At 71.4% G+C, this 95,796-nt stretch carries 79 protein-coding genes, 2 tRNA genes and 4 pseudogenes; 11 read left to right on the forward strand and 74 right to left on the reverse strand.

Annotation, left to right across the window (positions count from 1 at the left end; translation table 11 throughout):
- Positions 1 to 238: 238 nt before the first annotated feature.
- The 6 genes from IEY20_RS05915 to IEY20_RS05940 all read right to left on the reverse strand — a co-directional run bounded on the left by IEY20_RS05915 (position 239) and on the right by IEY20_RS05940 (position 5,325).
- Positions 239 to 718, reverse strand: a complete 480-nt coding sequence (locus IEY20_RS05915; protein WP_083882066.1) for a DUF3145 domain-containing protein — start codon at positions 716 to 718, stop codon at positions 239 to 241.
- A 167-nt stretch (positions 719 to 885) separates the two neighbouring features.
- On the reverse strand, positions 886 to 1,692 hold the full coding sequence (locus tag IEY20_RS05920; protein WP_175328611.1) for a DUF1684 domain-containing protein: 807 nt from the start codon (positions 1,690 to 1,692) through the stop codon (positions 886 to 888).
- Complete coding sequence (locus IEY20_RS05925) at positions 1,689 to 2,819, reverse strand: AI-2E family transporter (RefSeq protein WP_022903954.1); 1,131 nt, start codon at positions 2,817 to 2,819, stop codon at positions 1,689 to 1,691. The genes IEY20_RS05920 and IEY20_RS05925 overlap by 4 nt, the downstream gene beginning before the upstream one ends.
- A gap of 192 nt (positions 2,820 to 3,011) precedes the next feature.
- Positions 3,012 to 3,086, reverse strand: a tRNA-Ile gene (locus IEY20_RS05930).
- A 12-nt stretch (positions 3,087 to 3,098) separates the two neighbouring features.
- Entirely contained in the window at positions 3,099 to 4,310 is a 1,212-nt protein-coding gene (locus tag IEY20_RS05935; protein ID WP_175328612.1) for a glycosyltransferase, read from the reverse strand.
- A 100-nt stretch (positions 4,311 to 4,410) separates the two neighbouring features.
- The gene (locus IEY20_RS05940) at positions 4,411 to 5,325 is read right to left on the reverse strand and encodes a DMT family transporter (RefSeq protein WP_175328613.1); all 915 of its coding nucleotides are present in this window, start codon (positions 5,323 to 5,325) and stop codon (positions 4,411 to 4,413) included.
- 39 nt (positions 5,326 to 5,364) lie between these two features.
- On the opposite strand from IEY20_RS05940, the gene def reads away from it, so the two are divergent.
- Positions 5,365 to 5,940 carry a peptide deformylase gene (def, locus tag IEY20_RS05945; protein ID WP_175328614.1) on the forward strand — a complete coding sequence of 192 codons (576 nt, stop codon included), beginning with the start codon at positions 5,365 to 5,367 and terminating at the stop codon, positions 5,938 to 5,940.
- A 141-nt stretch (positions 5,941 to 6,081) separates the two neighbouring features.
- Entirely contained in the window at positions 6,082 to 7,542 is a 1,461-nt protein-coding gene (locus tag IEY20_RS05950; protein ID WP_175328615.1) for an ArnT family glycosyltransferase, read from the forward strand.
- 56 nt (positions 7,543 to 7,598) lie between these two features.
- On the opposite strand, the gene IEY20_RS05955 is transcribed toward IEY20_RS05950, so the two are convergent.
- The 11 genes and pseudogenes from IEY20_RS05955 to dusB all read right to left on the reverse strand — a co-directional run bounded on the left by IEY20_RS05955 (position 7,599) and on the right by dusB (position 21,752).
- The gene (locus IEY20_RS05955) at positions 7,599 to 8,081 is read right to left on the reverse strand and encodes a hypothetical protein (protein ID WP_175328616.1); all 483 of its coding nucleotides are present in this window, start codon (positions 8,079 to 8,081) and stop codon (positions 7,599 to 7,601) included.
- Positions 8,082 to 8,248: 167 nt separating this feature from the next.
- Positions 8,249 to 8,321: transfer RNA gene (locus tag IEY20_RS05960), tRNA-Asn, on the reverse strand.
- Between the two features lie 87 nt (positions 8,322 to 8,408).
- Positions 8,409 to 9,434, reverse strand: coding sequence for a D-isomer specific 2-hydroxyacid dehydrogenase family protein (locus IEY20_RS05965; protein ID WP_175328617.1), 1,026 nt, complete (start codon positions 9,432 to 9,434; stop codon positions 8,409 to 8,411).
- Positions 9,431 to 10,387 (reverse strand): ATP-binding cassette domain-containing protein, encoded by a 957-nt coding sequence (locus tag IEY20_RS05970; protein ID WP_022903547.1) that lies wholly within the window; start codon positions 10,385 to 10,387, stop codon positions 9,431 to 9,433. Before IEY20_RS05970 ends, IEY20_RS05965 begins: the two co-directional genes overlap by 4 nt.
- A 142-nt stretch (positions 10,388 to 10,529) precedes the next feature.
- Positions 10,530 to 12,302 carry an ABC transporter ATP-binding protein gene (locus tag IEY20_RS05975; RefSeq protein ID WP_229727903.1) on the reverse strand — a complete coding sequence of 591 codons (1,773 nt, stop codon included), beginning with the start codon at positions 12,300 to 12,302 and terminating at the stop codon, positions 10,530 to 10,532.
- Positions 12,299 to 13,294, reverse strand: a complete 996-nt coding sequence (locus IEY20_RS05980) for an ABC transporter permease (RefSeq protein ID WP_022903549.1) — start codon at positions 13,292 to 13,294, stop codon at positions 12,299 to 12,301. The genes IEY20_RS05975 and IEY20_RS05980 overlap by 4 nt, the downstream gene beginning before the upstream one ends.
- A gap of 2 nt (positions 13,295 to 13,296) precedes the next feature.
- Positions 13,297 to 14,395, reverse strand: a pseudogene (locus tag IEY20_RS05985) (ABC transporter permease).
- 92 nt (positions 14,396 to 14,487) lie between these two features.
- Complete coding sequence (locus IEY20_RS05990) at positions 14,488 to 16,104, reverse strand: ABC transporter substrate-binding protein (protein ID WP_175328618.1); 1,617 nt, start codon at positions 16,102 to 16,104, stop codon at positions 14,488 to 14,490.
- Between the two features lie 964 nt (positions 16,105 to 17,068).
- Positions 17,069 to 19,006 (reverse strand): DNA primase, encoded by a 1,938-nt coding sequence (gene dnaG, locus IEY20_RS05995; RefSeq protein ID WP_175328619.1) that lies wholly within the window; start codon positions 19,004 to 19,006, stop codon positions 17,069 to 17,071.
- Between the two features lie 305 nt (positions 19,007 to 19,311).
- On the reverse strand, positions 19,312 to 20,601 hold the full coding sequence (locus IEY20_RS06000) for a deoxyguanosinetriphosphate triphosphohydrolase (protein WP_175328620.1): 1,290 nt from the start codon (positions 20,599 to 20,601) through the stop codon (positions 19,312 to 19,314).
- Positions 20,598 to 21,752 (reverse strand): tRNA dihydrouridine synthase DusB, encoded by a 1,155-nt coding sequence (gene dusB / locus IEY20_RS06005; RefSeq protein ID WP_175328621.1) that lies wholly within the window; start codon positions 21,750 to 21,752, stop codon positions 20,598 to 20,600. The genes IEY20_RS06000 and dusB overlap by 4 nt, the downstream gene beginning before the upstream one ends.
- 47 nt (positions 21,753 to 21,799) lie before the next feature.
- On the opposite strand from dusB, the gene IEY20_RS06010 reads away from it, so the two are divergent.
- Positions 21,800 to 22,285, forward strand: a complete 486-nt coding sequence (locus IEY20_RS06010) for an aminoacyl-tRNA deacylase (RefSeq protein ID WP_175328622.1) — start codon at positions 21,800 to 21,802, stop codon at positions 22,283 to 22,285.
- A 55-nt stretch (positions 22,286 to 22,340) separates the two neighbouring features.
- On the opposite strand, the gene IEY20_RS06015 is transcribed toward IEY20_RS06010, so the two are convergent.
- From IEY20_RS06015 to IEY20_RS06030, 4 genes are all read right to left on the reverse strand, one after another.
- Positions 22,341 to 22,553: a hypothetical protein gene (locus tag IEY20_RS06015; protein WP_175328623.1), complete on the reverse strand. Its 213-nt coding sequence runs from the start codon at positions 22,551 to 22,553 to the stop codon at positions 22,341 to 22,343.
- Positions 22,550 to 23,284, reverse strand: coding sequence for a DsbA family oxidoreductase (locus tag IEY20_RS06020; protein ID WP_175328652.1), 735 nt, complete (start codon positions 23,282 to 23,284; stop codon positions 22,550 to 22,552). Before IEY20_RS06020 ends, IEY20_RS06015 begins: the two co-directional genes overlap by 4 nt.
- Before the next feature lie 148 nt (positions 23,285 to 23,432).
- Positions 23,433 to 24,818, reverse strand: coding sequence for a glycine--tRNA ligase (locus IEY20_RS06025; RefSeq protein WP_175328624.1), 1,386 nt, complete (start codon positions 24,816 to 24,818; stop codon positions 23,433 to 23,435).
- 114 nt (positions 24,819 to 24,932) lie between these two features.
- Complete coding sequence (locus IEY20_RS06030) at positions 24,933 to 25,982, reverse strand: aminotransferase class V-fold PLP-dependent enzyme (protein WP_175328625.1); 1,050 nt, start codon at positions 25,980 to 25,982, stop codon at positions 24,933 to 24,935.
- 70 nt (positions 25,983 to 26,052) lie between these two features.
- Between IEY20_RS06030 and IEY20_RS06035 the strand changes: the two genes are divergently transcribed.
- Positions 26,053 to 26,970 (forward strand): LysR family transcriptional regulator, encoded by a 918-nt coding sequence (locus IEY20_RS06035; protein ID WP_175328626.1) that lies wholly within the window; start codon positions 26,053 to 26,055, stop codon positions 26,968 to 26,970.
- A 191-nt stretch (positions 26,971 to 27,161) separates the two neighbouring features.
- Here IEY20_RS06035 and IEY20_RS06040 read toward each other — a convergent pair whose 3' ends face one another.
- The 15 genes from IEY20_RS06040 to hrcA all read right to left on the reverse strand — a co-directional run bounded on the left by IEY20_RS06040 (position 27,162) and on the right by hrcA (position 42,485).
- Entirely contained in the window at positions 27,162 to 27,959 is a 798-nt protein-coding gene (locus IEY20_RS06040; RefSeq protein WP_175328627.1) for an isoprenyl transferase, read from the reverse strand.
- Positions 27,956 to 28,795 carry a DNA repair protein RecO gene (gene recO, locus IEY20_RS06045; RefSeq protein WP_175328628.1) on the reverse strand — a complete coding sequence of 280 codons (840 nt, stop codon included), beginning with the start codon at positions 28,793 to 28,795 and terminating at the stop codon, positions 27,956 to 27,958. Before recO ends, IEY20_RS06040 begins: the two co-directional genes overlap by 4 nt.
- Positions 28,796 to 28,948: 153 nt before the next feature.
- Positions 28,949 to 30,697 carry a 2-isopropylmalate synthase gene (gene leuA / locus IEY20_RS06050; protein ID WP_188888963.1) on the reverse strand — a complete coding sequence of 583 codons (1,749 nt, stop codon included), beginning with the start codon at positions 30,695 to 30,697 and terminating at the stop codon, positions 28,949 to 28,951.
- 332 nt (positions 30,698 to 31,029) lie between these two features.
- Positions 31,030 to 32,433: an ABC transporter permease gene (locus IEY20_RS06055; protein WP_188888965.1), complete on the reverse strand. Its 1,404-nt coding sequence runs from the start codon at positions 32,431 to 32,433 to the stop codon at positions 31,030 to 31,032.
- Positions 32,430 to 33,182 carry an ABC transporter ATP-binding protein gene (locus IEY20_RS06060; protein ID WP_022904309.1) on the reverse strand — a complete coding sequence of 251 codons (753 nt, stop codon included), beginning with the start codon at positions 33,180 to 33,182 and terminating at the stop codon, positions 32,430 to 32,432. The genes IEY20_RS06055 and IEY20_RS06060 overlap by 4 nt, the downstream gene beginning before the upstream one ends.
- A 122-nt stretch (positions 33,183 to 33,304) precedes the next feature.
- Positions 33,305 to 33,991: a response regulator gene (locus IEY20_RS06065; protein WP_022904308.1), complete on the reverse strand. Its 687-nt coding sequence runs from the start codon at positions 33,989 to 33,991 to the stop codon at positions 33,305 to 33,307.
- Complete coding sequence (locus IEY20_RS06070; protein ID WP_229727905.1) at positions 33,988 to 35,238, reverse strand: sensor histidine kinase; 1,251 nt, start codon at positions 35,236 to 35,238, stop codon at positions 33,988 to 33,990. Before IEY20_RS06070 ends, IEY20_RS06065 begins: the two co-directional genes overlap by 4 nt.
- A 77-nt stretch (positions 35,239 to 35,315) precedes the next feature.
- Positions 35,316 to 36,245, reverse strand: coding sequence for a GTPase Era (era, locus tag IEY20_RS06075; protein WP_022904306.1), 930 nt, complete (start codon positions 36,243 to 36,245; stop codon positions 35,316 to 35,318).
- On the reverse strand, positions 36,242 to 37,564 hold the full coding sequence (locus IEY20_RS06080; protein ID WP_022904305.1) for a hemolysin family protein: 1,323 nt from the start codon (positions 37,562 to 37,564) through the stop codon (positions 36,242 to 36,244). Before IEY20_RS06080 ends, era begins: the two co-directional genes overlap by 4 nt.
- 4 nt (positions 37,565 to 37,568) lie before the next feature.
- Positions 37,569 to 38,030 carry an rRNA maturation RNase YbeY gene (gene ybeY, locus IEY20_RS06085; protein ID WP_022904304.1) on the reverse strand — a complete coding sequence of 154 codons (462 nt, stop codon included), beginning with the start codon at positions 38,028 to 38,030 and terminating at the stop codon, positions 37,569 to 37,571.
- A complete protein-coding gene (locus IEY20_RS06090; protein ID WP_175328632.1) occupies positions 38,027 to 39,151 on the reverse strand; it encodes a PhoH family protein in 1,125 nt (374 codons plus the stop codon). The genes ybeY and IEY20_RS06090 overlap by 4 nt, the downstream gene beginning before the upstream one ends.
- A complete protein-coding gene (locus IEY20_RS06095) occupies positions 39,141 to 39,494 on the reverse strand; it encodes a histidine triad nucleotide-binding protein (protein ID WP_022904303.1) in 354 nt (117 codons plus the stop codon). The genes IEY20_RS06090 and IEY20_RS06095 overlap by 11 nt, the downstream gene beginning before the upstream one ends.
- A gap of 34 nt (positions 39,495 to 39,528) precedes the next feature.
- Positions 39,529 to 40,266: a 16S rRNA (uracil(1498)-N(3))-methyltransferase gene (locus tag IEY20_RS06100; protein WP_022904302.1), complete on the reverse strand. Its 738-nt coding sequence runs from the start codon at positions 40,264 to 40,266 to the stop codon at positions 39,529 to 39,531.
- The gene (dnaJ, locus tag IEY20_RS06105; protein ID WP_022904301.1) at positions 40,266 to 41,378 is read right to left on the reverse strand and encodes a molecular chaperone DnaJ; all 1,113 of its coding nucleotides are present in this window, start codon (positions 41,376 to 41,378) and stop codon (positions 40,266 to 40,268) included. The genes IEY20_RS06100 and dnaJ overlap by 1 nt, the downstream gene beginning before the upstream one ends.
- An 87-nt stretch (positions 41,379 to 41,465) precedes the next feature.
- A complete protein-coding gene (hrcA, locus tag IEY20_RS06110; RefSeq protein ID WP_188888967.1) occupies positions 41,466 to 42,485 on the reverse strand; it encodes a heat-inducible transcriptional repressor HrcA in 1,020 nt (339 codons plus the stop codon).
- A gap of 107 nt (positions 42,486 to 42,592) precedes the next feature.
- Here hrcA and IEY20_RS06115 point away from each other — a divergent pair, with 107 nt between their 5' ends.
- Positions 42,593 to 43,039 (forward strand): DUF4870 domain-containing protein, encoded by a 447-nt coding sequence (locus IEY20_RS06115; RefSeq protein ID WP_022904299.1) that lies wholly within the window; start codon positions 42,593 to 42,595, stop codon positions 43,037 to 43,039.
- A 21-nt stretch (positions 43,040 to 43,060) separates the two neighbouring features.
- Here IEY20_RS06115 and hemW read toward each other — a convergent pair whose 3' ends face one another.
- On the reverse strand, positions 43,061 to 44,278 hold the full coding sequence (gene hemW, locus IEY20_RS06120) for a radical SAM family heme chaperone HemW (RefSeq protein ID WP_188888969.1): 1,218 nt from the start codon (positions 44,276 to 44,278) through the stop codon (positions 43,061 to 43,063).
- 28 nt (positions 44,279 to 44,306) lie between these two features.
- Here hemW and IEY20_RS06125 point away from each other — a divergent pair, with 28 nt between their 5' ends.
- The gene (locus IEY20_RS06125; protein WP_022904297.1) at positions 44,307 to 44,999 is read left to right on the forward strand and encodes an HAD family hydrolase; all 693 of its coding nucleotides are present in this window, start codon (positions 44,307 to 44,309) and stop codon (positions 44,997 to 44,999) included.
- A gap of 55 nt (positions 45,000 to 45,054) precedes the next feature.
- On the opposite strand, the gene IEY20_RS06130 is transcribed toward IEY20_RS06125, so the two are convergent.
- A complete protein-coding gene (locus tag IEY20_RS06130) occupies positions 45,055 to 45,702 on the reverse strand; it encodes a DUF1990 domain-containing protein (RefSeq protein ID WP_022904296.1) in 648 nt (215 codons plus the stop codon).
- Positions 45,703 to 45,996: 294 nt separating this feature from the next.
- Here IEY20_RS06130 and IEY20_RS06135 point away from each other — a divergent pair, with 294 nt between their 5' ends.
- Positions 45,997 to 46,434 carry a hypothetical protein gene (locus IEY20_RS06135; RefSeq protein WP_022904295.1) on the forward strand — a complete coding sequence of 146 codons (438 nt, stop codon included), beginning with the start codon at positions 45,997 to 45,999 and terminating at the stop codon, positions 46,432 to 46,434.
- Between the two features lie 4 nt (positions 46,435 to 46,438).
- Here IEY20_RS06135 and lepA read toward each other — a convergent pair whose 3' ends face one another.
- Positions 46,439 to 48,286 (reverse strand): translation elongation factor 4, encoded by a 1,848-nt coding sequence (gene lepA / locus IEY20_RS06140; protein ID WP_175328633.1) that lies wholly within the window; start codon positions 48,284 to 48,286, stop codon positions 46,439 to 46,441.
- A 216-nt stretch (positions 48,287 to 48,502) separates the two neighbouring features.
- On the reverse strand, positions 48,503 to 49,669 hold the full coding sequence (locus IEY20_RS06145) for a pyridoxal phosphate-dependent aminotransferase (protein ID WP_175328634.1): 1,167 nt from the start codon (positions 49,667 to 49,669) through the stop codon (positions 48,503 to 48,505).
- A 269-nt stretch (positions 49,670 to 49,938) separates the two neighbouring features.
- Here IEY20_RS06145 and rpsT point away from each other — a divergent pair, with 269 nt between their 5' ends.
- Positions 49,939 to 50,199 (forward strand): 30S ribosomal protein S20, encoded by a 261-nt coding sequence (gene rpsT, locus IEY20_RS06150; RefSeq protein ID WP_022904294.1) that lies wholly within the window; start codon positions 49,939 to 49,941, stop codon positions 50,197 to 50,199.
- 407 nt (positions 50,200 to 50,606) lie between these two features.
- Here the strand turns inward: rpsT and holA are convergent, their stop codons facing one another.
- The 14 genes and pseudogenes from holA to IEY20_RS06210 form a co-directional block, all read right to left on the reverse strand.
- Positions 50,607 to 51,626: a DNA polymerase III subunit delta gene (gene holA, locus IEY20_RS17045; protein ID WP_229727907.1), complete on the reverse strand. Its 1,020-nt coding sequence runs from the start codon at positions 51,624 to 51,626 to the stop codon at positions 50,607 to 50,609.
- Positions 51,627 to 52,293: 667 nt separating this feature from the next.
- A pseudogene (locus tag IEY20_RS17260) lies at positions 52,294 to 54,051 on the reverse strand (ComEC/Rec2 family competence protein); the annotation flags it as partial.
- 4 nt (positions 54,052 to 54,055) lie between these two features.
- Positions 54,056 to 54,748, reverse strand: coding sequence for a ComEA family DNA-binding protein (locus tag IEY20_RS06160; RefSeq protein ID WP_022904291.1), 693 nt, complete (start codon positions 54,746 to 54,748; stop codon positions 54,056 to 54,058).
- Between the two features lie 210 nt (positions 54,749 to 54,958).
- Positions 54,959 to 57,508 (reverse strand): leucine--tRNA ligase, encoded by a 2,550-nt coding sequence (gene leuS / locus IEY20_RS06165; protein ID WP_175328636.1) that lies wholly within the window; start codon positions 57,506 to 57,508, stop codon positions 54,959 to 54,961.
- Positions 57,509 to 57,569: 61 nt separating this feature from the next.
- Positions 57,570 to 59,258 (reverse strand): thiol reductant ABC exporter subunit CydC, encoded by a 1,689-nt coding sequence (gene cydC / locus IEY20_RS06170; protein ID WP_229727910.1) that lies wholly within the window; start codon positions 59,256 to 59,258, stop codon positions 57,570 to 57,572.
- On the reverse strand, positions 59,255 to 60,910 hold the full coding sequence (gene cydD / locus IEY20_RS06175) for a thiol reductant ABC exporter subunit CydD (protein WP_188888971.1): 1,656 nt from the start codon (positions 60,908 to 60,910) through the stop codon (positions 59,255 to 59,257). Before cydD ends, cydC begins: the two co-directional genes overlap by 4 nt.
- A 26-nt stretch (positions 60,911 to 60,936) precedes the next feature.
- A complete protein-coding gene (gene cydB, locus IEY20_RS06180; RefSeq protein ID WP_175328638.1) occupies positions 60,937 to 61,941 on the reverse strand; it encodes a cytochrome d ubiquinol oxidase subunit II in 1,005 nt (334 codons plus the stop codon).
- A 1-nt stretch (position 61,942) separates the two neighbouring features.
- Positions 61,943 to 63,355, reverse strand: a complete 1,413-nt coding sequence (locus IEY20_RS06185; RefSeq protein WP_175328639.1) for a cytochrome ubiquinol oxidase subunit I — start codon at positions 63,353 to 63,355, stop codon at positions 61,943 to 61,945.
- Between the two features lie 279 nt (positions 63,356 to 63,634).
- On the reverse strand, positions 63,635 to 64,555 hold the full coding sequence (locus IEY20_RS06190) for an ABC transporter substrate-binding protein (RefSeq protein ID WP_175328640.1): 921 nt from the start codon (positions 64,553 to 64,555) through the stop codon (positions 63,635 to 63,637).
- Positions 64,552 to 64,824: an ABC transporter permease family protein gene (locus IEY20_RS17350; protein WP_307839866.1), complete on the reverse strand. Its 273-nt coding sequence runs from the start codon at positions 64,822 to 64,824 to the stop codon at positions 64,552 to 64,554. The genes IEY20_RS06190 and IEY20_RS17350 overlap by 4 nt, the downstream gene beginning before the upstream one ends.
- Positions 64,825 to 64,903: 79 nt before the next feature.
- Positions 64,904 to 65,350 (reverse strand): annotated as a pseudogene (locus IEY20_RS17355) (ABC transporter permease family protein); the annotation flags it as partial.
- On the reverse strand, positions 65,278 to 65,994 hold the full coding sequence (locus IEY20_RS06200; RefSeq protein ID WP_175328641.1) for an ABC transporter permease: 717 nt from the start codon (positions 65,992 to 65,994) through the stop codon (positions 65,278 to 65,280). The gene IEY20_RS06200 and the pseudogene IEY20_RS17355, both read right to left, overlap by 73 nt.
- Positions 65,991 to 66,904: pseudogene (locus tag IEY20_RS06205) on the reverse strand (ABC transporter ATP-binding protein). The gene IEY20_RS06200 and the pseudogene IEY20_RS06205 overlap by 4 nt, the downstream one beginning before the upstream one ends.
- A gap of 183 nt (positions 66,905 to 67,087) precedes the next feature.
- Positions 67,088 to 67,735: a TetR/AcrR family transcriptional regulator gene (locus tag IEY20_RS06210; protein ID WP_175328642.1), complete on the reverse strand. Its 648-nt coding sequence runs from the start codon at positions 67,733 to 67,735 to the stop codon at positions 67,088 to 67,090.
- A 245-nt stretch (positions 67,736 to 67,980) separates the two neighbouring features.
- On the opposite strand from IEY20_RS06210, the gene IEY20_RS06215 reads away from it, so the two are divergent.
- Both IEY20_RS06215 and IEY20_RS06220 read left to right on the forward strand, forming a co-directional pair.
- On the forward strand, positions 67,981 to 69,030 hold the full coding sequence (locus IEY20_RS06215) for an App1 family protein phosphatidate phosphatase (RefSeq protein ID WP_175328643.1): 1,050 nt from the start codon (positions 67,981 to 67,983) through the stop codon (positions 69,028 to 69,030).
- Positions 69,031 to 69,101: 71 nt separating this feature from the next.
- Positions 69,102 to 70,976 carry a glycoside hydrolase family 15 protein gene (locus tag IEY20_RS06220; protein ID WP_175328644.1) on the forward strand — a complete coding sequence of 625 codons (1,875 nt, stop codon included), beginning with the start codon at positions 69,102 to 69,104 and terminating at the stop codon, positions 70,974 to 70,976.
- 141 nt (positions 70,977 to 71,117) lie between these two features.
- Here IEY20_RS06220 and IEY20_RS06225 read toward each other — a convergent pair whose 3' ends face one another.
- The 6 genes from IEY20_RS06225 to IEY20_RS06250 all read right to left on the reverse strand — a co-directional run bounded on the left by IEY20_RS06225 (position 71,118) and on the right by IEY20_RS06250 (position 78,153).
- Positions 71,118 to 72,491, reverse strand: a complete 1,374-nt coding sequence (locus tag IEY20_RS06225) for a glucose-6-phosphate dehydrogenase (protein ID WP_175328645.1) — start codon at positions 72,489 to 72,491, stop codon at positions 71,118 to 71,120.
- Between the two features lie 198 nt (positions 72,492 to 72,689).
- Positions 72,690 to 73,106 (reverse strand): cytochrome c oxidase subunit 4, encoded by a 417-nt coding sequence (locus IEY20_RS06230; protein ID WP_022904276.1) that lies wholly within the window; start codon positions 73,104 to 73,106, stop codon positions 72,690 to 72,692.
- A gap of 4 nt (positions 73,107 to 73,110) precedes the next feature.
- Positions 73,111 to 74,850, reverse strand: a complete 1,740-nt coding sequence (gene ctaD / locus IEY20_RS06235; protein WP_022904275.1) for an aa3-type cytochrome oxidase subunit I — start codon at positions 74,848 to 74,850, stop codon at positions 73,111 to 73,113.
- 12 nt (positions 74,851 to 74,862) lie between these two features.
- Positions 74,863 to 75,762: an aa3-type cytochrome oxidase subunit II gene (gene ctaC, locus IEY20_RS06240; RefSeq protein ID WP_022904274.1), complete on the reverse strand. Its 900-nt coding sequence runs from the start codon at positions 75,760 to 75,762 to the stop codon at positions 74,863 to 74,865.
- A gap of 245 nt (positions 75,763 to 76,007) precedes the next feature.
- Positions 76,008 to 76,385 (reverse strand): HesB/IscA family protein, encoded by a 378-nt coding sequence (locus IEY20_RS06245; RefSeq protein ID WP_022904273.1) that lies wholly within the window; start codon positions 76,383 to 76,385, stop codon positions 76,008 to 76,010.
- Positions 76,386 to 76,617: 232 nt separating this feature from the next.
- Positions 76,618 to 78,153, reverse strand: a complete 1,536-nt coding sequence (locus tag IEY20_RS06250; RefSeq protein WP_175328646.1) for a dipeptidase — start codon at positions 78,151 to 78,153, stop codon at positions 76,618 to 76,620.
- 52 nt (positions 78,154 to 78,205) lie between these two features.
- Here IEY20_RS06250 and IEY20_RS06255 point away from each other — a divergent pair, with 52 nt between their 5' ends.
- Complete coding sequence (locus IEY20_RS06255; protein WP_022904271.1) at positions 78,206 to 78,781, forward strand: DUF3043 domain-containing protein; 576 nt, start codon at positions 78,206 to 78,208, stop codon at positions 78,779 to 78,781.
- A 780-nt stretch (positions 78,782 to 79,561) separates the two neighbouring features.
- On the opposite strand, the gene IEY20_RS06260 is transcribed toward IEY20_RS06255, so the two are convergent.
- The 14 genes from IEY20_RS06260 to murC form a co-directional block, all read right to left on the reverse strand.
- On the reverse strand, positions 79,562 to 80,638 hold the full coding sequence (locus IEY20_RS06260; protein ID WP_175328647.1) for a quinone-dependent dihydroorotate dehydrogenase: 1,077 nt from the start codon (positions 80,636 to 80,638) through the stop codon (positions 79,562 to 79,564).
- A complete protein-coding gene (gene nrdR, locus IEY20_RS06265) occupies positions 80,635 to 81,114 on the reverse strand; it encodes a transcriptional regulator NrdR (protein ID WP_022904268.1) in 480 nt (159 codons plus the stop codon). Before nrdR ends, IEY20_RS06260 begins: the two co-directional genes overlap by 4 nt.
- 12 nt (positions 81,115 to 81,126) lie before the next feature.
- A complete protein-coding gene (gene hisD, locus IEY20_RS06270; protein WP_175328648.1) occupies positions 81,127 to 82,434 on the reverse strand; it encodes a histidinol dehydrogenase in 1,308 nt (435 codons plus the stop codon).
- A 67-nt stretch (positions 82,435 to 82,501) separates the two neighbouring features.
- Entirely contained in the window at positions 82,502 to 83,320 is an 819-nt protein-coding gene (locus IEY20_RS06275) for a hypothetical protein (protein ID WP_175328649.1), read from the reverse strand.
- Between the two features lies 1 nt (position 83,321).
- Positions 83,322 to 86,804 carry a DNA polymerase III subunit alpha gene (gene dnaE, locus IEY20_RS06280; RefSeq protein WP_217504368.1) on the reverse strand — a complete coding sequence of 1,161 codons (3,483 nt, stop codon included), beginning with the start codon at positions 86,802 to 86,804 and terminating at the stop codon, positions 83,322 to 83,324.
- Positions 86,805 to 87,316: 512 nt separating this feature from the next.
- Positions 87,317 to 88,240 carry an RluA family pseudouridine synthase gene (locus IEY20_RS06285; protein ID WP_175329662.1) on the reverse strand — a complete coding sequence of 308 codons (924 nt, stop codon included), beginning with the start codon at positions 88,238 to 88,240 and terminating at the stop codon, positions 87,317 to 87,319.
- Positions 88,241 to 88,250: 10 nt separating this feature from the next.
- Positions 88,251 to 88,919, reverse strand: a complete 669-nt coding sequence (lspA, locus tag IEY20_RS06290; protein ID WP_175329661.1) for a signal peptidase II — start codon at positions 88,917 to 88,919, stop codon at positions 88,251 to 88,253.
- Positions 88,920 to 88,921: 2 nt separating this feature from the next.
- Entirely contained in the window at positions 88,922 to 89,614 is a 693-nt protein-coding gene (locus IEY20_RS06295) for a DivIVA domain-containing protein (RefSeq protein ID WP_188888973.1), read from the reverse strand.
- A gap of 177 nt (positions 89,615 to 89,791) precedes the next feature.
- The gene (locus tag IEY20_RS06300) at positions 89,792 to 90,097 is read right to left on the reverse strand and encodes a YggT family protein (RefSeq protein ID WP_022904261.1); all 306 of its coding nucleotides are present in this window, start codon (positions 90,095 to 90,097) and stop codon (positions 89,792 to 89,794) included.
- Positions 90,098 to 90,213: 116 nt separating this feature from the next.
- Positions 90,214 to 90,765: a cell division protein SepF gene (locus IEY20_RS06305; RefSeq protein WP_175329660.1), complete on the reverse strand. Its 552-nt coding sequence runs from the start codon at positions 90,763 to 90,765 to the stop codon at positions 90,214 to 90,216.
- Between the two features lie 43 nt (positions 90,766 to 90,808).
- Positions 90,809 to 91,522, reverse strand: a complete 714-nt coding sequence (locus tag IEY20_RS06310; RefSeq protein WP_175329659.1) for a YggS family pyridoxal phosphate-dependent enzyme — start codon at positions 91,520 to 91,522, stop codon at positions 90,809 to 90,811.
- A gap of 79 nt (positions 91,523 to 91,601) precedes the next feature.
- On the reverse strand, positions 91,602 to 92,768 hold the full coding sequence (gene ftsZ / locus IEY20_RS06315; protein ID WP_175329658.1) for a cell division protein FtsZ: 1,167 nt from the start codon (positions 92,766 to 92,768) through the stop codon (positions 91,602 to 91,604).
- Positions 92,769 to 92,953: 185 nt separating this feature from the next.
- The gene (locus tag IEY20_RS06320; protein ID WP_175329657.1) at positions 92,954 to 94,249 is read right to left on the reverse strand and encodes a cell division protein FtsQ/DivIB; all 1,296 of its coding nucleotides are present in this window, start codon (positions 94,247 to 94,249) and stop codon (positions 92,954 to 92,956) included.
- On the reverse strand, positions 94,246 to 95,673 hold the full coding sequence (gene murC, locus IEY20_RS06325) for a UDP-N-acetylmuramate--L-alanine ligase (protein ID WP_175329656.1): 1,428 nt from the start codon (positions 95,671 to 95,673) through the stop codon (positions 94,246 to 94,248). The genes IEY20_RS06320 and murC overlap by 4 nt, the downstream gene beginning before the upstream one ends.
- Positions 95,674 to 95,796: the final 123 nt, after the last annotated feature.

Here is a 95,796-nt window from a genome sequence, read left to right on the forward strand (position 1 = left end):
ACTGCTCGGGCTGTCCGGCGCGAGAACGGTCGCCCTGCGCGAGACTCGCCCTGCGCGGTCGCCCTGCGCGAGACTCGGGCTGCGCGACACTTCTCGGGCTGTCCGGTGCGAGAACGGTCGCCCTGCGCGAGACTCGGGGCGGGTCCGCCGAGACTCGGGGCCGGCGGGACGACGAACGCCGCCGGGCACGGGGCCGGGCGGCGTTCGGCGGAGCGGAGGAAGGGCGTGCGGGCGACGGTCAGCCGACGCGGTGGAGCCAGACGACGGGGTTGCCCTCGGCGGCGTGGCGGAACGGCTCGAGCTCGTCATCCCAGGCCTGGCCCAGGGCGAGCCGCAGCTCACGGTGGAGTTCGAGCGCGTTGCTGCCCGCGACCTCCATCGCGTAGCGGACGCGGTCCTCGGGGACGACCATGTTGCCGGTGACGTCGGTCTGCGCGTAGAAGACCCCGAGGTCGGGGGTGTGCATCCACCGGCCGCCGTCGGAGGCGCTCGTCGGCTCCTCGGTGACCTCGTACCGGAGGTGCTCCCACCCGCGCAGCGCCGAGGCGATCGCAGCGCCTGTCCCGACCGAACCGGTCCAGGTGAACTCGGTCCGCCGCGCGCCGTCCTGTGCGGGCTGGTCGAGCCACGAGAAGTTCACGGCGCGGTTCATGGCGCGACCAGCCGCCCATTCGACGTGCGGGCAGAGCGCGCGTGGAGCGGAGTGCACGTAGAGCACTCCGGCCGTCGTTCCGTTCACGATTCCTCCGATTCGTCAGGTGCGACTTCCCCATCGACCTGGACGAACGGCATCGCGTTCGGGAACCATCGGTATGCGATTGTGATGTCCTGCGGACACGCCCATTATGCAGCGTCACCGCTGGGAGCGCCAGGTCGGCGCCCGCTTCAGTGCAGAACCGCTCCGGATGCGTCCACGGGGTGCCGCTCCCCGGCGGTGATCGCGACCGGGACGCGGTTCTCCTCCGGCGGGATGGGGCATCCGAACTGGTAGGAGAACGCGCAGGGCGGGAGGACCGCTCGGTTCCAGTCGAGGACGACCTCGCCCGCTGCTCCGGGATCATCCAGGTACAGGAAACGGCCCATCGAGTAGGTGCTCGAGGGGTCGTCCTCCGGGAGCGCACTCGTGGCGTCCTGCACGATGAGCTGCAGCCGGGGTGCGCCGCGGAACGCGGCCGAGCGCACGGCGACCAGCCGCACGGCGACGTCGGCGACGGTCGTGGCGACGATCCCGGCGACCAGGAGCGGGACGCCGGCCGCGTCGACGACGTCAGCCCGTGCCTCCAGGCCGTCGCCCACCGGTTCGAACCTGCCGGACGTGACCCAGTGGTCCTGCTCAGCGAAGCGGGCGATGTGGTCGAACCGGGTGACCGCCTCGGAGGCCGGGTCCCAGACCCGGAGCGTCCCGTCGGCGACGGTGCCGGCGAGGCCGTCCGAGAACGCGACGGTCGACGGCACCACCGCCTGGTCGCTCGCGACCAGGACTGTCCCGTCCACCGGGACGCCGTCGACGACGACCCCGTCGGCGACCGCCGCGGTGACCGTCAGGCCGCCCGGAGCGGGAGCCCAACGACCGGGCACGGGCCACACCGGCTGCTCGAGGTCGACGCGCTGTGCGTTCATGAGCGCGAGCGGTCCGCGGGCACTCCTGGCCCAGCGGTCCCGCTCGGCGACGTGGTCGGGGAAGGTCGTCATGCCTGGTCTTGGCGTGGGTAGATGACCTTCTGCACGATGATGATGAGCGACGCGGCGATGGGCACCGCGACGAGCGCACCGAGGACGCCGCCGATCGTCCCGCCGGCGACCGCGGCGATGACGACCAGCGCCCCCGGGACCTGGACCGCCCGCGACATGATGCGGGGCGAGATGACGTACGCCTCGACCTGCATGTAGACGAGGTAGTAGATCGCTGCCGCGAGGGCCGTGGCCGGCGAGGCGAAGAAGCAGAGCAGCGAGATGACGATCGCGGCGCTCAGCGTCCCGACGAGCGGGATGAGCGAGCCGAGGAACGCGAACGACGCCAGCAGCGCGGGCAACGGTGCGCCGATGATGAGCAGGAAGAAGAAGCTCAGGATGCCGTTGATGAGCGCCTGCGAGATCTGCCCGACGACGTACCGGCCGACCGCCTGCGTGATCTGCTCGCTGACGTCCACGAAGTTCTCCCGCCGGGAGGCCGGGACGAAGCGGTACGTCATCGACTTCAGCCCGCGCATCGATGCGAGGAAGTAGAGCATGAGGATCAGGACGATGAGGGCGCCGGTCAGCCCGGAGAGGATGCCGCCGCCGACCGCGAGGATGCCGCCGCCGAGGTTGAGCAGGTTGCCCGGGTCCTCGGCGAAGGACTGGACCGACTGCAGGGCGTGCTGCACGTCGAACGCCCCGCCCAGCTGCTTCGACAGGTCCTGGAACCAGTCCTGCCGCGAGATGTCCTGGATGATCCCCGGGAAGTTCTGGATGAGGTTCGTGGCTTGTTCGACGAGGATCGGCACGACCGCGAAGATCACGCCGACGAAGGCCGCGAGCACCGCGACCACCACCGCGAGGATCGCCGACCACCGCGGGATCAGGCGTTCGAGGAACGAGACGAGCGGGTCGATGCCGAGCGCCAGGAACAGCGCGACGCCGATGTAGACGAGGACCGTGCTCAGTTCGCGGAGGACGGTGCCGGCCACGATGGCCACGAGGACGCCGATGGCGCCCATGAACCCGATGCGGAACGCGTTGACGCGCACGCCGGTGCCGCCACGGGTCACCTCGAACGTGACGTTCGGCGTCGGGCCGAGCGGGTCGTGGTCGTGGGGCTTGCGCTTGGGGAGCTGCACGGTGGCGGGCCTCGTCTCGCGGACTCGCCCGAACCGGGTTCGGATCGGGCATGGCGGGCCGTGCCTGAAGCGTCCTGCTCGGACCCGCGTCACATCGTAGGGCGGGCCGTACCTCAGTGTCCTGCTCGGACCCGCGTCACATCGTAGGGCGGGCCGTGCTTGAAGTGTCCTGCTCGGACCCGCGTCACATCGTAGGGCGGGCGGGACTCGAACCCGCGGATCGTTCGGTTATGAGCCGACTGCCTTGACCAGCTTGGCTACCGCCCCTCGCCGGGGCCGTCAGGCCACCGGCTCCCCACGATACAGCGCCTCGAACGTCGAGAGGGTGCGGTTGATGTCGTGTGGCTGGATCATCTCGAGACTCCGCTGCCGCATGGCCACGTAGTCCTCGTCCGACGCCGTGAGCACCTCGGTGAGCTTGGCGGCGAGGTCGTGCTCGTCGCCGGGGCGGAACAGGAACCCGTTGCCGTCGACCAGGTGCGGGAGGGCCATCGAGTCGGCCGCCACCACGGGCAAGCCGGACGCCATGCCTTCGAGCGACGAGATGCTCTGCAGCTCGGCAGTGGACGGCATCGCGAAGACGGTGGCGTTCGTGAGCGCGGTCCGCTTGTCCTCGCCGGACACGAATCCGGCGAAGCGCACGCGGTCCTCGAGTCCGAGCTCCCGGGCGAGCGCGGTGAGCTTCGGGATCATCTCGCCGCCGCCGACGACGGTGATGTGCGCGTGGAGTTCCGGCGGCAGGAGCGGGAGCGCACGGACGAGGACGTCGAGGTTCTTCTCCGGCGCGACACGGCCGACGAAGACGATCTCGTTGTTCACCGGGCGCCCCTCGCGGGCGACGTACCGGGACACGTCGAGGCCGCACGAGATGGCGAGCACCCGCTGGCCGGCGATGGCCTCGCGCAGGTAGTCGGCCGCGAGGTTCGTCGGCGTCGTGATCGCGTCCGCGATGCGGTAGGTCTTCGCGGCGTCGCGCCACGCGATCTTGATCGCGGTCGGGATGATCCACTTGCTCAGCGGCACGTAGTCGAGCAGGTTCTCCGGCATGAAGTGGTTCGTCGCCACGACCCGGATGCCGCGGTCGTGTGCCTCGCGGGCGACACCGCGTCCGACCACGATGTGGGACTGGATGTGGACCACGTCGGGCCGGACGGCGTCGAAGATCGGCGCGGTGAGCTTCCGGACGCTCCACGGCCAGACGAACCGGAGCCACGCGTGGGTCGGCCACTTGTAGGACTTCAGACGGTGCACGACGAGTTGCACGCCGCGGTGCTCCTCCTCGAAGCTGCCGTGGTGCCTGGAGAAGGCCGGGGCGACGACGTGGACCTCGTGGCCGCGCTCGGCGAGGCCGACCGCGAGCTGTTCGGCGAAGGTCGCGGCGCCGTTGACGTCCGGCGGGAAGGTGTCCGCGGCGATGAGGACCCGCAGCGGTCGGCGTTCGCCCGTCGCACCCGTCGACGAGGCGGTGGCGGTGGTGGCATCTGCTGACACGTGGGGTGATGTCCTCTCGTGGGCGGTGTCCGGTCGGACTGGAACGCTACCGCACACGCTCCGCGTCGGGCGTCCGCCTCGCGGCTGAGGAACCGGCGGCTCAGGAGCGCGACTGCGGGTGGTGCTTGGCGAGGAGGAACACCCCGGTGATGGCGATCGCCGCCGCCACGACGAAGCCGAGCACCGCCCCGACCGGCGCGCCCGTGGCCTCGTCGAGGACGATCACGCCGATGCCGACCGCGACGATCGGGTCGATCACGGTGAGCCCGGCGATGACGAGGTCGGCCGAGCCGCTCGAGTAGGCGTTCTGCACGAAGTACCCGCCGAGCGACGCCGCGACGACCACGCCGACGATCGCCACGACGGTCAGCCAGTCGAACGTCCCGTTGAGCAGGCGGTTCAGCACGACCTTCGCGAGCGTCGCGACGAAGCCGTAGAGCACCCCGGCCCCGACGATGTAGTACAGCGCGTTGCGGTGCGTCGCGACGAAGCGGAACGACACCAGCACGAGCGCGAGCACGACCGCGAGGATCACGAGCACCGTGATGAGCTGCTCGCGCGTGATGGCGCTCTCTCGACCGACGAAGGCCGCGATGCCGACGAAGATGCCGACGCCGATGATGCAGGTCCACACGGCGCGCTTGGCCCGGCGACCGAGCGGCACCCCGCTCGCGCGGGAGGAGAACCACGTGGTGATGACGAGCGCCACCGCCCCGAGCGGCTGCACGACGATCAGGGGTGCGTTCGCGATGCTGAACAGCTGCAGCACCACCGCCGCGCCGAGCATGATCGTCCCGAGCACCCAGTAGCCGCTCGACAGCAGCCCGAGCACGTGCCGGACGCTGAGGCCCTTCGACTGGCGGCCGAGCCTCGCCTCGACCCGTTGGACGCCCCGGCTCTGGAACTGTGCGCCGAGGGAGAGGAACACCGCCCCGAGCAGTGCGACGGGGATCATGAGCGCCTGGAACGGGGTCAGGTTGCTGACCGCGTCGGGGAGCGGGAGGTCCGTCGTCACGCGTCGAGGCTACCGGTCGTCGCCGGATAACCTGGGTGAATGGCCGTCCTCCCGATCCGCATCACCGGTGAACCCGTCCTCCACGAGCGCGCGGCGGAGGTGACCGAGTTCGACGACGGACTGCGTGAGCTGGTGGCGGACATGTTCGAGACGATGGACCTGGCCCCGGGTGTCGGGCTGGCGGGTCCGCAGGTCGGCGTCGGCAAGCGGGTCTTCGTCTACTCATGGACCGATGATGCCGACGTCCTGCACCGCGGCGCGGCGGTGAACCCCGTCCTGTGGACGACTCCCCCGGTGCCCGAGTCCGTGGAGGAACTGGACGAGGACGACGAGTCCGAGGGCTGCCTCTCCGTGCCCGGCGAGCGGTTCCCGCTGCGGCGGTCGGAGGGTGCGCTGCTCCGCGCCCAGGACGAGCACGGGCAGCCGTTCGAGGTCGAAGCGCACGGCTGGCTCGCGCGGATCTTCCAGCACGAGTACGACCACCTCGACGGCTACCTCTACGCGGACCGGCTCGTCCACCCCTACGGCAAGCAGGTCGCGAAGGCGATCCGGAAGAACAGCTGGGGTGGCCCGGGTCACTCCTGGCTGCCCGGGCGGGATCACCCAGAGGGCTGACGCCCGCTCCGTCCGCGGTCCGGCGCGGGAAGCGACCGGCGAGGGCTGCGTCCAGCGGACGAACCGCCCGGCGAGCACCGCGTCCAGCGTCGGCGGTCGCGCTCCTGTCAAGATGGCGGAGTTCGCGACCAGGAGGGCGTCATGCATCACCACCGGATCCACGTCGTGCGGATCGCCGCGCTGGTAGCCGTGGGCGCTGCAGCGGTCTTCGTCGCGTTCTGGCGGCTGGGCCGGGCGACGGTGGTCAACGATGAGTTCGTCTACGTCCGAGCCGGCTGGGCGTACGTGCACGGTGACGTGAGCTTGAACCTCGAGCACCCGCCGTTCGCGAAGTACCTCTACGGGGTCGCACAGCTCGTCGCAGGGCAGGGCGTGCTCGGTCCCAGGGTCGTGGCAGCGGTCGCGGTGCTCGGGACCGGCGCCGTCCTGTTCGTCTGGCTCCGCAGGGAGACCGGGTTCTGGACCGCACTGGTGGCCGCTGGCGGATGGTGGCTCACGCCGCGCGGATCCGGCTCCGCTTGGGCCACGACAGGGTCGAACATCGGCGCGCGCATCGATCGCTTCGCCATGCTTGAACCGATCATGGTCTTCTTCGCGGTCGCCGCCTTGGCCGCTGGGTGGACCTGGATGCGCACCGGCCACCGCCGCTGGATCGCCCTCGCAGGAGCCATGCTGGCGCTCTCCGTGACGTCGAAGGTCTCGACCTCGGTGCTGGTGCTGGCGATCGCAGCCCTTCCGCTGCTCTTCCGCCGCCCCCGGGACCTGATCGTGGGCGCCGTGTTCGGCGGGATCGCCTTCGTCGTCGTGTTCGTCGTCGTGTACCTCCCGGTGGGACTCTTCACGGCGATCGGCTACATGCTGCGCTTCCAGGGCCGTCAGAACCAGCACGGGCATCCCATCACCATCGGCGGAACGATCTGGCCGGAAGCCCCGTGGTGGGCGAACTTCGCGTTCCTCGCGCAGGGCACCGGGTGGTTCCTGCTCACGGTGCTGCTCATCGGGGTCCTCGCCGCACTCGTCCTCCGCCCGAGCCGTCTGGTGGCGTTCCTGGCGATCGCCCTCGGCGTCTTCCTCGTCTTCTACATCCTGGTCGCGAACGTCTCGCTGCCGTACTACTACGACGCGTGGATGCCGTTCGTCATCGCGCTGGCGGCGATCGGGTACGGCCGACTCGCTGCGTCGCGTTCGCCCGTCGTCCGTGTCGTCGGAGTCACACTCGTCGTTGCCCTGCTCGTCCCCGTCGCTGTGCTCGGCAAGGCGGTGGCGACGACCCGGCCGAGCGGGATCGCCCTGCTCGACGAAGCGCTCACGGTCCGCGGCGAGGACACGGACAACGTGCTCTTCGCGAGGTTCAGCGCGAACACCTGGCGGATCTACTTCCCCGAGCGAGGCACGATGAAGCCGCAGAACGGCCCGTTCAGTGCCATCGTCGTCGGTGAGGACGACCGCAGGACGATGCCTCGGCAGGTGCGGACGTTCCTCTCGGAGTCGAGCGGACAGCTCGAGCACTTCCGGGTCGACTACCTCGACGTCTACATCGCGAAGCAGGGGACGATCGAGGACAACAACCGGGACGGCACGCTCCTCATCGAGCGCGGGTGACGGAAGCGACGCGGGGCGTCGCACCCGTTCGAGGGAGCGGGACTCGGAGGTGCGGCTCAGCTGCGGTACGTCGCCAACGCCTCGCGCAGTCGCTCGTGCTCCGGGTGTCCGGGGCAGTAGGCGAGGAGGCCGGCGGCGATGTCAGCTGCCCTCGCTTCGGTCACCGGGCGCACCCAGGCACCGGCTCCGCGGACGGCGCACCCCGCGGCGAGCTCGTCGAGCGCCGCGGCGCCCCGGGCGGCTCGTACCGCGGCGGCCTGTTGCGTGGAGAGAACGCTGCCCGTCGTCCGGAACGCGGTGCACTCCGCGCGGCGGTCTTCCCACACGGCGGAGTACGTCGTGTACGTCTCCGTCCCGGCACCGGAGCCGGTACGACAGGTGAACGCGAACATGATCGGTGCACTCCCGGTCACCGTGCCCACTCCGGCCGAACCCGCTGAGGAGTCCTCTGGCGTCGGATCCGACGAAGTGCAGCCCTGCAGCAGTGCGCCCGTCGCGACGACGACCGTCACGGCGAGGATGAGGCTGGGCATGCGCACCTGAGAACGCTAACAGGCTCGTGCTCCACGCGCGCTTGAAGAAGGCGCGGAAGACTCCGAGCCATGGACCACCGAAGACGCGGAGAACCCGGGGATGCGGAGAGCCCGGGGACGCGAAGAATCCGGGGACGCAAAAGACCCCCACCGCGAACGGTGGGGGTCTGACGCTCCCCGAGTTGGACTCGAACCAACAACCTGCCGGTTAACAGCCGGCTGCTCTGCCAATTGAGCTATCGAGGATCAGTTGCTCTGCTGAACAACGGGTAACAGCATAGCAGCACCCGGAGCCCGCTCACCGCATCGTCGCCGCACCCCGGGCGTGGCGGTTCAGTAGCCCGCCACCGGGTCCACGACCCCGACGAACCCCTCCCCGTCGCCACGGAGGAACGCCGTGGTGTTCGCACGCACCCGCTCGGCGAGCAGCGGGGCGACCATCTCGGGGGTGTCGGCCTGGTGCGGGGTGATGACCGCCCCGGGCTCGTCCCAGAGCGGGTGCCCGTCCGGGAGCGGCTCGGGATCGGTGACGTCGAGGCCCGCTGCGGCGATCGTCCCCTCGCGGAGAGCGGTGACGAGCGCGTCGGTGTCGACCAGGCCGCCGCGGGCGATGTTCACGAGCCGGGCCGAGGGCTTCATGAGGCCGAACTGCCGGGCGCCGAGGAGCTTCGCCGTGCCCGAGGTCATGGCGGCGGCGATCATCACGACGTCGGCGTCCGGCAGGACCTCGTCGAGCCGGTCGGTCGTGACGGTGCGGTCGGCGCCCTCGACGGGCGAGGACGAGCGCCGGACGACCGTCACGGTGACGTCGAACGGGGCGAGCAGCCGGATGTACTCGAGCGCGATGCCGCCGGCGCCGATGACCAGGACGTTCCGCCCGTAGAGCGACACGCCCTCGGGCTCGGTCGCCCACGACGTCGCTCGCGCGCGCTTCTGGAGCACCCGGAGCGTGCCGAGGGTGAGTGCGAGGGCGTGCTCGGCCACCGGCTCCGCGTACGCGCCCTTCGCGGAGGTGAACAGCACTCGGTCGCCGTGCGCCGCGATGAGCCCGGCGAAGGCGTCGACGCCGGCGAACGGGAGCTGGACCCAGCCGACCGAGGGCGCCGTGTCGAGGGCCCGCGCGAGCCCGTCCGGGTCGCGCGGGTCGAGCCAGACGATGCCGCGGGTGTCCTCGCCCACGGCGGACACGGTGCCGCCGGCGTCCTGCACGGCCGCGACGTGGAGGTCGGCGGGCGACGGCAGGATCGCGACCGGACCGGCGGTCGGCGGGGCCACCGGCAGCGGTGCGCCGTGGTCGGTCACGACGGCCCGGTGTCCTCGCGTGCCGGCCGGGGTCGGGGCTGCGGTCTCGGCGCTCATGCCTGCTCCTGTCGGTCGGTGCGGGGCCCGGTGCCGGCAGCGGCCACCGGACGACGGGGCGCGGAGGACCGGCGGGGAGCGGCCGGTGCGGCAGCGGCAGCGGCACCGCCGGCCGGACGACGCTTGACCGGGCGCGCCGCGGTGGCGGCGAGGGTCTTCACGTAGGGGTCGACCGGGTTGTCGAGCACGTCGTCGAAAGTACCGAGGCCGACCAGGCGGCCGTCGGCCATCACGGCGACGCGGTCGGCGAGTGCCCTGGCCTCGCGGAGGTCGCTCGACACCACGATCGCCGAGAACTGGCGGTTCCGCTGGAGGTTCGCGAGCGCTTCGAGCACCGACTGCCGCACCAGGACGTCGACGCCACGAGCCGGTTCGTCGGCGACGAGCAGCTGTGGCTCGAGGATGAGCGCCCGAGCCAGCGCGACGCGCTGCCGCTGCCCGCTCGAGAGCTCCCACGTGTTGAGACGCATCGACCCGAGCGGCAGGTGCACGGCGTCGAGCAGCCGGGCGACCATGAGCCCGGCCTCCTTCCGGCCGAAGCGGCGGTCGCGGACGTAGATGGGCTCCGCGACGGCCTCGCCGACGGTGAGGTCGGGGCTGAGGCGGTCGGCGGCGTCCTGCGGCAGGTAGCCGATCCGGCCGCTGAGTCGTTCGAGCTTGCGGGACGATGCCCGGAGCCCGCGGGTCCTCTGGCCGAGGACGGTCAGCTCCCCGCCGACGATCTGGCGACGGTACGCGCCCTCGCCCTCCCCGTGCGCGCCGAGCTGGCCGGCGATCGCGGCCGCGAGGGTGGACTTGCCGGAGCCGGACTCACCGAGGACCGCGAGGATCTCGCCCTGCCGGAGCGACAGGCTCACGCCGTCGACGGCGCGGATCGGCTCCCCCGCTCGTCCGCTCCGGTACTCGATCGAGACGTCGTCTGCGACGACCGCCGGTCCGTTCACCGCGATCATGGGTCCCCTTCCACGCCGCCCCCTGGCGGCGGTCCGCGCGGCGACGTGGGAGGTCGTCGCCGCGTGTGCACGGCACCGGAGGCGACCGCCTGGAGGCGCGAGGTGCGTCGACGACGCGGGTCGCGCCTCCAGGCCGGTCGGGTCAGGACCCGACGCGCTCCAGTTCCTCCAGCGTACGCCGTCGCTCGGCCTGTTCCGCCGGGTCCGGCACGGGGAGCGACGCGAGCAGCCGCTGCGTGTAGGGGTGCTGCGGCGCGCCGAGGACCTGCGCCGTCGTGCCCGTCTCGACCAGGTCGCCCCGGTAGAGCACGGCGATCCGGTCGGAGAGCGCCCCGACGACCGCGAGGTCGTGACTGATGAACAGCGACGCGAACCCGAGGTCCTGCTGGAGCTCGAGGAAGAGCTCCAGCACGCGGGCCTGCACCGACACGTCGAGCGCACTCGTCGGCTCGTCCGCGATGAGCAGCTTCGGCCGGAGCGCGAGCGACCGGGCGAGCGACGCACGCTGACGCTGCCCACCGGAGAGCTCGTGCGGGTAGCGGTCGCCGTACGCGGCGGGCAGCTGGACGGCCTCGAGCAACTCGTCGACCCGCTTGCGCGCGGCCCGGGGACTCCGGACCTCGCCGTGCACGACGAGCGGGTCGGCCACGCACTCCGCGATCGTGAGCAGCGGGTTGAACGACGTCGCCGGATCCTGGAAGACGAACCCGATGTCCTTCCGGTGCCGCTTGAAGTCGCGCTCACGGTACCCGAGCATCTCGGTGCCGAGGACGTTCAGCGAGCCGCCGGTCACACGGGTGAGACCGGCGATCGCTCGACCGATGGTGGTCTTGCCCGAGCCGGACTCCCCCACGAGGCCGAGGACCTCGCCGGGGCGGATCGCGAGGTCGACGCCCTTCACGGCCCTGAAGGCGTGGGACCCGAGGCGTCCGGGGTACTCGATCTCGAGACCCCGCGCCGACACCAGCGGCTCGACGTCCTCGGAGATCGCCGCCCGGCGCGCCGAGCCGGTCGACGCCTCGAGCCGGGGCACGGCTGCGAGCAGGCGCTTCGTGTAGTCGGCCTGCGGCGCCGCGAAGAGCTCGCGGACCGGGGCCTCCTCGACGATCTCGCCCTGGTACATCACGGCGACGCGGTCGGCCAGGTCGGCCACCACGCCCATGTTGTGCGTGATGATCACGATCGCGGCGCCGAACTCGTCGCGGCAGCGCCTGAGGAGGTCGAGGATCTCCGCCTGCACCGTCACGTCGAGCGCGGTCGTCGGCTCGTCGGCGATGATGACGCTCGGCTCGAGGGCCAGCGCGCTCGCGATCACGACGCGCTGCTTCTGCCCGCCGGAGAACTGGTGCGGGTAGTGGTCGACGCGGGTCTCCGGGTCGGGGATGCCGACGCGACGGAGGTAGTCGATCGCCTTCGCGCGGGCCTCCTTCTTGGAGACACCACCGTGGGCGCGGAGCCCCTCGGCGATCTGCCACCCGACCGTGAAGACCGGGTTCAGCGCGGTCGACGGCTCCTGGAAGACCATCGCACCGGCGGTGCCGCGGAGCTCGCGGAGCTTGCCCGCGCCGACGCTGATCACGTCGGTGCCGTCGAGGTACACCGCGCCGCCGAGGGTGGCGGTCTCCGGCATGAGCCGGAGCATGCTCCTGGCGGTGACGGACTTGCCGGAGCCGGACTCGCCGACGAGGGCGAGGACCTCGCCGGGTCGCACGTCGATGCTGACGCCCTTGACGGCGTCGACGGCACCGTTGTCGGTGGCGAACGTGACGGTCAGGTCGTCGACGACGGCCACCGCCTCGGTCGTCGTGTCGCCGGCCTGGAGGCGCTTGGTCGCGCCCGGCTGGCCGGTCACGTCGGACTGGCCGGTCACGTCGGACTGGCCGCTTGCGCTGGGTCGGTTCGTCGCGTCCGTCATGCTGCTGCTCCTTCCGTGCCGGCCGCCTGCTTGCGCGACACCAGCTGCTTCAAGCGACGGCGAGCACGCAGACGGGGGTCGGAGATGTCGTTGAGGCTCTCTCCGATGAAGGTCACACCGAGCACGAGCACGACGATCGCCACACCGGGGAAGACGCCCGTCCACCAGATGCCCGACGCCACGTCGGACAGCGCGCGGCTGAGGTCGTAGCCCCACTCGGCGCCGGAGGTCGGGCCGATGCCGAAGCCGAGGAAGCCGAGGCCCGCCAGCGTCAGGATCGCGTCGCTCGCGTTCAGCGTCAGGATGAGCGGCAGGCTCCGCGTGGAGTTCCGGAGCACGTGCCGGGTCATGATCCGCCACGGGTTCGTGCCGACGACGCGTGCCGACTCGACGAACGCCTCGTTCTTGAGGCGCACTGCCTCCGCGCGGACCACGCGGAAGTACTGCGGCACGTACACGACGGTGATCGAGATGGCCGCCGCGATGATGCCGCCCGAGTAGCTCGAGTTGCCGCCGGAGACGACGATCGAGACCACGATCGCGAGCAGCAGCGACGGGAAGGCGTAGATCGCGTCGGCGACCACCACGAGGACCCGGTCGAGCCAGCCGCCGAGGTAGCCGGAGACCATGCCGAGGATGACGCCGATCGTGATCGACACGACGACCGCGACGATGACCACGAGCACCGCGGTCCGGGCGCCGTAGACGGTGCGGCTGAACACGTCGAACCCGCCGACCGTGGTGCCCCAGATGTGCTCCGGGCTCGGGGCCGCGGTGCGCGGGAAGCCCTGGCCGTCGGCGGACTGCAGCTGGCCGAAGCCGTACGGGGCGATGAGCGGTGCGGCGATCGCGACGACGAGGTACAGGGCGCAGATGACCACGCCGGTGACGAGCATGGCGCGCTGCCAGCCGGTGCTCCTGCGGAGCTGGACGACCACGGGCAGGCGCTTCCACAGCGGCTCGTGGCGGTCGACGAGGGCGGTGTCGGCCATCGCTAGAACCTCACTCTCGGGTCGATGAGCGCGGCGACGACGTCGACGACGAAGTTCGTCACCGCGACGATCACCGCGAGCATCGCGACGATGCCCTGGACCGCGACGAAGTCGCGGGCAGACAGGTACTGGTTGAGCTCGAAGCCGAGCCCGCGCCACCCGAAGGTGGTCTCGGTCAGGACCGAACCACCGAGGAGCATGGCGATCTGGAGTCCCATGACCGTGATGATCGGCACGAGGGCGGGACGGAACGCGTGCGTCCGGACGAGCCGCGCCTCCCGGACGCCGCGCGAGCGGGCCGCGTCGACGTACTCGGAGCCGAGCGAACCGATCATGTTGGCGCGCACCAGGCGGAGGAAGATGCCGGCGGTGAGCAGCCCGAGCGTCAGCGCGGGCAGGACGGCGTGCGCGAGCACGTCCCCGATGATCTGCGCGTTGCCGGTGCGGAGCGCGTCGACGATGTAGATGCCGGTGGCGCCGGGGATGTTGTCGAGGACGAGGCTGACCCGCGTCGATGCACGGTCGCCGAGCGGCAGCCAGCCGAGCCAGACCGAGAACACGAGCTTGAGCAGCAGGCCGCCCGAAGAACACGGGGGTCGCGTACGTCAGGATCGCGAGGGCCCGGAAGAGCACGTCCGGCCACTTGTCGCGGACGTAGGCGGCGAGCATGCCGAGCGGGATGCCGAGGACGAGCGCCACGATGAGCGCGTAGAAGACCAGCTCGGCCGTCGCGCCGCCGTACTGCAGGATGATCTCGGTGATCGGCCGGTGGTCGGTCGACGTCTCGCCGAAGTTCAACCGGACGATGTTGCCGAGGTACTCGAAGTACTGCACGAGCACGGGGCGGTCGTACCCGGCGGCGTGCAGGCGCTCCTGCAGCTGGTCGGGCGTCAGACGGCCGCCGACGGACGCGGTGATCGGGTTCCCGATGACGCGCATCAGGAAGAACACGAGCGTCACGAGGATGAACACGGTCGGGAAGATCAGGAGGAATCTGACGAGGACGTACCGGCCGAGACCGCCACCGCCGCCCCGGGCACGACGTTGTGCCTGCGGCTTGGTGGGTTCGGTCTCGATCGCCTCGGGGTTCGTGAGGGTCACGGGGTGGGGCGCCTTTCGGGACGTGGTCAGGGGGCGCTCCGGTCGGGAGCGCCCCCTGGGGTCACATCGGTGTTACTCGGAGAGGGTCGCTGTCACTTGGAGAGGGTCGCGTAGCGGAACTTGAAGGACGCGTCGAGGGTCAGGCCCTTGACGTCCTTGCCGGCCACGGCGATCGACTTGCCCTGGAGGAGCGGCAGGGTCGAGATCTGCTCGGCCTCCTGCTGCTGTGCCTGCTCGATGAGGTCCGCGCGCTTGGACGCGTCCGACTCGGCCTGCTCCTCGGCGATGAGCTTCTGGATCGTCGGGTCGTCGTAGTGGTTCTGCACGAAGTTGTCCTTCGTGAAGAACGGCGACAGGTAGTTGTCCGCGTCCGAGAAGTCCGGGAACCAGCCGAGCTGGTACACGGGGTAGGCGTCCTTCGTGCGGTCGACCGCGTACGTCGTGTAGACCGTCGACTGGATGTTCACGGTGAACAGGCCCGAGTTCTCGAGCTGCGTCTTGAGCTCGGCGTACTCGTCGTCCGACGTCGAGCCGTAGTGGTCCGGCGCGTACTGGATGTCGAGCTGCACCTTGCCGGAGACACCGGCGTCGGACAGGGTCTTCTTCGCCTTGTCCACGTCGGCGCCGCCGTTGCCGTCACCGTAGAGCGTCTTGAACGGGGTCGCCGCACCGGTGAGGCCGTCCGGGACCATCGAGTAGACCGGCGAGTACGTGTTGTTGTACACGTCCTTCGCGAGCTTCTCGCGATCGACGACGTCCGCGACCGCCTGGCGGACCGCGAGGGCCTTCGCCTCGTCGGCGTCGGACTGGCCGGTGCCGAACGGCTGCGTCTTGAAGTTGAAGACGAGGTAGCGGATCTCGCCACCGGGGCCGTCGGTGACCTTGACGTTGTCGTCCTTGCGCAGGTCGGCGATGTCGGTCGGCGTCAGCGAGCGGTACGCCACGTCGACGTCGCCCTGCTGCACGGCGAGCTTGAGGTCGGTCTCCTTGGTGTAGTAGCTGGCGGTGACCTCGTCGGTCTTCGCCTTGCCCAGGAGGCCGTCGTACTCCTTGTTCGCCTTGTACTGGATCGTGTCGTTCTCCTTGTACGAGGTGATCTCGTACTGCCCGGCGAACGCCTTGCCCTTGACGATGTCCGCCGCGGGGGTGAGCTTGTCGGCGGAGAAGACCTGCTCGTCGACGATCGGACCGGCCGGGCTCGAGAGCACCTGTGGCCAGGTCTGGTCGGCGTGGTCGAGGTGGAACACGACCGTGGTGTCGTCCGGGGTGTCGATGCTCTTGAGGTTGGCGAGCAGGGACTGCGGGCCGTTCTCGTTGTTGATCTTGAGCTCGCGGTCGAACGAGAACTTCACGTCGCTCGACGTGAGGTCGTGGCCGTTCGCGAACTTCAGCCCCTTCTTGAGCGTCACCTCGTACGTGGTGTCGTTCGTGAACTCGCCCTTGGTCGCGATGTCCGGCTTGACGTCCGGGCTGCCGACGGGGGTGTTCATCAGGAACGGGAACACCTGGTTCTGCACGGCGAAGGAGCCGTTGTCGTACGAGCCGGCCGGGTCGAGCGACGTGATCTTGTCGGTCGTGCCGATCGTCAGGCCGTTCAGGTCGGTGGACGACACGCTGCTGCTCGCGCAGCCGGTCAGCACCAGCGCCGTCGCTGCTGCCCCGGCGCCGAGCGCGATGCCGCGCTTGCCCCGCTTGGTGACGGATGCCATGTCCGTGTACCTCTCTGGTGATGATTGCAGGAGTCCTGACCGGCGGGTGGAACGACTGTGTGCCCGGTCAGGAACGCTCATTGGTACCACCCTGTCACGGAAGTCAGCGAACTGAGGGCGATTTGTTTACACCGCTGTAATGCGGCGCCGCGCCGTGTGGCGCATGATGTCGCCGGTCGGTCTCGGCGTGTCGTGCACGATCGTTGCGTCGGGCAACATCGGGTGTCGGAGGGGCGGGGGGGCGACTCGGCTGGTGGTTGGGCGGGCGGTCACGACTCCCCGCTCAGCTCCGCCTGTCGGTGGGTTGCGCGGGGGGTCACGACTCCCCGCTCATCTCCGGCTGTCGGTCACGAACTGTCGCCTGGCGCGCGCGGGACCGACCGTTCGTGACCGCCCGGCGTCGCGGCGGCGGGGAGTCGCGACCCCCGGGCGGGCAGGACCGGGGGCAGGACCGGGGGCAGGACCGGGGGCGCGGCGCCGGGCGCGGTGTTGGTCGCGGTGTTGGTCGCACGACATGCCGTGCTCGTTCCGCGCTGGTCGCACGACGTGCCGCCCGCCACACGCACGCCCGACACCTCCTGCGACCAGGAGCGACCCGAAGGCGGCGCGGTGGGCGTGGCGCGGGGTCACGACTCCCCGCTCAGCTCCGGCCACCGGTCACGAACTGTCGCCTGGCGCGCGCGGGACCGACCGTTCGTGACCGCCCGGCGTCGCGGCGGCGGGCAGTCGTGACCGGCCGGCGGGCGGGCAGGACCGGGGGCGCGGCGCCGGTCGCGGTGTTGGTCGCACGACATGCCGTGCTCGTCCCGCGCTGGTCGCACGACGTGCCGCCCGCTGCACGCACGCCCGACACCTCCTGCGACCAACTGTGACCGCCAGCCGAGCCCCGCCAGCGAACAGCCGTCCGCCCAGGTCCGCCCGGGTCCGCCCACTCAGCGCTGGCCGGCCGCCCGGGGCCGCCCGCTCAGCGCTGGCCGGCAGCGGCCGCAGCAGCCTCGGAGTCCGCCCGCAACCGCATCCGCTGCGCGTCGATGTCCACGAGCTGCCGCTGGATCTCCGCACGACGGTCGGCCTGCTCGTGCGGGTCGGCCCGCTGCAGCTGCCCGAGCAACGACGCCTTGCGTGCGAGCAGGTCGCGCTCGACGAGGGCGACGACGATGCTCCGGCAGTAGAGCGCGAGGTCTTCGTCGGTGCGGGCGGGGATCGGCGACAGCGCGAGCTCCTGCACGAGACCCCGGAGCGGCATCGGCACGTCGGTGAGCAGCCGGTCGAGCCAGTCCCCCGCGCCGATCGCGTCGACGTTCGCCACGACGGCGTCACGGACGACGGCGAGCATCGGCGCCGAGAACGTGGCCGCCGCTGCGAGGCCGAGCAGTGGCGCACCGACGTGCCCGGGCTGCTGCACCATCGCCATCACGGCGTCACGCTCCATGCGGGTGATCGGGTCGTTCGGCAGTGACCGGAGTCCGGCCACCGGCTCGTCCGCGGGGGCGACCAGCTCGCCACCGGGACCGGCCTGCGCGACCGGCACCGTGCCTCCAGACCGATCGTCCTGCGCCCCGCGCGCTCGCTGGCGAGCGTTCTCGACCGCGCGACGGACCTCGGGGATGTCGAGGCCGAGCCAGCCGGCGAGCTCGCGCACGTAGCCCTGCGTGAGCGAACGGTCGCGGATGGTCGCGAGCACGGGCGCCGCGGCGCGGAGGGCACCGACACGGCCCTCGACCGTCTCGAGGTCGTGCCCGTCGAGGGTCCGGCGGATCATGAACTCGAACATCGGGCGCTTGTTCGTGACCAGGCGACGGATGGCGTCGTCGCCGCGCGCGAGCCGGAGGTCGCACGGGTCGAGGCCGTCGGGCGCCACCGCGACGAAGGTCTGGGCGGCGAACCGCTGCTCCTCGGCGAACGCCCGCGAGGCGGCACGCTGCCCCGCCTCGTCCGGGTCGAAGGTGAAGACGACCTCGCCGTTGGCGTTCGGGTCGGCGCCGCTGACGTCGCCGAGCATCGGCCGGAGCACCTTGATGTGGTCGACGCCGAACGAGGTGCCGCACGTGGCGACCGCGGTGGTCACGCCGGCGAGGTGGCACGCCATGACGTCCGTGTAGCCCTCGACGATGACGACCTGCTTCTGCTTCGAGATGTCGCGCCGGGCGAGGTCGATCCCGTAGAGCACCTGACTCTTGTGGTAGATCGGCGTCTCGGGGGTGTTGAGGTACTTCGGGCCCTTGTCGTCGTCGAGGAGCCGCCGCGCACCGAAGCCGATCGTCGCCCCGGTGACGTCGCGGATCGGCCACATCAGGCGTCCGCGGAAGCGGTCGTACGGCGAGCGGTCGCCCTGGCTCACGAGCCCGGCGCTCGTGAGCTCCTCGAGCGTGAAGCCGCGACCGCGCAGGTGGTCCTTGAGCGCGTCGTAGGACTTCGGAGCGAACCCGACGCCGAAGTGCTGAGCCGCCCCCGGGTCGAACCCGCGCTCCCCCAGGAACCGCCGCGCGGGGTCGGCCGCGGCGGTCGTCAGCTGCGCGGTGAAGAACTCGAGCGCGGCCTCGTTCGCCGCGATGAGCCGGGCACGCGTGTTGTAGTCGGTGCGGGGGCCGTCGCCCTCCTCGTAGTGGAGGGTGTACCCGATCTTCGCCGCCATGCGCTCGACGGCCTCGGCGAAGGTGGTGTGGTCCTGCGCCATGATGAAGCTGAAGACGTCGCCGTCCTCGCCGCACCCGAAGCAGTGGTAGCGGCCGACCTGAGGCCGGACGTGGAACGACGGAGAGCGCTCGTCGTGGAACGGGCAGAGACCCTTCATCGAGCCGACGCCCGCGTGCTTCAGCGTGACGTAGTCGCCGACGACGTCCGCGATGTTGACACGCGAGCGGACCTCGTCGATGTCGTTCCGCGCGATCCTGCCAGCCACCCCTCGATCCTAGTTCGTGCGACCGACCCCCGTTGGCCGTCGGTCCGTCTGTGAACGGGCCACCTGCCTGGAGGCGCGGTGCAGGACCGGCGCGCTCCGCACCCCCGGTGCGTGGTCGCGTCGTGATCGCGTCGTGGTTGCGTCGTGGCGGTCGCGGCGACTGCCGTGGGCCTTCGGTGCGAGGTTCCACACATGGTGACCTCCCTTGCGCGTCGCACCGTGCGGGAATCCTCGCACCAAGCGCTGGCGCGCGCCAGCGCCGCGCGCCGACACCGAGCGCCAGCGCCGCGCGCCAGCGCACGACGTCACACCGGGATGTGCGTCCGCTCCTGCTCCCCCACGACGAGCCGCCGGTGCCACGCGAGCGCCCCCTGGTCGGTCAGGCTCGCCACCTGGTCGACGACCGCCCGCAGCCGCCCGGCATCGTCGGCCGCCGCACGCCAGTCCGCCGCGAACCCCGGCTCGAGGTCGGCGCTGCCGGTGGCCGCGAGCGCGTCGAGCAGCTCGGTCAGCACCCGTCGCTGCTCCTCGTACACCGGCTGCCGGTCGCCGTGGGTCATCACGAACGCCGCCACGATCCCCTTGAGCACGGCGATCTCGCCGATGATCTCCGGGGGCGTCACCACCGACGCTGCGAACCGGACGAGGGAGCCGGACGCGTAGGACTCGCGCGTCGCGGCGGTCGCCGTCCGCGCGAACCGGCCGATGAGCTGCGAGGTCAGGTTCTTCAGGCGCGCGAGGTCACGCCGGGAGCCGTCGTAGGAGGTCATCCAGAGCGGCAGCGCGCGGAGCCGGTCGAACGCCTCGAGCAGTTCCTCGCGGCTGAGGTCGTCCCCCACCCAGGCGTGCATGGCCGTCACGATGTCGTTCTCGCCGACCCGGTCCCCGAGCGCCGCGACGTCGATGAAGCCCGCGACGACGGCGTCCTCGAAGTCGTGCACCGAGTACGCGATGTCGTCGGAGAGGTCCATGACCTGGGCCTCGATGCAGCGCTGACGACGGGGAGCGCCGGCCCGGAGCCACTCGAACGCTGCGTGGTCGTCGTCGTAGAACCCGAACTTCGTCCGGCCCGACGACGCTTCCGACACGCCCTGGGAGGCGGGCCACGGGTACTTGCAGCTCGCGTCCAACGACGCCCGGGTCAGGTTCAACCCGTACGCGCGGTCGGCGTCCGGCCCCGACCCGTACACCTTCGGCTCGAGCCGGGTCAGGAGTCGCAGCGTCTGCGCGTTCCCCTCGAACCCGCCGATGCCCGTGGCCCAGGCGTTGACCGCCGTCTCGCCGTTGTGTCCGAAGGGCGGGTGACCGATGTCGTGCGCGAGGCAGGCGGTGTCGACCACGTCGGGGTCGAGCCCGAGCGAGTCCGCGAGTTCCCGGCCGACCTGCGCGACCTCGAGCGAGTGGGTCAGCCGGTTGCGGGCGAAGTCGAGCCCCGTCGTGGGGCTGAGCACCTGGGTCTTGGCGGCCAGACGCCGGAGCGCGCTGGAGTGCAGGAGCCGGGCGCGGTCACGGGCGAAGTCGGAGCGACGGTTCGAGTGCTGCTCGGGGAGCCAGCGCTCGGCGTCGGCCGGACCGTACGAGGCGGTGGCGCTCATCCGCCGCTGTGGTGGAGCTCGGCGGCCGCGAGGACCTTCCGGAACTCGGCGTCGACGTCGCGCGACTCGAGCCACCGGTCCGGCAGTGCGGTGCGCTTCGGGTGCCCGGCACGCCCGCGGGGGCCCTCGACGTCGGCGCCCGGGTACGGCGCCGTCCAGTCGAGCCTGCCGAGCAGGTCGTCGATCTCCTGCAGGCTCGAGGCCATCGCGAGGCCGGACCGGACGTCACCGCCGATCGGGTACCCCTTGAAGTACCACGCCACGTGCTTGCGGACGTCGCGGCAGCCGTGGTCTTCCGAGCCGAAGAACTCGACGAGGAGTTCGGCGTGCCGACGGAACGCGACCGCGACCTCGCCGAGCGTCGGCATCGCACGGACGTCCTCGCCGCGGAACGCCGCCGCGAGGTCGCCGAACAGCCACGGGCGACCGAGGCAGCCACGTCCGACGACGACGCCGTCGCAGCCGGTCTCGTCGACCATGCGCAGGGCGTCGGCGGCGGACCAGATGTCGCCGTTGCCGAGCACGGGGATGTCGGTGATCGTCTCCTTGAGGGTGGCGATCGCGGACCAGTCGGCGTGCCCGGAGTAGTGCTCGTTCGCCGTGCGGGCGTGCAGCGAGATCGCGGCGACGCCGGCGTCCCGCGCGATGCGGGCGGCGTCGAGGTAGGTGAGGTGGTCGGCGTCGATGCCCTTGCGCATCTTCACCGTGACGGGGACGTCCCCGGCCGCCGTGACGGTCTTCTCGACGAGGTCCTTGAAGAGGTCGAGCTTCCACGGCAGCGCGGCCCCGCCGCCCTTGCGGGTGACCTTCGGGACCGGGCAGCCGAAGTTCAGGTCGATGTGGTCGGCTCGGTCTTCGCCCACGAGGATCGTCGCGGCCTCGGCCACGGTGTTCGGCTCGACGCCGTACAGCTGGATCGAGCGCGGCGTCTCGGACTCGTGGTGCTGGATGAGCTGCATCGACACCGGGGTCCGCTCGACCAGCGCCCGGGACGTGATCATCTCGCACACGTACAGGCCGGCGCCGTACTCGCGGCAGAGCCGGCGGTACGCCATGTTCGTGATGCCCGCCATCGGCGCGAGCACGACCGGCGCCTCGACCTCGATCGGGCCGATGCGCAAACCCTTCGGAGGCGCTTGTGTGATCGTCATACGGCTCCCATCCTCCCACGTCGTCACGCGCCGGTAGCGTTCTCCACATGACCGACACCGGGATCGCCCGCTTCGACGCCGACGCCGCCGCCCGAGACCTGCGGGTGGAGGTGGTCGAACGGCCGGCCGCGGACTCGCTCGCGGATGCCGCCGCGCTCCTGGGCATCCAGCCCGGTGACATCGTCAAGACCCTGGTCGTGAAGCGCCACGACGGCGGGTTCGTGCTCGCGCTCGTCCCGGGCGGCCGGAGCATCGCGTGGAAGAAGCTCCGCGCGGTCGTCGGCGTCAACAAGCTCTCGATGCCGGACGCGGCCACGGCGCTCGAGGCGTCCGGCTACGAGCGCGGCACGATCACCCCCATCGGCGCGACCGGCGACCTGCCCGTGTACGCCGACGAGCGGATCCTCGGCCGCCGCATCGCACTGGGCGCCGGGCGCCACGGCGCGAGCGCGTTCGTCGAGGCGGACGACCTCGTCGCGGCCTACCGTGCGACGGTCGCCGACATCACCGACGAGGAGCCGACCCGCGACTGATCGTCAGCAGCTGACGATCGATCGCCGCCGGTCGGTCACGGTCGGTCGCCGTCGATCAGTCCGGGACTTCCGTCCAGACGCCCTCGGCGCCGGGCACGGTCGCACCGGGGACGAAGCAGGCGTCGCCTTCGCAGACGGGCGCACCTCCCGGGGTGACGAGGCTGAGCAGCGCCGGGCGCGGCTCCCCCGTCAGCGCGTCGGGCACCGACACCGGCGGTGCGGCCTGGAGTCGCGGCTCGACCGCACCCGTCGGCTGCAGCGCCGTCATCGGGTCGCCTCGGCATCCGCGTGCGCGTCGTCCGCTGCACGCTGAGCCGCCTCGGCGAGCTCCTCGGGCGTGGTCGCACGGAGCTGCACGACCTGCTGCAGCACCTGCGCGAACGTCGCCGGGTCCTGTGCCCCGGAGACGCCGTACTTGCCGTCGATGACGAAGAACGGCACACCGTTGATGCCGAACGCCTCCGCCTGAGCCTGGTCGGCGCGGACGGCGGCGAGCTGGGCGTCGTCACGGAGGGTGGCGAGCACCTCGTCGCGATCCAGTCCGACCGACGCCCCGAGGTCGGCCAGCGACTCGTCCTGCCCGACGTGCTCCCCGCGCTCGAAGTACGCGGCGAACAGGCGCTCGACCATCTCGAGCTGCTTGCCGTGCTGCTTGGCGAGGTGGATGACCTGGTGTGCCTTCACGGTGTTCGTGTGGCGGAGGGCGTCGTAGTCGTAGCGCAGCCCGACGGTGGCGGCGATGCCGGCGACCTGGTCGATCATCTGCTGGGCCTGTTCGACCGGGAGCCCCTTGTGCCCGGAGAGGAACTCGGCCTCGGTGCCCTCGAAGTCGACGGGCGTGTCCGGGCTCAGCTCGAAGGAGTGGTACTCGACCTCGACCGGGCGGGCGTCGGGGCCGGCGCCGAACACGGCCACTCCCGCCTCGAACTTGCGCTTGCCGATGTAGCACCAGGGGCATGCGATGTCCGACCAGACATCGACCTTCACGGAGTCGTTCACGCAGACGACAACGCGCGGCATGCGTGCTCATTCCCGCCGCACAACCAAAATCACCTCGCGCCGCGGGATCGCGTGGTTCGAGGTGACTTTGGTTGTGCGAAGCGCATCCGCGCCACGCCGGCCTGCGCCGCGTCGCGCCGCGTCGCGCCTAGGCGCCGAGGAGCCGCTGCGCGAGGTACCCCTGCAGCTGGTCGAGCGAGACGCGCTCCTGGCCCATGGTGTCGCGCTCGCGGACCGTGACGGCCTTGTCGTCGAGCGTGTCGAAGTCGACGGTGATGCAGAACGGCGTGCCGATCTCGTCGTGGCGACGGTAGCGACGGCCGATCGCGCCTGCGTCGTCGAAGTCGACGTTCCAGTGCTTCCGGAGGTCGTCGGCGAGCCCCCGTGCGACCGGCGAGAGCTGCTCGTTGCGCGACAGCGGCAGGACCGCGGCCTTGACCGGAGCGAGGCGCGGGTCGAGGCGGAGGACGGTGCGCTTGTCGACGCCGCCCTTCGCGTTCGGGGCCTCGTCCTCGTGGTAGGCGTCGATGAGGAACGCCATGAGGGCACGGGTGAGGCCGAACGAGGGCTCGATGACGTAGGGGACGTACTTCTCGTTCGCCGCCTGGTCGAAGTACCGGAGGTCCTTGCCGGACGCCTCGATGTGGTTCTTGAGGTCGAAGTCGGTGCGGTTCGCGACGCCCATGAGCTCGCCCCACTCAGAGCCCTGGAACCCGAACCGGTACTCGATGTCGGCGGTCGCGTCGGAGTAGTGCGCCCGCTCGCCGTCCGGCACGTCGAAGCGCCGGAGGTTCTCGGGGTCGATGCCGAGGTCGGTGTAGAACGCGACCGAGTCGGCGATCCACTGCTCGTAGTGGGTCTCGGCGTCGGCCGGCGGCACGAAGTACTCGATCTCCATCTGCTCGAACTCGCGCGTGCGGAAGATGAAGTTGCCGGGCGTGATCTCGTTGCGGAACGCCTTGCCGACCTGTCCGATGCCGAACGGGGGCTTCTGCCGGCTCGTCGTGACGACCTGCGCGAAGTCGACGAAGATGCCCTGCGCGGTCTCGGGGCGGAGGAAGTTCAGACCCTCCTCGGACTCGACCGGGCCGAGGTACGTCTTGAGCATGCCGGAGAACTCGCGCGGCTCGGTCCACTCACCGCGGGTGCCGCAGTTCGGGCAGGCGATCTCGGCCATGCCGCCCTCGGGCTTCCGGCCCTTCTTCGACTCGAACGCCTCGAGCAGGTGGTCCTCACGGAAGCGGTGGTGGCAGTGCAGGCACTCGACGAGCGGGTCCGTGAAGGTCGCGACGTGGCCCGAGGCCTCCCACACCTTGCGGGGCAGGATGACGGCGGAGTCGAGGCCGACCATGTCGCCGCGGCCACGGACGAACCGCTGCCACCACTGGCGCTTGATGTTCTCCTTGAGCTCGACGCCGAGGGGCCCGTAGTCCCACGCGGAGCGGGATCCGCCGTAGATCTCCCCCGACTGGAAGACGAAGCCACGGCCCTTGGCCAGGGCGATGACGCTGTCGAGACGGGAGGACTGTGCCAAGAGGGACTCCAGGGATCGCCGGACTGGGTGCCCGGTGCGGGAAGGTACCGGGCAAGCGTACCGGCCTCGCGGCCGTCGGCGGACGGGAGGCGCGGCACCTGTGGACGGGTCGTCTCACCCCACAGGTCTGAAGCCGGACAGTCCCCCGAGGACGTCGACCACGCGCGTCACGTCCGCGTCGTCGTTCCAGAGGTGGAACGCCAGGCGGAGCCGCCCGGCCCGGCCGCTCGCCGTGAGGCCGGCGTCGGTGAGCGCGCGGAGCGCCGAGCCGTCGGCGTCCGGGAAGGTCGTGATCGCCTGACCGCTCCGGGGCGACCCGAGCGCGTCCGCGAGCCGGTCCGTGAGGCCGGTGGCGTGCCTCCAGGCCGATGCCGCATCGACGGCGGCGAGGTGCCGCAGGGCGGCGACCGCCCCGGGCCAGGCCTGCCACGCCGGTGAGACGTCGAACCGGCGCGCGTCGGCGGCGAGGCGCATGTCCGGGCCGTAGCAGGACGACCACAGGTCCTCGCCCGCGTACCAGCCGGCCTGCACGGGTCGGAGCCGGGCGAGCGCCTCGTCCGAGAAGGTCGCGAACGCGACGCCACGCGGTGCGCACAGCCACTTGTAGGCGTGCGTGACGGTCACGTCGACGGGCGCGGCGGACACCGGGAGCACCCCGGCCGCCTGCGTGAGGTCGCACAGGGTGAGGGCCCCCGCAGCGCGCGCCGCCGCGACGACCGGCTCCGGTTCGGTCACCTCGCCGCTCGATGACTGGACCGCGGACCACGCGACCATCGCGGCGCCCGGGCGCACTTCCTCGGCCAGCCGGTCGAGCGGGACACTCCGGACGTGCACCCCGCGATGCGCCTGCGCGAGGAACGGGAAGACCACGGAGCTGAAGTCGCCGTCGGGGACCACGACCTCGGCACCGTCGGGCAGGGCGGCCGCCGCGACCGCGACCATCGCGGAGGTCTGGGAGCCGGTGGCCACGCGTGCCGGGTCGACGCCGACGATGCGGGCGAAGAGCGAACGGCCCTCCTCCACGAGCGCGCCGTACGCGAGCGGCGTGGACGCGCCGTGCTCCCACTCGGCCAGGTCGGCGCGCATCGCAGCGAGGGTCCCGTGGGTCGGGAGCCCGGCCGTGCACGCCGCGAGGTAGCCCGAGCCGTCGACGAAGGAGTCCATGCCTCCACCGTGGCCGTGGTGGAGGCATCACACCAGAGCAGGCTTCTTCGATCCCCCATAACATGACGTTGTGGACGAGATCGACCCCCAGCTGCTCCGCGTCCTGCGTGCCGTCCGCGACGCGGGCTCCATCAGCCGCGCCGCCGTCGCCCTCGGGTACAGCCAGCCCGCGGTCAGCCAACTGCTCGCCCGTGCGGAACGACGACTCGGACACGACCTGGTCCTCCGCGGCGCGCGCGGCGTCACGCTGACCGAGCCGGGGCGGGTCCTCGCCGAGCACGCCCCCGCCGTCGAGGCCGCGCTGGCCGCTGCCCGCGAGGACCTCGACGCCGTCGGCGGACTCGCACGCGGACGGGTGCGGATCGCCGGCTTCCCGAGCGCGTCCTCCACCCTGGTACCGGCCGTCCTCGCGACCATGGCGCACGAGGCGCCCGGCGTCGTCACCTCGTACGTCGAGGCCGAGCCGCCCGAGGCCGTCGAGCTCCTCCGCCGCGGCGAGGTCGACGTGGCGCTCACGTTCTCGCACGCGCTGCAGGACGCCGACCCCGGCGTCGACCCGACCCTGCTCGTCCGCGTCCTCGGGCAGGACCCGCTCGCCCTCGTCACCCCCGCCACGACGGACACCGTCACCGCCGTCGGTCCCGCCGACCTCGCCGAGCACCGGGAGGCGCGCTGGATCGGCGGCTGTCCGCGCTGCCGCGGGCACCTCCTCGCCTCGTGTGCGGCCTCGGGGTTCACGCCGGACATCGTGCTCGAGACGGACAACGCGGCGGCGGTCGTCGGGCTCGTCGCAGCCGGGCTCGGCGTGGCGCTGCTCCCGCGGCTCGCGCTCCGAACGACGGTCGTGCCGGCCGGGGTGACGGTCACGCCGGCGGGCGAGGAGCTCGCGCGGCGCGTCGAGGTCGTGGTCGCGCGGGGCGCGGACCGGGTGCCGAGCGTGCGGGCGGCGCTCGGCGCGGTGCGGTCGGCAGCGCACCTGCTCGGCTGAGCACGTGATCCGCTGAGCGGGGCGCGCCGGGTTGGTCGCACGACGTGCCGCCAGCGCGCCGTCCTGGTCGCACGACGTGCCGTCGGCGGCGGCCTCGGCCGCCACGTTCCGCGACCGACGCGGGTCGCACCCGCGCGTGGTGACGCCGTGTCCGACGGGAGGCACGGTGCCGGCCCGCTACGGGCCTCCTGTCAGGCGGTCGGTGCGTCCACGGCGCCGCCGTACCGACGGTCGCGGCGCGCGTACTCCTCGATCGCTCCCCAGAGGTCGGTGCGTCGGAAGTCCGGCCAGAGCCGGTCGAGGAAGACCATCTCGGCGTACGCCGACTGCCAGAGCATGAAGTTCGACGTGCGCTGCTCCCCCGAGCTCCGGAGGAACAGGTCGACGTCGGGCAGCTCGGGCACGTAGAGCCGCTTCGCCAGGGCCTTCTCCGTCACCTGGCTCGGCTTCATGCGCCCGGCGGCGACGTCCTCCGCCATGCCCCGCACGGCGTCGACGATCTCGTTCCGGCCGCCGTAGTTGACGCACATCGTCAGCGTGCACACGTCGTTGTCGGCGGTCATCCGCTCGGCCGCCTGCAGCTCGTCGACGACGCTGCGCCACAGCCGAGGGCGGCGACCGGCCCAGCGGATCTTCACGCCCCAGGCGTGCAGTTGGTCGCGGCGGCGGTGGATGACCTCGCGGTTGAAGCCCATGAGGAACCGGACCTCGTCGGGCGAGCGCTTCCAGTTCTCCGTCGAGAAGGCGTACGCCGACACGTGCCGGACACCGATCTGGATCGCGCCGGCGACGACGTCGAGGAGCGAGGCCTCGCCGGCCTTGTGCCCCTCGACCCGGGTGAGGCCGCGCTGGTTCGCCCACCGGCCGTTGCCGTCCATGACGATCGCGACGTGCTCCGGGACGAACGGCGCCGGGATCGCGGGCGGCTGCTCGCCGGTCCAGTCGAGGGGACGCAGGGGCTCGGACTCGGCGTACCGGCGTGGGCTCATGCAGGGGTTCCTTCGGCGTCGGCGGCGGTCGGGGTCGGTACCGCGGGGGTCGGGGTCGCGGCCACGGCGGCCGGCACACCGCCCGGGGTCGGGGCGACCGGGGCCGGGTGCTCGGTGCGGTCGACGTGGGGCAGCGACCGGAGCGATCGTTCCAGGTGCCACTGGGCGTACGCGGCGACCACGCCGGACGCACGGGAACGGGTGCGCTCGTCGGCGGCGTCGACCGTGCTCCAGTCCCCCGCGAGCAGGGAGCCGAGCAGGCCGAGCGTCACCGGGTCGAGCCGGGGCGTCCCCGGCGGGGCGGCGTGGTCTGCGACGACCCCGCCGAGCTGCACGACGAAGGCCGAGTGCGGCCCCGGCTCCCCCGTGACCGCGCAGTCGCCGAACGAGGGCGCCCACCCGGCGATGCTCATGGCCCGGAGCAGGTACGAGTCGAGCGTCGCCGTCGCGGCGTGCTCCCCGCGGGCGAGGGACCGGAGCGCACCGACGAGCAGGAGGTACTGCTGGAGCCCGGCGTCCGCCTCGCTCAGCCGGTCGGCGGTCTCGACCATCGCGCTCGCGGCCGTGTACGCGCCGTAGTCGGCGACGATCTGCGCGCCGTACGAGCCGAGGGACTCCGCCTGGGTGACGATGTCGAGCGAGCGACCCTCGTAGAACTGGGCGTCCACGACCATGAACGGTTCGAGTCGGCTGCCGAACTTCGAGGCCGTGCGCCGGACACCCTTCGCCACGGCGCGGATCTTGCCGTGCTGCCGGCTGAGCATCGTGACGATGCGGTCGGCTTCCCCGAGCTTGTGGGTGCGCAACACGACGCACTCGTCCCGGTACAGCGGCATTGCTCCAGTATCCCCCGGTCCACCGACGCCGGCGCGCTACGGGCGTGCCTGGCAGAACCGGGCGTCCCCGGCGAGACCGGGCGGCGACGCGACCACGCACCGGAGGCGCGGTGCGGGACGGACCCGCACCGCGCCTCCAGGCAGTGACCGTGACTAGGCCGAGACCAGCTCCGGCGACGCCGTGCCGGACGCGGCACCCGCGCGCACCGCGCGGTTGACGGCGCTGACGATCGCCTTGAGCGACGCCGTCGCGATGTCGGCGTCGATGCCGACGCCCCACAGCCGGGTCCCGTCCACGTCGAGCTCGACGTACGACGCGGCCTGGGCGTCCCCGGAGGCGCTCATCGTGTGCTCCGAGTAGTCGTAGAGCGTGACCGTGATGCCCTGCCCCGCGAGGATCTGCAGGAAGGCGTCGATCGGACCCGTGCCCACCGCGTCCGCGGTGACGGCGCCGTCGTCGACGCGCATCGCCACCGACAGCGAGGTCGTTCCGTCGAAGTCGCTCGAGGTCGCGGTCTTCGTGATCTCGTAGCGGCCCCACTTGTCCTCGTCGACGGGGGCGGGCAGGTACTCGTCGCGGAAGAGGTCCCAGATCCGCTCGGAGGAGAACTCGCCGCCCTCGGCGTCCGTGTGCTGCTGCACGACGCCGGAGAACTCGATCTGCAGCTTGCGGGGCAGGTCGAGCGCGTGGTCCGTCTTGAGCAGGTAGGCGACCCCGCCCTTGCCGGACTGCGAGTTCACGCGGATGACGGCCTCGTACGAGCGGCCGATGTCCTTCGGGTCGACGGGCAGGTACGGCACGGCCCATGCGATCTCGTCGACCGATGTTCCCGCGGCCTCGGCCTTCGCCCGCATGGCGTCGAAGCCCTTGTTGATCGCGTCCTGGTGGGAGCCGCTGAACGCGGTGTAGACGAGGTCGCCCGCCCAGGGCTGGCGCTCGGGCACCGGCAGCTGGTTGCAGTACTCGACGGTCCGCTTCACCTGGTCGATGTCGCTGAAGTCGATCTCGGGGTCGAGGCCCTGCGTGAACAGGTTCATGCCGAGGGCGACCAGGTCGACGTTGCCCGTGCGCTCACCGTTGCCGAACAGGCAGCCCTCGATGCGGTCCGCGCCGGCCATGTAGCCGAGCTCGGCGGCCGCGACGGCGGTGCCGCGGTCGTTGTGCGGGTGCAGCGAGAGGATGACGTCCTCGCGGTGCGCCAGGTGTCGCGACATCCACTCGATCGAGTCGGCGTAGACGTTCGGGGTCGCCATCTCGACCGTCGCCGGCAGGTTGATGATGACCTTGCGCTCGGGCGTCGGCTGGAAGACCTCGAGGACGGCGTTGCAGATCTCGACCGCGACCTCGAGCTCGGTACCCGTGTAGGACTCCGGCGAGTACTCGTAGAACACCTGCGTGTCGTGCTGCAGGTTCGCCTCGGCCGCCTTGCAGAGCTCGGCACCGTGCACCGCGATGTCCACGACACCCTGCACGTCGGTGCGGAACACGACCTCGCGCTGGACGATCGACGTCGAGTTGTACAGGTGCACGATGGCCTGCTTCGCACCGTCGATCGCCTCGTACGTCCGGTTGATGAGGTGCTCCCGCGCCTGCGTCAGGACCTGGATCGTGACGTCGTCCGGGATCGCACCCTCGTCGATGAGGGAGCGGACGAAGTCGAAGTCGGTCTGCGAGGCGCTCGGGAACCCGACCTCGATCTCCTTGTAGCCCATGCGGACCAACAGGTCGAACATGGCCCGCTTGCGCTCGGAGTCCATCGGGTCGATGAGGGCCTGGTTGCCGTCGCGGAGGTCGACCGCGCACCACCGGGGAGCGCGATCGATGCGCTTGGTCGGCCAGGTGCGGTCCGGCAGCTCGACGCGGATCTGCTCGTGGAAGGGGACGTACTTGTGGATCGGCATCCCGGAGGGGCGCTGCGTGTTCTGCGTCGATTCGTCGCTTTCGTCGTCAGGTGTGTGTCAGGCCACGACGGACTCCGCGACGAGGTGGGCCGTTGTGTCAGGCCTCGTCGCGGCAGCGAAGGAGGAGGAGTGCCGGGTACATCGGCTCCACCGTAGCACTGGTGTACCAACCGTGTGCAAGCGGCCGGGAGGCACGGGGCGGGTCCGCCACGCGCCTCCCGACCGGTGGTCGCCTCCGCAGGCGACGCGCGCGGCCAGTCGACCGCGAGCGCCTCCGCAGGGGCCGTGCGCGGCCAGTCGACCGCGAGCGCCTCCGCAGGCGCCGTGCGCGGTCAGTCGACCGCGAGCGCCTCCGTCGGCGGCACGCGCATCGCACTGCGGACCGGAGCGATCGTGGCGACCACCGCGAGCACGAGCGCCCCGACCACCACGACCCCGATCGTCGCCGGCGGCAGGACGGGCGTGACGACGGTGCCCAGCGTGCCGAGGAGCGTCTGCCCGCCGACCCACCCGTAGAACACCCCGAGGACGAGCCCCGTCAGCACGGCCGCGACGACCATCTGGACGGCCTCGGTGACGATCATCCGGCGGACCTGCGCCCCGGTGAGCCCGAGGACGCGGAGGAGCCCGAGTTCACGTCGACGCTGCAGGACCCCGAGCGCCAGCGCGTTCACCACACCGACCGCGGCGATCACCGCGGAGAACCCGACGATGACGCTCACGACGACGTTGAGCTGCACGAAGAAGTCGCGCTGCGCCTCGACCGCCGCCGGCGTCGAGCCCGGCTGCCCCGAGACGACGGTCTCGAGCACGTGCTGCATGATCCCGAGCGCGACCGCGAACGTGACGAGCAGGGTCACGCCGATCACGAGGCCGATCGTCGCTCGCGAGGACCGCCCCGGCGCACGCATGGCGTTGCGTCCGGCGAGCAGGACCACCGGGTCCTTCGCGCCGATCCGTCCGATCAGCTGCAGGACCGGGGGCATCACGATCGTGGCCCCGAGGGCGACGCCCGCGAAGGACACGAAGCCGCCGAGTGCGGCCGGCAGCACGGCGGCCGGCGACAGCGCACTGCCGGCGAGGCCGATGACGATCAGGCCGCCGCCGACCACCATGAGCACGACGGCCCAGACGAAGCGGGCGCGACCCGAACGGACGTCGTCGTGGCTCGGCTCGACGCTCGAGGACAGCGCCTCGCGCGGGGTGACCGTGAGCACTCGGCGGGAACCCACGGCGAACGCACCCCAGGTCGCGAGGACGACGGCGACGACCGGCAGCACGAGCTCCCACGGCACGAGTGTGTACGCCGTGTCCGGCAGGAACCCGGTGCCCCGGAGGACCACCACGAACACCGCACTCGCGCCCGTGCCGACCACGGCGCCGAGGAGACCGCCGACGACGCCCACGAGGAGTCCGGCGCGCGTGATCCGCGCCCGCAGCGCAGCGCCGGTCGCACCGACGAGCCGCTGCAACGCGATCACGCGGGTCTGCCCGGCGATGATGGTCGCGCACGTGTTCGCCGTGACGATCGACCCGACGTAGAGCGCGATGCCGAGGAACAGCCAGCCGACGACGGACAGGATCGCCTGCACGCTGGCGATGCCGTCGAGGCCGGTGGTGGCGAGCGCCTCGGACACGATCCCCGGTGCGATGACGAGGGCGGACCCGAAGGTGGTGCCGAGCGCCGCGACGAGGATCGTCGGCCGGAACGCACGGAGCGAGGTCAGGGTGTTCACGCGGCGGCCTCCATCCCGAGCATCGTGGCGGAGATCTCCGCCGCGTCCATCCCGGGGCGGTCCCCCACGATCCGGCCGTCCGCGAGGAACAGGATGCGGTCGGCGTTCGCCGCGGCGACGGGGTCGTGCGTGACCATGACGACGCTCTGGCCCCAGTCGTCGACGGCACCGCGGAGGATCGCGAGCACGTCACGACCCGTCCGCGAGTCGAGTGCGCCGGTGGGCTCGTCGGCGACGACCACGGCCGGCCGCGAGGCGAGCGCCCGGGCGATCGCGACGCGCTGCTGCTGACCGCCCGACAGCTGGTGCGGGCGGTGGGTCAGGCGGTCGCCGAGGCCGAGCATCGCGACGAGCCGGTCGATCCAGGCGTCCTCCTCGCGCGAGGTCCGGTGTCCGCCGAGCAGGAACGGCAGCCGGATGTTCTCGCTGACGTCGAGCGTCGGCACGAGGTTGAACGACTGGAAGACGAAGCCGAGCCGGCGGCGACGGAGCTCGGTGAGGTCGCGGTCACCGAGGCCGGTGACGTCGACCCCGTCGATCTGGATGCGTCCGGCCGAGACGGCGTCGAGGCCGGCCGCGACGTGCATGAGCGTCGACTTGCCGGATCCGGACGGTCCCATCACCGCGGTGAACTCACCCGCGCCGATGTCGACGCTGACGTCGTCGAGGGCCGTCACGCGGCGAGCGGCGTCCCCGTGGTGCTTGGACACGTGGTCGAGGCGGATGATCGGGAGGTGGCTGCTGGTCATGGCTCAACGATGACGCCCGGGAGGCACGTGGCGCGTCGGTCGGTCGGCTCCTGTGGATGGTCCGCTCGGCTGGCTTCCCTGTGCAGGGGTCATCCGCGCGGATGACGGTGCGCCGCCGGGCGTCAGTCCTTCGTGACGAGCCCGTGCTCGTGCGCGAACACCACGAGACGGACACGGTCACGGAGCTCGAGCTTCGTCAGCACCCGCGAGATGTGGGTCTTGACCGTCGCCTCGCTGACGAACTCGTGCGACGCGATCTCGCTGTTGCTCAGGCCCTTCGCCGCGAGGTCGAAGATCTCCCGCTCGCGGGGGGTGAGCTCGGCGAACGCCGACGGGACGGTCACGGAAGGCGCGGAGGTGTCCTCGTAGCGCCGGAGCAGCTCGCGGGTCGCCGACGCGGCGAACACGGCGGTCCCGGCGTGCACGGTCCGGATCGCCGCGAGCAGGAACTCGGGGTCGGCGTCCTTGAGCACGAAGCCGCTCGCGCCGGCGCGGATCGCCTTCGCGGCGGCCTCGTCGAAGTCGAAGGTGGTCAGCACGAGCACCTTCGCGCCGTCGGTGCCGGACTGCTCGACGATCGTCGCGGTCGCCGTGATGCCGTCCATCACGGGCATGCGCACGTCCATGAGCACCACGTCCGGCCGGGCACGACGGACGAGCTCGACCCCTTCGGCGCCGTCTCCGGCCTCGCCGACGAACTGCAGGTCGGACTGGGAGTCGATGAGCATCCGGATCCCGGTGCGGAACAGGGCCTGGTCGTCGACGAGCGCCACCCGGATGCGGGCCTCGGGGTTCGGGGTCGTGGTCATCGTGCGGTGTGCTCCTGGTGGGTCGAGGTGATGCGGTCACGGGGCATCTGCCCGCTCGCGGGGACGGCGGGCATGCGCACCGCGACGACGAAGGCGTCCCCGCGCGGCCCCGCGGTCATCGTCCCGCCGGTCATGGTCGCGCGCTCGCGCATGCCGACCAGGCCGTGTCCGGTGCCCGGCCCCGCACGGCCGTCGTCGGCCCGTTCGTTCACCACCTGGATCTCGACGGTGTCGGGCCGGTAGGTCAGGCGCGCGTGCACGGGGGTGCCGCGCTGGCCGTGCTTGTAGGCGTTCGTGAGGCTCTCCTGCACGATGCGGTACACGGCGAGCTGCGTCGTCGTCGGCAGGGCCGAGGGGTCGCCGTCGCGCTCGACGTCGACGTCGAGCCCGATGTCCCGCATCTCGGTGACGAGCTGCTCGATGTCGTCGATCTCCGGCGTCGGGGCCGTGCCCTGCTCGTGGCGGAGCGCGCCGAGGAGCTCGCGGACGTCCCCGAGCGCCCGGCGGGCCGTGCCCGAGATCGTCGTGAGGGCCTGGTCGGCGATGTCGGGATCGGCCTTGAGCGCGTAGCGGGCACCGTCGGCCTGCGCGATGACGACGGCGAGGGAGTGCGCCACGATGTCGTGCATGTCGCGGGCGATGCGGACGCGCTCCTGCTCGACTGCGACGGCGCGGTCGGCCCGGGCCGCGTCGCGTTCGGCGAGGAGTTGCGCTTCGCGGCTCATGCGTGCGGCCGACCGGACGCGGCGCACGAGTCCGGCGAGCCACGGCAGGAGCAGGATCGCGAGGACGACGACGAAGTACGCCGCCGTCTGCACGGCTTCGCGCATCAACTGCGACGGGTACGTGGCGAAGGGTCCGTCGAGCGAGTACCGGCCGAAGTACTCCTGCAGCCCGAGGTACCCTGCCGCGACGACCGCGCCGAGGAACGCCGAGGCCAATCCCCACCACCGCGTCCGGTTCGAGCCGTACGCGCTCGTCGTGTACATCACGCCGGCGATGAGGAAGTCGGCGGCCTCGAGTCCGAGGCCCATCACCATCTGCGCGATGGCGCCCACCCAGGCGATCACCAGGGCCAGCCCCGGAGCCGTCCGCCGCAACGCCAACGCGCCGCCGAGCAGCACGACCACGACGAGCGACTGCAGGGCGTCGGACCGTGGTGCCTGCGCCAGCCCGATGAGCGCGGTCAGGAGCACAGCGACGATGACGTCGAAGAGGACCTGCGAGCGCAGCACGGGACGGAACACCACCCCACGGTACGGCCCTGCGACGCGGCGCGCGTCAGCCGATGGGCTGACGCTCCCGGCGTCCACGGCGGGTCGGTTCAGAAGCCGAGGCGACCGAGCTGCTTCGGGTCCCGCTGCCACTCCTTCGCGACCTTCACGCGGAGGTTGAGGTACACGTGTCGACCGCCCAGCAGCGACTCGATCTCCGTCCGCGCGCGCGAGCCGACGTCCTTCAGCCGCTCGCCGCCGCGGCCGATGACGATCGCCTTCTGGCTGTCCCGTTCGACGAAGAGGTTCGCGAAGATCCGCAGGGGGCCGTCGGGGTCGTCCTCCTTGTCCGGCTCGACGACGTCCTCGACGACGACGGCCAGCGAGTGCGGCAGTTCGTCGCGGACGCCTTCGAGCGCGGCCTCGCGGATCAGCTCGGCGATGCGGTCCTCGTCGGTCTCCTCGGTCACGGTGGCGTCGTCGTAGAGCTGCGGCGACTCGGGCAGCAGGGCGGTGATCTCGTCGAGCAGCGGTTCGAGCTGCAGCCCCTTCGTGCCCGAGGTCGGGATGATGACGTCCCACTCGCGGAGCTTCGAGACCGCGAGCAACTGCTCGCCGACCTTGTCCTTCGAGACGCGGTCGATCTTCGTGACGATCGCGACCTTCTTCGCACGCGGGTACTGGTCGAGCGAGTCGTTGATGAAGCGGTCGCCCGGTCCGATCGGCTCGTTCGCGGGGACGCAGAAGCCGATCACGTCGACGTCGCCCAGCGTGGACTGCACGAGGTCGTTCAGGCGTTCTCCGAGCAGGGTGCGCGGCCGGTGGACCCCCGGTGTGTCGACGATGATGACCTGACCGTTCGGGCGGTGCACGACCCCGCGGATGGCGCGACGGGTCGTCTGCGGCTTCGACGAGGTGATGGCGACCTTCTCGCCGACCAGGGCGTTCGTCAGTGTCGACTTGCCGACGTTCGGTCGGCCGACGAAGGAGACGAAGCCCGCGCGGTACGGCTGACCGTCGGGCGTGGTGGTGTCGGTCATGCGGTGGGCTTCCCTGTGGTCGTGGGCGAGGAGTCGTCGAACGCGTGCTCGACGTCGTCGAGGGCTGTGGTGCGCTCGGCGAGGACCGAGACGAGGTGACGGCGCTTGCCCTCCACCCGGTCGGCGACGAGGACGATGCCGTCGACGGTGACGCGGTCGCCGCGCGTGGCGAGGTGGCCGAGCTCCTTCACGAGCAAGCCGCCGGCGGTGTCGACGTCGTCGTCCTCGAGCTCGATGCCGAACAGGTCGCCGAGTTCGTCGATCGGCATCCGGGCCGCGATGCGCCAGACGCCCGGTTCGACCTCGACCCGGTCGACCACCGCGCGGTCGTACTCGTCCGAGATGTCGCCGACGAGCTCCTCGATGAGGTCCTCCATCGTGACGAGTCCGGCCACGCCGCCGTACTCGTCGACGACGAGCAGCAGGTGGTTCTTACCCGCCTGCATCGCGCGGAGCGTGTCGTCGGCAGCCTTCGACTCCGGCACGAACCCGGCAGGCCGCAGCAGGCCGCTGACCGGTTCGGCGCCGGCGCCCGGGCGTTCGTAGAGGGCACGGGACACGTCGCGGAGGTACAGCACGCCGAGGACGTCGTCGCTGTCCTTGCCCGTGACCGGCATGCGGGACACCCCGGACGCGAGGAACTGCTCCATCGCGGCGCCGAGCGTGTCCGAGCCGTCGACGGTCGTCATGTCGGTGCGCGGCACCATGACCTCGCGCACCAGGGTGTCGCTGAACTCGAACACCGAGTGGATGAGTTCACGGTCGTCGGCTTCGAGCACGTTGCTCTCGGCGGCCTCGTCGACCAGGGACAGCAGCTGCTCCTCGCTGGACACGGTGGAGGCGCTCCGGCCACGCCCCGGTGTGACGCGGTCGCCGATCGCGACGAGCAGCCCGGCGAGCGGCCCGAGGACGATGCGGACCGCGCGGACGAGTCCGCCGGTCACGGCGATGAGCCGCTCGGCGTGCGCGCGACCGACGCTGCGCGGACTCGACCCGACCAGGACGAAGGAGACCGCCGTCATCACGGCCGCGGACACGACGAGCGCGACCCACCACGTGTCGAAGACCGTCACGAGCGCGATCGTCACGAGGACCGCTGCGGCGGTCTCGGCGAGGACCCGGACGAAGTTCAGCGCGTTGACGTGGGCGCCGACGTCGTCCGCGATCGCCTCGATCGCGCGGCGACGCTTGGCGCCCCGGGCGATCTCGTCGAGGTCGGCGCGGGACAACACGGACAGGGCGGCGTCCGAGGCGGCGAGCACACCGCCGGCGACGACGAGCACCAACGCCACCGCGAGCAGGACGGCGACGAGCAGCATCAGGTCACCGCCCTCGGTGCTGCGCGGCGAACGCGGCGAGGATCTCGCCCTGGAGGCCGAACATCTCGGCCTTCTCCTCCGGCTCCGCGTGGTCGAACCCGAGGAGGTGCAGGATGCCGTGGCAGGTGAGCAGGAGCATCTCGTCGGTCGTCGAGTGCCCCGCGGTCTTCGCTTGTTCCTCGGCGACCTGCGGGCACAGCACGATGTCCCCGAGCAGCCCGGCCGGGGTCGGGTCGTCCTCCGTGCCGGGACGGAGCTCGTCCATCGGGAAGCTGAGGACGTCGGTCGGCCCCGGTTCGTCCATCCACCGGACGTGCAGCTGCTCCATCGCGCCCTCGTCGACGAGCACGATGGCGAGCTCCGCGTCGGCGTGGACGTGCAGCGCGTCGAGCGCGAAGGAGGCGAGGCGCTGGATCGCGGCCTCGTCGACCTCCACCCCGGACTCGTTGTTGAGCTCGATGCTCACCGGTTCCCTCCTCGGGGATCGTTCTGCGGGTACGGGGAACGCTGGCGGTCCTGCGGCGGCCGGCCCCGGCGCTCGGCACGGTTCACGCCGGCCGGGTTGCCCTCGGGCGCGGTGCCCCGGCCGCCGGGGCGGTGCCCGGCCTGCTCGGCCAGGCGTTCCTCGTCGTAGGCGGTGTACGCGTCGACGATGCGGCCGACGAGCGTGTGGCGGACCACGTCCTCGCTCCCGAGACGGGCGAAGTGGATGTCGTCGACGTGGTCGAGGATACGGGTCACCAGGCGCAGGCCCGACAGGTTGCCGGGCAGGTCGACCTGGGTGATGTCGCCCGTGACCACCATCTTCGACCCGAACCCGAGGCGGGTGAGGAACATCTTCATCTGCTCGGGCGTGGTGTTCTGCGCCTCGTCGAGGATGACGAACGAGTCGTTGAGCGTCCGACCGCGCATGTACGCCAGCGGAGCGACCTCGACCGTGCCGGCCGCCAACAGCTTCGGCACGAGCTCGGGGTCCATCATCTCGTTGAGGGCGTCGTACAGCGGCCGGAGGTAGGGGTCGATCTTGTCGGTCAGCGTGCCGGGGAGGAACCCGAGCCGCTCGCCGGCCTCGACCGCGGGACGCGTGAGGATGATCCGCGTGACCTCGCGCCGCTGCAGCGCCTGCACCGCCTTGGCCATCGCCAGGTAGGTCTTGCCGGTGCCGGCGGGGCCGATGTCGAACGTGATGGTGTGCTGGTCGATCGCGTCGACGTAGGCGCGCTGGCCGTCGGTCTTCGGTCGCACCGACTTGCCCCGGCTCTGCACGATGGGCGTGCCGAACGTGTCGGACGGCTTGCGGTCGTCGTCGAGGATCCGTGCGGAGGTCGGGATGTCGGCCGGGCCGATGTCCTGGCCGCGCTTGACCATGCCGACGAGTTCGTCGACGAGGGCGCGTGCCCTCGCGACGTCGCGCTCCGGCCCGCTGAGGCTGACCTCGTTGCCGCGGACGACGACGCGGACCCCGGGGTACTGGCGTTCGACGGTCTTCAGGAGTCGGTCCTGGGGGCCGAGCAGCTGCACCATGGCGATGCCGTCGACGGTGAGCTCGGACGTGGTGTCCTGCTCGAGTGGTTCGTTATCCGGCAAGGGTGCCTTCCTGCAGTTCGCCTGCGAGTACGTGCGCGTGCACGTGGAACACGGTCTGACCGGCTGCTTCGCCGGTGTTGAACACGAGACGGTACTGGCCGCCCGCACGCTCGTCGGCGATGCGCTGCGCGGTGGCGACCACGTGGGAGAGGAGGTCCGGGTCCCCGGCGGCGAGCTCGGTGACGTTCCGGTACTGCTCGGTCTTGGGGACGACGAGCACGTGGACGGGTGCCTTCGGCGCGATGTCCTCGAACGCGATGACGCGGTCGTCCTCGGCGACGACGGTCGCCGGGATCTCGCGCGCAATGATCTTCGAGAAGACGCTGGGCGTGCCGGTGCTCATGTCCCCATCGTAGAACGCGCCGCCGACGACGGGCCTACCAGCGTCCGAGCCGCGTCTGGAGGATCGCCAGCGCAGCCGGACCCGCGGTCGAGGTGCGGAGGACGGTGTCGCCGAGCCGGACGCGGACCGCTCCGGCGGCGACGAGCCGGTCGAACTCGCTGCCGTCGATGCCGCCCTCGGGTCCGACCACGAGGGTGATGTCGTCGACGTCGGCCGGGGCGTCCCAGGCGGAGAGGCGGACGTCCGCGACCGGGTCGAGCACGAGCACCACCCGCCCGGTGCCCACGGACGCCGCCAGCTGTGCCGTGGTGACCGGCTGCGCGACGACGGGGACCCGCGGGCGGACGGCCTGCTTGGAGGCCTCGTGCGCGATGGACGCCCAGCGCGCCCGGCCCTTCTCGACCTTCGCACCCTCCCACCGCGAGACACTGCGGGCAGCCGCCCACGGCACGATCCGGTCGACGCCGATCTCGGTCGACGCCTGCACGGCCATCTCGTCACGGCCGCCCTTCGCGAGCGCCTGCACGAGGGTCAGGGTCGGTGACGGCGCCGGGACCACCTCGAGCGTGGCCACCTCCAGCACGAGCGCATCCCGCTCGGTGGAGACGACGGGTCCGGACACCACGGTGCCGTCGCCGTCACCGATCCGCAGCGTCTCCCCGAGGCGCACCCGCGCGACGGACACCGCGTGCCGGCCCTCCGCACCGTCGAGGGTCACGTGCCCGCCCTCGGTGACGCCGTCGAGCGACCCGACGAGGTAGAGCGACGCCATCAGAAGTTGAAGAAGCGGTCGCGGAGCTTGCCGAACATGCCCTGCTGGAACCGGGCGAGCTGGGGCTTCGTGGCCTTGTGCGACTTCGCGAGCTGCTCGACCAGCTGGCGCTCCTTGTGCGACAGCTTCGTCGGCGTCACGACCTGCACACCGACTCGCAGGTCGCCACGTCCGCTGCCGCGCAGCTTCGTGACACCGCGGTCCTTCAGGACGAGCACGTCGGCACTCTGCACACCGGGACGGATCTCGAGCTCGACCGGACCGTCGAGGCCGTCGATCGTCGTGGTCGTGCCGAGGATCGCGTCCGTCATGCCGACCTCGAGCGTCGCGAGCAGGTCGTCGCCGTCGCGGCTGAAGACGTCGTGGTGCCGGACGCGGATCTCGAGGTAGAGGTCACCGGAGGGGCCGCCGGCCGGACCGACCTCGCCCTGGCCCGGCATCTGCAGGCGTAGGCCCGAGTCGACGCCGGCGGGGACGTCGACCGGGATCGAGCGACGGGCGCGCACGCGGCCCTGCCCCTGGCACGTCGGGCACGGGTTCGGGATGACCGTGCCGTAGCCGCGGCAGGTGCCGCACGGCGCACTCGTCACCACGTTGCCGAGGAGCGAGCGGACCTGCCGCTGGATGTGGCCGGAACCGCCGCAGATGTCGCACGTGCGCGGGCTCGTGCCCGGAGCGCAGCACGAGCCGTGGCAGGTCTCGCACAGCACGGCGGTGTCGACCTCGACCTCCTTGTGGGTGCCGAAGACGACCTCGTCGAGGTCGACGTCGATGCGCAGCAGGGCGTCCTGTCCCCGCTCGGCGCGGCTGCGGGGACCGGATCCCCGGCCGCCGCCGCCCCCGCCGAAGAACGCGTCGAAGATGTCGCTGAAGCCCGCGGCACCGCCACCGCCGAACGGGCTGTCGGCCTGCGGTCCGGCGTCGTACCGGCGGCGCTGTTCGGGGTCGCTCAGCACGTCGTACGCGTGCGTCACGTCCTTGAAGCGCTCGGCGGCGTCCGGGCTCGGGTTCACGTCCGGGTGCAGCTCGCGCGCCAAGCGCCGGTAGGCCTTCTTGATGTCGGCATCGGAGGCGTCCGGCTGGACGCCGAGGACGTCGTAGTGGTCTGCCACGTATCCCTCAGAGTGTTTCGGTTCGGTCGGTCTGGAGGCCCGGTGCGGGTCGTGCGCGAGGGTCGCGCCGATCGCGGTGCGGGCCGGTCAATGTTCGCCCAGGAGCTTGGACAGGTACCGTGCGACGGCGCGGACCGCGGCCATGTTCGTGCCGTAGTCCATCCGGGTCGGCCCGAGCACGCCGAGCCGTGCCACCTCGCCGCCGGCGAGGTAGCCACCCGCGACGATGCTCGTGGCGTCGAGCCCGTACTCGGCGTTCTCGGCGCCGATGCTCGCCGCCACCGCGATGTCGTCCACCTGCATCTCGCCGAACAACCGGAGCAGGGTGACTTGTTCCTCGATGGCTTCGAGCACGGGGAAGAGCCCGCCGGAGAAGTCCTGCTCGCTCTTCGCGAGGTTCGCCGCGCCCGCCATCAGCAGGCGGTCCTGCCGGTTCGCGGCCACCTGCTCGATGAGGGTCGCCACGACGATCCCGGCAAGGGGCTGGACGTCGGGCCGGAGCTGCTGCGGGACCGCGCGGAGCGCACCGGGGACGTCCTGCAGGAGGAGTCCGACGGTCGCGCCGTTGACGACACTGCGGAGCTCGGTCAGGGCGGACTCGTCGAGGGCGACGTCGCTCTCGACCACCCGCTGCTCGACCCGGGCGGTGTCAGTGATGAGCACGACCATCAACCGCGTGTCGCCGAGCCGGACGAGTTCGACGTGCTGGACGCGGGCGCGCACCAGCGAGGGGTACTGCACGAGCGCCACCTGGTTCGTGAGCTGGCTGAGCAGCCGCACGGTGCGTCCGAGGACGTCGTCGAGGTCACCCGAGGCGCCCAGGAAGGTCTCGATCGCGTGCCGCTGCGCGCTCGACAGCGGGCGGGCCGCGGCCAGGTGGTCGACGAAGACGCGGTAGCCCTTGTCGGTCGGGACGCGACCCGAGGACGTGTGCGGCGCGACGATGAGCTGCTCGTCCTCGAGCTGGGCCATGTCGTTGCGGATCGTGGCGGCGCTGACCCCGAACGCGCGGCGGTCGACGATCGACTTCGACCCGACCGGCTCCCGCGAGGCGACGTAGTCCCGCACGATGGCCTTGAGGACTTCGAGGCTGCGTTCGCTGACCACTCGATCCCCTTCCGTTCGCGTTGGCACTCTCGTGTGTCGACTGCTGATCCTACGCCCGACGGCCGACAGGGCGGGACGGGCGTCCGGCTGGTCGGTACGCTTCCCGCATGAGCTACGGACAGCAGCCCGGGGGCCCTGACGGCCAGCAGCCCGGGAACCCCTACGGACAGCAGCCCGGCGGGCCGGACGGCCCCCAGTACCCGCCGAACTACCAGGTCCCCCAGCCGATGAGCCCCGAGGACCAGCGGCTCTGGGCGACCCTGACGCACGTCGGCGCCATCTTCTTCAGCCTGCTCGTGCCGATCATCGCGTACCTCGTGCTGCGTGACCGCGGGCAGTTCGTGCGCGAGCACACGCGCCAGGCGCTCAATTTCCACATCACCGCGGCGATCGCGGGGTTCGTCGCGGGGCTGCTCACGGTCATCCTGATCGGGCTCGTCCTGCTCCCGATCATCTACGTGCTCGTGGTCGTCTTCTCGGTCATGGCCGCCGTCGCCGCGAACCAGGGACGCTTCTACAAGTACCCGCTCACGATCGAGTTCGTGAAGCAGTAGCCGCGTCCGTGGAGCAGTAGGTCAGTCGAGCAGCTCGCGGACCACCGCGTCCGCGAGCAGCCGACCCTGCCTCGTCAACTCGACCCGACCCCGCACCGCGGCCGAGCCGTCCACGAGACCGCGTGCGATGAGCCCCGCGACCCGGCCACGGGCCTCCCGGCGGAGTTCCGACGTGGCGAGCTCGCCGCGGACCCGCGCGGCGAGGAGCACGCGCTCGACGTAGCGCGTCTCCTCGTCGAGGGTCTCCCGGCCGGCCGCGGGCGACGCTCCCGACAGCACCCGGTTCGCGTACGCGGCCGGGTGCTTCACGTTCCACCAGCGGGTCCCGGCGACGGCGGAGTGCGCGCCCGGGCCGACGCCCCACCAGTCGTGACCCTTCCAGTAGGACAGGTTGTGCCGGCTCGCGTGCGCCTCCCCGCGCGCCCAGTTCGACACCTCGTACCAGGAGTACCCGGCCGCACCGAGGACGTCGTCGGCCAGCTCGTACATGTCCGCCGCGAGGTCGTCGTCGGGTGCCGGCAGCTCCCCGCGCGCCACCATGCGACCCATCGCCGTGCCCTCCTCGACGATGAGCGAGCACGCCGAGACGTGGTCGGGCGCACAGGCGATCGCCTGGTCGAGCGAGGTGCGCCAGTCCGCGAGTGACTCCCCCGGGGTCGAGTAGATGAGGTCGAGCGAGACGTCGAGGCCCTGCTGCTTCGCGAGGTCCACGACCAGCGGCACCCGCTCGGGGTCGTGCGTCCGGTCGAGGGTCGCGAGCACGTGCGGGACCGCGGACTGCATGCCGTAGCTGACCCGGGTGAAGCCGCCGGCGCGGAGCGTCTCGAGCGAGTCGGCGTCGACGGAGTCCGGGTTGGCCTCGGTCGTGACCTCGGCGCCGGGCACGATCCCCCACGTCTCGTCGATCGCCCGGAGGATCATCACGAGGTCCTCGGCCGGGAGCATCGTCGGGGTCCCGCCGCCGAAGAACACCGTCGACACCGGGCGCCGCGGCACGCCCGAGCGCTCGAGGACCTCCTCGGCGAACCGGATCTCCTGCACGGCGTGGCCGGCGTAGTCGTCACGCCGGACCCCGCGCAGCTCCGACGCCGTGTACGTGTTGAAGTCGCAGTAGCCGCAGCGGACGCGGCAGAAGGGCACGTGCACGTAGACGCCGAACGGGACCTCGCCCGCGTCCGGACCGGGGATGAGCAGCCCGTCCGACGGTGCGGGGTCGGCGATCGGCAGGGCACTCGGCATGGACTCCATTCTCGGTCATGATGGAGGCATGGAGCACCACACCGTCCCCACCACGGTGCTGTGGGACATCGACGGCACCCTCGTGCTGAACGCCGTGTCGCCGGGCAACCTGTACCACCTGGCACTCGAACGGGCGGTCGGCCGTGACCTCGCGCTGCGCGTCGGCCACCAGCACGGCCGGACCGATGCCGGCCTCATCGCCGAGCACGTCCGCGCGCACGACTTCGACGACGCGCTCATCCCCACCGTCTCCGGGCACCTGCGCGACCTCACCGACGAGCGGTTCCGCGCCGGCGACCACCGGAAGCCGGCCCCTGGCGCCCGGGACCTCGTCCGGCGCTTCGCGGTCCTCGGCTGGCGCAACGGCCTGCTCACCGGCAACTCCGAGCACCGTGCGCGGGTGAAGCTCCGTGGTGCCGGGTTCGACCTCGATGCGTTCGACTGGGCGCACTCGTTCTTCGGCGACGAGGAGGTCGACCGTGCCGGGGTCACCGATCGTGCGGCGGCGGCGCTGCGGGGCGAGCGGGCCGTCATCGTCGGCGACACCCCGCGGGACGGCGAGGCTGCGGACGCCGCGGGGATCCCGTTCCTCGCGGTCGCGACCGGGGTCTACGACGTGGAGGCGCTCCGGGCGACGAGCGCGGTCGTCGTGGCTCGGGACTGCGTGGAGGACGTGCGGGTCATCGAGGACGCGATCGCGGGTCTCGCGCCCCTGGGCTGAGCCGGGTCGGACCCGTCGGTCGCCGCGAGCGCCGCCGCTCGGCGCGCTCCACGCGTCAGTCGCCGCGGAGCGCCGCCAGGTACTTCTCCGCCATCACGCGCTGCTGCCGCCGCAGCAACGGCGCCACGAGGCGCCACTTCCGGCTCGCCGGCTGCGAGAACTGCCGCAGCTGGAGCCACACCGACCCGTCCGACGTGCGCTCGACGACGAACGACTCCTCGCCCGAGAGCGGGTGCCCCTCGAGCGTGCCGTACGCGAAGCCCTTGCGGTCCGGCTCGTCGATGATCGACACGACCCTGACCGGCGCGTGCACGGTCTGCCCGAACGCGTGCATCGTCAGCGTCGCGGTCGTCCCCGCCGTGAGGAGCGGCGTGCCGTCCGGCGCGAACCGCTCCACCTTCGGGGTCCCGATGGACGCGGGCGCGACCGGCACACCGTGCTCGTCGAACGTCACCGGGTTGTAGCGGACCTCGTCGTCGTCCGGCTGGTCGTCGACGTGCACGCGGATCCCGCTGCGCTCCTGGATCTGCCAGGACAGCGCCTGGGTCACCGCCGTCTCGAAGCGTACGTCGCCGTGCCCGATCCGGGCGCGGGACTCGGTGGGCGCGAAGCCCTCAGGCGGGTAGGTCATGAGGTCCGACGCCTGGGTCGCGCCGACCGCGCCGTACGTCAGAGCGGTCCGGTAGCTGCCGCGGGAACTCATGCCGACCAGCCTACTTGGCGGTGCGCACCGTCACGACCCAGCTGCCACCGGAACGCATGCCGACGAGCCTCCTTGGCGGTGCGCACCGTCACGACCCAGCTGCCACCGGAACGCATGCCGACGAGCCCCCTTGCGCGAGCGCAGACCGGCTGCACGCGCGCAGAGCGGCTGGCTGGTGCGCCGCGTCGCCCAGCCCCGGACTGGAGGCTCGGATCGCCTCCGCCACGCCGCTGTCGTCGGTCCGTGCCCGCCTCGACGATCGTCCCTCGCCCACTGACGGGACGTACCCCTCGGGTGCTCGCCGCACTCACGGCGACCGCCTTCGCACTCGCCGTGGGCGCACGCATCGCCGTCGACCTGGTCGAAGCCCGCGCGTCACGACCCGTGCAGTACACCAGCGTGCCGCCGGTCGACTGGTACCCCGTCGTCAGCACCACGCTCGCGCAGGTCGCCGTCGCGAGCATCGGTGCCGGTGTCCTGCTCTTCGGGGCGCTCCTCGTCGCTCTCGTTCGGCGGTCCCGGCGTCCCCGGCTCCCCTGGGTCATCGGCGCCTCGGCGCTCACCCTCGCGATCACCGCCACGGCCTGCTCGATCGAGGCGAGCACGCAGACGTCCTTCATCGGGATGACGGAGTGGACCACCTGGCGGACGGCGCTGGCGGGACTGGCTGCAGCGTGCCTCCCGGCCCTGTGCCTGGCGGCGGTGCGGACGCGCGGCACGCGCGCCCGCTGAACCGCTACTTCTTCTTCTCTTCCACGTCGCCCGAGAGCGCGGCGATGAAGGCTTCCTGCGGGACCTCGACCCGGCCGACCATCTTCATGCGCTTCTTGCCCTCCTTCTGCTTCTCGAGGAGCTTGCGCTTGCGGGTGATGTCACCGCCGTAGCACTTCGCGAGGACGTCCTTGCGCATGGCACGGATGCTCTCGCGGGCGATGATGCGAGCACCGATGGCGGCCTGGATCGGGACCTCGAACTGCTGGCGCGGGATGAGCTTCCGGAGCCGTTCGGTCATGAGGGTGCCGTACGCGTACGCCTTGTCGCGGTGCACGATCGCGCTGAACGCGTCGACCTGCTCGCCCTGGAGGAGGATGTCGACCTTGACGAGGTCGGCCGCCTGGTCGCCCGTCGGCTCGTAGTCGAGGGACGCGTAGCCCTGCGTCTTGCTCTTCAGCTGGTCGAAGAAGTCGAAGACGATCTCGCCGAGGGGCATCTCGTACCGGATCTCGACGCGGTCCTCACCGAGGTACTCCATACCGAGCAGCGAGCCTCGGCGCGACTGGCAGAGCTCCATGATCGCGCCGACGTAGTCCTTCGGCGCGAGGATGGCTGCGCGGACCATCGGCTCGCGGACCTCGACGATGCGGCCGCCGGGGAACTCGGACGGGTTCGTGACTTCGGTCACCGAGTTGTCCTCGTTCGTGACCTCGTAGATCACGCTCGGGGCGGTGGTGATGAGGTCGAGCCCGAACTCGCGGCTCAGACGCTCGGTGATGATCTCGAGGTGGAGCAGCCCGAGGAACCCGCAGCGGAAGCCGAACCCGAGCGCCACGGAGGTCTCGGGCTCGTACACGAGCGCGGCGTCGGACAGCTTGAGCTTGTCGAGCGCTTCGCGGAGGTCCGGGTAGTCGGAACCGTCGATCGGGTACAGACCCGAGAAGACCATCGGCTTCGGGTCGGTGTAGCCGGCCAGCGGGTCGGTCGCGGGCTTCTGCGCGCTCGTGACCGTGTCGCCGACCTTGGACTGGCGGACGTCCTTCACGCCGGTGATGAGGTAGCCGACCTCGCCGACGCTCAGGCCCGTCGTCGGCTTCGGCTCCGGCGACGACACCCCGATCTCGAGGATCTCGTGCGTCGTCTTCGTCGACATCATCTGGACCTTCTCGCGTGGCGAGATGGTGCCGTCCACCATGCGGACGTAGGTGACGACCCCGCGGTAGCTGTCGTAGACCGAGTCGAAGATCATCGCGCGGGGCGGGGCGTCCACCGTGCCGACGGGCGGCGGCACGGTGCCGACGACGCGGTCGAGGAGCTCCGGCACGCCCACGCCGGTCTTGCCGGAGACGCGGAGGACGTCGTCCGGCGACCCGCCGATGAGCTGCGCGAGCTCGGCTGCGTACTTGTCCGGCTCGGCCGCGGGCAGGTCGATCTTGTTGAGGACCGGGATGATCTCGAGGTCGTTCTCGAGCGCGAGGTAGAGGTTCGCGAGGGTCTGCGCCTCGATGCCCTGGGCGGCGTCGACCAGGAGGATCGCGCCCTCGCACGCGGCGAGCGAACGGGAGACCTCGTACGAGAAGTCGACGTGTCCCGGCGTGTCGATCATGTTCAGGGCGAAGGTCTTGCCGTCGAGCTCCCACGGCATGCGGACGGCCTGCGACTTGATCGTGATGCCGCGCTCGCGCTCGATGTCCATGCGGTCGAGGTACTGCGCGCGCATCGCCCGCTCCTCGACGATGCCGGTGATCTGCAGCATGCGGTCGGCCAGGGTCGACTTGCCGTGGTCGATGTGCGCGATGATGCAGAAGTTGCGGATCGCCTCGGCCGGGGTCGCGGCGGGCTCGAGCGGCGCGGATGCTTGTGGGCTCACGGTTCCTCAGGGGTCGGGACGGTCGAACGATTGTCCCACGTCCGCGCGCCGACGGCGCGCAGCCGCGGGCCGTCCTGTGGAGGCCGGTCCCCGCCCTGGACGCTGTGCAGGACTGACTGGAGGCGCGGGGCGGGTCCGCACCGCGCCTCGCCCCACCGGCACGGCCGACCCGCCGATGGCGCGTCGGGTCGGAACCGGCGGCGTGGGCCCTGCCCGTCAGACGGTCGCCGTGGCGGGCGCGGGCAGCGCTCCCAGGCCGCGGCGGAGGTCCTCCGCGGTCGCGGCGAGCGAGACGCGGATCCAGCCCTCGCCGGTGCGGCCGAACGCGCTGCCGGGTGCGACCGCGACGTGCTCGCGCTGCAGCAGGGCGAGCGCCCACTCCGCGACGTCGCCGCCCGACGCGTGCGAGACGTCGACCCAGAGGTAGAACGCGCCTCGCGGGTCGAGGTAGCGGAAGCCAGCGGCGTCGAGCACCGCCTTCGCGACCTCGAGGTTCGCGCGGTAGTGCTCGCGCGCGTCCCGGACGGCCGAGTGGTCCCCGACGATCGCCGCGAGGGCCGCGTACTGGTCGGGCTCGGCGACGCAGCTGATCATCGCCTCCTGCGTGGTCCGCATCGTCGGCCCGAGCCCCTTCGGTGTCACGAGGTAGCCCACCCGGACCCCGGTCATCGCGTAGGTCTTGCTGAGCGAGAAGGCCGAGAACACACGGTCGTCCTCGTCGAGGGCGGCGATGCTGATGTGCCGGGTCCCGTGGGTGAAGTACTCGTAGACCTCGTCGCTGACGACCCACAGGTCGTGCCGCTTCGCCAGTGCGAGGAGGTCGCGGAGGGTCTCCTCGCCGAACACCGAACCGAGCGGGTTCGACGGGGAGTTCACGATGATCGCCCGCGTCCGCTCGGTGATGCTCGCCTCGAGCGCGGCCAGGTCGGGCTCGAACCCGTGCTGCGGCGTCAGCTGGTACGGCACCGGTGTCGCGCCGAGGATGTGCGCGTTCATCGTGAAGGTCGTGTAGCCGGGGTCGGGCACGAGCACCTCGTCTCCCGGGCTCAGCACGAGCGTCATCGCCTGGAACAGCGCCTGTGTCGCGCCGATCGTCATCCAGACCTGCTCGAGGTCGACCTCGACCCGGTTCTCGCGCCGGAGCTTGTCGACGATCGCCTGCCGGAGCGGCGTGATCCCACCGTTCGGCGTGTAGTCCGTCCGGTCCTCCGACCATGCGCGGCGCGCGGCCTCGCCGATGTGCGGCGCCACCGGCACGTCGGGCTCGCCGATCACGAGCATCGTGACGTCCGTGCCGGTCGCTCGGAGCAGGGCGGCCTGCTCGAAGACCCTCCGGATGCCGGAAGCGGGGACGGTGTCGATGCGTGGTGCGAGGGACGGCATGACCGCCACGGTAGCGACCGTGTGTTGCCGGGCGGTTTCGGCCGGATCCGGTGCGGTGTGGCTCCGGCTGCTCCGGCGTTCTCGATGCCGTGTTGCTCCGGTCCGGGGCTCCGGTCCGCGGCCTGTCGGGCTTTGGTCGGCGGCCCTGCGCCTGGTAGTGTTGGTGGCTGGCTTCCGCGTTCCCCGCCCACGGGTGGAACGCGATGCGACCAAGGGCCCCTCTACCCAGCGGTCGCGACCACCCGTAGAGACGAACAGGAGCAACACGCATGGCGAACATCAAGTCGCAGATCAAGCGCATCAAGACCAACCTCAAGGCCACCGAGCGGAACAAGGCGTACCGCTCGGAGCTCAAGACGCACATCCGCCACACGAACGAGGCGATCGCTTCGGGCGACAAGGACAAGGCCGTGGCGGCCCTGGCCCTCGCGTCGAAGAAGCTCGACAAGGCCGTGAGCAAGGGTGTCATCCACAAGAACCAGGCCGCGAACCGCAAGTCGGCGATCGCGAAGAAGGTCTCGGCTCTCTGAGTCCGGCTCCTCGAAGGCCCCGTACCGTTCCGGTGCGGGGCCTTCGTCGTGTGCGGGGTGGGGGGGTGGGGGTGTGCGGCGGTGCGGACGTGCGGCGGTGCGGTCGTGGGGCGGGTGCGGACGTGGGGCGAGTGCGGTCGTGGGGCGAGTGCGGTCGTCGTCGTCGAACGACCCGGCTGCTGTCGTACGACATCGGCCACGTCGCCGCTTGTGCACGCGCGAGTGCGGCGACCGCGGAGAACGACGTGATCGACGTCGTACGACAGCGGCACCGTCGCGCGGCAGCGGCAGCGGCAAGGGCAACGGCAACCGCAACCGCAACGTCGCGCGGCAGCGGCAACGGCAGCGGCAACGGCAACGGCAACGGCAACGGAAGTCAGCTCCCGACTCCGGGCTTCCGGAACGCCTCAGCGGTCCTCGCCGCGCCGGGCGATGGTCCGCACCATCACTTCGAGCGCGTAGTGCGCGTCACGTGACCCGCCCTTCACCGCGGTGTCCGCCGCCGCGATGCTGAGGATCGCGTTCGCCAGCCCCGCCTCGCTCCAGCCGGCGACGTCCCGCTGTGCTCGCTGCACCTGCCACGGCGCCATCCCGAGCGCCGAGGCCGCCTGCCCGCTCGATCCGCGGAAGCCGCTGACCTTCGCCATCGTGCGGATCTTGCTCGCGAACGCCGCCACGATGGGCACCGGGGCCTCCCCCGTCGCGAGCGCGTGCCGCAACTCGACGATCGCCGGGGCAGAACGCCCGGCGAGTGCGATGTCGGCCACCTTGAAGGCGTTCGTCTCGACCCGGCCGCCGTAGTACTTGTCGACGACCTTGTCGGTGATCTCGTCGGCCGAGTCGGCGAGCAGCTGCCGACACGCAGCCGCGAGCTCGGCGAGGTCGTCCGCGAACGCCGCCACGAGCGTCCGCACCGCCGACGGCGCGATCTTCCGCCGGGCAGCCCGGAACTCCGCGTTCACGAAGTCGACGCGGTCCGTGTCGCGCTTGAGCTCGTCGCACTGCACCTCGACCCCGCCACCGACGCCGCTGCGGATCGTGTCGAGCAGCTTCTTGCCGCGCATCCCGCCCCCGTGACGCAGGACGAGGGTGACGTCGTCCGCCGGTCCCTCGAGGTAGGCGATCGTCTCCGTGATGAAGGCGTCCGTGCACTTCTCGACGTTCGTGACCCGGACCAGACGGGGCTCACCGAAGAGCGACGGACTGGCCAGCGTGGCGAGCAGGCCCGGTGCGTACTGGTCGGCTTCGAGGTCGTGGATCTCGAGCGCCGGGTCCTCGCCGACGAGCAGGTCGCGGAGCGCGCCGACGGCCCGGTCGGCGAGGAAGGCCTCGGGGCCGGTGACGAGCACGACCGGGGCGGGGCGGATCCCCGACCACGGCACCTGGTCGATCTTCGCGGCGGCGCGCGCGGGCTTCTTGGCGGGCATGCGGTCCTTCCGGTGCGGCGACCGGTCGTGCTCCGGTCGCCACGTCGATCCTACGGCCGACCCCCGACCCGGCGGAGCCGACGGAACGGGCCGAGGGCTCCGGGTCCGAGCGCTCCGTCCACACCCGAGGGCCGTCGTTCCCCGGTGCGACGACGACGGTCCCGTTGCGGTCGGTCCGGTACACGGCGCTTCCGGCAGCGGCCAGCATGTCGAGCGCCTGCCGGGTGGGGTGCCCGTAGGTGTTGTCCGCTCCGACGCCGATGAGCGCGATCCGGGCACCGAGCGATCGGTACAGCCCGGGGTCCTGGTCCGCCGAGCCGTGGTGCGACACCTTGACCACGTCGACCGGCCGCTCGGCGCCGCCCGCACCGACGAGCCGCCGCTGTGCCGCTTCGCCGAGGTCCCCGAGGAGCATCGCCGACGGACAGCCGGCGCAGGCGGGATCGGGTTCGACCCGGATGGCGATGCTCGCGGCGTTCCCGGACGCGGTCGACGACCGGGGTGGCCACAGCGTCACCAGACGGAGGCTGCCGAGCTGCACCGCTGTCCCGGCGGCGGCCCGGCGGACCTCGACCCCGGCGCCCCGCAGGTCGCGGAGCACCCGCTCGTCCGCAGGTCGGCCGGTGGGGCCGACGAGCGCGGTCGAGACCGAGGCGGCGACCGCCGACGTCGCGCCGACGTGGTCCCGGTCGTAGTGCGTCAGCACGAGCACCGCGATGTGTCCCACGCCGAGCAGGTCGAGGCACGCGGCGAGGCGCTCGGGGTCGTCCCCTGTGTCGACGAGCGCTGTCGCGCCACCCGAACGCAGCAGGACCGCATCGCCCTGGCCCACGTCGCAGGCCGCGATCGTCCAGTCCCGTGGCACGCTGCCACGGACGACGGTCTGCGGCACGGCGACGAGGCCGATGCCGAGCACGACGACCACGCCCGCGGCGAGCAGGAGCCGGAGTCGGACGTGCGCCGCGACGAAGCACGAGACGACCACACACCCGGAGACCACGACGGCGAGGCCGACGCCCGGCACGCCGGGCGGCCACGGCGCGGATGCACCGGGCAACGCGGCGGCCGTGCGGGCGACCCACCCGACGGCGCTCGCGGGGACCCAGGCGACGGCGGCCAGCACGGAGGCCGCACCGGGCCACACGGGCGCGAAGAGGCAGGCACCGAGTCCGACGACGGTGACGATCGGCGCGAGTGGTTCGGTGAGCAGGTTCGCGGGCACGGCGTACGTCGGCAGCGCGGGCGCGAGGAGGATCGTCACCGGCCAGCACGCCACCTGCGCGACCACCGGGACGGCCACTGCGGCGGCGACCGGTGTCCACAGTCGCCTCGCGAGCAGGTCGGTCAGCGGCGGCCCGAGCACCACGATCCCGCTCGTCGCGAGCACGGACAGCGCGAACGCGAAGGACCGTGCGTACCACGGGTCCACCACGAGCATCCCGATGACGGCGAGCGAGATGAGCTGGGCGCCACGGACGGGCCGCCCGGACAGGTGCACCACCAGCGCCACGACCGCCATCAGGGTCGCCCGGACGATGGACGGGTCCGGACGCACGAGCACCACGAACGCGAGCAGGAACGCGACGGCCACCCCGGCGCGGAGGACCCGCGGGAGGCCGCAGGCCCGGCCGAGGAGCACCACCAACCCGACGATGACGGCGCAGTTGGCCCCGGACACCGCGGTCAGGTGCGTGAGGGCTGCCGTCTCCATCGCGCCCTCGGTGTCGGGGTCGAGTCCGTTCCGGTCGCCGATCGCCAGTCCGCGGAGGAGGGCAGCGCCGGGCTCCGGGAGCTGGGTGGTGACCCGGACGAACGCTCGGCGAGCACCATCGGTGAGGGCGAGGAGCCCCGTCGGCGCGCGGGACTCGACCGGGCCGTGCAGGAACACCACCCACGCGGTGGGCGACCCCGCGGCGTCGGGCTCCACCGCCCCGGTGCCGACGAGGGTGGACCCGGCGGCGAACCGTTCGGCACCCCGTCCCTGGACGTCGGGCACCAGCCGCACCGGCACACGCAGCCCGGCCGAGTCCTCCGTCGCGATCAGGGTCGCCGCGACGGAACGCGCACCGCGCTCGAGGTCCCGGTCCAGCACGAGCCGGACCGTCCGCTGGCCGGGGTCTCCGGGCAGCTCCGGCGGGTTCCGCCGCTGCTCGCCGACGGCAACGGCGACGGCGACGAGCACGACGAGCAGCGCACTCGTCACCACGAGGCCGACAGCGACTGCGATCGCGCCGCCGTGCAGCCGTGGCAGGAGCGTGAGGAGGACGATCCCGCCCACCACGAGCAGGCCGCCGCCGATCACCACCGCGATCGCGCTGTCCGGGACGCCGACGAGGACGGCACAGGACACCCAGGCGACGGCCGCCGGCGCCGCGATGCGCAGGTCGGCGAGGCGAGCGTGCACGGCACTGCGCACGGAGCCCATGCGGTCAGACCCGGACGCGCGGCTGCAGGTCGGCGAACTTGGCGTCCCCGATCCCGCTGACGTCGAGCAGGTCCTCGACGGCGGCGAACCGTCCGTGCTCCTCCCGCCAGGCGAGGATCCGTTCCGCCAGCGCGGGCCCGATCCCCGGCAACGTCTCGAGCGTCGCGGCGTCGGCGGCGTTCAGGTCGACGACCGTGTCCGACCCGGTCGATCCCGATGCGCTCGGGGCACCCGCACCGCCCGCATCGCCGTCCGGCAGGGCGATCGGGACGTCCGTCTCCCCGACGCGCGGCACGTAGACCTGTTCCCCGTCCACCAGCGGGCGAGCCAGGTTCACCCGTGCGAGATCGGCGTCGCGGGCGGCACCCCCTGCGCGCTCCAGCGCCGTCGTGACCCGGCTGCCGGCCGGCAGCGTGACCACGCCGGGCTTCCCGACCGCGCCCGCGACGTGCACGACGACGACCGACGGCGTGGCCGTGCTCGTGTCAGGACCGGTACCGGCCGGGGGGCCATCGGCCGTCGGCCCGCCCGCCGTGGAGGCCGGCTCGGCTGACGGCGCGTCGCTGACGACGACCTCGGCAGCGGATCCACCGCCAGCCGACCGGGTCCCGAGCACGATCACGAGCACGGCGACCACCGCGACGACCGCGGCCAAGACGACAGCGGCACGGGGTGTGAGCGAGAAGCGTGAGGACATACCGGAACGCTAGGGAGCCGAGCCTCGCGACCGGACTCCGCGCGGGTCAGCCGTGGACGACCCCACCAGCACCGGCACCTGTGCAGGACTCGCCACACGCCGAGCGAGCGCACCCGCGCGCCCCACCCCGATCGAGCGCACCCGCGCGCCCCACCCCGATCGAGCGCGCCCGCGCCCCGATCGAGCGCGCCCGCACCCGCGCCCGCGCAGCTACCCCTTGATCGCGATGTTCACGAGCTTCGGCGCCCGCACGATCACCTTCACGATCTCGCGCTCACCGATGTACCGCTGCACGTTCGCCGACTCCCGCGCGAGCGCCTCGAGCTCCGAGGGCTCGATCGACTTCGACACCTCGAACGAGTCGCGGACCTTGCCGTTGACCTGCACGACCGCCGTCAGCGTGTCCTGCACGAGCAGCGTCGGGTCGGCCTTCCGCCACCCGTACGTGGCCACCGTCGGCTCGTAGCCCAGCTTCTCCCACATCTCCTCGCCCACGTACGGAGCGAACACGGCGAGGCCGAGCGTGATGGTCTCGACGGCCTCGCGCACGGCGGGGTCGCCCGCGCCGGGGCCGCTGTCGATCGCCTTGCGCGTCACGTTCACGAGGTCCATGAGCCGCGCGATCACGACGTTGAACTTGAAGGACTCCATGAGGCCCGGTGCGTCGGCGAGGAACCGGTGCGTGACCTGGCGGAGTGCCCGGTCGCCGTCGGCCCAGACGACGTCCTTCGGGGACGTGACGTCGAGCGCGAGCCGGTAGGCGCGGGCCAGGAAGCGCGCGGACGCCGACGGGGAGACGTCCTCCCAGTTGATGTCGTCCTCGGGCGGGCCGGCGAAGCCCATCACCAGGCGGATCGCGTCGACCCCGTTGGCGTCGAGCTCGTCGCCGAGGGACACGCCGCCCTTCGACTTCGACATCTTCGAGCCACCCGACAGCACCATGCCCTGGTTGAGCAGCGCCGTGAACGGCTCGGTGAAGTCGAGGTAGCCGAGGTCGAACAGGACCTTCGTCACGAAGCGTGCGTACAGCAGGTGCAGGATCGCGTGCTCGATGCCGCCGATGTACTGGTCGACCGGCGCCCACTTGCGCGCGATCGCGGGGTCGAACGCCTGCGTGTCGTCGTTCGCGGCCAGGAAGCGCAGGAAGTACCACGACGAGTCGACGAACGTGTCCATCGTGTCGGTGTCACGCGTCGCCGGGGTCCCGTCGACGGGGTTCGGGACGTTCACCCAGTCGGTCGCGCCACCGAGCGGCGAGGTGCCCTTCGGCTTGAGGTCGAGCCCCTCGGTCGACGGCAGCCGGACGGGCAGCTGGTCCATGGGCACCGGGTGCTCGGTGCCGTCCGCGCCGTGGATGATCGGGATCGGGGTGCCCCAGAACCGCTGGCGGGAGATGAGCCAGTCGCGCAGGCGGTACGTCTTGGCCGCACGGCCGGTCCCGCGCTCCTCGAGCAGGCGGATCGCCGCGGTGATGGCGTGCTGCTTCGACATGCCGTCGAGCGGCCCGGAGTTGATCATGCGACCGGTGCCGGTCAGGGCCTCGCCCGTCGACACCGGGTCGAGCGCCGGGAGGTCCTCCAGCGTCGCGCCGTCCGGGATCACCGGGATCGCCCCGGTCACCGGAGCGTTCGTGTCCACGACGACCTTCACGGGCAGGTCGAACGCCCGCGCGAAGTCGAGGTCGCGCTGGTCGTGCACGGGCACGGCCATGACGGCACCGTGGCCGTAGTCCGCGAGGACGTAGTCGGCGGCCCAGATGGGCAGGCGCTCCCCCGTCAGCGGGTGGATCGCGGAGCGTCCGAGCGGCACGCCGGTCTTCGGGCGGTCGGCGTTCTGCCGGTCGATCTCCGAGGTCTTCTGCGTCGCGACGAGGTACGCATCGAAGTCCGCACGGACGGAGGCGGACGCGGAGGCCACCAGAGACGCGGCCAGGTCCGAGTCGGGCGCCACGACCAGGAACGTCACCCCGTGGATCGTGTCCGGGCGCGTGGTGAACACCGTGACGGGCTCGTCCCGCCCCTCGATGACGAAGTCGACGCCGGCGCCGACCGACCGACCGATCCAGTTGCGCTGCTGCGCGATGACCTTCGCCGGCCACCGCCCCTCGAGCTGGTTGAGGTCGTCGAGCAGCCGGTCCGCGTACTCCGTGATCTTGAAGTACCACTGCGTCAGCTTCTTCTTGACGACGACGGCGCCCGAGCGGTCGGAGGTGCCGTCGGGCAGCACCTGCTCGTTCGCGAGCACGGTCTGGTCCACCGGGTCCCAGTTGACCCAGCTGTCCTTCCGGTACGCCAGGCCCTTCTCGTACATCTTGAGGAACAGCCACTGGTTCCACTTGTAGTACTCGGGGTCCGAGGTGTGGATCTCGGTCGTCCAGTCGAACGACGGCGCGTAGCGCTTGAAGGACGCCTTCTGCTGCTCGATGTTCGCGTAGGTCCACTCCTTGGGGTCGACCCCGCGCTTGATCGCCGCGTTCTCCGCCGGCAGGCCGAAGGAGTCCCAGCCGATCGGGTGCAGCACGTTGAAGCCCTGCTGCCGCCAGTAGCGCGCGACGAAGTCACCGAGCGCCCAGTTCTCCGCGTGCCCCATGTGCAGGTCGCCGGACGGGTACGGGAACATCTCGAGGATGTACTTCCGCGGCCGCGTGTCGTCGAGGTCCGTGGTGAAGAGCCCGAGCTCTTCCCAGCGGGGCTGCCACTTCTCCTGGAGTCGACGGAAGTCGTAGGCGTTCGGGTCCTCGGCGTACTGCTCGGTGGTCACGGTCACCAAGATTACAAGGCCTGGAGGCCCGGCTCGGCCCCGTGACGTCGGCTGCGGCCCGTCATGCGCTGACGAGTCGTCCGTCCCGCATCCGCAGGGTGCGGTCGACGAGGTCGACCGGCACGGGCACGTGCGAGACGATCACCACGGTCCGCCCGGCCCGCCGAGCGGCACCGACGAGGTCACGCAGCAGCGCCTCGGCGAGGTCGGGGTCGATGTCCGCGGTCGGCTCGTCGAGGACGAGCACCGGGAACGCGTGCAGCAGCGCACGGGCCAGCGCGAGCCGGTGCGCCTGCCCGCCGGACACGAGGACGCCGCGCTCCCCCACGCCGGCGTCGAGCCCGCCCCGCCCGACGACCCACGGACCGAGCCCGACCCGGTCGAGGACGTCGAGCAGCTCCTCGTCGGTCGCGGTGTCGCGTGCGAACAGCAGGTTCTGCCGGACCGACTGGTCGAACACGAACGGGTCCTGCTCGATGAGGCCGATGCGTGCGCGGACCGCGTCGGGGTGCATGTCGCGCGCTTCGACGCCGTCGATCGCGTACGAGCCGCGGTGGTCGACGAACCGCACGAGCGCGTCCACGAGCGTCGACTTGCCGGCGCCGCTCGGCCCCTCGAGCACGACGACCTCGCCGGGGAGCAGGTCGAGCGACACCCCGGACACGGCGTCGACGCTCGCGCCGGGCCAACGCACCGACAGGTCACGGACGGAGACCGACACGGCGCCGTCCACGACGAGCGAGGCAGGGTCTGCGGGTGTGGAAGGCTCCGGCACGATCCCGGTCGGCAGCGCAGTGGGCACCACGGCCTCGACCCGGTCGGCAGCGGCGCGCACCCGACGCAGTGTCAGGACCGCGAGCGGCGCCCCGCCGATGACCTCGAAGAGCGCCAGCGGGACGAAGACCGCGAGCGCCCAGAGGGGTCCGTCGAGGGCCCCGGAGACCACCGCGGGTGCGCCGACCGCGAGGATCCCGACGACCGCCGCGCCGCCCAGCAGCCCGCCGAGGGCACCGACGAGGGACTCGACGGCGCCCCGACGACGCACGGCGGCGGTCACGGACCGGTCGAGCCGCGCGATGTGCGCGAGTCGCTCGTCGAGGGCGCCGTGGGCGGCGAAGACGTCGAGCGCGCGGACGGTGTCGAGCACGAGGTCCGCGACCCGGCCCCGGTCCGCTGCGGTCCGCTCGTCCGAGCGCCGCGCGACGGCGACCGTCACCACCGACCCGAGGAGCGCCTCGGCCGCGAGGGCGAGGAGGAGCACGACCGCAGCGGGCACCGAGACGAGCGCGACCGCGACGACGGACACGAGCGCCACGACCCCGGCGGACACGAGCGGCCCGACGACCCGGATCGGCAGGTCCTGCAGCCGGTCGGTGTCCGTGACGAGCCGAGTGAGGAGGTCGCCGCGTCCGGTCGCGCCGAGACCGGCGGGCGCGACCGACGAGAGTCGGCGGTACATCTCCGTCCGGACCACGGCGAGCTGGCGGAACGACGCGTCGTGACCGGCGAGGCGGTCCACGTACCGGAGGGCCGCCCGCCCGAGCGCGAACGCCCGCACCCCGACCATGACGAGCGTGAGGTAGAGGATCGGCGGGTGCTCCGCGGCACGCGTGATGAGGTAGCCGCTCGCGGCGAGCAGGGCGACCGCGCACAGCGCACTGCCCACGCCGGCCCCCACGGCCTTGCCCCACCCAGCCCCGCGCGGCAGGGCGAGCCGCAGGACGGAGTCGTGTCGTGCCTCCCGGCTCACGCCCGCGCTCCGCTCGCGGCGGTGACCGTGACGGCGCCACCGGTGCGCACGTCGATCCGCACGTCCGCCGCTGCGAGCACTGCAGGGCGGTGGCTGGCGACCACGACGACGCGGCCGTCGGCGGCGAGCCGGCGGATCGCCGCGACGACCTGCGACTCCGAGTCGGCGTCGAGTGCGGAGGTGGGCTCGTCGAGGAGGACGAGGGGGGTGTCCGCCCGACTCGCGCGGTACAGGGCGCGGGCGACGGACACGCGCTGCGCCTGTCCACCGGACAGACCGGCTCCGCCGGACCCGACCGGGAGGCCCGGGTCGACACCCAGCCCCGCCTCACGCAGCGCCGTGGTCACGGCGACGACGTCGGGGGTCGCGCTGAGCGCGACGTTCTCGGCGACGGTGCCGCCCACGAGGCGCGTCCGCTGGTCGGCCCAGGTCGTCCGCTCCGCCGCGGTCGTCCCGGCTGGACCGGGCACGGTCACGGTGCCGTCGTGCGCCACAGCGCCGCGGAGCGCAGCGATGATGCTCGACTTGCCCGATCCGCTCGGGCCCGCGAGTGCGACCACCGTGCCCGGCTCGGCACGGAGGTCGATCGGACCGATCACGACGTCCGGGCGGCGGACCGTGACGGTGTCGAGGACGAGCGCACCAGCAGCCGGGAGCGGCGTCGGGCTCGTCGGGACGGCCGCGTCACCGTCGTCGTCGAGGACGTCCAGCACGGCCGCGGCGGCCTCGACACCGTCCTGCGCGGCGTGGAAGTCGGCACCCACCTGTCGGATCGGCGCGAAGGCCTCGGGTGCCAGGACGAGGACGAACATCGCGGCCCCGAGGCCGAGCGAGCCGTCGACGAGCCGGACCCCGATGGACACCGCGACGAGCGCGACCGCGAGGCTCGCGGCGAGCTCGAGCGCGAAACCGCTGACGAAGGAGAGCCGCAGGACGCCCATCGTGGCGCGACGGTAGCCGTCCGTGAGAGCGCCGATCCGCCCGACCTGTCGCCGTGCCCGACCGAAGACCTTCAGCGTCGCGAGGCCCTCGACCGCCTCCGTGAACGCGCCGCCGAGGGTGGCGAGGGCGTCGGACTGCCTCCGCTGCAGCGCCTGGGTCGCGAGGCCGATGAGGACCATGAACACCGGGATCACCGGCAGCGCGCACAGGACCACGATGCCGCTCGTCGGGTCGCCGAGGCCGATCGCGACGAGCAGCACCGGCGTGGCGATGGCGGTGAGGGCGAGCTGCGGCAGGAACCGGCCGAAGTACGCGTCGAGGGCGTCGAGACCCGGTCCGAGCGTCGTGGCGAACCCGGCGCTCGACCGCGCGGCCAGCCACGCCGGTCCGCGCTCGGCGGCCCGGGCGAGGACCCGCGTGCGGAGCTCGCTCTTCACGCGTGCTGCCGCCCGGGCCGCGAGGTCGTCGGTCGCCCACGCGGCGACCGCCCGGACGACGAACGCACCGCCGAGGAGCGCGAGCGCCTGCGCGAACGCGACGGGCAGGCGGCCCTCGCCGACCGCGTCGACCCCGAGCGTCACGGCAGCGGCGATCCCCCATGCGACGGCGACGGTCGCGAGCGTCCGCAGTGCCCCGGTGCCCGCGGCTGCCACGACGAAGCCGCGCGCCGTCCGCGACAGGCGCAGCAGTCGCGGGTCGAGCGGCTTCATCGTGGGTTCCTCGTGGTCGTGGGCGGCTAGTGGGCGGCCTGGGCGATGTGGGCCCGCGAGACGCGCTTGCGGAAGACCCAGTAGGTCCAGGCCTGGTAGGCGAGCACGAGCGGGACGAAGATCAGCGCGACCCAGCTCATCACGGTCAGCGTGTACGAACCGCTGCTCGCGTTGTAGACGTTCAGGCTGTTCGCCGGGTCGTTCGACGCGGGCATCACGTTCGGGAAGATCGCCGTGAACATCGCCAGCACGACCGCGGCGATCGTGATCGCCATGAGCGTGAACGCCCGTCCTTCCTTGCCCCACGCGGTGCAGAGGACCGCGAGGACGAGGGCCAGTGCCGCCACCACGGAGAGCACGAGGCTCGCCGGCGTCGCGCGGACGAACGCCATCGCGACGAGGAACGCCGCGCCGACGACGATCGTGACGATGCCCGCACGGGTCGCGAGCCGCTTGGCCCGCTCGCGGATCTCCCCCTCCGTCTTCAGCGCGACGAACACGACGCCGTGGGTGAAGAACACCAGGAGCGTGGTCAGCCCGGTGAGCAGCGCGAACGGGTTGAGCAGGTCGAAGATGGTCCCGGTGTAGTTGTGGCCGGCGTCCATCGGGATGCCGCGCACGACGTTGCCGAACGCGACGCCCCAGAGGAACGACGGGAGGGCGCTGCCGACGATGATCATCAGGTCGAAGCGGCGCTTCCACTCGGCGTGCTTGTTCTGGTGCCGGTACTCGAACGAGACGCCGCGGGCGATGAGTGCCGCGAGGATGAGCAACAGCGCCAGGTAGAAGCCGGAGAACATCGTCGCGTACCACTCCGGGAACGCCGCGAACAGGCAGGCGCCGGCGACGATGACCCAGGTCTCGTTGAGGTCCCACACGGGCCCGATCGTGTTGATCAGCACGCGGCGGTCGGTGTCGTCCTTGCCGAGGAACGGCAGCGACATCCCGACGCCGAAGTCGAAGCCGTCGAGCACGAAGTAGCCCACGAAGAACAGTCCGACGATCGCGAACCAGAGCACGGGCAGGTCCATCTCAGTACACCGTCACTTCGTGCTTGACCTCGCCGGTCTCCTCGTCGACCTCCGCCGGGGCGGCGGGGCCCTCCTGCGCGACCTTCTTGATGAGCCGGAACTCGACCACCGCGAGGGCGCCGTAGATGAGCGTGAACACGACGAGCGAGATGAGGACCTCGAGGCCGGTCACGTTCGGCGAGACGCCGTCGGCCGTCTTGAGCAGCCCGAAGACGAGCCACGGCTGGCGCCCCATCTCCGTGAAGATCCAGCCCATGATCATCGCGGCCATCGGGAGCGGCATGGCCCAGGTCGCGACCCGCCACACCCACCGCTGCTGGGGGAAGCGGCCCTTGCGGGTCAGCCAGAGCCCGACGAGCGAGACGAGGACCGCGCCCACGCCGAGGGCGATCATCCACCGGAAGGCCCAGTACGTGACCCAGATGATCGGCTTGTAGTCGCCGGCACCGTACACCTGCGAGTACTGCGCCTGCAGGTCGTTGATGCCTTCGACGGTGCCGTTGAAGGTGTGCGTCGAGAGGAACGACAGCAGGTACGGGATGCGGATCGAGAACAGCTCGTGGACCCCGTCAGGAGTACCGAGCGTGAAGATCGAGAACGAGGCGTCCTTGCCGGTCGAGGTGTTGTAGAGCGCCTCGGCCGCGGCCATCTTCATCGGCTGGGTGTCGACCATCGTGAGCCCGAGCTGGTCGCCGGTGAGGACCGTGAGGGCTCCGGAGGCGAGCATCGTCCACATGCCGAACTTCAGCGCCGGCAGCATCGTCTCGAGGCTCTGGTTGCGGGCCAGGTGCCACGCGGCGACCGCGATGATGACCGACGCGGCGACCATGAACGCGCCGAACAGGGTGTGCGGGAACGCCGCCAGCGCGACCTTGTTCGTGAGCACGGCCCAGATGTCGGTGAGCTCGGCGCGGCCCTTGGCCTCGTTGATGGCGTAGCCGACCGGGTGCTGCATGAACGCGTTCGCCGCGAGGATGAAGTACGCCGACAGCATCGTGCCGACGCTCACGCACCAGATCGTCGCGAGGTGCACCTTCTTCGGCAGGCGGTCCCAGCCGAAGATCCAGAGCCCGATGAACGCGGCCTCGAAGAAGAACGCCAGGATGCCCTCGAGCGCGAGCGGTGCGCCGAACACGTCACCGACGAAGCGCGAGTAGTTCGACCAGTTCATGCCGAACTGGAACTCCTGCACGATGCCGGTGACCACGCCCATCGCGAAGTTGATGAGGAAGATCCGGCCGAAGAACCGGGTGAGCTGCAGGTAGTGCGCCCGTCCGGTGCGCACCCAGGCGGTCTGGAACACCGCGACGACCACGGCCATGCCGATGGTCAGGGGCACGAAGAGGAAGTGGTAGATCGTCGTCAGACCGAACTGCCACCGCGACAGGATGAGCGGATCGAGGATGTCGTTCATGCGGCGTTTCCGAGCCGGGTCGCCGCGCGCTGTTGGTGCACGTCAGTTGCTTCCTGTGGAAGGGGGAACTTCTGGTGTCACAGGCCTTTGGGACACCTCCACGCTACCGCCCGGACACCTCGTTCGACAAGTTGTAGAACACTCCTCTGCACGAATGTGCAGGGGAACTGCACGGCACGGTTGTACGGAACAAGCGTGCTGCGAGGCCGGCTCGGCAAACAGCGACAGGCGCCGGGCCGAAGCCCGACGCCTGTCGTCTTTCCGGTGTGGGACGCGCTGTTACAGCAGGCCCTTCTCGGTGAGGAAGTCCTTCGCGATGGTGGACGCCTTCTCCTTGTCGGTGACGCTCTTCGCGTTGAGTTCGATGAGCGCATCGGTGGTGAGCACCTTGCTCACCTCGTCGATGTCCGCGGCCGCCTTGTCGTCGACCTTCTTCGACACCACCGGGATGACGTTCTGCGGCAGGATCAGGTTCTCGGGGTCCTTCAGCGAGACGAAGTCGTTCGCCTTGATGCTCGGGTCCGCGCTGTAGATGTCGGCGAGCTGGACGGTGCCGTCCTTGAGCGCCTTCACCGTCAGGGCTCCGCCCGAGTCCTCGATCGCCTTGAAGTCGACGTCCACGCCGTAGACCGACTTCAGCCCCTTCGGACCGTACGGTCGGGTCTGGAACTCGGAGTTCGCGCCGACGGTGAGCGTCTTCTCGACGTTCTTGAGGTCGGCGAGGCTCGTGACGTCGTTCTCCTCGGAGAACTGCTTCGTGACCGTGTAGCTGTCCTGGTCGGTCGCCTCGGCCTCGTCGAGGACTCGGAGGCCGGACGGCAGCGCCTTCTGGAGCGCCGCGTCGATCTCCGACGGGGTCTTCGCGGTGGCCTTCTTGTCGTAGTACTGCAGCAGGTTGCCGCTGTACTCGGGCATGACGTCGATCGCGCCCTTCTGGAGCTGCGGCAGGTAGATCTCACGCTGCCCGATGTTGAAGTTCCGCTTCACCTGGAAGCCGTCCTTCTCGAGGACCTGCGCGTACATCTCGGCGATGATCTCGTTCGAGTAGTACTGCTGCGACCCGATGACGATCGTCTTCGAGTCGCTGGAGCTGCTGGAGCCGCTGTCGAGCGGGTTGCTCGACGCGCAGCCGCTGAGGGCTGCCGCGACGCCCAGTGCCAGCGCTGCTGCGACGCCGGCACGGATCTTTGCTGTGATCACGATGGAGTTCCTTCCGGGATGGGATTGCGGGACCGCTCGCGCGACCCCTGGCGCCGCCGGGCCGACGGGTCGGCAGTGCCCTTCGGCACCGCCGCCCGCTGGAGTGCGGCGAACACGATCTCGAACGCGATCGCGAGTGCGATCACGAGGATGGAGGCGCCGAGCATCTCGGCGTAGTCCTGGGTCTTGAGCCCGAGGAAGAAGTAGCCGCCCAGACCACCGGCGCCCACGTAGGCGGCCAGGGTGGCGGTGGCGACGACCTGCAGCACGGCTGCTCGGATCCCCGCCGATGAGGAGCGGCAGCCCGAGCGGGATCTCGACCTTCCACAGCACCTGCCAGCCGGTCATGCCCTGCGCCTTGGCGGCGTCGACGGTGACGGGTTCGACGGACTCGATGCCCGAGTACGCCCCGGCGAGCACCGACGGGATGGCCAGGATGACCAGCGCGAGGAGCGGCGCCTGCAGGCCGATCCCGAGCAGGAGGCCGAAGAGCGACAGGACGCCGAGCGTCGGCAGGGCGCGGACGCCGCCGGACACCCCGATCGAGAAGCCCCGCAGACGCCCGGTGTGGCCGATCGCGTAGCCGATGGGGATCGCGATGACCGAGGCGATGAGGACCGCGAACAGCGTGATCCAGACGTGCTCCCAGAGCCGACCGGGGATGGCGTTGAGACCGGAGTAGTTCTGCGGGTCGAAGACCCACCCGAACGCGTCGCCGATGATCACGAGGCCACCTCCGTCCGCTGGAGCACCCGGCGCGCGGAGCGCTGGCTCGTCCGCGTGCGACGGGTCCACGGCATCACGAGCCGACCGACCAGGACGAGCACGGCGTCGATCGCGAAGGCGAGCACGAGCACCATCACGATGCCGGAGATGATCTCCTCGTAGATGCCGCGCGCGAGGCCGTCGGTGAAGAGCGAGCCGAGGCTCTGGATCCCGAGGACCGCGCCCACGGTCGTCAGGGAGATCGTGGAGACCGCGACGACGCGGAGTCCGGCCAGCAGGACCGGCCCGGCCAGCGGGAGCTCGACGCGGAAGAACCGCTGCGCGGACGAGTACCCCATCGCGGTCGCGGCCGCGACCGTCGCGCCGTCGACCGAGGTCAGCCCGTCCACCGTCGACCGGACCATGAGCGCCAGCCCGTAGATCGTCAGGCTGATGATCACGTTCACCGGGCTCGTGAGGCTCGTCCCGATGATGCCGGGCAGCGCCACGAAGAGCGCCAGCGACGGGATCGCGTAGAGCAGGCCGGCGAAGGTCACGATGCCGCTGCCGAGCCCCGCGGAGAAGCGCGAGCTGCCCGGACGCTGCAGACGGACGACGAGCCATCCGATCGGGATCGACAGCACGAACGCGATGATGATCGGCGGGATCGCGATCGCCAGGTGCGCGGTCGTCGCGTCCCCGATCGTGTCGAGGTTCGACAGGACCCAGTTCACCGGGGTCCCCCACCCTGCGCCGGAGCACCCGGGGCGGTGTCACGCGCTCCGGCCTCTGCACCCTGCGGGACGGCGGCCGCGGCGTCGACCACCTGGACCGGGCCGGTGAGGACCCCGGCGGCACGTCCGTCGCCGTCCACGACGATCGGCCCCGTCGGGGTCTGCTCGACCCGGAGCGCACGCCGGCCACGGCCGCACCGATGAAGTTCGCGACGAAGTCGTCCGCCGGTTCGGCGAGGATCTCGGCCGGCGTGCCCTGCTGGGCGATCTCGCCGCCCTTCTTGAGGATGACGACCTGGTCGCCGAGCTTGAACGCCTCGTCGATGTCGTGGGTCACGAAGACCACCGTCTTGCCGAGTTCGCGCTGCAGGCGGATCAGTTCGTCCTGCAGGTCGTTGCGGACGAGGGGGTCGACGGCGCCGAACGGCTCGTCCATGAGCAGGATGTTCGGGTCGACCGCGAGCCCACGCGCCACGCCGACGCGCTGCTGCTGGCCACCGGAGAGCTGCGAGGGGTAGCGGTTCGCGAACGCCCGGTCGAGGCCGACCGTGTCCATGAGCTCGAGCGCGCGCTCGCGCGCCTGCGCCTTGCCGACACCCGTCAGCAGCGGCACGGTCGCGATGTTGTCGACCACGCGGCGGTGCGGCAGGAGCCCGGCGTTCTGCATGACGTAGCCGATCCGCCGGCGGAGCTGGACCGGGTCGACCGACGCGACGTCCTCGCCGTCGATGGACACCGACCCCGACGTCGGGTCCACCATGCGGTTGATCATCCGGAGGAGGGTCGTCTTGCCGCAACCGCTCGACCCGACGAAGACCGTCGTGGTTCGGGAGGGTATGACGAGGTGGAAGTCCTCGACCGCGGTGGTGCCGTCCGGGTACGTCTTCCGTACCGACCGGAACTCGATCATGGTGGGTGCCCTTCTGTTCGGAGGTAGCCCGACTCCGCACGACAGTACCCGTGGGGACCGACAGCGGTTGCGCGGTGACGCCCCGTGTCGCCTCATGGACAGCGACGCCCGCTCGGTGGGCGCGCGCGACGACGCCCGCGTCCCTGTTCGGAGCGCGGGCGTCGGCGGACGGGTGGGGGCTGCTCAGGCGTCGCGGAGGACCGCCTCGAGGTAGGTGTGGGTCATCGTGCGGTACGCCTCGACGAGTGCCTGGTCCGGAGCGTCACGGTCGGCGTGCGCCCGCGCGAGCACGGTGTGGCCGGACTCGGCGAGCACGGTCCACGCGCGGTCGACGGCTTCGCCCTCCGGCAGACCGAAGCGCTCCCGCATCACCTGGCTGACGGCACCCCCGAGCGCGGCCATGCGGTCGTCGTCGTCCCCGGTACCGGTGTCGGCCGTGTCGCCGAACCGGATCGCCCGGAACCCGGGCTCCGTCCGGTACATGTCGGCCGTCATGTCGATGAGCGCGTCGCAACCGGCGCGCCAGTCGGCGGCACCGCTCGCGTCGAGCGCCTCGACGAACCGGGCGGCCAGGCGCTGCGTGCAGCGGATCGCCAGGGCCTCGACCACGGCGATGCGGTCCGGGAAGTAGCGGTAGACGGTCCCGATGGACGCGCCTGCCCGCTCGGCGACCATCGCCGTCGTCAGCCGCTCGAACCCGATCTCGTCGATGACCGCGGCCGCGGCGTCGAGGAGGCCGGCGAGGCGCGCCGAACTGCGGGCTTGGACCGGCTCGTTCCTGAGCAGTGATGATCCCCCCGGCAGTGCGTTCGATACCTCGGTGACGAGCACGTGTACTCCTTCTCGCGTCCTCGACGCGTCCCGCCCGCGGCAGGCGCGTGGCGCGTTGTGTTTCACCGTCCACACGACACGTGGGCGGTGGTGTCCCCGCAACTCTCGCAGACTCCGTCTGGAACTCGGCTGCGACTCTCCCAATCCTGCATGAGCATCCTCGGGTCGCCCGGGGCGGCGCGCCCGGGTCGTCCGCGCCGAGCACCCGCGGGTCCGAGGTCGCCCCGGCGTGGAATGATGGGGCGATGCCCGACCCGACGCCCCACGAGCCGTCGCTGGCCGAGCCGATCCTCCACCGGGCGGCACGGATCGAGGACGCCGTGCAGGAGTTCCGCGAGCAGCGCGCGCGCCGCCGCGGACTCGTGCCGACCGTGATCCCCTACACCGGCTACGGTGCACCCGGCTGGGTGCGGGTCCTCGCCCGCGTGCTCCTCACCCGCCGCGGGCTCGCCTCCGACGCCTCCTACGTCGGGGTCCGCGGGTGGAAGAGCTTCACGAGCGTCGCGGTCGACTCCGCCGAGGTCACCGTCACCGCCGGGGGCCGGAGTCACGCCGTGCAGTCCGACCGCGGCGGGGTCGTCGACGCCATCGTGCCGATCGACCTCGAGCCCGGGTGGCGCACGATCAAGCTCTCCGCGGGCGGTTCCCGCGACGTCGAGGCGGACGTGTTCGTCGTGCACCCCGACACGCGGTTCGGGCTGCTGTCCGACATCGACGACACGGTGATGGTCACGAGCCTCCCCCGTCCGATGCTCGCCGCGTGGAACTCGTTCGTCCTCACCGAGCACGCCCGCCGGCCCGTCCCGGGCATGTCCGTGCTCTACGAACGCGTCCTGGCGCAGCACCCCGGCGCACCGACGGTGTACCTGTCGACCGGTGCCTGGAACGTCGCCCCGACGCTGCAGCGGTTCCTCACGCGCAACATGTACCCGACCGGCACGCTGCTGCTCACCGACTGGGGTCCGACGCACGACCGCTTCTTCCGGAGCGGGCAGCTGCACAAGCAGGAAAACCTGCGCCGCCTCGCCCGGGACTTCCCCGACGTCCAGTGGCTGCTCGTCGGCGACGACGGCCAGCACGACGAGTCGCTGTACGGCGACTTCGCACGGGAGCACCCGGAGAACGTCGCCGGCGTCGCGATCCGGCAGCTCTCCACGAGCGAGGCCGTCCTCGCCGGTGGCCGTTCCCGGGCACAGGAGCGGTCCCGGGACTCGGCGGCGCCGTGGGTGTTCGCCCCCGACGGCGCCGGCCTCTGGACCGAACTCCAGCGGGTCGGGCTGCTCGACGACCACTGACGACCCGGTGCCCGACTGAGGGCCTCCTCAGCGCAGCCTCCCCGGGGCGGCCGCGTGGTTCGATCGGGATCATGCACTCTGCGCGCATCGAGGACCACGCCCTCATCGGCGACACCTACACCGCGGCGCTCGTCACGCGGGACGGCACGGTCGACTGGGCCTGCCTCCCCCGCTTCGACAGCCCGTCGACCTTCGCGGCCCTGCTCGGCTCGGCCGAGCACGGCGGCTGGTCCCTCCGTCCGACCGACCCGGACGCGACGTCGCACCGTCGGTACGTCGGCGACTCACTGGTCCTCTCGACGGTCTGGACGACGAGCTCGGGCGTGGTCGAGGTCACCGACTTCATGCCGATCGGTGCCCACCGGGCCGCGATCGTCCGGCGCGTCCGGGGCCTCCGCGGATCCGTCGACGTGGAGCAGGTCCTCACCATCCGGTTCGACTACGCCCGGGCGCTCCCCTGGGTCCGCCAGATCGGCGGCGACGACGACCCCGCGCTCCTCGCGACCGCGGGTCCCGGCTCGGTGATCGTCCGCGGACCCCGGTTCCACGCGCGGGACCACAGCCACACCGCGACGGCGACCGTGCGAGACGGCGAAGTCATCGACACCGTGCTGACCTGGTACCCGTCGCACCGGGAACCGCCGGCACCGATGGACGTGACGGAGGCGCTGCACCGCACGACCCGGTGGTGGGAGGACTGGATGGCCCCGGTGCGCACCCACGGCCGCTACGTCGACGCCACGCGTCGCTCGCTGCTGCTGCTGCGGGCCATGACCCACGCGGAGACCGGCGGGGTCGTCGCCGCCGCGACCACGAGCCTCCCGGAGGACCCGGGCGGCGAACGGAACTGGGACTACCGGTACGTCTGGCTCCGCGACGCCTCGCTCGCGCTGGCGTCCCTCATCGCCCACGGCTACCGGGACGAGGCGACCCACTGGCGCGGGTGGCTCCTCCGGGCGATCGCGGGCGACCCCGCGGACGTGCAGATCATGTACGGCGTCGCCGGCGAGCGCGAACTCCCGGAGCGGACGCTCGAGAACCTGCCCGGGTACGCGCACTCGACGCCGGTGCGCGTCGGCAACGGCGCGTACACGCAGTACCAGGGCGACGTGTTCGGCGAGGTCCTCGCCGCGCTGCACGACGCCCGAGAGCTCGGCGTCGAGGAGAACGCGGACTCCTGGGCGCTGCAACGAGCCCTGCTCGGCTACGTCGAGGAGCACTGGCAGGAGCCCGACAACGGGATCTGGGAGATGCGCGGTCCACGTCGCCACTTCACGCACTCGCGGGCGATGATCTGGGCGGCGTTCGACCGCGGCGTCGCGGCCGTCGAGGAGTTCGGCCTCGAGGGCCCCGTCGACCGGTGGCGCACGCTGCGCGAGCAGGTGCGGGCCGAGATCGAGGAGCACGGTTGGAACGCCGAACGCGGCTCCTACCGGCAGCACTACGACACCGACGAGGTCGACGCGAGCCTCCTGGTGCTGCCGCAGATCGGCTACATCATGGCCGACGACCCGCAGATGACCGGCACCGTGGCCGCGATCGAGCAGGACCTCCGCACCGGCGACGACGGCCTGGTGCTCCGCTACCGGACGTCCGCCGGCTTCGACGGGCTGTCGGGCAGCGAGCACCCGTTCCTGGCGTGCTCGTTCTGGCTCGTCGAGCAGTACGCCGCGTCCGGCCGCATCGAGGACGCCGAACGGCTCATGGACGTGCTCGTGGGATTCGCGAACGACGTCGGGATGCTGTCCGAGGAGATCGACGTCGAGACCCGTCACCACATCGGCAACACGCCGCAGGCGCTGTCGCACCTGACCCTCGTGTCCGCGGCGGACGCCATCGCTCGCGCCCGTGGCGCGTCCGCCGGGCACCGGACGCGCCTGGCGGTCCACGACGGCGGCACGCGGTCGTGGACCGGTGCGGGCGAGCGAGCGGGCGACACCGCCTGAGACCCGGCCCGCGGGAACACGACCCGCCGAGCCGCGCCCCGCTGGGACGCGACCCGGCAACGGACGGGAGGCACGGTGCCAGCTGGCACCGTGCCTCCCGTCCGTGCAGTGCGCCCGTTCAGGGCGCGGCGGTCACGTCCGTCAGGACGAGCTCACCCAGTCGGCCGGCCCGCGGGAACCGGCGCGGTACTCCTCGAGCGGGACCTCGTTCGCCTTCCAGGCGTCGACGACCGGCTCGACGATCTCCCAGCAGCGCTCCGCGACGTCGCCGCGGATCGAGAGCAGCGGGTCGTCGTGGAAGATCCCGTTGAGGACCTCGCCGTAGGGCGTCAGCTCCCCGTCCGCGAAGGACGACGACAGCGTGACCTGGCCCATCTCGAACGGGTTGCCGCCGCCGTTCGCCGACACCGTCAGCTCGATCTCGTCCGGGTTCAGCGCGATGCGGAGCGTGTCCGTCTTCGGGCGGCCCGAGAGGCCGGAGGGCAGGCGCGTCACCGGCTTGAAGGTGATCAGCACCTCCTTCCGGCTGGCGCCCAGGGCCTTGCCGGACCGCAGCGTGAACGGCACGCCCTTCCAGCGCGCGGTGTCGACCTCGACCGAGATCTCGGCGAGCGTCTCCGTCTGGCGCGACTTGTCGACGCCGTCCTCGTCCTGGTACGACGGCAGCTCCTTGCCGTCGATCGTGCCGGCCGTGTACACCGCTCGGCGCGACGCGACCTTCGGGTCGCCGCCCTTGAGCTCGGTCGAGCGGAGCACCCGGGCCAGGGACGAGCGGAACTCGACCGCGTCGATGTCGGCCGGGGCGTCCATCGTCACGATGCCGAGGATCTGCAGCAGGTGCGACTGGATCATGTCGACCATCGCGCCGGCCTCGTCGTAGTACTGCGCGCGGTTCTCGAGCCCGAGGGTCTCGTCGTAGAAGATGTCGACCTTCTCGATGTTCTCGGCGTTCCAGATCGGCTCGAACAGACGGTTCGCGAAGCGCAGGCCGATGATGTTGAGCACCGTCGTGCGACCGAGGAAGTGGTCGGTGCGGTGGACGCGCTCCTCGGGGACGAGCTTGAGGACGGTCTCGTTGAGGGCCTTCGCGCTGTCGACGTCGGTGCCGAACGGCTTCTCGAAGGCGAGGGTCGTGCCCGCGGGCAGTTCGACCTCCTGGAGGGCCTCGCAGATGTCGGAGGCGATCTGCGGCGGGAGCGCGAAGTAGAGGATCGGCTCGGAGTCCGCCGCGGCGAGGAGCGCCTCGAGGTGCTTCGGGTCGGTCGGGTCGCCCTGGATGAACTGCGTCGACTCGAGGGTCGCGTCGACCTCCGGGCCCTTCACGTCCTGCGACGCGAACGACTTCGTGACGACGTCCTTCCACTGCTCCTCGCTCCGGGCGCTGCGGCCCGTCCCGATCAGCTGGACGGGGACCGCTCGACCGCTCTGCAGGAACGTGCCGAGGCCCGGCAGCAGCAGGCGGGAGGCGAGGTCGCCCGTCGCGCCGAAGATGATGAGGGTGCGCTTGTCGGTCACCTGAGGTGACTCCTTTCGCTGTGGTGGGGGTGGTCCGTTCCGAGTCAAGCCGGGAGCGGGCCGTGTTGTTCCCAGTCCGAGGGCCGGGGAGTCTGGTGGAGTGCGCTGCGCGGCGAGCCGAGTCCGCCGCGCGGAGTCCGGACGCACTTCGGGCGGCACCGGATGTGGTGCCGCCCGAAGGTCGTCAGGGGTGCGGGGTCAGTGCCCGAAGTTCCCGCGGTAGTACTCGTAGACCCAGCCCACGAGCGTCACGGCGACGAACGCCATGCCGATCGGGACGAGCCAGAGGCCGGCCGCGACGCCGAGGAAGATCACACCGACGGCCGCCGCGAGGAGGATCGGCCACCACGACCACGGGCTGAAGTGCCCGAGCTCGGCGTCGCCGTCCTCGATGTTGGCGTCCGGACGGTCCTCGGGCAGCACGCCGCCCTGGGAGGACATGACCTTGCCGAGGTAGAACGCGATGAACGCGGACATGATCCCGGTGAGTCCGATGGAGACCGTGCCGACCCATTCCGGGTGGGAGTAGGTGATGACAGCCCAGATGGTGTACGCCGCATCCGCGAGGATGAAGAAGACGAACAGGATCCAGAACAGGTTGGTGTTGGCGCGCATGGCGTTACTTCACCTCGCCCTTCGCAGCGTCGTAGGTCGGAGCGTCCGGGGCGTCCTTCGCCGGACCCACACCGATCGGCACGCCGGCCTCGGGGTGGTTCAGGTCGAACGCCGGGGACTCGGAACGGATCCGCGGGATCGACGTGAAGTTGTGCCGCGGCGGCGGGCAGCTGGTCGCCCACTCGAGCGAACGGCCGTAGCCCCAGGGGTCGTTCACGGCGACCTTCGGTGCGTTCCGGGCGGTGACGTAGATGTTGAAGATGAACGGCAGGAACGAGATCGCGAGGATCATCGAACCGATCGTCGACAGCTGGTTCATCCAGGTGAAGCCGTCGTTCGGCAGGTAGGTCGCGTACCGACGCGGCATGCCGATGACGCCCAGCCAGTGCTGGATGAGGAACGTCGTGTGGAACCCGATGAACAGCAGCCAGAAGTGGATCTTGCCGAGGCGCTCGTTGAGCATCTTGCCGGTCCACTTCGGCCACCAGAAGTAGAACCCGGCGAACATCGCGAACACGACGGTGCCGAAGACCACGTAGTGGAAGTGCGCGACGACGAAGTACGAGTCGGACACGTGGAAGTCGAGCGGCGGCGACGCCAGGATCACGCCGGTGAGACCACCGAAGGTGAAGGTGATGAGGAAGCCGACCGACCAGAGCAGCGGGGTCTCGAAGGTCACCGAGCCGCGCCACATGGTGCCGACCCAGTTGAAGATCTTCACGCCCGTGGGGACCGCGATGAGCATCGTCATGAGCGAGAACCACGGGAGCAGGACGCCACCGGTGACGTACATGTGGTGCGCCCACACCGTGACCGAGAGGGCCGCGATGGAGATGGTCGCGTAGATGAGGGTCTTGTACCCGAAGATCGGCTTGCGGCTGAAGACCGGGAAGATCTCCGACACGATGCCGAAGAACGGCAGCGCGATGATGTAGACCTCCGGGTGGCCGAAGAACCAGAAGAGGTGCTGCCAGAGGAGCGCACCGCCGTTCGCCGGGTTGAAGACCTGGGCGTTGAACACGCGGTCGAGGCCGAGGCCGAACAGCGCCGCCGCGAGGACCGGGAAGGCCATCAGGACGAGGAGCGCGGTCACGAGGGTGTTCCACGTGAAGATCGACATGCGGAACATGGTCATGCCCGGCGCACGCATGGTGATGATCGTCGTGATGAAGTTCACCGCGCCGAGGATCGTCGAGAAGCCGGTCATGCCCAGGCCGAAGACCCAGAGCGTCCCACCGAGGCCGGGTGTGAACGTCGTGTCACTCAGTGGCGCGTACGCGAACCAGCCGAACGATGCGGCGCCCTGCGGGGTGAGGAAGCCGCCGACCGCGATGAGCGCGCCGAAGACGTAGAGCCAGAACGCGAAGCCGTTGAGTCGCGGGAAGGCGACGTCCGGCGCACCGATCTGCAGCGGCATGACCGCGTTCGCGAAACCCGAGAAGAGCGGCGTCGCGAAGAGCAGCAGCATGATCGTGCCGTGCATCGTGAAGAGCTGGTTGTACTGCTCCTTCGTCGCCACCACGTGCAGGCCGGGCTCGAAGAGCTGGGCACGGATGACGAGCGCCATCACACCCGCGAGCAGGAAGAAGATGAACGACGCGATCAGGTACATGTACCCGATGGTCTTGTGGTCGGTGGAGGTGATCCACCGGACGATGATGTTGCCCTTGCGGCCCACCTTCGACGCCTGGAAGTCCAGGGTCGTGGTGCCTGCCGCCGGCTGGCCGACGAGCGACGTGGTCATCTGACGGAGCCCCTACTCGTTCTCGGACGCCGTCACGGGCGCCTTGTTGTTCGGTTCGTTCGTGTTGGTGTTGTACTCGTCACCGAGGAGGCCGACCTTGCCCTGCTCGGTCAGCTTGTCGAGGTACGCCTGGTACTCGTCCGGCGTGACGACCTTCACCTGGAAGAGCATGAGCGAGTGGTACTCGCCGCAGAGCTCGGCGCACTTGCCCTGGTAAGTGCCGAGCTTCTCCGGGATGAAGTACTCGTCGTTCTGCTTGCCGGGGATCATGTCCTTCTTGTAGAGGAAGTCGATCACCCAGAAGGAGTGGTTCACGTCGCGCGACGAGAGCTCGATGTGCACCTTCTTGCCCTGGGGCAGGTACAGGGTCGGCAGCTGCGACTCGTCGATGGCGCCCTTGCCGTTGTCTTCTTCCTGGGCCTGGATGCCCTGGTAGTAGACGCTCTTCGACTGGTCGGACTCGTTGATGTAGTTGAAGTCCCACGCCCAGCGCTTGCCGTACACGTGGATCGTCGCGTCGGCCTTGGCGAAGGGGCGCTCGATGTCGGCCTGGTCCTTCGCGGTGAAGGCGAAGAAGCCGAGCACGAGGATGAGCGGGACGATCGTGTAGAAGATCTCGAGCGGCATGTTGTACCGCATCTGCACCGGGAGGCCGGTCTGGCCCTTGCGGCGGCGGTAGACGATCGCGGCCCAGATGATGAGGCCCCAGACGATCAGGCCCACCGCGAGCAGCACGACCCAGCTCGTGGTCCACAGGCCGACGATGCGGCTCGTGTGGTTCGTGACGTTCTTCGTCTCTTCCGTGCCGGGGAGCCATCCGTTGAGCTGCTGCTGCGTGCAGCCAGCCAGTGCGATGACCAGACCGACGGCCACCGGGATGGCCGCCCAACGTATACGGCGATTCGAACGCACTGTTACCTCTCGGAGTGACGTGAAGCCGGATGAGCCGCGACACGAAGGTCGCTCATGGCTCACTCCCAGCTCGGTTGGAACACTCCTAGCTTACTCGCAGCCGGGGACAGCTCGCGCACACGTGTGGCCCGCGTGGCCCCGATCCGCGAGCTCGACGACCGCCCTGACCACGAGAAACGCGAGCGGGGAGCGACCAGTCCGGTCACTCCCCGCTCGCGTGTCGCCCGTGGTGCGGGCCGTCGGCGTCAGTGGAAGCTGTCGCCGCACGCGCAGCTGCCCTGCGCGTTCGGGTTGTCGATGGTGAAGCCCTGCTTCTGGATGGTGTCCTCGAAGTCGATCGTGGCGCCGTCGAGGTACGGGACGCTCATCTTGTCGACGACGACCTCGACGCCGGGCTCGAACCCGGCCGTGGTGTCGCCGTCGAGCAGGCGCTCGTCGAAGTAGAGCTGGTAGATGAGACCGGAGCAGCCGCCAGGCTGGACCGCGAGGCGCAGGCGGAGGTCGTCGCGCCCTTCCTGCTCGAGGAGGCTCGCCACCTTGGCCGCAGCCGCGTCGCTCAGCTGCACACCGTGCGTCGCCGTCTCGGTCGCAGCGGTCTGCGCTTCGGTGATGGTGTCGCTCATCGCGCGTCTCCCTCCGGGCCGGTGCGGATCACCGTGCCCCGGGTCGATTGTAAGCACGCCCCGCCGACGGGCGCAGCAGGTCACGGCGGCGCTGTGGACGGAGCAGGCCTGTGGACAGTGGTGAGGACGGACGGACGGGAGGCCCGTGGCGGGGTCGCCACGGGCCTCCCGTCCGTCGTCACGCGCGTCAGCGCGCCCGGAGCGAGCGCGTCAGCGTGCCTGAGCGAGCGCGTCAGCGCGTCGCGAGCCGCGCCAGGAGGATCGTCTCCGACGCGATCGCGCGGTGCAGCACGCCGAGGTGCTGCGACTCGTTCGGGCTGTGCGCACGGGTGTCGGGGTCCTCGACGCCGGTCACCAGGATCTGTGCCTCCGGGAACTCCGCGGCCAGGTCGGAGACGAACGGGATCGACCCGCCGATGCCCTGCTCGACCGCCTCGGCGCCCCAGCCCTCACGCATCGCGACACGGGCGTCCTGCACGGCCCACCCGGCGGTGTCGACGAGGAACCCGTCGCCGGCGTCCGGCTCGCTGAGCTCGAGGTGCGCGCCGAACGGCACGTGCGCGCGGAGGTGGCGCTCGACGGCGTCGCGCGCCTCGACCGCCGACTGGCCGGGTGCGACGCGGACGGAGATCCGGGCGCTCACGGTCGGCAGGAGCGTGTTCGACGCGTTGGCGACGCTCGGGACGTCCATGCCGGTGACGGTGATCGACGGCTGGAACCACATGCGGCTGAGCACCGGGCCGGTGCCGACCGGGCGGACACCGGGCAGGAGCGCGGCGTCCGCGGCCAGCTCGTCGTCGGAGCGCTCGGGGACGTCGGCGTCGTACGAGGTGAGGCCCTCGACCGCGACCGAGCCGTCGTCGTCGTGGAGCGAGGCGAGCAGGCGCACCATCGGGATCATCGCGTCCGGGGCCGCGCCGCCGAACATGCCGCTGTGGCTCGCGTGCTCGAGGGTCGTCAGGGTGAGCTTGAAGGTGACGTTGCCGCGGAGCGACACCGTGATCGAGGGGACCTCGGCGGACCAGTTGTCGCTGTCGGCCACGACGATCACGTCCGCCGCGAGGTGCTCCTTCTGCTCGCGGAGGAACGTGCGGAACGACCGTGAGCCGAACTCCTCCTCGCCCTCCACGAACAGCACGACACCGAGGTCGAGGTCGTCGCCGAACTGCGCGTGCAGGGCCCGGAGGGACGCGATGTGGGTCATCACGCCGGCCTTGTCGTCCGAGGCACCGCGGCCGTAGAGGCGGTCGCCGCGGAGGGTCGGCTCGAACGGCGGCGTCTCCCAGAGGGCCTCGTCGCCCTGGGGCTGCACGTCGTGGTGCGCGTAGAGCATGACGGTGGGCTTGCCGTTCCGCGCGGGGCGGACCGCGAGCACCGCGGGCTGGCCGAGCTCCACGTCGGCGCCGTCGGTGTCCTGCGGGGCGGTGGTGTCCTGCTGGGCGGTGTTGTCCGGCGGGGCGGTGGTGTCCTGCTGGGCGCTGTTGTCCTGCGGGGCGCTGGTGTCCTGCGGGGTGTCGCCCTCGATGGCCGAGCGGACGATGCGCACGGCGTCGTCGGCGAACACACCGGTGCTCCGGGCCAGGTCCGCGACCGCCTCCGCACTCGCGCGGACGTTCGCCGGGTCGAACGCCGACCACGACACCGAGGGCAGGCGGACGAGGGCGGACAGGTCGGCGATGGTCGCCGGCAGCGCCCCCTGCACGTGTTCGCGCAGGGCGTCGAGGAGCGCGGGGTCGGTGGCTGCTGCGTGCTGGTCGGTGTCGGTCATGTCCCGTAATCTAGAGGACGATCCAGCACGCAACCGCAGTCAGGAACCCACCGTGGCGAAGGCAGCCCCCAAGACCAACACGACCGTCAACCCGTCCGAGGCCGAGCTCCTCGAGCAGGGCAAGGGTCGGCCGACGCCGAGCCGCCGTGAGCGTGAAGCCGCGAACCGTCGCCCCCTCGTCGGCAACTCCCCCGCGGACAAGAAGGCGGCGCGCGCCCGGCTGAACACGGAGCGCGAGAAGGCCCGTGTCGGCATGGCGAACGGCGAGGAGCGCTACCTCCCCGCGAAGGACCGCGGCGAGCAGCGTCGGTTCGTGCGCGACTGGATCGACGCGCGGTGGAACATCGGCGAGGTCATGATGCCGGTGCTCGTGCTCTTCCTCATCGTCGGGTTCGCGGCCTCGCAGACCGTGCTGGCGTCCTACGCGCTGCTGCTCGTGTGGGCGTTCGTCGCGCTGTTCGTGCTCGACTGCGTCGTCCTCTGGCTGTCGCTGCGCAAGAAGCTGACGAACAAGTTCGGGTCGATGCAGCGCGGCACGTTCCTCTACATCCTCACGCGGACGTGGCAGCTGCGGTTCCTCCGCCTGCCGAAGCCGCAGGTGGGTCGCCGGCAGTACCCCACCGTCTGACCGGCGTCCGTCCGGACGTCCTGCTCGGAGCGCTGCTCGACCTCGGTCGGGCGGCGCTCCTGCGTTCTTCGGGAAGCGGAATGCGTCGAGTTGGTCGCATGACATGCCGCTCACCTCCGCCGCGCCCGCGCTCGTGCTCGTGCCCGTGCCCGGGCCCGCCTTGCAACCGGTCACGACTCCCCGCCGCGCTCACGCCGAACGGTCACGAGCCGTCGGTCACGAGCGCCGAGAGCGACCCCTCGTGACCGGCCGCTGAAGCTGAGCGGGGTGTCGTGACCTCGCGCGCGACCGCGTCTTGCGCGCCTGCCACCCCGATTCCGAGCCCGAGCCCGCCCGGGCCCGCCTTGCAACCGGTCACGACTCCCCGCCGCGCTCACGCCGAAGGGTCACGAGCCGTCGGTCACGAGCGCCGAGAGCGACCCCTCGTGACCGAACGCCGAAGTTGAGCGGGGTGTCGTGACCTCGCGCACGACCGCGTCTTGCGTGCCTGCCACTCCGATGCCGAGCCCGAACGCGCCCGGGCCTGCCTTGCAACCGGTCACGACTCCCCGCCGCGCTCACAGCGAAGGGTCACGAGCCGTCGGTCACGAGCGCCGAGAGCGACCCCTCGTGACCGAACGCCGAAGCTGAGCGGGGTGTCGTGACCTCGCGCACGACCGCGTCTTGCGCGCCTGCCACTCCGATGCCGAGCCCGAGCGCGCCCGGGCTGCCCGCCCGCCCGGGCTGCCCGCGCGCCCGGGCTGCCCACGCGCCCGCCGTCAGCGGGCGGCCCGCCCGCCGTCAGCGAGCAGCGCGCCGCAGCCGACGACGACGGAGGTGGTTGATGCGCGCAGCCCAGGTCGGCCCCTCGTAGAGGAAGGCCGTGTAGCCCTGCACGAGCGTCGCGCCGGCGTCGACGCGGTCCTGCACGTCCTGTTCGCTCGTCACTCCCCCGACCGCGATGACGCAGAACTCCTCGGGGACGGCAGCCCGGACACGCCGCAGGACGTCGAGCGACCGGGCAGCGAGCGGCGCACCGGAGAGGCCGCCCGCTCCCATCGCCTCGACCTCGGCCGCCGGGGTCTGCAGCCCGGAACGGTCGATCGTGGTGTTGTTCGCGATGATCCCGGAGAGCCCGAGCTCGACAGCGAGTCCGGCGATGGCGTCGATCTGCTCGTCGGTCAGGTCAGGCGCGATCTTCACGAGCACCGGGGTCCGCCCTGCGGCGTCGCGCACGGCGGTGAGGAGCGGCCGGAGCTGGTCGAGCTCCTGGAGACCACGGAGCCCCGGTGTGTTCGGCGAGCTGACGTTCACGGCGAGGTAGTCGGCGAACGGCGCGAGGAGCCGCGTCGACTCGAGGTAGTCGTCGATCGCGTCCGCGACGTCGACCACGCGGCTCTTGCCGATGTTGACGCCGATGACCGGCCGGCCGGAGTTGCGTCGTGCCCGTTCGAGGCGACGCGACGCAGCAGGTGCGCCGTGGTTGTTGAACCCCATCCGGTTGATGAGCGCCCGGTCCGGGATGAGTCGGAACAGCCGTGGTCGCTCGTTGCCGGGCTGCGGCTTGGCGGTGATCGTGCCGACCTCGACGTGGCCGAACCCCAGCACGCCGAGACCCCGGATGCCCTTCGCGTCCTTGTCGAACCCGGCCGCGAGACCGAACCGCGACGGGAAGTGGATCCCCATCGTCGTGATGCCGTCGGCGGCCGAGGGGCGGGAGGACCGTTCGACGAGTCGCCCGATGAACGGCACGTGCGGGATCAGCCGGATGACGGCGAACGCGAGGTGATGGGCTCGCTCCGGGTCCATGTTCGCGAACACGGAGCGGAAGACGACCTCGTACCCGCCGCGGATGGCTCGCTCGACGCCGACGCTCACGCGTCCGCGCCCTCGGGACGGGCAGCGGCGTGGTGGTCGAGGCGGAGCTGGCCGATGGCGTCCTCGAAGTCCTCGAGGGAGTCGAAGGCCTGGTACACGCTCGCGAAGCGGAGGTACGCGACCTCGTCGAGCTCACGGAGCGGCGCGAGGATCGCGAGCCCGATGTCGTTCGCGTCGATCTGGCTGGAGCCGGACGACCGCACGGTCTCCTCGACACGCTGCGCGAGGATCGCGAGGTCGCCGTCGGTCACCGGACGGCCCTGGCACGCCTTCCGGACACCCGAGACGATCTTGTCGCGGCTGAACGGCTCGGTGACGCCGTTGCGCTTCACGACGTTGAGCGACGCCGTCTCGGTCGTCGAGAACCGGCGCCCGCAGTTCGGGCACTGGCGACGGCGACGGATGGAGGTGCCGTCGTCGCTCGTGCGGGAGTCGACGACGCGGGAGTCCGGGTGGCGGCAGAAGGGGCAGAACATGGCGTGCCCAGGCTATCGGTTCGTGCGCTCCGTCACGGCGGCTCCGTGCGCGGGCAGCTGTTCCTCGGTCGCGAGCGCCACGATGTGCGGCGCGACCTCGGCCAGCGCCTCGGCCGTGTACCGGATCACCTGCTGCGGCCGCAGGAAGGTGGACGCCGAGAGCCCGGACCCGAACCGCGCCTGCCCACCGGTCGGCAGGACATGGTTCGACCCGGCGAGGTAGTCGCCGAGGCTCACCGGAGTGCTCGGTCCCACGAACACCGCACCCGCGGCGTCGATGTCGGCGAGGACCGCGTCGTCGTCGGCGGTCTGGATCTCGAGGTGCTCCGGCCCGTAGGCGTTGCTCACGGCCGCGGCATCGGCCAGCGAGTCCACGAGCACGATCGCGGACTGCGGACCGTCCAGGGCTGTCTGGAGGCGCGTGGCGGTCCCCACGCGTTCGGTGCGTTCCGGGATCGCGGCCTCGACCGCATCGGCGAACGCCGGCGACGTGGTCACCAGCACGCTGCCCGCCTGCTCGTCGTGCTCGGCCTGGCTGATGAGGTCGGCGGCCACGTACCCCGCGTCGGCCGAGTCGTCGGCGATCACGAGGATCTCGGTGGCGCCGGCCTCGGAATCGATGCCGACCGTGCCGCGGACGATCCGCTTCGCCGCCGCGACGTAGTTGTTGCCGGGGCCCGTCACGAGGTCGACTGGCTCGAGGCCGATCTCCGGCACGCCGTACGCGAGGGCACCGACCGCGCCGGCACCGCCCATCGCGTAGACCTCGTCCACGCCGAGGAGCCCCGCTGCCGCGAGGATCGTCGGGTGGACGTGTCCGCCGTGGGCACGCTGCGGCGGGGACACCAACGCGATCGAGCCGACACCGGCGATCTGCGCGGGCACGACGTTCATGACGACGCTCGACGGGTAGACGGCCTTGCCACCGGGCACGTAGAGCCCGACACGACGCATCGGCTGCCAGCGCTGGTGCACCTCGGCCCCGTCCGCGAGGGTGGTGACGGACCCGGCGGGCACCTGGGCGGCACTCGCGGCACGGACACGGCGGATCGCTTCGTCGAGGGCCGTGCGGAGTTCGGGGGTGAGTCCCGCGACCGCTGCCGCGATCTCGGCCGCCGGCACCCGCACGTGCTCCGGGGCACCGCCGTCGAAACGGACGGCCTGCTCGCGGAGCGCCGCCGCCCCGTGCTCCCGCACCGCGTCGACGAGCTCGCGAGCGGCGTCGACGGCGTGCGAGACGTCACCGACGGCACGCGGCATGAGGCGGAGGAGTTCGGCGCGGGCGGGGAGGCCACCACGGAGGTCGATTCGCTGCATCATCAGGGCACCAAGCCTAGCGACGACGGCCGACAGCCTCCTGGCGGGGCCGGGCCGTGCCTCCAGGCCGTCAGACGGGGGCGACCGCCTCGACGACCGCAGCGTGCCGTGCCACGGCGAGGTCGTCCCACGCACCGAGGACGTGCAGCGTCGCGATGCGGAACGCGAGCGCGCGGACGAGGAGCTGCGGCCAGTCCGGGGTGCCGTGCCCGAGCGGCACCAGCGCGGAGGTCGGGACGCCCTGCCAGCAGACCGCGTCGACCACGGCGACCGCCTCACCGGTGCCGGCGGGACGCCAGTACGGCGGCCAGTCGATGATCGTCGGCGGGGCGCCGTCGGCGAAGAGGACGTTGCCGAGCAGGTCCCCGTGCACGAGCTGCGACGGGGTCGCCACCGGCCGGAACGCCCGCGCGAGCCGGTCGAGCGTCGGGTCGGTCGGCAGCGGCTCGTCGCCCCAGGCCATCCGGTCCGCGCGCGACCAGGCGTCGTCGAGGAGCTCTGACGGGTCCTCCAGGAACGCGGGACGACGCAGCCCGGCGATCGCGTCGTGGAAGGCGCGCCCCGCGTCGACGACGGCCTCGACCCGCGAGGGGTCGGGGCGACCCGGTGCCCACGCCCATGCCTCCCACTCCCCCGCACGCCACGCTCCGGTGGTGGTGCGGACCGGCCGGGGCGTCCGGAACGCGGGCGTTTCGTCGAGGCCGTCGAGCACGGCGGCGCGCCAGTCGGTGACGGCGGCCCCGTCGTGCGGGCGGAGCACGACCGGGCCGGCGCGCCAGGTCATGCCGCGTCCGCCGACGAGGCGAACCGGCGCGATGTCGGCGACGCCGAACGCCGCCAGCACCGCAGCGTCGGGCGGTGCAGCGGCGTCACCCGGCGCGCCGTGCACGTCAGACCAGGCAGCGCGGGCCGAGCAGGCTCTTCAGCTCGCCGAACAGGTCGGGCGTCAGGTTCACCGGGAACGGCAGCTCGAACGTCCGGGCGACGTCGTCCTTGAGCAGCTTCAGCCGGACCTCGGTCTCCCCGCTGTGCCGGCCGAGCACCGCGGCGAGCTCGGTGACCGTCTCGGTGGTCGCCTGCCGCTCGGGCAACGACAGCGTCAACGGACCGGAACCCATGACGTCGCCGACGTTCGGCTGGAACATGCTGACCGCGTGCAGCGCCTTGCCGTCGTCACGGACGTTCACGCGGCCGCGGAGGACGACGATCGAGTCCGCCACGAGCGACGGCCCGAACTCCTGGTACGTCTTGCCGAGGAACATGACGCCGATCTCGCCGCCGAAGTCCTCGATCTGGACGATGCCGTAGGGGTTGCCCGACGACTTCGCCACGCGGTGCTGCACGCTCGTGAGGAGTCCCGCCACCGTGACCGTCTCGCCCTCGACGGAGTCGTCCGCCGCGATGAGGTCCGCGATGGTGATCGACTGGTGCTTCGCGAGCTCGATCTCGAGGCCGGCGAGCGGGTGGTCGGACACGTAGAGCCCGAGCATGTCCCGCTCGAACGCGAGCTTGTCGCGCTTCGACCACTCGGGGCGGTCCGGCACCTGGGAGACCGGTGCGGCCGTCGGCTGCTCCTCGGCGACCTCGGCGAAGAGGGAGTCGAAGTCGAACCCGACGTTGCCGTTGGCCTCGTCGCGCTTGACCTTCACCGCGGACTCGACGGCTCCCTCGTGGATCTCGACGAGCGAGCGTCGGCTGTTGCCGAACTCGTCGAAGGCGCCGGCCTTGATGAGCGACTCGACCGTCCGCTTGTTCGCGGAGGAGATCGGGATCTTGCGGAGGAAGTCGTGGAACGACTCGAACGCGCCCTTCTCGGTCCGCGCCTTCACGATGTCGTCGACGACGTTGAAGCCGACGTTGCGGATCGCGCCCATGCCGAACCGGATGTCGTCGCCGACGGCCGCGAAGAACCCGATCGACTCGTTGACGTCCGGCGGCATGACCTTGATGCCCATGCGGCGGCACTCGTTGAGGTAGAGCGCGAGCTTGTCGCGGGCGTCACCGACGCTCGTGAGCAGCGCGGCCATGTACTCGGCCGGGTAGTGCGCCTTGAGGTACGCCGTCCAGAAGGACACCACGCCGTACGCGGCCGAGTGCGCTTTGTTGAACGCGTAGTCGGAGAACGGCAGCAGGATGTCCCACAGCGTCTTGATCGCCGCGTCGGAGTAGCCGTTGTCCTTCATGCCCTGCTCGAAGCCCGCGAACTGCTTGTCGAGCTCGGACTTCTTCTTCTTGCCCATCGCGCGGCGGAGGATGTCCGCCTGGCCGAGTGAGAAGCCTGCGACCTTCTGCGCGATGGCCATGACCTGCTCCTGGTAGATGATCAGACCGTAGGTCTGGTCCAGGATGTCGGCCAGCGGCTCGGCGAGCTCCGGGTGGATCGGGGTGATCGGCTGCTCGCCGTTCTTGCGCAGCGCGTAGTTCGTGTGCGAGTTCGCACCCATCGGCCCCGGACGGTACAGGGCGATGAGCGCGGAGATGTCCTCGAAGTTGTCCGGCTTCATGAGCCGGAGCAGACCGCGCATCGGGCCACCGTCGAGCTGGAACACCCCGAGCGTGTCGCCGCGCTGGAGGAGCTTGTAGGCCTCGTCGTCCTCGAGGCCCATCGTCTCGAGGTCGAGCTCGGTCCCCCGGTTCGTCCGGATGTTGTCGAGGGCGTCGCTGATGATCGTGAGGTTGCGGAGCCCCAGGAAGTCCATCTTGATCAGGCCGAGCGACTCCGCTGCCGGGTAGTCGAACTGCGTGACGATCTGGCCGTCCTGCTCCCGCTTCATGATCGGGATGATGTCGATGAGCGGGTCGCTCGACATGATGACGCCGGCCGCGTGCACGCCCCACTGGCGCTTCAGCCCCTCGAGCCCGAGCGCGGTGTCGAAGACCGTCTTCGCTTCGGGGTCGGTCTCGACGACCGTCCGGACGTCGACGGCCTCCTTGTAGCGCGGGTGGTCCGTGTCGAAGATCCCGGTGAGCGGGATGTCCTTGCCCATCACGGGCGGCGGCATCGCCTTGGTGAGCTTCTCGCCCATGCCGAACGGGAAGCCGAGGACGCGCGAGGAGTCCTTGAGCGCCTGCTTCGCCTTGATGGTGCCGTAGGTGACGATCTGCGCGACACGCTCGGAGCCGTACTTCTCGGTGACGTACTTGATCGCCTCACCGCGGCGCCGGTCGTCGAAGTCGACGTCGAAGTCGGGCATCGAGACGCGGTCCGGGTTGAGGAAGCGCTCGAAGATGAGGCCGTGCCGGATCGGGTCGAGGTCGGTGATGCGCATCGCGTACGCCACCATCGACCCGGCGCCGGAACCACGGCCCGGTCCGACGCGGATGCCGTTGTTCTTCGACCAGTTGATGAAGTCGGCGACGACGAGGAAGTACCCCGGGAAGCCCATCTGGTTGATGATCCCGACCTCGTAGTCGGCGCGCTCCTGCACCTCGGGCGAGATGCCGTCCGGGTAGCGGTACTCGAGGCCCTTGCGGACCTCCTTCTCGAACCAGGAGTGCTCGGTCTCGCCCTCGGGCACCGGGAACTTCGGCATGTAGTTCGCCGCGGTGTCGAACTCGACGTTGCACCGCTCGGCGATGAGCAGCGTGTTGTCGCAGGCTTCCGGGCTGTCACGGAACAGGTGCCGCATCTGCTGCGGGGTCTTGAGGTAGAACTCGTCGGCGTCGAACTTGAACCGGTTCGGGTCGTTCAGCGTCGCGCCGGACTGGACGCAGCGCAGGGCCGCGTGCGACTTGGCGTCGTGGGCGTGCGTGTAGTGGAGGTCGTTCGTGCCGACCAGCGGGATCCCGAGGTCCTTGGCGAGGCGGATGAGGTCGCTCATGATCCGCCGCTCGATCTCGAGCCCGTGGTCCATGATCTCGGCGAAGTAGTTCTCCTTGCCGAAGATGTCGCGGTAGTCCGCCGCGGCCTGCACCGCCTCGTCGTACTGCCCGAGGCGCAGGCGCGTCTGGATCTCACCCGAGGGGCAGCCCGTCGTCGCGATGATGCCCTCGTGGTACTCCTGCAGCAGCTCGATGTCCATGCGGGGCTTGAAGTAGTAGCCCTCGAGCGAGGCCTTCGACGACAGCCGGAACAGGTTGTGCATGCCCGTGGTGTTCTCGGCGAACATCGTCATGTGGGTGTACGAACCCGCACCGGAGACGTCGTCCCCGCCGCCGTCACCCCAGCGCACGCGGGTCTTGTCGGAGCGGTGCGTGCGCGGCGTGATGTACGCCTCGGTCCCGATGATCGGCTTGACGCCGCCGGCCTTCGCCGCCTTCCAGAACTCGAACGCGCCGAACATGTTGCCGTGGTCGGTGACGGCGACGGCGGGCATGCCCTGCGCGGCCGTCTCGGCCACGAGGTCGCCGAGACGCGCGGCACCGTCGAGCATCGAGTACTCGCTGTGCACGTGCAGGTGGACGAAGGAGTCGGAATCCGACACGGAACCTCCGGTTCGCGGGAGCTGCTGCGGTGTGGGAACAGCCTAACCGCGGCCACCCACATTCCCGGGCGTGGCGGCGTGGCGCTCGGTGACTCACGTGGGCGGGCGCCGTCGATCGGTCGGGACACGCCGCATCCGCGGTGCCGCGTGGTCGCGAAGTGTCGCCGTCCGCCGGCGGGAGCGACGGTTCGTGCCCTCTCGGCGCGCGTGCCGTGGCGCGCGGCCGCGCCGCGCCGCACCGCGCCGGACGGGAGGCCCGGGGCGGCCCCGCCACGCGCCTCCAGGCCGGGACCGGGTCGCGCCACGCGCGGGGCGCGACGTCCCGGTCGCGCAACACGCCGTCGGCGTACCAGGGTGGTCGCAGGAACCGTCGCCCGCCACCCCCTCGAGCGACGGTTTCCGCGACCACGGCGCCCGCGCCCGGGCGAGCCGCCGCGCCGAGCACCGGCGCCGCACCCCGCCTACGCGGCGCGGATGCGGTCGAGCGCCTCCTGCAGGTCCTCCGGGTACGACGCCTGGAACTCCACCCACTCCCCCGTGCGCGGGTGCTCGAAGCCGAGCCGCACCGCATCGAGCCACTGCCGGGTCAGCCCGAGCTCGTTCGCGAGCACCGGATCGGCCCCGTACATCGTGTCCCCGACGAGCGGGTGCCGGGTCGCCGCCATGTGCACGCGGATCTGGTGCGTCCGACCCGTCTCGAGGTGCACCTCGAGCAGCGTCGCCGACCGGAAGGCCTCGAGCGTCTCGTAGTGCGTCACGCTCGGCTTGCCGTCCGCCGTGACCGCGAACTTCCAGTCGCTCGACGGGTGCCGGCCGATCGGGGCGTCGATGGTGCCGGAGGTCGGGTCCGGGTGGCCCTGGGCGAGCGCGTGGTAGACCTTGTCGACCGTCCGCTCCTTGAACGCGCGCTTCAGGTGGGTGTACGCGAGCTCGGTCTTGGCGACGACCATCAGCCCGGAGGTCCCGACGTCGACCCGGTGCACGATGCCCGCGCGCTCGGCCGCGCCGGAGGTCGCGATCGTGAAGCCGGCGGCTGCGAGGCCGCCCGGCACGGTCGGGCCGTCCCACCCGGGCGAGGGGTGTGCCGCGACGCCGATCGGCTTGTCCACGACGACGATGTCCTCGTCGTCGTGCGCGATCGTCATGCCGGGCACCTCGACGGGGACGATGCGCGGAGCTTCCTTCGGCGTCCACTCGACCTGGAGCCAGGAGTCCGCGTGCAGCCGGTCGGACTTGTCCGCCGTGACGCCGTCGACGGTCACGCCTCCGGCCGCGACGACGTCGGCCGCGAACGACCGGCTGAACCCGAGCAGCTTCGCGATGGCGGCGTCGACGCGCTCGCCCGCGAGGCCGTCCGGGACGGGGAGGGATCGGGTCTCACTCAACGGTCGTGCCTCACGTGGCGTCGTGGCCGAGCTGGTCACGGCCGTGCGCGTCGCGTCCGTCACGCGGCGCGCGCGGGTCGTCGACGAGCGGCCGGGAGGCACTGCTCGCCTCCGCCTCGGCGCTCGCGTCCGCTGCGTCCCGCTCGCGTCGCTGCTTCTCGCTCACGGCACGGGTGCCGTCGAGGTTCACGCCGAGGATCACGAGCAGGACGAAGATCACCATGCTGACGCAGATGAACGAGTCGGCGATGTTGTAGATCGCGGGCATCATCCACGGCGTCGAGATGAAGTCCACGACGTGGCCTCGACCGAACCCGGGCTCACGGAAGAGCCGGTCGAGCAGGTTGCCGAGCGCACCGCCGAGCAGCATGCCGAGGACGATCGCCCACCACATGGACCGGATCCGCCGCGCGAACACGACGATGGCGACGACGACGGCCGCGGAGACGATCGAGAACACCCAGGTCATGTTCACCGCGAAGGAGAACGCGGCCCCGGGGTTCCGGACGTAGAGGAACTGCAGCGCGCCCCCGAGCACGGGGACCACCTGGCCGTACGGCAGGTGCGCGACGACGAGCGCCTTCGCCGTCTGGTCGAACGCCACCACGACGACAGCGGCGAAGGCCAGTGCCGCGATCGCGCGGACACTGACCTTCGCTCGTGGTGCGGGTCGTGACAACGTCAGTTGCCGACGCCCGAGGCAGAGGCCGGCGCGAAGCCGGACTGCTCGGTGCCGCCAGAGGTCTCGAGCTCGTTGAGCTGCCCCTGGATGTAGCTCTTGAGCTGCGCACGGTAGTCGCGCTCGAACGTGCGGAGCTCGTCGATCTTGCCCTCGAGCTGGCGCTGCTCCGGCTCGAGCACCGCGACACGCTGGCGGTTCGTGTTCTCGGTGTCGGCGATGATCTGGCGCTGCTTGGCCTCGGCGTCGGAGACCAGGCGAGCGGCCTGCGCGGTGCCCTCGGCGATGAGCGCGTCGCGCTTCTCGATGCCCTCGCGGACGTGCTCCTCGTGGAGACGACGGGCGAGCGTGAGGAGGTTCGTCGTGCCCTCGGTGTCCTCGTCCGGGGAGACCGTGGCCGCAGCGGGTGCAGCGGCGGCGGCGACCGGCGTGGGCTCCGGAGCGGCGGCGACGGGGGCCGGCTCGGGCTCGGGGGTCGACTCGGGCTGCTCGGCGACCTGCTCGGTCGCGGCCGGCTTCGGCGCCGACTCGGCGGCCTGCAGGCGCTGGCGCAGCTCGTCGTTCTCCGCGGTCAGGCGACGGAGCTCGACCACGACCTCGTCGAGGAAGTCGTCGACCTCGTCCTGGTCGTAGCCCTCACGGAACTTCGTCGGCTGGAACCGCTTGTTGACTACGTCTTCCGGCGTCAAAGCCATTGCCGTCACCTCAATAGAACTGCTGAACGTGTGGAACCACTCCCGGTGCGACCGAACCTACCAGTCGCACCGCGTGGTGCGGATGCCGCGCCGGAGCGGGCATCGATCCCGACCACCGTACACCGACGGGGTCGGGGAGTCGTCACCGCGCCTGGCGTGGCGCGTGTCGCGGCTGGATCAGGCCGTGGCCGAGGCCGCGATGAGCAGGTTGACGATGAACCGGACGATGATCGCCACGAGCAGCACGATCGTCCAGCCGAAGTCCAGGGCGACCGGTCCCATCCGCATGGGCGGGAGGAGTCGGCGCACGAACCGGATGGGCGGGTCCGTGACCGTGTAGACCACGTCGGCCACCACGAGCAGTCCGCCACGGGGGCGCCACTGCCGGTTGAAGGTCTGCACGAGGTCCAGGGCGAACCGGCCCCAGAGCACGATGATGTACAGCAGGAGTGCGTAGGACAGGATCGTGAGGATCGCGGTCACGGTGGGGCTCGCTCGTCTCGGGTGGCTGCTCCCCGGACCGGTCGGTCAGGGACGGACGGCCACGGGCGGGTGGGCCGGCCGGTCAGCGCGGGCGGTGAGCGCGCGCTGGGTCCGGCTCAGGACTGGGCGAAGAAGTTCGCCTCGATGTCGGACTCTACCTCAGGCGCCTCACCGCTCACTGCGACGTGGGCCGGGGAGAGGAGGAACACCTTGTTCGTGACGCGCTCGATCTTGCCGTAGAGGCCGAGCGACAGCCCCGAGGCGAAGTCGATCATGCGACGCGCGTCCGCCTCGGTCATCTGCGTGAGGTTGATGATCACGGGGATGCCGTCACGGAAGCTCTCGGCGATGGACTGCGCGTCCTTGTACTCGCGGGGGTGGACGGTGAGGATCTCGTTCATTTCCTGGACCGGGGTCGCCTTCTGTGCGGTCGTGTGCGAGCGGCGGAGCGGGGTGACCTGGGCACCGCGCTGCGAGGTGTGCGCCTTGGGCTCGGGGGCCGGGGTCGGTGCGGGTGCAGCCGCCACCGGGTTCTCCGGGGCAGCCGGAGCAGCGGCGGCGGGTGCTGCCTGCGCGCGCGCCGGGGTGGCCTGCGGCTCGTCCTCGTACTCGAGTTCCTCGTCGGCGAGGCCGAGGTAGACCATCGTCTTCTTCAGCGGACCAGCCATGGTTCCTCCCGGGTTCGTGCTCGTGGTTGCCCTGCTGTCGAGGCTACGGTGCGTCCGGCCGTTTCCCGGTGATTGCGGTCCCGATCCGGAGGTGTGTCGCGCCCGCGGCGATCGCCTCCGCGTAGTCGCCGCTCATGCCGGCGCTGATGTCCGTCGCGGCGGGCGCGAGGGAGACCACCCGCTCCGAGATCCCACGGAGCCGGGCGAACGCCGCTCGGGGTTCCTCGTCGAGCGGTGCGACCGCCATGACGCCCCGCAACCGGATCGTCCCGGTGCCCAACACCCGCTCGACCATCGCCTCGACGGCGTCGGGCCGCACGCCACCGCGGCCCGGGTCGTCCGTGAGGTTGACCTGCACGAAACCGTCGATGACCGGTGGCTCCGGCTCGGCGGCGGTCGGCGCGAACGCGTCCACCACCGAGTCCCGGTCGAGTGACTGCACGACGTGTGCGTACCGCCGCGCCTGCCGGGCCTTCTTCGACTGGAGCTGCCCGACGAAGTGCCAGGTGAGCGGCAGGTCGGCGAGCTCCGCGGCCTTCGCCTGGGCCTCCTGGTGGCGGTTCTCCCCCACGTCGGTGACACCGAGCGCAGCGAGTTCGCGCACGAGTGACGCCGGGTGGTACTTGGTGACGACGACGAGCGTCAGCTCGTCGGGGCTGCGCCCCGCCACCCGCGCCGCGTCCGCGATGCCCGCCCTGACGGACGCGAGTCGCGCCTCCAGTCCGTCGTCGTGGGACGGGGCAGACGGAGGGCCCACGACGCCGGTTCCGACACGACGCGCCAGCGGCGTGGCGGCCGTGCCGGTGGGGCGGCGCGACTCACCTGCCATGGTCGGCCTACTTCAGGAAGTCGGGGACGTCGAGCTCGTCGTCGTCGTCGTCGAACGCCGGGTCGGCGGCGCGCTGCGCCGGCGCCTGGTGCTCCTGCGACGCCCACGAGGGGGTCGAGGGTGCGGCGTCGTCGACCGCACCGGTCGCGCCGGCCGCCACCGGCGACGTCGCCCCGGCCTCGGGGTCGACCCAGCTCGAGCGACGCTCCTTCTGCTGCCCGGTCGGCTCGCCGCCGTCGAAGCCCGCGGCGATGACGGTCACGCGGACCTCGTCGCCGAGGGTGTCGTCGATGACCGCACCGAAGATGATGTTCGCCTCGGGGTGGACGGCCTCCTGCACCAGGCGGGCGGCGTCGTTGATCTCGAAGATGCCGAGGTTCGAACCGCCCTGGATCGAGAGCAGCACGCCGTGCGCGCCGTCGATCGAGGCCTCGAGCAGCGGGCTGGCGACGGCGAGCTCGGCCGCCTTGATCGCCCGGTCCGCCCCGCGGGACGAGCCGATGCCCATGAGCGCCGAACCCGCACCCTGCATCACCGACTTGACGTCGGCGAAGTCGAGGTTGATGAGGCCCGGGGTCGTGATGAGGTCGGTGATGCCCTGGACACCGGCGAGGAGCACCTGGTCGGCGGTGGCGAACGCCTCGACCATGGAGATGCCGCGGTCGGAGATCTCGAGCAGGCGGTCGTTCGGCACGACGATGAGCGTGTCGACCTCGTCCTTGAGCGACGCGACGCCGTTCTCGGCCTGGGACTGCCGGCGCTTGCCCTCGAAGCTGAACGGCTTGGTGACGACACCGATGGTCAGCGCACCGATCGACTTCGCGATGCGGGCGACCACGGGAGCACCACCCGTGCCGGTCCCGCCGCCCTCACCGGCGGTGACGAAGACCATGTCGGCGCCGGCGAGGGCCTCCTCGATCTCCTCGGCGTGGTCCTCGGCGGCACGCCGGCCGACCTCGGGGTCCGCGCCGGCACCGAGGCCGCGGGTGATCTCGCGACCGACGTCGAGCTTGACGTCGGCGTCGCTGAGCAGCAGGGCCTGTGCGTCGGTGTTGATCGCGATGAACTCCACGCCGCGGAGGCCGAGCTCGATCATGCGGTTGACGGCGTTGACGCCGCCGCCGCCGACTCCGACGACCTTGATGACGGCGAGGTAGTTGTGGTTCGTGGTCACGTCAGTCCGGCCTCCGGTTGAACCCTCAACCTCTACTTGAAAGTCAGGGTTTTTGCTGCTAGGTGTGGTGCTTGCGTCGACGCTACGGGTGCCCTCCGCACGCTGCCCAGCCGCCACGCCGCGTGTCGCGCGATTCCGCCCGGACACACGCGGTCCCGGCCGTCCGACGACGTCGGCGGGACCGGCTAGCCCGCAGCGCGGATCACGCCGTTGTCCGGCGCGCTGACGTCGTACTCCACGACGGTCCCGGGGTTCCTGGCCTCGTGGTCCTTGACGAGGGCGGCCAGCAGGCGCGCCTTGGCGTCGGACGAGTCGGGGCTCCCCCAGACCACCTTCGAGCCGTCCTGCAGGGTCAGGGTGACGTCGTCCGCGGTCGAGGCCGCGACGGCCTTCGTCTGCGAGCGGACGGTCGACGGGAGCGCGAGGACCACCTCGGTCATGGTGCGGAACACACGCGAGCCGAGCTTCGCGCTGCCGATGTCCGCGAGCGGCATCGTCGCCGGGCGGGCCTTCGCCGACTGCACGACGATCCCGGCGGGGTCGACGAGGTCGAAAGAGCGCCCGGACCGCACGGCGACCACCGGGGTGCGCTCGGTCACGGTCACCACGAGCGTGTGCGGGGGTGCCTCCTCCGTCACGTAGCTCTCCACCAGGGGGAACTCCGCGATGTCGCGCTTCACCTCGTCGAAGTCGAGGCGGGCGAGCGGCGTGCCGATCTGCCCGGAGAGCGCCCGCCGGAGCGCGGCGTCGTCGACGCGGTTCGTGCCCTTGACCTCGATGGTCTGCAACGCCATGAGCGGGGAGTACACCGCGACGAGGATCGACGCGCCGAGGACGACGACGATGCCGGCCGCCGTGATCCAGACCGCACGACGGTGCCGACTCCGTCGGGTGAATCGCCGGACCTCGGCGCGCTCGAGCAGGCGTCGGCGGCGCTTCGCGATGCGGGCCTCGCGGGCGGTCTCAGCGGCACGCACGCGCGCGCCGATCGGCGTCTCGAGGACGTCGGTGACCCGGGCGTCGGTCGCGGAGCCGGCGTCGCGGTCGTCGTGCTCGGCGCGTTCGTCGTGCTCGGCGAGCTCGTCGTGCTCGTTCGCGCCCCCGTGCGGACGTCGCGTCCCGTCGTGGCGGGGCGCGGTGTCCGCGACGGGGCGCGACTCGTCGTGCGCCGTGGCGTGGTCCTCGTCCGGCGCGTACGCGCGGAGGCGGCCGGCGACGGACGACAGTCCGGCGCCGAGCCGACGACCGGCGGTGCCGGCGAAGGCCTCGGCGCGCTCACGCGGGGACGTCCCCGGCGTGCTGTCCGTCTCGGCGTCCGCGGCCGGCGGGGCGGGGTCGAGCCGTGCCTCCAGGCCGTCGTCCGGCGTCGGCGGGACCGCGCGACGCGGTGGGCGGGGGGCACGACGCTGCCGTGGCGCCGGGGCGCCCGTCTCCGGAGCGGCCGACTCCGGACGCTCGTCGAACCCCTCGGGACGCTTCACCGGGCCGGCGTCCCCTCGGAGTCGTCGTGGAGCGCACCGAGCACCTGCGGGATGATCCGGTACACGTCGCCGCAGCTCAGGGTCATGATGAGGTCGCCCTCGTGCGCGACCGCGGCGGCCCGGGCTGACGCCTCGTCCCAGTCGGGCAGGAAGTCCACGCGGGACTGGTCGTGGAAGCGCTCCTGCACCAGGGCACCGGTCACGCCGGGCTCGGGGTCCTCCCGGGCGCCGTAGACGTCGAGCACGACCGTGTGGTCGGCGAGCTCCTCGTAGACCTTGGCGAAGTCGCCGGCCATGAGCCGCGTGCGCGAGTAGAGGTGCGGCTGGTGGATGGCGATGATGCGACCGTCGCCGACGACGTTCCGTGCGGCCCTGAGCGCCGCCGCGACCTCGGTCGGGTGGTGCGCGTAGTCGTCGTACACCGCCACGCCGCGCTCGACGCCGTGCAGCTCGAAGCGCCGCTGCGTCCCGCCGAAGGCCTCGATCCCGCGGACCGCGTCGGCCGGCGCCACGCCGAGACCGGTGAGGACTGCGAACGCGCCGACCGCGTTGACGGCGTTGTGCCGCCCGGGGACGCGCAGGGTCAGGTGGTGCGACTCGCCGGCCGCGCGGAAGTCGACCTCGACGCCGGCTGCCTCGGTGATCCGCTCGATGCGGACGTCGGCGTCGGCGGCTTCGCCGAAGGTCACGATCTCGGGGGCGTCCGGACGCTCGCGGATCCCGGCGGTGACGCGCTTCGCCCCGTCGTCGTCGCTCGAGATGACGACGCGCTCGGAGGCCTTCGCGGTGAACTCGACGAAGGCCTCGATGAAGGCCTCCTCGCTGCCGTAGTGGTCGAGGTGGTCGGCGTCGACGTTCGTCACGAGGGCCACGGCGACGTCGTAGAGCAGGAACGAGCCGTCGGACTCGTCGGCCTCGACCACGAAGAGGTCGCTCGACCCGGGGGCCGAACTCGTGCCGAGGGACTGGATGACACCGCCGTTGACGAAGCTCGGATCGAGGCCGAGCTCGACGAGGGCGGTGACGATCATGCCGGTCGAGGTGGTCTTGCCGTGCGCGCCGGCGACGGCGACGAGCCGCTGCCCGGCGATGAGCGCGGCGAGGGCCTGGGAGCGGTGCAGCACGGGCAGGCCGCGACGCTGCGCCTCGAGCAGCTCGGGGTTGTCCGGCCAGAGCGCGCTCGTGACCACGATGGTGTCCGCGGCACCCACGTTCGCGGCGTCGTGCCCGATGTGGACCGTCGCACCGAGGTCGCGCATGGTCTGCGTCGTGGCGGTCTCGCGGGAGTCGCTGCCGCTGACGGTGTGCCCGGCGGCGAGGAACATCCGGGCGATGCCGCTCATGCCGGAGCCGCCGATGCCGACGAAGTGCACGGCGCCGAGGTCGTCCGGGATCGGCTGGGTCAGGTCCGGCTTGATGGTCATGGTTCCTCCGTGGTGCTGCCGGTGGTCGCCCGGCCGTCGGCGTCGCGTGCGGCGTCGGTCGTGTCGCGCGGTGCGGCGTCGGTCGTGTCGCGCGGTGCGGCGTCGGTCGTGTCGCGCGGTGCG

Origin of the sequence: Curtobacterium luteum, assembly GCF_014646995.1 — a bacterium.
Lineage (GTDB): Bacteria > Actinomycetota > Actinomycetes > Actinomycetales > Microbacteriaceae > Curtobacterium > Curtobacterium luteum.

Excerpts from the sequence above, each read along its gene's own strand:
- IEY20_RS05920 (WP_175328611.1), bottom strand. The coding sequence starts at position 1,692 with ATGACGACCTTCCCCGACCACGTCGCCGAGCGGGACCGCTGGGCCAGG.
- def (WP_175328614.1), top strand. The coding sequence starts at position 5,365 with ATGGCCGTCCTCCCGATCCGCATCACCGGTGAACCCGTCCTCCACGAG.
- IEY20_RS05950 (WP_175328615.1), top strand. The coding sequence starts at position 6,082 with ATGCATCACCACCGGATCCACGTCGTGCGGATCGCCGCGCTGGTAGCC.
- IEY20_RS05965 (WP_175328617.1), bottom strand. The coding sequence starts at position 9,434 with ATGAGCGCCGAGACCGCAGCCCCGACCCCGGCCGGCACGCGAGGACAC.
- IEY20_RS05970 (WP_022903547.1), bottom strand. The coding sequence starts at position 10,387 with ATGATCGCGGTGAACGGACCGGCGGTCGTCGCAGACGACGTCTCGATC.
- IEY20_RS05975 (WP_229727903.1), bottom strand. The coding sequence starts at position 12,302 with ATGACGGACGCGACGAACCGACCCAGCGCAAGCGGCCAGTCCGACGTG.
- IEY20_RS05980 (WP_022903549.1), bottom strand. The coding sequence starts at position 13,294 with ATGGCCGACACCGCCCTCGTCGACCGCCACGAGCCGCTGTGGAAGCGC.
- IEY20_RS05990 (WP_175328618.1), bottom strand. The coding sequence starts at position 16,104 with ATGGCATCCGTCACCAAGCGGGGCAAGCGCGGCATCGCGCTCGGCGCC.
- IEY20_RS06000 (WP_175328620.1), bottom strand. The coding sequence starts at position 20,601 with ATGAGCGCCACCGCCTCGTACGGTCCGGCCGACGCCGAGCGCTGGCTC.
- dusB (WP_175328621.1), bottom strand. The coding sequence starts at position 21,752 with ATGACGATCACACAAGCGCCTCCGAAGGGTTTGCGCATCGGCCCGATC.
- IEY20_RS06010 (WP_175328622.1), top strand. The coding sequence starts at position 21,800 with ATGACCGACACCGGGATCGCCCGCTTCGACGCCGACGCCGCCGCCCGA.
- IEY20_RS06015 (WP_175328623.1), bottom strand. The coding sequence starts at position 22,553 with ATGACGGCGCTGCAGCCGACGGGTGCGGTCGAGCCGCGACTCCAGGCC.
- IEY20_RS06030 (WP_175328625.1), bottom strand. The coding sequence starts at position 25,982 with ATGGACTCCTTCGTCGACGGCTCGGGCTACCTCGCGGCGTGCACGGCC.
- IEY20_RS06040 (WP_175328627.1), bottom strand. The coding sequence starts at position 27,959 with ATGAGCCCACGCCGGTACGCCGAGTCCGAGCCCCTGCGTCCCCTCGAC.
- recO (WP_175328628.1), bottom strand. The coding sequence starts at position 28,795 with ATGCCGCTGTACCGGGACGAGTGCGTCGTGTTGCGCACCCACAAGCTC.
- leuA (WP_188888963.1), bottom strand. The coding sequence starts at position 30,697 with ATGCCGATCCACAAGTACGTCCCCTTCCACGAGCAGATCCGCGTCGAG.
- IEY20_RS06060 (WP_022904309.1), bottom strand. The coding sequence starts at position 33,182 with ATGACCAGCAGCCACCTCCCGATCATCCGCCTCGACCACGTGTCCAAG.
- IEY20_RS06065 (WP_022904308.1), bottom strand. The coding sequence starts at position 33,991 with ATGACCACGACCCCGAACCCCGAGGCCCGCATCCGGGTGGCGCTCGTC.
- era (WP_022904306.1), bottom strand. The coding sequence starts at position 36,245 with ATGACCGACACCACCACGCCCGACGGTCAGCCGTACCGCGCGGGCTTC.
- IEY20_RS06080 (WP_022904305.1), bottom strand. The coding sequence starts at position 37,564 with ATGCTGCTCGTCGCCGTCCTGCTCGCGGTGGCGTTGGTGCTCGTCGTC.
- IEY20_RS06095 (WP_022904303.1), bottom strand. The coding sequence starts at position 39,494 with ATGAGCACCGGCACGCCCAGCGTCTTCTCGAAGATCATTGCGCGCGAG.
- IEY20_RS06100 (WP_022904302.1), bottom strand. The coding sequence starts at position 40,266 with ATGGCGTCGCTCTACCTCGTCGGGTCGCTCGACGGCGTCACCGAGGGC.
- IEY20_RS06115 (WP_022904299.1), top strand. The coding sequence starts at position 42,593 with ATGAGCTACGGACAGCAGCCCGGGGGCCCTGACGGCCAGCAGCCCGGG.
- hemW (WP_188888969.1), bottom strand. The coding sequence starts at position 44,278 with ATGCCGAGTGCCCTGCCGATCGCCGACCCCGCACCGTCGGACGGGCTG.
- IEY20_RS06125 (WP_022904297.1), top strand. The coding sequence starts at position 44,307 with ATGGAGCACCACACCGTCCCCACCACGGTGCTGTGGGACATCGACGGC.
- IEY20_RS06130 (WP_022904296.1), bottom strand. The coding sequence starts at position 45,702 with ATGAGTTCCCGCGGCAGCTACCGGACCGCTCTGACGTACGGCGCGGTC.
- IEY20_RS06145 (WP_175328634.1), bottom strand. The coding sequence starts at position 49,669 with ATGCCGTCCCTCGCACCACGCATCGACACCGTCCCCGCTTCCGGCATC.
- rpsT (WP_022904294.1), top strand. The coding sequence starts at position 49,939 with ATGGCGAACATCAAGTCGCAGATCAAGCGCATCAAGACCAACCTCAAG.
- holA (WP_229727907.1), bottom strand. The coding sequence starts at position 51,626 with ATGCCCGCCAAGAAGCCCGCGCGCGCCGCCGCGAAGATCGACCAGGTG.
- IEY20_RS06160 (WP_022904291.1), bottom strand. The coding sequence starts at position 54,748 with ATGTCCTCACGCTTCTCGCTCACACCCCGTGCCGCTGTCGTCTTGGCC.
- cydD (WP_188888971.1), bottom strand. The coding sequence starts at position 60,910 with ATGAAGCCGCTCGACCCGCGACTGCTGCGCCTGTCGCGGACGGCGCGC.
- cydB (WP_175328638.1), bottom strand. The coding sequence starts at position 61,941 with ATGGACCTGCCCGTGCTCTGGTTCGCGATCGTCGGACTGTTCTTCGTG.
- IEY20_RS06185 (WP_175328639.1), bottom strand. The coding sequence starts at position 63,355 with ATGAACGACATCCTCGATCCGCTCATCCTGTCGCGGTGGCAGTTCGGT.
- IEY20_RS06215 (WP_175328643.1), top strand. The coding sequence starts at position 67,981 with ATGCCCGACCCGACGCCCCACGAGCCGTCGCTGGCCGAGCCGATCCTC.
- IEY20_RS06220 (WP_175328644.1), top strand. The coding sequence starts at position 69,102 with ATGCACTCTGCGCGCATCGAGGACCACGCCCTCATCGGCGACACCTAC.
- IEY20_RS06230 (WP_022904276.1), bottom strand. The coding sequence starts at position 73,106 with ATGCGCGCCAACACCAACCTGTTCTGGATCCTGTTCGTCTTCTTCATC.
- ctaD (WP_022904275.1), bottom strand. The coding sequence starts at position 74,850 with ATGACCACGTCGCTCGTCGGCCAGCCGGCGGCAGGCACCACGACCCTG.
- IEY20_RS06245 (WP_022904273.1), bottom strand. The coding sequence starts at position 76,385 with ATGAGCGACACCATCACCGAAGCGCAGACCGCTGCGACCGAGACGGCG.
- IEY20_RS06250 (WP_175328646.1), bottom strand. The coding sequence starts at position 78,153 with ATGACCGACACCGACCAGCACGCAGCAGCCACCGACCCCGCGCTCCTC.
- nrdR (WP_022904268.1), bottom strand. The coding sequence starts at position 81,114 with ATGTTCTGCCCCTTCTGCCGCCACCCGGACTCCCGCGTCGTCGACTCC.
- hisD (WP_175328648.1), bottom strand. The coding sequence starts at position 82,434 with ATGATGCAGCGAATCGACCTCCGTGGTGGCCTCCCCGCCCGCGCCGAA.
- dnaE (WP_217504368.1), bottom strand. The coding sequence starts at position 86,804 with ATGCTCGACGGTGCCGCGCGTCTCGGCGACCTCGTGGCCGAGACGGCC.
- IEY20_RS06295 (WP_188888973.1), bottom strand. The coding sequence starts at position 89,614 with ATGGCTTTGACGCCGGAAGACGTAGTCAACAAGCGGTTCCAGCCGACG.
- IEY20_RS06305 (WP_175329660.1), bottom strand. The coding sequence starts at position 90,765 with ATGGCTGGTCCGCTGAAGAAGACGATGGTCTACCTCGGCCTCGCCGAC.
- murC (WP_175329656.1), bottom strand. The coding sequence starts at position 95,673 with ATGACCATCAAGCCGGACCTGACCCAGCCGATCCCGGACGACCTCGGC.